The 113,519-nt window shown below is 69.6% G+C and carries 100 protein-coding genes and 3 pseudogenes (2 of these 103 only partly in view); 46 read left to right on the forward strand and 57 right to left on the reverse strand.

Annotated elements, in window-relative coordinates; all coding sequences use genetic code 11:
• Positions 1-591, forward strand: partial view of an NADH:flavin oxidoreductase gene (locus tag WBG79_RS23510; RefSeq protein ID WP_337359675.1) — the end only. The gene continues 1,464 nt to the left of window position 1, outside the view; only the last 591 of its 2,055 coding nucleotides appear in the window; its start codon lies beyond the left edge, outside the window; its stop codon occupies positions 589-591.
• Between the two features lie 13 nt (positions 592-604).
• On the opposite strand, the gene WBG79_RS23515 is transcribed toward WBG79_RS23510, so the two are convergent.
• The 5 genes from WBG79_RS23515 to WBG79_RS23535 form a co-directional block, all read right to left on the reverse strand.
• Complete coding sequence (locus WBG79_RS23515; RefSeq protein ID WP_337359676.1) at positions 605-1,366, reverse strand: SDR family NAD(P)-dependent oxidoreductase; 762 nt, start codon at positions 1,364-1,366, stop codon at positions 605-607.
• Positions 1,367-1,488: 122 nt separating this feature from the next.
• Complete coding sequence (locus WBG79_RS23520) at positions 1,489-2,478, reverse strand: acetamidase/formamidase family protein (protein ID WP_337359677.1); 990 nt, start codon at positions 2,476-2,478, stop codon at positions 1,489-1,491.
• Between the two features lie 81 nt (positions 2,479-2,559).
• Positions 2,560-4,623, reverse strand: coding sequence for an ABC transporter ATP-binding protein (locus tag WBG79_RS23525; RefSeq protein ID WP_337359678.1), 2,064 nt, complete (start codon positions 4,621-4,623; stop codon positions 2,560-2,562).
• Between the two features lie 4 nt (positions 4,624-4,627).
• Entirely contained in the window at positions 4,628-5,512 is an 885-nt protein-coding gene (locus WBG79_RS23530; protein ID WP_337359679.1) for an ABC transporter permease, read from the reverse strand.
• Complete coding sequence (locus WBG79_RS23535; protein WP_337359680.1) at positions 5,509-6,522, reverse strand: ABC transporter permease; 1,014 nt, start codon at positions 6,520-6,522, stop codon at positions 5,509-5,511. The genes WBG79_RS23530 and WBG79_RS23535 overlap by 4 nt, the downstream gene beginning before the upstream one ends.
• 291 nt (positions 6,523-6,813) lie before the next feature.
• On the opposite strand from WBG79_RS23535, the gene WBG79_RS23540 reads away from it, so the two are divergent.
• A complete protein-coding gene (locus tag WBG79_RS23540; RefSeq protein WP_337359681.1) occupies positions 6,814-7,491 on the forward strand; it encodes a hypothetical protein in 678 nt (225 codons plus the stop codon).
• 6 nt (positions 7,492-7,497) lie between these two features.
• Here the strand turns inward: WBG79_RS23540 and WBG79_RS23545 are convergent, their stop codons facing one another.
• Entirely contained in the window at positions 7,498-8,235 is a 738-nt protein-coding gene (locus tag WBG79_RS23545; protein ID WP_337359682.1) for a DUF5765 domain-containing protein, read from the reverse strand.
• Between the two features lie 194 nt (positions 8,236-8,429).
• Positions 8,430-10,100, reverse strand: coding sequence for an ABC transporter substrate-binding protein (locus WBG79_RS23550; protein ID WP_337359683.1), 1,671 nt, complete (start codon positions 10,098-10,100; stop codon positions 8,430-8,432).
• A gap of 311 nt (positions 10,101-10,411) precedes the next feature.
• Between WBG79_RS23550 and WBG79_RS23555 the strand changes: the two genes are divergently transcribed.
• Positions 10,412-11,374 carry a hypothetical protein gene (locus WBG79_RS23555; RefSeq protein WP_337359684.1) on the forward strand — a complete coding sequence of 321 codons (963 nt, stop codon included), beginning with the start codon at positions 10,412-10,414 and terminating at the stop codon, positions 11,372-11,374.
• A 29-nt stretch (positions 11,375-11,403) separates the two neighbouring features.
• Here the strand turns inward: WBG79_RS23555 and WBG79_RS23560 are convergent, their stop codons facing one another.
• The 4 genes from WBG79_RS23560 to WBG79_RS23575 form a co-directional block, all read right to left on the reverse strand.
• Positions 11,404-12,408, reverse strand: a complete 1,005-nt coding sequence (locus WBG79_RS23560; RefSeq protein WP_337359685.1) for a GlxA family transcriptional regulator — start codon at positions 12,406-12,408, stop codon at positions 11,404-11,406.
• Between the two features lie 326 nt (positions 12,409-12,734).
• On the reverse strand, positions 12,735-13,454 hold the full coding sequence (locus WBG79_RS23565) for a hypothetical protein (RefSeq protein ID WP_337359686.1): 720 nt from the start codon (positions 13,452-13,454) through the stop codon (positions 12,735-12,737).
• Positions 13,373-14,818, reverse strand: a complete 1,446-nt coding sequence (locus WBG79_RS23570; RefSeq protein WP_337359687.1) for an oxidoreductase — start codon at positions 14,816-14,818, stop codon at positions 13,373-13,375. Before WBG79_RS23570 ends, WBG79_RS23565 begins: the two co-directional genes overlap by 82 nt.
• A 7-nt stretch (positions 14,819-14,825) precedes the next feature.
• A complete protein-coding gene (locus WBG79_RS23575; RefSeq protein WP_337359688.1) occupies positions 14,826-15,644 on the reverse strand; it encodes an alpha/beta fold hydrolase in 819 nt (272 codons plus the stop codon).
• A gap of 131 nt (positions 15,645-15,775) precedes the next feature.
• Between WBG79_RS23575 and gcvA the strand changes: the two genes are divergently transcribed.
• Positions 15,776-16,690, forward strand: coding sequence for a transcriptional regulator GcvA (gene gcvA, locus WBG79_RS23580; RefSeq protein ID WP_337359689.1), 915 nt, complete (start codon positions 15,776-15,778; stop codon positions 16,688-16,690).
• Positions 16,691-16,772: 82 nt separating this feature from the next.
• Here the strand turns inward: gcvA and WBG79_RS23585 are convergent, their stop codons facing one another.
• The 4 genes from WBG79_RS23585 to WBG79_RS23600 form a co-directional block, all read right to left on the reverse strand.
• Entirely contained in the window at positions 16,773-18,014 is a 1,242-nt protein-coding gene (locus WBG79_RS23585) for an O-antigen ligase family protein (RefSeq protein WP_337359690.1), read from the reverse strand.
• Entirely contained in the window at positions 18,011-19,537 is a 1,527-nt protein-coding gene (locus WBG79_RS23590; protein ID WP_337359691.1) for an undecaprenyl-phosphate glucose phosphotransferase, read from the reverse strand. The genes WBG79_RS23585 and WBG79_RS23590 overlap by 4 nt, the downstream gene beginning before the upstream one ends.
• A gap of 34 nt (positions 19,538-19,571) precedes the next feature.
• The gene (locus tag WBG79_RS23595; protein WP_337359692.1) at positions 19,572-20,753 is read right to left on the reverse strand and encodes a glycosyltransferase family 4 protein; all 1,182 of its coding nucleotides are present in this window, start codon (positions 20,751-20,753) and stop codon (positions 19,572-19,574) included.
• Positions 20,754-20,945: 192 nt separating this feature from the next.
• Complete coding sequence (locus WBG79_RS23600) at positions 20,946-21,503, reverse strand: polysaccharide biosynthesis/export family protein (RefSeq protein WP_337359693.1); 558 nt, start codon at positions 21,501-21,503, stop codon at positions 20,946-20,948.
• Between the two features lie 153 nt (positions 21,504-21,656).
• On the opposite strand from WBG79_RS23600, the gene WBG79_RS23605 reads away from it, so the two are divergent.
• The gene (locus tag WBG79_RS23605; protein ID WP_337359694.1) at positions 21,657-24,011 is read left to right on the forward strand and encodes an exopolysaccharide transport family protein; all 2,355 of its coding nucleotides are present in this window, start codon (positions 21,657-21,659) and stop codon (positions 24,009-24,011) included.
• A 7-nt stretch (positions 24,012-24,018) separates the two neighbouring features.
• Here the strand turns inward: WBG79_RS23605 and WBG79_RS23610 are convergent, their stop codons facing one another.
• Positions 24,019-25,227: a GNAT family N-acetyltransferase gene (locus WBG79_RS23610; RefSeq protein ID WP_337359695.1), complete on the reverse strand. Its 1,209-nt coding sequence runs from the start codon at positions 25,225-25,227 to the stop codon at positions 24,019-24,021.
• Between the two features lie 212 nt (positions 25,228-25,439).
• Between WBG79_RS23610 and WBG79_RS23615 the strand changes: the two genes are divergently transcribed.
• A complete protein-coding gene (locus WBG79_RS23615) occupies positions 25,440-26,495 on the forward strand; it encodes a polysaccharide deacetylase family protein (protein WP_337359696.1) in 1,056 nt (351 codons plus the stop codon).
• Between the two features lie 4 nt (positions 26,496-26,499).
• On the opposite strand, the gene WBG79_RS23620 is transcribed toward WBG79_RS23615, so the two are convergent.
• Both WBG79_RS23620 and WBG79_RS23625 read right to left on the reverse strand, forming a co-directional pair.
• Positions 26,500-27,675 carry a hypothetical protein gene (locus WBG79_RS23620; protein WP_337359697.1) on the reverse strand — a complete coding sequence of 392 codons (1,176 nt, stop codon included), beginning with the start codon at positions 27,673-27,675 and terminating at the stop codon, positions 26,500-26,502.
• Between the two features lie 107 nt (positions 27,676-27,782).
• Positions 27,783-27,998 (reverse strand): DUF2842 domain-containing protein, encoded by a 216-nt coding sequence (locus WBG79_RS23625; RefSeq protein WP_337359698.1) that lies wholly within the window; start codon positions 27,996-27,998, stop codon positions 27,783-27,785.
• 116 nt (positions 27,999-28,114) lie between these two features.
• Between WBG79_RS23625 and WBG79_RS23630 the strand changes: the two genes are divergently transcribed.
• Positions 28,115-29,176, forward strand: a complete 1,062-nt coding sequence (locus WBG79_RS23630; protein ID WP_337359699.1) for a COX15/CtaA family protein — start codon at positions 28,115-28,117, stop codon at positions 29,174-29,176.
• An 88-nt stretch (positions 29,177-29,264) separates the two neighbouring features.
• Here WBG79_RS23630 and WBG79_RS23635 read toward each other — a convergent pair whose 3' ends face one another.
• The 9 genes from WBG79_RS23635 to WBG79_RS23675 form a co-directional block, all read right to left on the reverse strand.
• Entirely contained in the window at positions 29,265-30,545 is a 1,281-nt protein-coding gene (locus tag WBG79_RS23635; RefSeq protein ID WP_337359700.1) for an O-acetylhomoserine aminocarboxypropyltransferase, read from the reverse strand.
• Positions 30,546-30,768: 223 nt separating this feature from the next.
• On the reverse strand, positions 30,769-32,202 hold the full coding sequence (locus WBG79_RS23640) for an amidase (RefSeq protein ID WP_337359701.1): 1,434 nt from the start codon (positions 32,200-32,202) through the stop codon (positions 30,769-30,771).
• 4 nt (positions 32,203-32,206) lie between these two features.
• Positions 32,207-32,404: a hypothetical protein gene (locus tag WBG79_RS23645; RefSeq protein WP_337359702.1), complete on the reverse strand. Its 198-nt coding sequence runs from the start codon at positions 32,402-32,404 to the stop codon at positions 32,207-32,209.
• Positions 32,405-32,827: 423 nt separating this feature from the next.
• Positions 32,828-33,847: a hypothetical protein gene (locus WBG79_RS23650; RefSeq protein WP_337359703.1), complete on the reverse strand. Its 1,020-nt coding sequence runs from the start codon at positions 33,845-33,847 to the stop codon at positions 32,828-32,830.
• Positions 33,848-33,940: 93 nt separating this feature from the next.
• Positions 33,941-34,507, reverse strand: coding sequence for a hypothetical protein (locus WBG79_RS23655; RefSeq protein WP_337359704.1), 567 nt, complete (start codon positions 34,505-34,507; stop codon positions 33,941-33,943).
• 113 nt (positions 34,508-34,620) lie between these two features.
• Positions 34,621-35,922, reverse strand: a complete 1,302-nt coding sequence (locus WBG79_RS23660) for a hypothetical protein (protein WP_337359705.1) — start codon at positions 35,920-35,922, stop codon at positions 34,621-34,623.
• Between the two features lie 122 nt (positions 35,923-36,044).
• Positions 36,045-36,608: a hypothetical protein gene (locus WBG79_RS23665; protein WP_337359706.1), complete on the reverse strand. Its 564-nt coding sequence runs from the start codon at positions 36,606-36,608 to the stop codon at positions 36,045-36,047.
• A 65-nt stretch (positions 36,609-36,673) separates the two neighbouring features.
• Positions 36,674-37,267 (reverse strand): glutathione peroxidase, encoded by a 594-nt coding sequence (locus WBG79_RS23670; RefSeq protein ID WP_337359707.1) that lies wholly within the window; start codon positions 37,265-37,267, stop codon positions 36,674-36,676.
• A gap of 105 nt (positions 37,268-37,372) precedes the next feature.
• Complete coding sequence (locus tag WBG79_RS23675) at positions 37,373-38,962, reverse strand: EAL domain-containing protein (protein WP_337359708.1); 1,590 nt, start codon at positions 38,960-38,962, stop codon at positions 37,373-37,375.
• 158 nt (positions 38,963-39,120) lie between these two features.
• Here WBG79_RS23675 and WBG79_RS23680 point away from each other — a divergent pair, with 158 nt between their 5' ends.
• Genes WBG79_RS23680 through WBG79_RS23690 form a run of 3 tightly spaced genes read left to right on the forward strand, consistent with a single transcriptional unit; the run spans position 39,121 to position 40,750 of the window.
• Positions 39,121-39,954, forward strand: a complete 834-nt coding sequence (locus tag WBG79_RS23680; protein WP_337359709.1) for an enoyl-CoA hydratase — start codon at positions 39,121-39,123, stop codon at positions 39,952-39,954.
• Complete coding sequence (locus WBG79_RS23685; protein ID WP_337359710.1) at positions 39,951-40,223, forward strand: hypothetical protein; 273 nt, start codon at positions 39,951-39,953, stop codon at positions 40,221-40,223. The genes WBG79_RS23680 and WBG79_RS23685 overlap by 4 nt, the downstream gene beginning before the upstream one ends.
• Positions 40,220-40,750 carry a CoA-binding protein gene (locus WBG79_RS23690; RefSeq protein ID WP_337359711.1) on the forward strand — a complete coding sequence of 177 codons (531 nt, stop codon included), beginning with the start codon at positions 40,220-40,222 and terminating at the stop codon, positions 40,748-40,750. The genes WBG79_RS23685 and WBG79_RS23690 overlap by 4 nt, the downstream gene beginning before the upstream one ends.
• A 155-nt stretch (positions 40,751-40,905) precedes the next feature.
• Here the strand turns inward: WBG79_RS23690 and WBG79_RS23695 are convergent, their stop codons facing one another.
• The 5 genes from WBG79_RS23695 to WBG79_RS23715 all read right to left on the reverse strand — a co-directional run bounded on the left by WBG79_RS23695 (position 40,906) and on the right by WBG79_RS23715 (position 45,717).
• The gene (locus WBG79_RS23695) at positions 40,906-41,685 is read right to left on the reverse strand and encodes an SDR family NAD(P)-dependent oxidoreductase (RefSeq protein ID WP_337359712.1); all 780 of its coding nucleotides are present in this window, start codon (positions 41,683-41,685) and stop codon (positions 40,906-40,908) included.
• Between the two features lies 1 nt (position 41,686).
• Complete coding sequence (locus WBG79_RS23700; RefSeq protein ID WP_337359713.1) at positions 41,687-42,634, reverse strand: acetamidase/formamidase family protein; 948 nt, start codon at positions 42,632-42,634, stop codon at positions 41,687-41,689.
• Between the two features lie 31 nt (positions 42,635-42,665).
• Complete coding sequence (locus WBG79_RS23705) at positions 42,666-43,880, reverse strand: DMT family transporter (RefSeq protein WP_337359714.1); 1,215 nt, start codon at positions 43,878-43,880, stop codon at positions 42,666-42,668.
• A gap of 210 nt (positions 43,881-44,090) precedes the next feature.
• Positions 44,091-45,509 carry an amidase gene (locus WBG79_RS23710; protein WP_337359715.1) on the reverse strand — a complete coding sequence of 473 codons (1,419 nt, stop codon included), beginning with the start codon at positions 45,507-45,509 and terminating at the stop codon, positions 44,091-44,093.
• 1 nt (position 45,510) lies between these two features.
• The gene (locus tag WBG79_RS23715; RefSeq protein WP_337359716.1) at positions 45,511-45,717 is read right to left on the reverse strand and encodes a hypothetical protein; all 207 of its coding nucleotides are present in this window, start codon (positions 45,715-45,717) and stop codon (positions 45,511-45,513) included.
• Positions 45,718-46,287: 570 nt separating this feature from the next.
• Here WBG79_RS23715 and WBG79_RS23720 point away from each other — a divergent pair.
• The 11 genes from WBG79_RS23720 to WBG79_RS23770 all read left to right on the forward strand — a co-directional run bounded on the left by WBG79_RS23720 (position 46,288) and on the right by WBG79_RS23770 (position 57,779).
• Positions 46,288-47,892: an ABC transporter substrate-binding protein gene (locus WBG79_RS23720; protein ID WP_337359717.1), complete on the forward strand. Its 1,605-nt coding sequence runs from the start codon at positions 46,288-46,290 to the stop codon at positions 47,890-47,892.
• Positions 47,893-47,963: 71 nt separating this feature from the next.
• On the forward strand, positions 47,964-48,920 hold the full coding sequence (locus WBG79_RS23725) for an ABC transporter permease (RefSeq protein ID WP_337359718.1): 957 nt from the start codon (positions 47,964-47,966) through the stop codon (positions 48,918-48,920).
• Positions 48,921-48,930: 10 nt separating this feature from the next.
• Positions 48,931-49,833 carry an ABC transporter permease gene (locus tag WBG79_RS23730; RefSeq protein WP_337359719.1) on the forward strand — a complete coding sequence of 301 codons (903 nt, stop codon included), beginning with the start codon at positions 48,931-48,933 and terminating at the stop codon, positions 49,831-49,833.
• Between the two features lie 14 nt (positions 49,834-49,847).
• Positions 49,848-51,020 (forward strand): ABC transporter ATP-binding protein, encoded by a 1,173-nt coding sequence (locus WBG79_RS23735; protein ID WP_337359720.1) that lies wholly within the window; start codon positions 49,848-49,850, stop codon positions 51,018-51,020.
• Positions 51,021-51,035: 15 nt separating this feature from the next.
• Entirely contained in the window at positions 51,036-52,094 is a 1,059-nt protein-coding gene (locus WBG79_RS23740) for an ABC transporter ATP-binding protein (RefSeq protein WP_337359721.1), read from the forward strand.
• Between the two features lie 56 nt (positions 52,095-52,150).
• Positions 52,151-52,858, forward strand: a complete 708-nt coding sequence (locus WBG79_RS23745; RefSeq protein ID WP_337359722.1) for a cysteine hydrolase family protein — start codon at positions 52,151-52,153, stop codon at positions 52,856-52,858.
• Between the two features lie 162 nt (positions 52,859-53,020).
• Positions 53,021-53,233: a hypothetical protein gene (locus WBG79_RS23750; protein WP_337359723.1), complete on the forward strand. Its 213-nt coding sequence runs from the start codon at positions 53,021-53,023 to the stop codon at positions 53,231-53,233.
• The gene (locus tag WBG79_RS23755; RefSeq protein ID WP_337359724.1) at positions 53,230-54,654 is read left to right on the forward strand and encodes an amidase; all 1,425 of its coding nucleotides are present in this window, start codon (positions 53,230-53,232) and stop codon (positions 54,652-54,654) included. The genes WBG79_RS23750 and WBG79_RS23755 overlap by 4 nt, the downstream gene beginning before the upstream one ends.
• Positions 54,655-54,683: 29 nt before the next feature.
• Entirely contained in the window at positions 54,684-55,685 is a 1,002-nt protein-coding gene (locus WBG79_RS23760; RefSeq protein WP_337359725.1) for an asparaginase, read from the forward strand.
• Between the two features lie 6 nt (positions 55,686-55,691).
• A complete protein-coding gene (locus tag WBG79_RS23765) occupies positions 55,692-56,609 on the forward strand; it encodes a DMT family transporter (RefSeq protein WP_337359726.1) in 918 nt (305 codons plus the stop codon).
• Positions 56,610-56,624: 15 nt separating this feature from the next.
• Positions 56,625-57,779 (forward strand): AbrB family transcriptional regulator, encoded by a 1,155-nt coding sequence (locus WBG79_RS23770; RefSeq protein WP_337359727.1) that lies wholly within the window; start codon positions 56,625-56,627, stop codon positions 57,777-57,779.
• A gap of 495 nt (positions 57,780-58,274) precedes the next feature.
• Here WBG79_RS23770 and WBG79_RS23775 read toward each other — a convergent pair whose 3' ends face one another.
• The gene (locus tag WBG79_RS23775) at positions 58,275-59,276 is read right to left on the reverse strand and encodes a DMT family transporter (RefSeq protein WP_337359728.1); all 1,002 of its coding nucleotides are present in this window, start codon (positions 59,274-59,276) and stop codon (positions 58,275-58,277) included.
• Between the two features lie 308 nt (positions 59,277-59,584).
• Here WBG79_RS23775 and WBG79_RS23780 point away from each other — a divergent pair, with 308 nt between their 5' ends.
• The gene (locus tag WBG79_RS23780) at positions 59,585-60,292 is read left to right on the forward strand and encodes a GntR family transcriptional regulator (RefSeq protein WP_337359729.1); all 708 of its coding nucleotides are present in this window, start codon (positions 59,585-59,587) and stop codon (positions 60,290-60,292) included.
• 281 nt (positions 60,293-60,573) lie between these two features.
• Here the strand turns inward: WBG79_RS23780 and WBG79_RS23785 are convergent, their stop codons facing one another.
• The 4 genes from WBG79_RS23785 to WBG79_RS23800 form a co-directional block, all read right to left on the reverse strand.
• Positions 60,574-61,287 (reverse strand): isochorismatase family cysteine hydrolase, encoded by a 714-nt coding sequence (locus WBG79_RS23785; RefSeq protein WP_337359730.1) that lies wholly within the window; start codon positions 61,285-61,287, stop codon positions 60,574-60,576.
• Positions 61,288-61,328: 41 nt separating this feature from the next.
• The gene (locus tag WBG79_RS23790) at positions 61,329-62,201 is read right to left on the reverse strand and encodes a DMT family transporter (RefSeq protein WP_337359731.1); all 873 of its coding nucleotides are present in this window, start codon (positions 62,199-62,201) and stop codon (positions 61,329-61,331) included.
• 285 nt (positions 62,202-62,486) lie between these two features.
• Entirely contained in the window at positions 62,487-63,452 is a 966-nt protein-coding gene (locus tag WBG79_RS23795; RefSeq protein ID WP_337359732.1) for an MBL fold metallo-hydrolase, read from the reverse strand.
• Positions 63,453-63,635: 183 nt separating this feature from the next.
• Positions 63,636-64,604 (reverse strand): hydroxymethylglutaryl-CoA lyase, encoded by a 969-nt coding sequence (locus tag WBG79_RS23800; protein ID WP_337359733.1) that lies wholly within the window; start codon positions 64,602-64,604, stop codon positions 63,636-63,638.
• A 249-nt stretch (positions 64,605-64,853) separates the two neighbouring features.
• Between WBG79_RS23800 and WBG79_RS23805 the strand changes: the two genes are divergently transcribed.
• On the forward strand, positions 64,854-66,506 hold the full coding sequence (locus WBG79_RS23805; protein WP_337359734.1) for an MFS transporter: 1,653 nt from the start codon (positions 64,854-64,856) through the stop codon (positions 66,504-66,506).
• Positions 66,507-66,702: 196 nt separating this feature from the next.
• Here WBG79_RS23805 and WBG79_RS23810 read toward each other — a convergent pair whose 3' ends face one another.
• Positions 66,703-67,866 (reverse strand): MalY/PatB family protein, encoded by a 1,164-nt coding sequence (locus tag WBG79_RS23810; RefSeq protein WP_337359735.1) that lies wholly within the window; start codon positions 67,864-67,866, stop codon positions 66,703-66,705.
• 279 nt (positions 67,867-68,145) lie between these two features.
• On the opposite strand from WBG79_RS23810, the gene WBG79_RS23815 reads away from it, so the two are divergent.
• Positions 68,146-69,066 carry a hypothetical protein gene (locus tag WBG79_RS23815; RefSeq protein WP_337359736.1) on the forward strand — a complete coding sequence of 307 codons (921 nt, stop codon included), beginning with the start codon at positions 68,146-68,148 and terminating at the stop codon, positions 69,064-69,066.
• 6 nt (positions 69,067-69,072) lie between these two features.
• Here the strand turns inward: WBG79_RS23815 and WBG79_RS23820 are convergent, their stop codons facing one another.
• Positions 69,073-69,930, reverse strand: coding sequence for a LysR family transcriptional regulator (locus WBG79_RS23820; protein WP_443147507.1), 858 nt, complete (start codon positions 69,928-69,930; stop codon positions 69,073-69,075).
• On the opposite strand from WBG79_RS23820, the pseudogene WBG79_RS23825 reads away from it, so the two are divergent.
• The 3 genes and pseudogenes from WBG79_RS23825 to WBG79_RS23835 form a co-directional block, all read left to right on the forward strand.
• Positions 69,893-70,765, forward strand: a pseudogene (locus WBG79_RS23825) (tyrosine-type recombinase/integrase); the annotation flags it as partial. The gene WBG79_RS23820 and the pseudogene WBG79_RS23825 sit on opposite strands and share 38 nt — an antisense overlap.
• Positions 70,766-70,971: 206 nt before the next feature.
• Entirely contained in the window at positions 70,972-71,160 is a 189-nt protein-coding gene (locus WBG79_RS23830; protein WP_337359739.1) for a helix-turn-helix domain-containing protein, read from the forward strand.
• Between the two features lie 3 nt (positions 71,161-71,163).
• Positions 71,164-71,325, forward strand: a complete 162-nt coding sequence (locus WBG79_RS23835; RefSeq protein WP_337359740.1) for a hypothetical protein — start codon at positions 71,164-71,166, stop codon at positions 71,323-71,325.
• 142 nt (positions 71,326-71,467) lie between these two features.
• Here the strand turns inward: WBG79_RS23835 and WBG79_RS23840 are convergent.
• Both WBG79_RS23840 and WBG79_RS23845 read right to left on the reverse strand, forming a co-directional pair.
• A pseudogene (locus tag WBG79_RS23840) lies at positions 71,468-72,620 on the reverse strand (IS3 family transposase).
• Positions 72,621-72,894: 274 nt separating this feature from the next.
• Complete coding sequence (locus WBG79_RS23845; RefSeq protein WP_337359741.1) at positions 72,895-73,602, reverse strand: Crp/Fnr family transcriptional regulator; 708 nt, start codon at positions 73,600-73,602, stop codon at positions 72,895-72,897.
• Positions 73,603-73,917: 315 nt separating this feature from the next.
• Here WBG79_RS23845 and WBG79_RS23850 point away from each other — a divergent pair, with 315 nt between their 5' ends.
• The 5 genes from WBG79_RS23850 (at position 73,918) to WBG79_RS23870 (ending at position 79,298) form a co-directional block, all read left to right on the forward strand.
• On the forward strand, positions 73,918-74,166 hold the full coding sequence (locus tag WBG79_RS23850; RefSeq protein WP_337359742.1) for a hypothetical protein: 249 nt from the start codon (positions 73,918-73,920) through the stop codon (positions 74,164-74,166).
• Between the two features lies 1 nt (position 74,167).
• Complete coding sequence (locus WBG79_RS23855) at positions 74,168-75,034, forward strand: hypothetical protein (protein WP_337359743.1); 867 nt, start codon at positions 74,168-74,170, stop codon at positions 75,032-75,034.
• Positions 75,035-75,137: 103 nt separating this feature from the next.
• Positions 75,138-76,970: an amidohydrolase gene (locus WBG79_RS23860; RefSeq protein ID WP_337359744.1), complete on the forward strand. Its 1,833-nt coding sequence runs from the start codon at positions 75,138-75,140 to the stop codon at positions 76,968-76,970.
• Positions 76,971-77,020: 50 nt separating this feature from the next.
• Positions 77,021-77,356, forward strand: coding sequence for a hypothetical protein (locus WBG79_RS23865; protein WP_337359745.1), 336 nt, complete (start codon positions 77,021-77,023; stop codon positions 77,354-77,356).
• Between the two features lie 187 nt (positions 77,357-77,543).
• Positions 77,544-79,298: an amidohydrolase gene (locus WBG79_RS23870; RefSeq protein WP_337359746.1), complete on the forward strand. Its 1,755-nt coding sequence runs from the start codon at positions 77,544-77,546 to the stop codon at positions 79,296-79,298.
• A gap of 195 nt (positions 79,299-79,493) precedes the next feature.
• On the opposite strand, the pseudogene WBG79_RS23875 reads toward WBG79_RS23870, so the two are convergent.
• From WBG79_RS23875 to WBG79_RS23885, 3 genes and pseudogenes are all read right to left on the reverse strand, one after another.
• Positions 79,494-80,440: pseudogene (locus tag WBG79_RS23875) on the reverse strand (IS5 family transposase); the annotation flags it as partial.
• Between the two features lie 428 nt (positions 80,441-80,868).
• Complete coding sequence (locus WBG79_RS23880; protein WP_337359747.1) at positions 80,869-81,747, reverse strand: amidohydrolase family protein; 879 nt, start codon at positions 81,745-81,747, stop codon at positions 80,869-80,871.
• 254 nt (positions 81,748-82,001) lie between these two features.
• Positions 82,002-82,496, reverse strand: coding sequence for a MarR family winged helix-turn-helix transcriptional regulator (locus WBG79_RS23885; protein WP_337359748.1), 495 nt, complete (start codon positions 82,494-82,496; stop codon positions 82,002-82,004).
• A 138-nt stretch (positions 82,497-82,634) separates the two neighbouring features.
• Between WBG79_RS23885 and WBG79_RS23890 the strand changes: the two genes are divergently transcribed.
• Genes WBG79_RS23890 through WBG79_RS23905 form a run of 4 tightly spaced genes read left to right on the forward strand, consistent with a single transcriptional unit; the run spans position 82,635 to position 87,860 of the window.
• Positions 82,635-83,672, forward strand: coding sequence for a branched-chain amino acid ABC transporter permease (locus WBG79_RS23890; protein WP_337359749.1), 1,038 nt, complete (start codon positions 82,635-82,637; stop codon positions 83,670-83,672).
• A gap of 6 nt (positions 83,673-83,678) precedes the next feature.
• Complete coding sequence (locus WBG79_RS23895) at positions 83,679-85,433, forward strand: branched-chain amino acid ABC transporter ATP-binding protein/permease (protein WP_337359750.1); 1,755 nt, start codon at positions 83,679-83,681, stop codon at positions 85,431-85,433.
• A complete protein-coding gene (locus WBG79_RS23900) occupies positions 85,430-86,140 on the forward strand; it encodes an ABC transporter ATP-binding protein (RefSeq protein WP_337359751.1) in 711 nt (236 codons plus the stop codon). Before WBG79_RS23895 ends, WBG79_RS23900 begins: the two co-directional genes overlap by 4 nt.
• 10 nt (positions 86,141-86,150) lie before the next feature.
• Entirely contained in the window at positions 86,151-87,860 is a 1,710-nt protein-coding gene (locus WBG79_RS23905; RefSeq protein WP_337359752.1) for an acyl-CoA dehydrogenase family protein, read from the forward strand.
• Positions 87,861-87,920: 60 nt separating this feature from the next.
• Here WBG79_RS23905 and WBG79_RS23910 read toward each other — a convergent pair whose 3' ends face one another.
• The 5 genes from WBG79_RS23910 to bla all read right to left on the reverse strand — a co-directional run bounded on the left by WBG79_RS23910 (position 87,921) and on the right by bla (position 93,971).
• Positions 87,921-89,078 (reverse strand): ABC transporter substrate-binding protein, encoded by a 1,158-nt coding sequence (locus tag WBG79_RS23910; protein ID WP_337359753.1) that lies wholly within the window; start codon positions 89,076-89,078, stop codon positions 87,921-87,923.
• A gap of 49 nt (positions 89,079-89,127) precedes the next feature.
• Positions 89,128-89,889 carry an SDR family NAD(P)-dependent oxidoreductase gene (locus WBG79_RS23915; protein WP_337359754.1) on the reverse strand — a complete coding sequence of 254 codons (762 nt, stop codon included), beginning with the start codon at positions 89,887-89,889 and terminating at the stop codon, positions 89,128-89,130.
• Between the two features lie 22 nt (positions 89,890-89,911).
• On the reverse strand, positions 89,912-91,768 hold the full coding sequence (locus tag WBG79_RS23920; protein ID WP_337359755.1) for a feruloyl-CoA synthase: 1,857 nt from the start codon (positions 91,766-91,768) through the stop codon (positions 89,912-89,914).
• A 64-nt stretch (positions 91,769-91,832) separates the two neighbouring features.
• The gene (locus WBG79_RS23925; protein WP_337359756.1) at positions 91,833-92,636 is read right to left on the reverse strand and encodes a crotonase/enoyl-CoA hydratase family protein; all 804 of its coding nucleotides are present in this window, start codon (positions 92,634-92,636) and stop codon (positions 91,833-91,835) included.
• A gap of 441 nt (positions 92,637-93,077) precedes the next feature.
• Positions 93,078-93,971, reverse strand: a complete 894-nt coding sequence (bla, locus tag WBG79_RS23930; protein ID WP_337359757.1) for a class A beta-lactamase — start codon at positions 93,969-93,971, stop codon at positions 93,078-93,080.
• A 215-nt stretch (positions 93,972-94,186) separates the two neighbouring features.
• Here bla and WBG79_RS23935 point away from each other — a divergent pair, with 215 nt between their 5' ends.
• The 4 genes from WBG79_RS23935 to WBG79_RS23950 are packed head-to-tail and all read left to right on the forward strand — an operon-like array spanning position 94,187 to position 98,502.
• A complete protein-coding gene (locus tag WBG79_RS23935; protein WP_337359758.1) occupies positions 94,187-96,340 on the forward strand; it encodes an indolepyruvate ferredoxin oxidoreductase subunit alpha in 2,154 nt (717 codons plus the stop codon).
• 10 nt (positions 96,341-96,350) lie between these two features.
• On the forward strand, positions 96,351-97,925 hold the full coding sequence (locus tag WBG79_RS23940) for an indolepyruvate oxidoreductase subunit beta family protein (protein WP_337359759.1): 1,575 nt from the start codon (positions 96,351-96,353) through the stop codon (positions 97,923-97,925).
• Between the two features lie 20 nt (positions 97,926-97,945).
• A complete protein-coding gene (locus tag WBG79_RS23945; RefSeq protein WP_337359760.1) occupies positions 97,946-98,218 on the forward strand; it encodes a hypothetical protein in 273 nt (90 codons plus the stop codon).
• The gene (locus WBG79_RS23950; protein ID WP_337359761.1) at positions 98,215-98,502 is read left to right on the forward strand and encodes an SDR family oxidoreductase; all 288 of its coding nucleotides are present in this window, start codon (positions 98,215-98,217) and stop codon (positions 98,500-98,502) included. The genes WBG79_RS23945 and WBG79_RS23950 overlap by 4 nt, the downstream gene beginning before the upstream one ends.
• 328 nt (positions 98,503-98,830) lie before the next feature.
• Here the strand turns inward: WBG79_RS23950 and WBG79_RS23955 are convergent, their stop codons facing one another.
• The 3 genes from WBG79_RS23955 to WBG79_RS23965 all read right to left on the reverse strand — a co-directional run bounded on the left by WBG79_RS23955 (position 98,831) and on the right by WBG79_RS23965 (position 104,159).
• On the reverse strand, positions 98,831-99,886 hold the full coding sequence (locus tag WBG79_RS23955; protein WP_337359762.1) for a serine/threonine-protein kinase: 1,056 nt from the start codon (positions 99,884-99,886) through the stop codon (positions 98,831-98,833).
• The gene (locus WBG79_RS23960) at positions 99,886-100,239 is read right to left on the reverse strand and encodes a hypothetical protein (protein WP_337359763.1); all 354 of its coding nucleotides are present in this window, start codon (positions 100,237-100,239) and stop codon (positions 99,886-99,888) included. Before WBG79_RS23960 ends, WBG79_RS23955 begins: the two co-directional genes overlap by 1 nt.
• Before the next feature lie 215 nt (positions 100,240-100,454).
• Positions 100,455-104,159, reverse strand: coding sequence for a vitamin B12-dependent ribonucleotide reductase (locus WBG79_RS23965; protein WP_337359859.1), 3,705 nt, complete (start codon positions 104,157-104,159; stop codon positions 100,455-100,457).
• A gap of 694 nt (positions 104,160-104,853) precedes the next feature.
• On the opposite strand from WBG79_RS23965, the gene WBG79_RS23970 reads away from it, so the two are divergent.
• Both WBG79_RS23970 and WBG79_RS23975 read left to right on the forward strand, forming a co-directional pair.
• Positions 104,854-105,585: a response regulator gene (locus WBG79_RS23970; protein WP_337359764.1), complete on the forward strand. Its 732-nt coding sequence runs from the start codon at positions 104,854-104,856 to the stop codon at positions 105,583-105,585.
• A 27-nt stretch (positions 105,586-105,612) separates the two neighbouring features.
• Positions 105,613-106,017, forward strand: coding sequence for an NADH:ubiquinone oxidoreductase subunit NDUFA12 (locus WBG79_RS23975; RefSeq protein ID WP_337359765.1), 405 nt, complete (start codon positions 105,613-105,615; stop codon positions 106,015-106,017).
• A gap of 135 nt (positions 106,018-106,152) precedes the next feature.
• Here the strand turns inward: WBG79_RS23975 and WBG79_RS23980 are convergent, their stop codons facing one another.
• Positions 106,153-106,350 carry a hypothetical protein gene (locus WBG79_RS23980; RefSeq protein WP_337359766.1) on the reverse strand — a complete coding sequence of 66 codons (198 nt, stop codon included), beginning with the start codon at positions 106,348-106,350 and terminating at the stop codon, positions 106,153-106,155.
• Positions 106,347-106,982, reverse strand: coding sequence for a hypothetical protein (locus WBG79_RS23985; protein WP_337359767.1), 636 nt, complete (start codon positions 106,980-106,982; stop codon positions 106,347-106,349). The genes WBG79_RS23980 and WBG79_RS23985 overlap by 4 nt, the downstream gene beginning before the upstream one ends.
• 147 nt (positions 106,983-107,129) lie before the next feature.
• Between WBG79_RS23985 and WBG79_RS23990 the strand changes: the two genes are divergently transcribed.
• The 4 genes from WBG79_RS23990 to WBG79_RS24005 all read left to right on the forward strand — a co-directional run bounded on the left by WBG79_RS23990 (position 107,130) and on the right by WBG79_RS24005 (position 110,994).
• Positions 107,130-107,588 carry a DUF2155 domain-containing protein gene (locus WBG79_RS23990; protein ID WP_337359768.1) on the forward strand — a complete coding sequence of 153 codons (459 nt, stop codon included), beginning with the start codon at positions 107,130-107,132 and terminating at the stop codon, positions 107,586-107,588.
• 337 nt (positions 107,589-107,925) lie between these two features.
• Positions 107,926-109,338 carry an amidase gene (locus WBG79_RS23995; protein ID WP_337359769.1) on the forward strand — a complete coding sequence of 471 codons (1,413 nt, stop codon included), beginning with the start codon at positions 107,926-107,928 and terminating at the stop codon, positions 109,336-109,338.
• A 26-nt stretch (positions 109,339-109,364) separates the two neighbouring features.
• Positions 109,365-110,774, forward strand: a complete 1,410-nt coding sequence (locus WBG79_RS24000) for an amidase (protein WP_337359770.1) — start codon at positions 109,365-109,367, stop codon at positions 110,772-110,774.
• Positions 110,775-110,805: 31 nt separating this feature from the next.
• Positions 110,806-110,994 (forward strand): hypothetical protein, encoded by a 189-nt coding sequence (locus WBG79_RS24005; RefSeq protein ID WP_337359771.1) that lies wholly within the window; start codon positions 110,806-110,808, stop codon positions 110,992-110,994.
• A 61-nt stretch (positions 110,995-111,055) separates the two neighbouring features.
• On the opposite strand, the gene WBG79_RS24010 is transcribed toward WBG79_RS24005, so the two are convergent.
• From WBG79_RS24010 to accC, 3 genes are all read right to left on the reverse strand, one after another.
• Positions 111,056-111,658: a hypothetical protein gene (locus WBG79_RS24010; RefSeq protein WP_337359772.1), complete on the reverse strand. Its 603-nt coding sequence runs from the start codon at positions 111,656-111,658 to the stop codon at positions 111,056-111,058.
• A 97-nt stretch (positions 111,659-111,755) separates the two neighbouring features.
• On the reverse strand, positions 111,756-112,445 hold the full coding sequence (aat, locus tag WBG79_RS24015; RefSeq protein ID WP_337359773.1) for a leucyl/phenylalanyl-tRNA--protein transferase: 690 nt from the start codon (positions 112,443-112,445) through the stop codon (positions 111,756-111,758).
• 12 nt (positions 112,446-112,457) lie between these two features.
• A protein-coding gene (accC, locus tag WBG79_RS24020; protein ID WP_337359774.1) for an acetyl-CoA carboxylase biotin carboxylase subunit crosses the window boundary here: on the reverse strand, positions 112,458-113,519 show its 3' portion. 297 nt of this gene lie beyond the right edge of the window; 1,062 of the gene's 1,359 nt are visible here — the last part of the coding sequence; its start codon lies beyond the right edge, outside the window; its stop codon occupies positions 112,458-112,460.

The following is a 113,519-nucleotide window of genomic DNA, read 5'->3' on the forward strand; positions in this document are numbered from 1 at the left end:
GTGGACTTCCTGGACTCCGGCGCCGACCTGGTGACGACCACATGGGACGTGCTGTCCGGCGCGGCGCGGCCGGGGGAGACGGTCATCCTCTACGACGACAACGGCGCGTATCCCGGCATGACCGCGGCCGAGTTCCTGGCGGAGGCGGGGTCGCGGCTTGAGATCGTCACGCCGGAGCGCACGCTCGCGCCGGAGGTCGGCGGGACCAACTATCCGGTCTACTTCCGGGCCTTCGCCAAGGCGGGCGTCAAGGTCACGCTCAATGAGCGCCTGCGGGCGGTCCGGCGCGAGGGCAACGGGCTCGTGGCCGTGTTCGAGCAGGAGTACGGCGGGGCGCTCGTCGAGCGGCGGGCCGACCAGGTCGTGGTCGAGCACGGGACGCTGCCGCTCGACGAGCTCTATTTCGCCCTGAAGCCGCTCTCCCTCAACCTGGGCGCCCTCGACCAGCGGGCCTTCGTGGAGCTCCGGCCGCAGACCGCGGCGGCCAATCCGGAAGGCCGCTTCCGCCTCTACCGGATCGGCGACGCGGTCGCGTCGCGCAACATCCACGCGGCGGTCTACGACGGCCTCCGGCTCGCCCTGGCGATCTGAGCCGGCGGGGCCCTCAGAGCTGCACGCCCTTGGTCAGGGCTCCGTCGATGACCAGGTTCGTGCCCGTGGTGAAGGACGAGGCGGGGCTCGCCAGGAACACGATGCCGCGGGCGATCTCCTCGGCGGTCGCCATGCGGCCGGTCGGGTTCAGGGACAGGGCGGTCTTGAACAGGTCGGGGATGTTCTGCTCGATGTGCTGCCAGATGCCCTTGTCGAAATAGGTGTTGCCCGGCGACACCGCGTTGGCGCGGATCATCTTCGGCGCGAGGCGGTAGGCGAGGCCCTGGGCGTAGTGGACGAGGGCGGCTTTGAAGGCGCCGTAGGCGGGTCCGGTGAAGTCGATCTCGCGGCCGGACACGCTGGAGATGACCGTGATCGAGGCGGACTTCGACTTCTCCAGGTAGGGCATGGCCGCGTTGACGGTGCGCACGGTGTGCATCATGTCGACGTTGAAGCCCTTCATCCAGGCGTCCTCGTCGTCGGCGACCGCGAGCGCGGAGACGTTGGCGACCACCATGTCGAGGCCGCCGAGAGCCTCGGCGGCGTCCTTCACGAAGGTCTCGAGCGCGTCCTTGTCGGCGACGTCGAGGGCGCGGCCGAAGGCCTTGACGCCCTTCGCCTTCAGGGCCGCGACGGTCTCCTCGACCTCGCCGGCGTTGCGGGCGCAGACGGCCACGTTCGCGCCTTCGTCGGCGAAGAGGTCGGCGGCGCGGCGGCCGATGCCCTTGGTGCCTCCGGTGACGAGCGCGGAGAGGCCTTTCAGTCCGAGATCCATGGGGGCGTTCCTTGTCGAGGTCCGGCGGCTAGGGCCGGGTGTGTCGGGAAGAGGGGCGGTCGGCGCGGCCCGCGTCCGCCGCCGGTCAGGTCCGGCAGTCGGCGGCGGGTGAATGCCGGCGGTCAGCCGCCGATGTAGGACTTCAGGATGGAGGCGCCGAGCGTGTATTTCGGGTCCACCATGTTGCCCACGCGCAGGCGGCCGGCCTGGGTGCAGAGGAAGTAGGCCTCGGACTCCTCGAAGCCGTAGTCGCTCGCAAGCCACCGGATGAGGTCCCGGTAGGCCATGCGGGCGGCGTCCTCCATGGGGCGCGCGGAGCCGATGCTCATGATGAAGTCGGCGGTCTCGAGCCGGACGCCGGGGATCGACCAGCCCTTGATCAGGTCCACCTGGACGGTGGCGTAGGCCGGGATCTCGACCGCGACGCCGCAGAGCTCGCCGTCGCCCTGCCGGCCGTGGCAGTCGCCGAGGTAGAGGTAGGCGTCCTTCAGGTTGACGGGGAAGTAGACCACGGCCCCGGGTCCGACGTCCGGCAGGTCCATATTGCCGCCCCAGTAGTCGGGCTGCAGCGACGATACCGCCTCGATTTCGGGGCTGACGCCGAGCGTGCCGATGAAGGGCTCGTAGGGCAGGGTGACCCGGTCGGAGAACTTCACGCCGGCGCGGGTCACCTCCATCTTCTTCACGCGCTCGGGGATGGGCGCGTTGAGCATGGCGGTGGTCGGCGTGGCGACGAGGCCGCCGAACTCGGGGATCAGCGCGGTGGTGCCGGCCGGCTGCGGGCCGCGGGGCTCGATGTCGAGGATGTGGACGGCGAGCACGTCGCCCTTCTCGGCGCCTTCCACGGCGACCGGCCCGCATTGCGGGTTGACGAAGGGCATGTTCAGCACGCGCGACGGCATGTCGGCTTCGGTCTTGATGGCGCCCCCGAAGGCGTCGTGGGTCTCGGCGCGCACGACGTCGCCCGGGCGGATCCTGAGCACCGGGTCCGCGTAGGGGCCGTAGACGTAGCGATATTGGCCCTGCACCGCCTCGGTCAGCTCGTGCGTGGCCCCGCGCACCCCGCGTGCGACCCCGCGCCGGCCCATGTAGGACGTCCCGATCCAGCTCATACTTGCGGTCCCCGTGAGCTCTGTGAAAACACGTAGGCTAGAGTGGCGCAGGGGAACGGCGGCGGCAAGGGGCGCGTCCGGCTATTCCGCCGCCGCGCCCGCGGCCTCCTGGAGGATCGGCTCCACGCGCCGGAGGTCGTCCAGGGGGATGTGGCAGAAGATCGTGTGGCCCTCGCCGGCGTCGCGGGCCGGCGGCGGGGTGGTGTCGCAGACGGGGCCGACCTTGCGGGGGCAGCGGCCGGCGAAGCGGCAGCCGGGAGGGACGTCGATCGGGCTCGGGATCTCGCCCTTCAGGCGGATGCGCTTCTGGGTGACGGTCGGGTCGGCGACGGGGACCGCGGAGAGGAGCGCCTCGGTGTAGGGGTGGTAGGGTGGGTCGAACAGGCGGGCGACCGGGCCCTGCTCCATGACGCGGCCGAGGTACATGACGACGACGCTGTCGGCGAGATGGCGGACGAGCGCGAGGTCGTGGCTGATGAAGACGATCGTGGTGCCCTTCTCGGCCTGGATCTGTAGGAGGAGGTTGACGATCGCGGCCTGGACGGAGACGTCGAGGGCGGAGACCGGCTCGTCGGCGACCAGGATGGCGGGGTCGGCCGCGAAGGCGCGGGCGATGGCGACGCGCTGCTTCTGGCCGCCGGACAGGCGCACGGGGCGCTGGCGCTTCAGGGCGCGCGGCAGGCGGACCATATCGAACAGGCGGTCGATGCGGGCGTCGATCTCCGCGGCGGTCGCCTTGCCGCCGAACTTGCGCAGCACGCGGGCGATCGGGAAGCCCGCGCTGTGGGAGGGGTTCAGCGTCGCGTCCGGGTTCTGGAAGACCATCTGGATCTCGGCCAGCTGCTCGGGCGTGCGCTGGCGGGCGCTCTTGGCGCCGAGATCGTCGCCGAGGACCACGAGACGGCCGCCGGTCGCGGGCTGCAGGCCGGAGAGGACGCGGGCGAAGGTCGACTTGCCCGAGCCGGACTCGCCCACGATGGCGATGATCTCGCCCCGGCGGGCCGAGAAGGTGAGGTCGTCGTTGGCGATGAGCTTGCGCGCGCGGGCCGAGAAGGAGAAGGCGGGCCGGCCGAGGTCGTAGGTCTTCGACAGGTGCTCGGCGGCGAGCACGGTCTCGAGGCCGGGGCGGACCGGGTGGACGGCGCCGGCCTCGCCGCTCTCGAAGGCCTCGACCTCGGCGTGGCGGACGCAGCGGACCCGGTGCTCCGCCGCGACGCGCTCCTCCGGCACCGGACGGTCGCAGCGCCCGGCCGTGAAGCCGGCGCAGCGGGGCCCGAAGCCGCAGCCCTGCGGGCGACGGGCGAGGCCGGGGGGCTGGCCCGGGATCGGCAGGAAGGAGGTCGTGTGCTTGTCGCCGCCGAGATGGGGCACGCAGGCCATCAGGCGGCGCGTGTAGGGGTGGCGCGGCCCGGCGAAGATCTCCCGGACGGGGGCTTCCTCGACGAGGTCGCCGAGGTACATGACGCCGACGCGCTCGCAGACCTTGGCGACGACGCCGAGGTTGTGGGTGATGTAGAGGAGGGCGGTGCCGAACTTTTCCCGGAGCTCGCCGACGAGGTCGAGCACGGCGGCCTCGACCGTGACGTCGAGGCCCGTCGTCGGCTCGTCGAGCAGGAGGAGCTTGGGATTGGCGAGGAGCGCCATGGCGATGACCACGCGCTGCTTCTGGCCGCCGGACATCTGATGCGGGTAGCGCTCCATGACGCTGTCGGGGTCGGGCAGGTGCACGTCGCGCAGGATGCGGCGGGTGGCCTCGCGCGCGCCGGCGGCGTCGAGGCCGGCGTGCAGCATGGGGACTTCCATCAGCTGCCGGCCGATCTTCATGGTCGGGTTCAGGGCGGCGTTGGGGTCCTGGTAGACCATCGAGACGCCGCGGCCGCGCACCTTGCGCAAGACCTCCGGCGACGCCTTGGCGAGGTCCTGGCCGTCGAACAGGATCCGGCCCCCGGCGATCCGGCCGGTCTGGCCGAGGTGGCCCATGATGGCCATCAGGAGGGTGGACTTGCCGCAGCCGGACTCGCCGACGAGGCCGTAGCTCTCGCCCGGACCGATCGACAGCGTGAGGTCGGGGATCGCCGTCACCACCCCGGAGGCGGAGTGGTACTGGACCTTCAGGTTCTCCAGGGCGAGGAGCGGCGCCGCCATCCCGTCAGTCCTTCAGCGAGAGTTCGCGGATGCCGTCGGCGAGGAGGTTGAAGCCGAGCACCAGGGTGACGATGGCGATGGCCGGGAAGAGGGCCATGTGCGGGTTCACCGACATCATGGTGTTGGCCTCCTTGACCATCGTGCCCCAGTCCGGATCGGGCGGCGGCAGGCCGAGGCCGAGGAAGCCGAGGATGCCCATGGTGATGATGGTGTAGCCGACGCGCAGGCAGAAGTCCGTGATGAGCGGGCCCCGGCAGTTGGGCAGGAGCTCGACGAACATGATGTAGAGCGCGCTCTCGCGGCGGAGTTCGGCGGCGGCGACGTAGTCGAGGTGGCGCTGCTCCAGCGTCAGGCCGCGCACGATGCGGGCGATGCCGGGGCCGGAGGCGAGCACGACGGCCAACATGATGTTCAGGATGGACGGTCCGATGGTCGAGATCAGGATGACGTAGAGGATGATGATCGGGAAGGACAGGATGACGTCGCCGGCCCGGCTGATCACGGCGTCGACCTTGCCGCCGTAGTAGCCGGCCATCAGGCCCAGGGGACAGCCGACGAGGTAGGCGCAGACGGCGGCGAGGGGGGCGACGGTCAGCACCCGGCGGGCGCCCCAGATGATGCGCGAGAGGATGTCGCGGCCCTTGGTGTCGATGCCGAGCCAATGTTCGGCGGAGGGCCCCGGCTTGGCGAAGGCGAGGAGGTCGGGCTTGTTGGGCGGATGCAGCGGCAGCCAGGGCGCCGCGATCGCCAGCACGACCCAGACGAGCACGATGGCGAGGCCCACCATGGCGACCGGGGAGGTCGGCAGCCTGCGCAGGAGGCCGGGCGGGGTTTCGATCTTCTCGGCGGCCCGGGCAGCCGCGGTGCCGGTGGTGTCGGTCGCGGTCATGAGAGCCTGATCTGCGGGTTGAGGAGCGCGTAGCCGATGTCGCTGACGAACTGGGTGGCGACCGCGACCGTCAGCGCGATCAGCGTCGCGGCCTCGATCAGCTGGATGTCGCCGAACAGCGAGGCCTCCAGGATCATGCGCCCGAAGCCCGGATAGGCGAAGACCATCTCGGTGACGACCACGCCGGAAATCAGGAAGTTGATCTGCAGCAGGATCACCGTGAAGGGCGCGATCATGGCGTTGCGCACGCCATGGCGGACCACCACGGACCGGAAGGAGAGGCCCTTCAGGAGGGCGGTGCGGATGTAGGGCTTGTTCATCACCTCGGCCATGGAGCCGCGCACCATGCGGACCACGTAGCCGGTGTCGTAGAGGACGAGGACCGCGACGGGCAGGATCAGCTGGCTCCAGATCGGCCAGCCGGAGGCGGTGTCGAGAGGGCTGGTGCCGGGCAGCCATTTCAGGCCGACGACGAAGATGGCGACCAGGAAGACGCCGGAAGCGAATTCGGGAATCGACGTCGTGACGATGCCGAAGACGGAGATGGTGCGGTCGAGCACGCTGCCCTCCCGCATGCCGGCGAGGATGCCGAGGGCGAGCGACAGCGGGACGATCAGCGCGAAGGCGAGGCCCGCGAGCAGGCCGGTGTTGGCGAGCCGCTTCCAGATGACGTCGTTGACCGGCACCTTGTAGAGCGTCGAGTAGCCGAAGTTGCCGAAGTAGCGGTCGCCGCGCGGGTCCTTGAAGTCGAGGCCGAGTTCCGGGTCCTGCAGGGGGTCCGCCTTCAGGCCAAGCAGCACGCCGAGCCAGCGGCCGTAGCGAACCACCAGGGGGTCGTTGAGGCCGAGCTTGCGGTAGAGGAGGTCGACGCTCTCCTGGGGGGCATAGGGGCCGAGCGTCTTGCGGGCGACGTTGCCGGGGGAGAACTCGGTGACGGTGAAGACGAGGAAGGAGGCCGCCAGGAGCGTCAGCGCAAGCGACAGGAACTTCTTGGCGACGGCTTCAAGCATCGATCGGCCCGGCCTCGGCGCAGCCGGAGGCGGCGGCACCCGCCTTCAGCATAGACCGCCCGTTTCCGGCCGTGGTGTCCTCAAACCGACGTGCGAGGCGACGCCGGCCGGATTTCTCGCGCCCTTGACCTTCGGGAAGACAGGCGCGGTCCGGATAGTCTATAGAGTCTCGAGGAACGGGAGGCCGGCGGGAGCGTGCCAGGGCAGGGGTATCGGCGCCCGATCTTGGTAAATCAGTCACGTCTTCCGCGGATGATGGAACGGGCACTCGGGGAGGAGCAGGCGTTCGGCATGCCAATCGGACCGGATCGGATCGCAGGAGGGCTCCTGGTCCTGCTCTTCGGGGCGGGCGGTGCGGCCCTGACCGGGGAGGCGCGCGCGCAGTCGGCGGCCGAGCCGCCGCGCGTGGGGACCGCCGACCTCCTGTCGCCGACGCCCGTGGCGGCCGAGCCGGTCTGGGGCGCCGCCGTCTTCCTCGGCGCGTCCGGCGGCGGGGCCGACCTGCACGTGCTCGCCTACAAGCCCTGGCACATCGATCCGTCGGACCATGTCTTCGCCGGGACGGCCGTCAGCCGCCGGCTCGCCCGGTTCTGGACGGACTTCACGGTGGAGGCGGAGGTCGGGGCCGGGCAGCGGGTCGGCAACCGCTACCACGCCAGCGAGGCCTGGGTGGCGGGCTACCTGCGCTACGACGGCTTCCCCTGGAACCGGTTCGTCAAGACGTCGGTCGCCTTCTCCACCGGCCTCAACATCATCGACAACCTGCCCAGCGAGGAGACGCGCCGGGCCGACAAGCACCATTCCCACCTCCTGCACTACTTCTCGCCGGAGGTGACCTTCGCGCTTCCCGAGGCGCCGAACCACGAACTCGTGGTGCGCTTCCAACACCGCTCGGGCGTGTTCGGCACGTTCAACGGGGTCTGGGGCGGGTCCAACGTGGTGGCGGTGGGGTACCGGTATCGGTGGTGAGCGCCGTCAGGCCCCCGCGAGCCAGGATCGCGGCCACAGGGGCCAGTATCTGGCGGAGACGCGGGCTTGCAGCCAGGGGCTGAGCCCGATCAGAATGATTCCGATCGAAAAGAGGCACCAGACCGCCGGCCATTCATTGGGATTGTCGGTCAGCATGTTGGCGAGGATCGGGCCCGCGAGGGCGTGTATCAGCACGAACCGCCAGGCACCGTAGAGCGCAGGCACCAAAAAGACGGCGATCATGTAGGTCGGAAAGGTCAATCGAAGTCCGGCCGGCTGGGCCATACCCAGGAGGTCGTTGTAGGGAATGTTCCACGCGATATGCCAGTTGCCGGCCACCAGGCACAGCGGCGATCCGCAGAGGACGTCCCCCGGGCGGCATTGCCCCGCCCAGGCGAAGGGGTAGAGCTGCATCAGCATGACGGTCGCCGAGAGGCACGCGATGATGTAGACCGCCGGTGCGACGCGCCGGCGGACCTCGGCCGGTACCAGTTCCATCGCGAAGGCGTTGATGACGAGCGGCTGGAAGGCGATGTGCAGATAGGAGAGCAGGGTGACCGACTGGTTCAGCGGGTCGCCGCACTGCCCGACCACGCCGTAGCCCGCCGCTTGCAGCGCTTCCATGATGGTGAAATAGCCAAACGCCACCGGGATCGCCGGACGTGACCGGCGCCGCAGGGCGACGACCGTCGCGGCGGATCCCGCGACCACCATGGCGACCGACGCGGAGAAGGACCAGCACATCGAGGCTCTCCCGACCCCGGTTTTGCCTGATGCGATGGGGGCTCCGTCATCCTAGTGGATTCTGAATGTCTTGCACCGTCCGGGTTTCGGGTCGGCTCCGGGCAACGGGCCTGGCCGCTCCGCGTGCCCGGCCCTGAAAACAGGAGCGCCGCGGTGCCAAGGCACCGCGGCGCTCCCGAACCCGACGGGGACGATCAGGCCTCGAGGCCGATCTTCCAGCCGAAGAGGTAGTTGGTCGGATGCATCGAGAAGCCCTTCACCTTCTTGTCCATGAAGGTGAAGGTGTTGCGGAAGACGGGCTGGACCAGCGGGCCGTCCTCCTGGAGGATCTTCTCGAGCTCGGCCACGATGGTCTTCCGCTTGGCGAGATCCACGGTGCCCTCGGCCTGGGTCAGGAGTTCGTCGAACTTCTTGTTGGAGTAGCCGGATTCGTTCCACGGAACGCCGGTGCGGTAGGCGAGGCCGAGGCACATGATGGCGAGCGGGCGATGATACCAGATCGTCACGCCCATCGGCACCTTGGTCCAGACGTCCCAGTACTGGGCGCCCGGCATCGGCTTGATGGCGATCTTGATGCCGGCCTCCTCCCACATCTGCTGGCAGGCCTCGGCCATGGCCTGGAACCAGGCATGGTCGTTCGGCACGATGATCTCGCTCGAGATGCCGTTCGGGTAGCCGGCCTCGGCGAGCAGCTTCTTGGCCGCGGCGACGTCGCGCTTCATCGGCGCGAGCGGGGCGTAGTCGGGATGCGAGACGGAGCAGTGGTGATGCTCGCCGATGGTGCCGAGGCCGCGCAGGGCGACCTTCAGCACGACCTCCGGATCGACCGCGAGGCGCATGGCCTTGCGGACGCGCGCGTCGTCGAAGGGCTTGGAGTCCGAGCGCATGCGCATGACGCCCGTTTCGGCCGTCGGCACCTGGTAGAAGGCGAGGTGCGGCAGGGCGGCTAGCGCGTCGTACTGCAGCGGGTCGGCGAAGACGAGGCCGTGGATCTGCTTGGAGGCGAGCGCCGCGATGGCCGCGGAGGCGTCGTCGCCGACGTCCACCTGCTCGATGCCGTCGAGCGCAGCGTCACCGCCCCAGTAGCCGGGATTCTTCCGGAAGACGGCCTTCTTGCCGACCTCGTACTCGACCAGCTTGAAGGGCCCCGTGCCCTGGGCGCCGACGCCGAAGACGCCCTTGTCGTCCGGGTGGAGGATCGCCATCGGGTAGTGGAAGAGGTGCTCGGGAACGGCGACCTGCGGGGCCTTGCAGTTGAAGCGGACGGTGTAGTCGTCGACCTTTTCGATGGCGTTCGCCGCCCAGATCTCGGTCGTCGGCTTGCCGTCGGCGCCGGTCTTGTCGTTCAGCATGTAGCCCTTCATCAGGCCGATCATGGACGAGCCGACCGCGGGGTCGAGGACACGCTTCAGGTTCCAGATCACGTGGTCGGCCACGAGCTCCTGGCCGTTGTGCCACTTCACGCCCTTGCGCAGCTTGAAGGTCCAGGTCTTCAGGTCGTCGGTGACGGTCCAGCTCTCGAACAGGTAGGGCCGGGTGACGCCGTCGGCGTCCGTGACGGTCAGGTACTCGACCACCTGCCGCGAGATGTTCGAGTCGTAGCCGCCCCACGAATAGGTATGGGGGGACTTGATCTCCTTGATGCGGGTGCCGATGCGCAGGACGCCGCCCTTGGGCAGGGCGGCCTGGGCGGCGGCGGAGGGCGCGAAGGGCTCGCCGGTGACCTTGCCCGCCAGCGCGTAGGCGGCCGGGGCGGCGAGGCCGAGCAGCGTCGCGTAACGGACGAATTCGCGCCGATCCATGGTCTTGTCGGCGAGTTGCCGCGTGAGCTTGTCGAGATGGGGAACCTTACGCTCTTCGGTCATCTTCCACCCTTTCACTCCGGGGTCGCGACCCCTATTCTCGTTGAGGCTATGCTTAACCGGCGGACCTGTCGAGGGCAATAAACCCGGTGTCCCCTCATGTGGAGACAACCGATGACGTCTTGGGAAAGCTATGCTGTCGTGCGATAGCCCCAGCAGAAAATCTGATGCTCCGCCGTGCTAGCCTTGAACATCGGCGCGGAAGGGTGTCCGATCAGGCCGGATGGTCTTGGAGACGGCTCCAGCGGAGCCTGCCCCCGCATTCCGGGACCGGCATTCATCGGTCAAGGTGCGGCGAGGGCAGGGGTTGCCGCTTGCCGGGGTTCGACATGCGGGCGCTCGACTGCGACATGCTGGGGCCACGGTTGGGCTATCCGGCCCTCGTCGAGGCGCTGCGGGCCGGGCATCGGGCCGGGGTCGACCTGGTCGAGCGAACCCTTCTGACCGAACCGCGCCCCGGCGCGCCGAACCATCTCCTCGTCTGGCCGGCCTGGCGCTTCGGCGGCCATCTCGGGGCCAAGCTCGTGTCGGTATTCCCGGGCAACGGGGAATCCGGCGGGGCCCCCACCAACGCGACGGTCTATGTGCTCTTCGACGGTCGCGATGGGCGGCCTCTCGCCTGCCTGACCGGCGACGCGTTCACGACCATGAAGACCGCCGCCGACAGCGCGCTCGCGGCCAGATATCTGGCGCGGCCGGAGGCGGAGGTCCTCGCGGTGCTCGGCGCCGGTGCCCAGGCGCCCGCCCAGGTCGCGGGGCTCGTGGCGGTGAGGCCGGGGCTCCGGCGCGTCCTGGTGTGGAACCGGACGGGGGCGAGGGCGCTGGCGCTGGCGGCCTCGCTCCGGGCGCAGGGTCTCGACGCTGAGGCCGTGACGGAGGCCGGGGCGGCGGTCGCGCAGGCGGACATCGTGACGGCCGTCACGGGCGCGACCGAGCCGATCGTCGAGGGGACCCGGCTGCGGCCCGGCACCCACGTAGACCTCGTCGGCGGCTTCACGCCGGCGATGCGCGAGGCCGACGACGAGACGGTCCGGCGCGGACGTCTGTTCGTCGACACCCGGCGCTTCACGGTCGGGGCCTGCGGCGACCTCGCCCGGCCGATCGCCGACGGGGTGATCGGCGAAGGCGACATCGCGGGGGATCTCTTCGAGCTCTGCCGGGGCGAGGTGCCCGGCCGGCGCGACGACCGCGAGATCACGGTCTTCAAGAACGGCGGGGGCGGGCACCTGGACCTGATGACCGCGGTGGCCTTCTGGGAGGCGGCCGGACAACCGTGAGCGGCTCCAGCGGGCGGGGCCGGCGGCCGTCAGGCGGGCTCCAGCTCGCGGCCCGACTTCTTCTCCGCGCGCAGCCCGTTGCGCTCCTCGCTCGGCGTGCGCTTGAAGAACTCGCTGTAGCACTTCGAGAAATGCGAGGCGGAGACGAACCCGCAGGCGAGCCCGACGGACAGGATCGGCATGGAGGTCTGGCGGATCAGGTGGCGGGCGCGGTTGAGGCGCAGGCCGAGGTAGTAGCGGGTCGGGGTGGAGTCCAGGTAGCGGTGGAAGAGCCGCTCGAGCTGGCGGGGCGAAAGCTGGACGAGCTTGGCGAGTTGGGCGCAGGAGAGCGGGCGCTCCAGCCGCTTGTCCATCTCGGCGATGACGGCGAGCAGCTTCGGATGCGAGACGCCGAGACGGGCGCGCAGCTCCATGCGCTGGCGCTCGTGGCTGTCGCGCATGCGGTGGTGGATCATCTCGTCGGTGACGAGGGCGGCGACCGCGGCGCCCTTCTTGGCGGAGACGAGGGCCAGCATCATGTCGACCGCCGCCGTCCCGCCCGCGCAGGTAAAGCGGCTGCGGTCGAACTCGTATAGTTCCTGGGTCACCGCGATGTCGGGGAATTCCTCCCGGAAGCTGTCGTAGTTCTCCCAGTGGATGGCGCAGCGGTGGCCGTCGAGCAGGCCGGCCTTGGCGAGCACGTAGGTGCCGGTGCAGACCGCGCCGATCGACACGCCGTAGAAGGCGAGCTTGCGCAGCTTGGCGATGAGGACGCCGAGATCGGCCTTCTGCACGTCCAGCCCCGCGCAGACGATGATCTCGGGCATCGGGCCGATATCCCGGTAGGAGCCGTCGACCGCGATTTCGATCCCGTTGGAGGCGTGGACCGGCCGGCCTTCCGGCGAATAGAGCTTCCAGGCGAAGAGCTTCTGCTGGGTCACATGGTTGGCGAGGCGGAGCACCTCGATGGCCGACGCGAAGGCGATCATGGAGAAGTTCGGCACCAGCAGAAAACCGACGGTGTGGGTGGCTGCGATGTCCGGCCTGACATTCATGATCGCTCTCCCCGGCGGGGCCGGCCGATGCCACGGGCCCGCAAAGCCATCGGACAACAAACCCGTCGCCCCCGCGACCGCGATTTAATCATGTCGCCATGACGCGGTCTCGTGTCGGATCACGACAAATCGGTCGGTCCATGAAACGCGGGGCCGGGCCGCGCGGGTGTTCTCGTTGCGACGTCGGGTGGCGATTTCCCGCAAGGAACGGCGCGACGGCCTGGGGCGTCACTGTTCGTTTCACCGCCTGCCCTGCGCAACGGATCGCGGTCTCGACGGTAACGCTGGTGCCCGGAAAGCTGCCCCAGGGAGCGGCCGGCCGCAGCTCATCCCCCGCGGGGCAGAGACAGTGCAAGACGACGGGCCTCCAGCAGGGCCGCGTGCAAATCGCGAGAGGCCACCGCGTCGCCGATCCGTGCGAGGCGGAATCCGCCCTTGCACAGTTCCGGGAACTCGACGCGGTCTTCCGAGACCTGACCCACCCCTGTCATGCCGTCGTTCGACGAGGCGCCGCGCAGGTTCTGAAAGACCTCGTCGAGGGGCAGGGTGCCGTATTCGATCAGCACGAGATCCGCTGTTTCCTCCCGCGTGGCACCGGTCAGCGTGTTCGCGATCTTAACCATCCGCCGGTTGCCCTCGGCCTCGACGCGGCGGACTTCGCTGTTGGGCAGGAACTGCACTCCGCCCGCGAGGAGCCTCCGCATGGCCACGACACGCGTTGTGACGCCCAGCTCGGCCAGCGGCATCTCGTCTGGCGTGATGTAGAGGGTACGCTCTGCCCGGCCCAAGCAGCGTTCAGCCGCCGCGGCGCCGGCCTGGGTGCCCACCTCGTCATGGATGACGACCGTGCCGTGCGGCCGGAGGCTGCCATCGAGGACCTCCCAGCCGGTCCGGACGAGCGCCGCCCCTTCGAACCGGGCCCCGGCAGGCAAGCCGCCGGTCGCCACAATCACCGTGTTGGGGTCTAGCGCGAGGATGTCCGCGGCCTCGGCATAGGTGTTGAGCCGGACGGATATGCCTGCTCGCGCGATCTCGCCTCCAGCCATACGGCGACGCTCCGGATCTGGCGGCGCGTCTGCGACTGCGCGGCGAGGAGGAGCTGACCGCCGAGTTGCGGCGTGGCCTCGAAGAGATGCACCTCCTGCCCGCGAAGGGCCGCGACGCGTGCGGCCTCCATGCCCGCGGGCCCGCCGCCCACGACGACGGTTCGGGGCCTCCTTTCCGACAACGAGGGTTTGGCGGTCCCGAGTTCCGCCTCCGAGTTCACGAGGTGCGGAATTGTTCGCTCCCGACCCGCAGCGACGTTGTGCCCGCAGACTGCCGCACGCCCCTTGTTGACCCGGTCGACGCAATAGCCGAGGCCCACGCAGGGGCGGATGCGGTCCTCCTGCCCGGCCTGCAGTTTCGCCACCAGCCAGGGGTCGGCGATCTGGCTGCGGGTCATGCCCACCATGTCGGCCGCCCCCTCCGTCAGCGCGAAGCGCGCGGTCGCGAGATCGTTGACTCCGCCCGCCACGAAGACCGGGAGGGACACTGCCGCCCGGATCGCCGCGGCGCTTTCGAGATGCCCGAGGTTCTGCATCCCCATCGGCGGCACCCAGGCCGCGAGGCCGAGATGGTCATAGGGCGCGCCTGCGATCACGTCGAGGAAGGACAGCGCACCAGTCCGCTCCAAAAGTCGCGCGATCTCCACGCAATCTGCGGGGGTTAGACCGCCCTCCGCCCGCTCGTCCCCCGTCATGCGCACGCCGAGGGCAAGGTCCGGGCCGATCGCCTCCCGCACTCGGCCAACCACCTCGAGCAAAAAGCGCGCGCGGTTCCCCAGATCGCCGCCCCAGGCATCGTCGCGCCGGTTGACGAGGGGCGAGAGGAACTGGCCCAGCAGGTGCCCGTGTGCGAGGATCTCAATCCCGTCGAAGCCTGCCGCGCTGCATCGGATCGCGGCCGCCTCGAAGTCACGGGTCACACGGGCGATTTCGGCCTCTTCCATCGCCTTCGGAATGGCGCGATGCGCCCGCTCCCGGGTGGGCGACGGACCGATCACCGGTAGCCAGCCCCCGTCGTCCCAGACCGTACGCCGCCCCATATGGGTGAGCTGGCACATGACCGCCGCGCCCTCTGCTTTAACCTCCTCCGTCAGTTGCCGGAACCTGGGAACGACGGAGTCGTCGCCAGCATAGAGCTGTCCGAAGACCGAGCGGCTGTCAGGCGAGACGTTGGTCGAGCCCCCGATTATGGTAAGCGCCACGCCGCCCCGCGCCTTCTCGACGTGGTAGGCACGGTAGCGGTCGCGGGGATGTCCCCCTTCGGCCAGCGAGGGCGCGTGCGCCGTGCTGAGGATGCGGTTCCTCAGCCGCAGCGGCCCGAGGTCGAGGGGCAGGAGGAGGGGGTCCGTCCGGGGCGCCGTCAATGCACGGTCACCACTTCGGATTCAGCATCGCCGCGACGACGGCCTCAGGCGCGTCCTCCTGCAGCAGGTGGCCGGCCCCGGGAACGATGGTGATCCTGCCGCCGGTCAGGAGATTCGCCAGCCGCTCGCCCAGCGGCACTGGAATCCAGCCGTCGTGAGCGCCCCAGAGGATCTGGGTCGGGCACCCGAGCGGCCCGTATCGCGGCTCGATCTCATCGGTGTAGCCGATATCCATCTGCGCGATCTGGCGGTAGAAGGCGGGTTGCCCGACCAAGCCCCGCCAGGGCGCGCTGTAGAGGTCGATCACCTCGGGGCGCAGCGTCTTGTGCGCCGCAGACTGGAGGTAGGCGGCGAGAAGCGCGTCCTGCACATAAGCGGGTATGCCGGCGAAAGCCGCCTCGTACCGCCGGACATGCGCCACGAACGGCGAGCCCCAGGGCGCCAGTGCCACAGCGTCGAAGATCGTGATGTCGCGGTAGCGCAGCCCTTCTACATAGTGACCGCGGAGCGCGGTTGTGGCCCCGAAGTCGTGGCAAATGACCGACGGCGTCTCGACCCCCCATTCCGCCAGAAGGTGCGCGAGCACGCGGTTCTGCACCTTCAGCGAGACGTCCTGCCCCTCGTGCTTATCCGAGTGCCCGTAGCCCAGGAGGTCGAAATAGTACACCTTTCGCGTGGCCGCGAGATGCGGGGCGATGTTTCGCCAGACCTGCGAGGAGAAAGGCGTGCCGTGGATCATCACCAGCGGGTCGCCTTCGCCGATCGCGCCCCATGCGACGGACTGCCCCCCGAACCTGCTGCGGTGGGGGAGGTCGAGCTTTTCCATGGTCCACTCCGATGATCGGACGGGTTGGGCCGAAGGGCCGGTTCCGGTCGGAGATACGCGAGGGGCATCGCGTGGACAAACGACGTTTTCTGCCCTAACGAATTAGCTGAGCTTACTCGTGGAGTTCACCCGTGCCGCCCCTTCCGCCGTTGAAGGCGTTGCAGGCCTTCGAGGCGGCCGCCCGGCATCTGAGTTTCAAGGAAGCCGCGCGCGAGTTGCACGTGACGCCCGCCGCCGTGAGCCAGCAGGTCCGGGCGCTGGAGGACCGGATGGGCCGCCCCCTTTTCCGCCGCGGCACGCGTGCGGTGTCGCTGACCGAGACGGGCGCCGCCGCCGCGCCCGTCCTGCGCAGTGCCTTCCTCCGCATGGAGGAGGCGGCGCGGCTCATGCAGACGCGGCCGCCCGAACGGGTGCTCACGGTCAGCGTCGCGCCGTCGTTCTGCGCCCGATGGCTCGTGCCACGGCTTCACCGGTTTCGCGCGGCCTATCCCGATTGCGACCTGCGCCTCGACGCGACGGATGCGTTGGCGGATTTCGTCGATGGCGGCATCGACGTCGCATTGCGCTACGGGAGGGGTCGCTATCCGGGGCTGCAAAGCGTGCTCCTGCGCGAGGACGAGTTTCTGCCGGTCTGTGCGCCGTCCTACCTTGAAACAGTGGGGCCGTTGGAGGAGCCGCGAGATCTCGCGCGCTGCACCCTCATCCATCTCGACTGGAGCATGGAGCGCGCGGCCTCTCCGGACTGGGGCGCATGGCTGGCTGCAGCGGGTGTTTCGGGTGCGGACGCGAGCCGGGGGCCGCGGTTCAGCGCCGACATGATGGCGCTCCAGGCCGCTGTCGACGGGCAGGGCGTGACGCTCGCCAGCCGCCTCCTGGCCAAAGACGACCTGCGCGCGGAGCGGCTTGTTCAGCTGTTTCCCGACCGCTCCGCTACGTCCTCGTCGTTCTCACTCTACCTCGTCTTCCCATCGGAACGGCGCGAGGATCCCCGCGTCGTTGCAATGCTCGATTGGCTGCAGGAAGAGTTCGCACGAGAGACGGTTTGAGCGATAGGCTCGCCGTTGCTGGTCCGGGCGTCGCCCGAAAGCGTGACCGGTCTGTTTCGGAGCAGTCCCGCCCCTAACCCTGTCAGGCCGGCGCGGCCGTTCGGCGACGGGCCTGTTCCTTGGCCTCGAGCGCGATCATGCCCCAGGCGAGGCCCCAGAGCAGGAAGAAGTGGCGCCAGTGGTCGCTGTCGATGATCCAGCCGATGATCACGTGGCCGAGGAGGGCGACGAAGACGCATTGGGCATAGGGCTGCCAGGGGCGGGCGCGGAACATGAGCGGGAAGAGGGCGGCGAGTGTCCAGACGGTCAGGAGCGGATAGGCGAGGCCGCCGAGCCAGCCGTAGCCGAGGAAGGCCTTCAGGTAGACGTTGTGGGGGTCTTCGGTGAAGTAGTGGGCGAAGTCGAGGGGGCCGAGGCCGAGCGGCAGCTCCGCCGCCCAAAGGAAGCCGATGAAGTGGCGGGCCAGCCGGCCGAGGCGACCGCCGTCGTATTCCTGCACGAGCTTGGCGCGGTTCAGGAAGAACTCGCGCATCTGCGGGTCGGAGAGCAGCACGCCGAGCAGCATGACGATCGCCAGCGCGCCGAGGCCCGCCACCAGGATCAGCCGAAGGCGGCGCGAGGGGCGCCGCTCGACCAGGAAGACTACGAAGCCGAGCGCGACGAGGCCGAAGAGGGCGAGGAACCAGGCCGCGCGCGAGAAGGAGAACAGCACGCCGAGGAGCAGGATGCCGATCGGCGCCGCCTTCCACCAGACGGCGAGGACGGGCCGGGTCATGAATTCCCGGGCCAGCACGAGGAGCGGCAGGATGAGGAAGGGGCCGAAGACGTTCGGGTCCTTGAAGGCACCCTTGGCGCGGTCGTAGCGGGTCAGGGCCTCGATGCCGCCGAGGTATCCGGCGATGCCGAGGAGGGCGGCCACCACGGCGGCACCGATCATGGCGGTGACGATCAGATTCAGGCGGTACGGGCGCTCGGCCACGGTCGCGGCGAAGAACACGCAGGTGAAGGCGAGGAAGAAGGAGACGGCCACGAACATGCGCGAGCGCTCCGCCTCGACCATCGGCTGGGTCAGGACCAGGAGCCCGCCGATGTTGAAGAGGAGCACCAGCACCACGAGCGGCGCGATGGCGCGCGGGATGGCGAGGCCGACCAGGAACGCGAAGACGCCGGCCGCGGCGAGGATCAGGTCGTAGGGCGCGGGCTCGAACATGACCACGCTGCCCGAGAAGACGCCCAGGAACAGCATCACGTCGCCGACCCGGCCGAGGGCGATCCCTTGACCGGGGGCGGCGGCGGGCGTGCCGCTATGGACGGCGGCGCTCAATAGGCGTTCTCGTTGAGCAGCCGGAAGGGCGTGGCGAAGAGGATGTAGAGGTCGAGCGTCAGCGACCAGTTCTCGATGTAGTAGAGGTCGCAGTCGACGCGCTTCTGGATCTTGTCGGGCGTGTCCGTCTCGCCGCGCCAGCCGTTGATCTGCGCCCAGCCGGTGACGCCCGGCTTCACCCGGTGGCGGGCGAAGTAGCTGTCGACGACCTGTTCGTAGAGGCGGTCCTGCGCCTTGGCGGCGAGGGCGTGCGGGCGCGGGCCGACCAGCGAGAGGCTGCCGGCGATGACGTTGAAGAGCTGGGGCAACTCGTCGATCGAGGCCTTGCGGATGAAGCGGCCGACCCGGGTGACACGCGGGTCGTCGCGGGTGACGAGCTTCTGGGCCGCGTAGTCGTTCTGATCGGCGTACATGGAGCGGAACTTCCAGACGTCGATCACCTCGTTGTTGAAGCCGTAGCGCTTCTGCCGGAAGAAGACCGGGCCGCGGCTGTCGAGCTTCACCGCGATCGCCGTGGCGATCATCACGGGGGCGAGCGCGACCAGGGCGGAGATGCCGAAGAACAGGTCGAAGCCGCGCTTCATGACCCGGTCCCAGTCGCCGAGCGGCTTGTCGGCCACGTCGATGAAGGGAACGTTGCCGACATAGGAGTAGGAGCGCGGGCGGAACTTCAGCCGGCTCGCGTGGGCGGAGAGGCGGATGTCGACGGGCAGGACCCAGAGCTTCTTGAGGAGTTCCAGGACGCGCGACTCGGCCGTCACCGGGATGGTGACGATCAGCATGTCGAGGCGCGTCATCCGGCCGAATTCGACCAGTTCGTCGATCGTGCCGAGCTTCGGGTAGCCGGCGACATAGGCGGGCGATCGGTCGCCGCCGCGGTCGTCGAAGACGCCGCAGATGCGGATGTCGTTGTCGGGCTGCGCCTCCAGGGAGGCGATCAGGTCGGCGGCCACCGCGCCGCCGCCGACGATCACGGCGCGCCGCTCGAGCCGTCCCTCGCGGGCCCACTTGCGGGCGAACTGGGCGAGGGCGACCCGCTCCGCAACGAAGAACAGGCTGCCCGCGGTGAACCAGGAGACCAGCCAGAGGCGCGAGAAGACCTGGCCGAGCTGGAACAGGAAGGCGAGGATCGCCAGGAGGGCGAAGACCCCGAGCCAGGCGACCAGGACACGGGCGAGCGTCGGGACGAAGGGCCGGAACGAGGAGACCGAATACCCGCCCGCCGCGTGCACCAGGAAGACGGTTATGATGCTCGCCAGCGCCGAGGCGGCGATGTAGCGGTCCAGGAACTCGTCCTCGTAGGGCACGAGGACCGCCAGGACGGCGCCGAGCACGAAGACGGCGACGAGTTCGACCGCCCTCACCATGCCCTTGAGGATCACGGCCGAGATCGGCTGGTCGACGAGGCGGGTCGCCACCGTGCGGGCGTGGTCGGAGAGGCGTCCGGCCTCGGCTGCGGTTGCGGGCTTGCCGCGATCGAGAGGGGCTCCGACGAGGGGGTGACCGATTTCGGCGTTGCTCATGGGGCACTCGGGGGCAGGTCGAACGAGCGGGAGCTCAGGCGGCTTCGGCAGGACGAGGCAGGGGGCGGGACACGGAGGGCGCCTCGGCGCGGCCGCGGTACACGGCCTCCACGGCGGCGGCCATGGCGGCGGTCGAGAAGACGGGTCGGATCGCGGCCCGGAGCGCTGCCGCCCGGGCGAGCGCCGGCTCCGGCGCCGCCCGCGCATCGGCGAGGGCCTCCGCGAGCGCGCCGGCGTCGTCCGGGGGAACCAGCCGGTGCGACTGGCCGCCGAAGATCTCCGGGATGCCCCCGACCGCTGTGGCGATCAGGGGGCGGCCGGCCGCGATCGTCTCCAGGACGACGTAGGGCAGCGATTCGGCGCGCGAGGGCACGACGGCGACGCGGCCGAGCGCCAACGCCTCGCGGATCGGCATGGAGTCGCGGAAGCGGATCCGATCGGCGAGGCCGGCGTCGGCGACCATGCGCTCGTAGAGCGGGCGCTCGGTGCCGGGACCGACGAGCCAGGCCGTGGCGGGGGTGCCGCGGCAGGCGAGCTCGATCAGGGCGCGGATCAGGACGTCGGTGCCCTTGAGGTGCCGCATCTCGCCGACGCACACGAAGTCGGCGGCGTCGGCGTCGGGCGTGACCGGGATGAATTCGGGGTCCGTCAGGCCGTTGTAGACGAGTGCGGCTCCGCAGCGGGGCGCGCCGACCTTGTCCGTGTAGGCCTGCTCCTCGAAGCGCGAGACGAAGACGAGCGACTCAGTGGCGCGCTCCAGGAGCCGCTCGAGCGCGAAGTAGACGCGGCCCTCGAGGCTGGACGGGGCATAGTGCAGGGACCCGCCGTGGGGCGAGTAGAAGCGCCGGACGGGCGTGCCGGTCGCCCTGAGGGCGAGGCCGACGAGGCGCGCGAAGGTGCCGCCCTTGGCGCCGTGGCCGTGCAGCACGTCGGGCGCGAGCGGGGCGGCGAGACGGTGGATGCGGGCGGCGGCCACGAGGTCGCCGAGGCCGATCGCGCGGCCCATGGACACGCGATGGAGGCCGAGCGCGAGCATGGGGCGAAGCTCGTCCAGCAGCGAGACCTGATGCGGGCTGCCGCCTTCCGCGTCGCAGACGAGGCCGACCGCGTGGCCGGCGGCGGCCTGGGCGCGCGCGAGGTCGCGCACGTGGCGCAGCACGCCGCCGAGCGGTGCGCGCAGGCAATGCAGGATGCGCAGGGTTCGGAGATCCGACACGAAGTCCCCCGTCAGGCGCCGGTTGGTCCGGTTCGACTGACGGCGATCCTCGGGCAGACACGGTTAAGATCGTGCCTCTAGGGCATGGCCAGATCTCTGGAGCGCCTTGTATTTGATCGCCCTTACCTTACAGCCTGCAAAGGACGACTATCGATTTTACTCAAGTCTCGAAAGTATTTCTTAACCCTGGGCTCAGAACCAGCGCTCGCGGACGTAGATCGTGTCGCCGGGCCGGATCGGGTCCGACGTGGGCACCCGTCCGGTCATGACCTCGCCGTTGATCTGCCTGGTGATGTCGACGGCGTCCTGCTGGCCGCGCGCCGTGAAGCCGCCGGCGATCGCGATGGCGTTCTGGGCGGTCATGCCGGGGACATAGGGGTACTGGCCGGCGTTGCGCACCTCGCCCATGACGAAAAAGGGCCGGTACTGCTCCACCTCGACGGAGACGTCGGGGTGGCGGAGATAGCCCTGGCGCAGGCGCTGGGCGATGTCCTGCTCCAGGTCCGGCCCGGTCTTTCCGCGCGCCGGGACGCCCCCCACGAGCGGGAAGGAGATGTGGCCGGACTGCTCGACCGTGTAGCTGCTGGTGAGGCCCGGCTGGTCGAAGACGGTGATGCGCACCCGGTCCCCGGCGTCGAGCCGGTAGGGCTCGTTCAGGACGTCGTGAAAGGCCGGCCGCGGCGGTACATAGCCGGCGCAGCCGGCGAGAACGGCCGTGATCGATGCGGTTACAATGATACGGCGAACCATGTCGTCTGATCCCGACTCCTGGGCGCCACTCTCAACGGTCATGGTTAACGAAGGCTGAAGCGGCGGCCACGGCCCGCGGAGATCGAACCGCGCCATTAACCATGTGCTTACCTTAACGAAATCATACTGCCGGCACTTTCGGAGACCGTCCGTATGAGCCCGATTCAGCGCCACGCCGCAGACGACCTCGCCATCGATGCGGGGGCGATGTTCCGCGCGCTGTGGGCCGCGAAGGTCTGGATCGTGCCGCTCGTCATCATCGCCGCGATCGGCACGGCGGCGGTCCTCGGCCTCGTCACGCCGCTCTACAAGGGGGAGGGGCGCCTCCTGATCGAGGCGCGGGACGTGCCGCTCCGCTTCGAGCAGCGCGGACCCGAGCAGGACCGCGCGCTTCTCGATCAGGAAGGCGTCGCCAGCCAGGTTCAGGTGCTCACCTCGCGTGATCTGGCGCGCCGGGTGATCCGGGAGGAGAAGCTCGGCGACGAGCGGGAGTTCGTCGGGGCGACGCGCAGCCTTCTGGCCGATCTCGCGAAATCCGCCGGCCTCGGACGGACGCGGGCTTCCGCCTCACCGGAGGAGCGCTATCTCGAGGTCTTCTACGAGCGGCTCGCCGTCTTCCAGGTCGAGAAGTCGCGCGTCATCCAGGTCGAGTTCCGGTCCGAGGACCCGGATCTCGCGGCGCGGGTCACCAACGCCGTGCTGCGCGAATACATGCAGATGCAGGCGGAGGCCAAGCAGAAGACCTCGTCGGACACAACCCGGTGGCTGGAGGGCGAGATCGCGGCGCTGCGCGGGCGCGTGACCGAGGCGGAGTCCAAGGTCGAGGCCTATCGGTCGAGCAACGGCCTCTTCGTGGCGACCAACAACAACACGCTGGTGCAGCAGCAACTCGCCGAGCTCAACACGCAGATCACCAACGCCAGCGCGGCGAGGTCGGACGCGGAGGCCAAGCTCCAGCAGGTGCGCCGGCTCGTCGACACCGGCGCCTTCGACCGGGCGAGCGAAGTGCTCGCCCAGCCGCTCTTCCAGCGCCTGCGCGAACGCGAGGTGGCCCTGAAGAGCCGGATCGCCGAGCTGTCGGCGACCTACCTGCCGAATCATCCGCAGATCCTCGGGCTGCAGTCGCAGATCCGGGACATCGAGGCCCAGATCCGGGCGGAGGTGCGCAAGATCGTCGGGGCCCTGGAGAGCGACGTCCGGGTGGCGGACCAGCGCCTGCGCGAGTTGCGGACCCAGCTCGGCGACTTCAAGGCCCAGGCGTCCAGGGCCAACGAGGAGGACATCCAGCTCCGGGCCCTCGAGCGCGAGGCGAAGGCGCAGAGGGAACTCCTCGAGACGTTCCTGGCCCGCTACCGGGAGAACTCGGCCCGGCAGAACGTCGACGCGCAGCCGGCGGACGCCCGGGTCGTGTCCGCGGCGACGCCCCCCGCGCAGCCCTATTTCCCCAAGATCGTACCGCTCACCACGATCGTGACGCTCGCGACGTTCCTGCTCGGGGCGACCTTCGTGGTGCTGCGCGAACTCGTGACCGGCCGCGCCCTCGTGGCGACGGGCACGGGAGCGGTCGCGGCGGCGCCGGTCGCGCCGGCGACCGCGCCGAGTCCCGATCCCGGCGGAGGCTCGGACGGGCCCCGCGGGGGCGGCGAGCCGGTCCCGCCCGCGCCGCGCGCCGAGGCGCCGACCGGCATCTCCGCCATCTTCGGCCGGCGGCCCCGGCCCGACGCGCCGATCCCGCCGATGGCGCCCGTCGCCCCCGCCGCCGCGATCGCACCGGAAAGGCCGGATGCGCCCGGCCCCTCTCCGGCGCGCGCCGCCCTCGACGCGGCGATGTCCGGGCGGGACGGTCGCCCGGATCCTGCCACCGACGACGCCCCGGACGCGACCGAGCCCGAGACTTCCGCCGAGGGCGAGGAAAGCCCTGCCGTGACCGATCATCCGGGGGCGGTCTGGCGGCGCGTGACGGCCAGCGCGGGCGGTGGCCGCCTGGTGGCCGTGCTGGCGGCGCGGGACGGCGACGCATCCCGCCGGGCCGCGATCGCGGTCGCCCGCTACGGCGCGTTCCCGCCTGCGCAGGTGGTGCTCGTGTCGCTGTCGCGCGGCGGCATCGACCTCAAGACCATGACGGGCCAGGCGTCGCCGCAGGGCTTTTGCGATCTCCTCGCCGGCCGTGCACGCTTCGGCGAGGTGATCTTCCGCGATCTGAGATCGCGCCTCGACCTCATCGGGCCGGGCCAGGGGCGCCCGGACATGAGCCGCTGCCGCAGCATCCTGGTCGCGCTCGCCGCATCCTACGACCACGTGGTGCTCGAGTTCGGCGCCCTGTCGGAGGTGGAGGCCTGGGCCGTGCAGCTGATCGGCGACGCGGACCACGTGGTCGTTGGCCTTCCCGGTGCGACGCTCGATCCGAGCACGGCGGACGTGCTGTCGGCTTTCGGCCATGCGGGGCCCGGAGGCGTTTCGCTCCTCTCGACCGCGGGACTGGCGGCGGAGTCGGAGGCGGCCGCGTGACGGTCGCTCAGGCGCCCCGCAGGCGGCGAAACTTCTTGTAGAGGTCCCAGGCGGCCGCATTCTGCTTGATGGTGCGCTTGACGGTGTCGCGGGTGCGGACCGCGAGGCCGTAGATCCAGCCGGCGCTCGTCACCGGGTAGGTGCTCTCGTAGAGCACCTCGGTCCGGTCGCACCAACTGTCCTTGTAGCGCTCCTCGCCGACGCCGAAATCGACGGTCGCCAGTCCTCGTCCGCAAGCCTCCTCCATGAGGGCGAAGACCAGGATCTCGCCGGGGCTCCAGCGTGCGAGGTCGTCGTTGGCATAGGACAGGAACAGGATGGACCGCCGCCCCGCGTGAGTGGACAGGCCGGCGATGGCCCTCAGGCGGCCGCCCGCGGACAGCGAGCGGAGTTCGAACAATTCGGGGTCGGCACCGGCGGCGCGCCGGACGAGGTCGTGGAAGAACGACCGCACGTGCGGGGCCGCGAAGCAGTCGCGGATGCCGGCCGCGGCGAAACGCTCCGCCTTCTGCTCGAAGAAGCTGTCGAGCACGAAGGCCGCCTCGTCGAGGCTCTGCGGGGCCCCGAGGCGCAGGTCGCCGGCCGCTTCGAACTGCTTCAGCTTCTGGCGATGCTTCTTGCGCTTATGCCCGCCGTTGCGGGCGGCGAGCAGCTCGTCGAAGGCGCCCGGGAGGCCGCAGGCGTGGCCATTGCTGGCGGACGGGGTCGAGGGCAGGGCGGCCACGAGCGGGTTCGGCACGTCGTCCCAGCGGGCGGGCTGGCGCTCCAGCACGAAGGCGTCGATGCCCGCGGCGCGCGCGACGGCCTCCAGCGCCTGCTGGCACCGGCCCTCGTCGAAGGCGGCCATCTCGCCGGGCGCGAAGAGGCCGAGGTGGTAGTTGCAGTGGCTGTCGCCGAGCCAGCGGCCGACACGCACGGGCCCGTCCGCGGTGATCCCGAAGGGCCAGACCGCGATCGGGCGTCCGCCGCGGTGGGCGACGAGCACCGCGGGCTCCACGCCTTCGGCCCGTCCCACGGTGTCGGCCCAGGCGGACAGCCAATCATAGCGCTGGTAGACGCTCGCGACGCCTCGGGCCTCGAGCTCGCGCCAATCGGCCTCGGCGGCGGCGAGGTCGCGACGGACCACGAAGGCGGGATCCATGCTGCCGGCCCGGCCGGCGCGGCCGACAGGCATACGCAGGCGGCGCAGCACGGATCCGGAGGCGAGCAGTGTCATCGGCAGGAACTCTCTATGGATGGTCCCTTGCTACCAGACGGCCGTAAAGAACCGGTGCTGTTGACGTAACGTCATGAACTTAACCCTCTGGAATGAATGTCATGGTTGAGGGGTTGTTACTTAAGGATCCGGAAAGCAAGATCACAAATAAGAGGCGGACCTTGAATGAACACTCAGGTGTTCCGCCTAGCGTCTCGGGCGGAGGCGAGCTCATGAAGTTCTGGAAGACGGTGATGTACCGGGCCGGTTTCGAGGCCCTGTATCGGTCGGGGGCCTACAGGCTGGACGCGCTCAGGGACGAGGGGATCGGCCTCATCCTGACGCTGCACCATGTGCGGCCGCGGCGGGCCGGGGACTACCAGCCGAACGCCGAGCTCGAGATCACGCCCGACTTCCTGGACGCCGCCCTGGACTTCCTGCGCGCGGCCGGATTCGCCTTCGTGTCCCTTGAGGAGGCGGCCGCCCGCATCGCTGCGCCCCGGCCGGGACCCCGCTTCGTGGCCTTCACGCTCGACGACGGGTTCCGTGACAACCGGGAGGTGGCCCTGCCGCTGTTCCGCCGGTACGGCGTGCCCTTCACTCTCTTCGCGACCAGCGGCTTCGTCCGGCGCCGCGCCATCATCTGGTGGAAGGTGCTGGAGACGGTGATCGGGTACGAGCCGGAGGTGGAGTTCCGCTTCGAGGAGGGAACCCGCGTGTTCCGGACGCGGACGGCCTCGGAGAAGATGCGGGCCGTCGACCTCCTGGCGGCCTGGGCGCGGCTCGCCGAGCCGTCGCTCGTCCTGGAGCGGGTCGCCGCCTTCGCCGAACGCTACGGGCTCGACCCGATGATGCCGACCGATCGCGACATCCTCACCCCCGATGAACTCGTCGATCTGGCGCAGGACCCTCTCGCCACCATCGGGGCCCACTCGGTCACGCATCCGAATCTCGCGCTCCTGGGCGAGAGCGCCGCGATGGCCGAACTCGTCGGCGGCGCCAACGAGATCGCCGACATCATCGGCCGGCGACCGACCTTCCTGGCCTATCCGTACGGGTCCGGGCGCGCCGCGGGCCCGCGCGAGTATCGCCTCGCCGCCGAGGCCGGCTTCGACCTCGCGGTCACCACCCAGCCTGGCGTCCTCCGTCCCGAGCACCGCGATCGGCTGCACGCCCTGCCGCGCATCTCGCTGAACGGCCACTTCCAGTCCGCCCAGCACCTCGACGTGCTCGTCTCCGGCGCCCCCTTCACGCTCCTCGACCGCTTCGGCCGGCGCGGGGCGGCGTGAGCCGTCAGGGGGACTTCGGCTGATCGGCCGGTGTCCCGACGATCCCCTGAGGGGGCACCCACCGCTCGTCGTGGGACTTGCAGGGATGGAACTGGACCGACGTCTGGTATCCCTGACGGTGCAGGGATTCCATCAGCTGGCGATAGGCGACCGTCGGTGGCTTGTAGTGCCCCGAGCAGTTCGACATGTCGGAGACTACGCCTGCCTTCGCCACCAAAAGGCCGGCGCTCGCCACCGGGGCCCCGGCCAGGATGGTGGAGTGGTGGAACAGGAACGTGACGCTGCGGTTGCTGGCGTAGATCGCCCCACCCTTGTCCATCACGAAAATGGCCACCCCCTTATGGCCGGCGTCGTCCGCGTAGGTCGTGTCGAACGGGGTGCCGACCGCCGTGTAGAGGACGCCGTTCTTGACGGAGAGACGCAGTGAGGAGGCTTCCGTGCCGTCGTAGTAGACGACGAAAGGAGGGCAGGGGGCAGCGGAGGGCTGCCATGAGCAGGACGTGTTCTCGTTCTTGTACTTGGAGTCCAGGCTGAAGAGCTCGTAGCCGGGGTATTCGACGGCCGTCAGGTCGATCTTGTTGACCCCGTTGCCGCCGCGGTGGAAAACGAAGTTGACCGTGTAGCCGGCGGTGCTGGTTCCCGGGCAGCGGACCTTGTCGGAACCGATGTGCGTGCAGGCCTTGCCGCCGAACCACCAGTTGTTCCGGAATGCCACATGGCCTTGTGCGATGGCGATATCGGCAAGGACGTAGGTATCCTTGTTGGGTCCGAGCACGCCGCCGGTCAGCGTGATCTCGAGCTTGCCCAGGAAGGCGAAGTTCAGGTGTCCCGGGTCGTGGCCGAAGGTGGTGCGGCTCGCGGGAACCCGGGTCTTGAACCAGTCCGCGACCTCGGAGGATCCGTGACGTCCGATCGAGTAGGTCATCTTGTCGTCGCTGCTCGAATAGGTTCGCTGCAGGCCGACTTTGATCTTCTGCTGTGGGTCCTGACCGGAGGTGATCTTGAAGTCCTCGACGGTGTAGGTCGCCGACACGTTCCGGTAGCCGGAAGCCGATACGGGCATTTCGACCGTGTTGTCCCGATACTCCATGGCGCGGGCGGGCGAAGGTCCCGAGAGCCAGACCGACCCTGCCAGAAGAAGGGCGGAGAGCAGGCGACGGGCAATGGATCGCTCGGACATGGGGATCTCACACGGCAATCTGAGATTGAATATCTATCCTCTGTATATCTATAGATTGAACGCCTACCTTACGCAAGGGCATGTGGAGTGGATGCGAGGCCGTAGCTTCAGCGCGGCGTCCGGGGGCGGCGATAGGTCAGCCACACGATCAGGCCTGCCACGGGGACCCAGGCGAGGCCGGCGATGGCGAAGTAGATCATCTGCACGGTGGTCGACTTCGTCATGACGATGACGTTGCCCACGTCCATCGCGATGACGATGTAGAGGAGCACGAAGCTCACCATCACGAGCATTCCGAAAAGGCGCTTCAGGCGTCCGGGCATGGGACGAGTCTCTCCCGCGGTCGCGGACGCAGGTGCGGCGCATCATCGCCGGGCGGCGCCCTACTGGATCGGCTTGACGACCTCCTATATCGGTCGTGCCGACCCGGGGACAATCCATGACCATGCCGACATCCGTCCTGACCTCCTCCGCGGCCGAGCGGGGCAATCCGCGTGCCGCCGTCCGGCTGTGGCTCGGCTTCGTCGCCTTCCTGGTCTTCGCCATGGTGATCGTCGGCGGGGCCACGCGGCTGACCGACTCGGGGCTTTCCATCACCGAGTGGCAGCCGATCCTCGGCGCGATCCCGCCGCTGACCGAGGCCGACTGGCAGGCGGCCTTCGAGAAGTACAAGGCCATTCCAGAATACGCGCTCGTCAACCGCGACATGACGCTCGCTGGGTTCAAGGTCATCTACTGGTGGGAATGGGCGCACCGCTTCCTCGGACGCTTCATCGGGGTCGCGTTCCTGGCGCCCTTCCTGTGGTTCCTGGCGCGCGGGGCGATCCGGACCGCGGATGCGCCGCGCTTCGTCGCGCTCTTCCTCCTCGGCGGTCTGCAGGGCGCGGTCGGCTGGTGGATGGTCTCCTCCGGGCTCGTGGACCGGGTCGACGTCGCGCCCTACCGTCTCGCCACGCACCTGACGCTCGCCTGCCTGATCTTCGCCGGTCTCGTCTGGACCGCGGCCTCGCTGGAGCCGGCGACCCTGCGGCGGCCGGAGTCCGGCCGCGTGCGGACGGGGGCAACGGTGCTGGTCGCGGCGGTGTTCCTGCAGATCTTCCTCGGCGGGCTGGTCGCGGGGAACGACGCGGGGCTCGTCTACAACACCTGGCCGCTGATGGAGGGCGGGTTCGCCCCGTCGGGGCTGTGGACCCTGGAGCCCGCGTGGCGGAACCTGTTCGAGAACCACGGTCTCGTGCAGCTGATGCACCGGATGGGGGCCTACCTGCTCCTCGCGGTCGCCCTCGTGCAGGCCTGGAACGCCGCCAAGGGGTCCTGGACCCGCGCGGTGCGCACGAGCGCCTTCTGGGTCGCGGGGCTCGTCGTCCTGCAGGCCGCCGTCGGCGTCGCGACGCTGCTGCTGGTCGTGCCGCTGCATGTCGCGCTTCTGCACCAGGGCCTGGCGGTCATCGTGCTGATGGCCGCCGTGCTGCACCTGCGCGCTGTGCGCCACCCGAGCTGACCGGCGGGAGGCTGCGGCAGCGCGGTTCCGGCTCGGGTAGGGCACCCGAGCCGGCCGGGCGGGCGGCGCCGGGGCGCCGCCGAAGCGCTCAGCCGGCGAGCGCCTGCTCGAGGTCGGCGATCAGGTCGGCGGCGTCCTCGATGCCGATCGACAGGCGCACCACGTCCGGGCCGGCGCCGGCGGCCGTCTTCTGGGCGTCGGAGAGCTGGCGGTGCGTGGTCGAGGCCGGGTGGATGATGAGCGACCGGGTATCGCCCACGTTGGCGAGGTGGGAGAAGAGCTGAACCTTCGAGACGAGGGCGACGCCCGCCTCGTAGCCGCCGCGCAGACCGAAGGTGAAGACAGCCCCGGCGCCCTTGGGCATATACTTCTGCGCCAGCGCGTGGCTCGGATCCTCGGGCAGCCCGGCATAGGAGACCCAGGACACCTCCGGGCGACCCTTCAGCCATTCGGCGACGGCGCGGGTGTTGGCGCAGTGCTTCTCCATGCGCAGCGGCAGGGTCTCGATCCCGGTCAGGATCATGAAGGCGTTGAAGGGCGAGAGCGCCGGGCCGAGGTCGCGCAGGCCGAGCACGCGGGCGGCGATCGCGAAGGCGAAGTTGCCGAAGGTCTCGCCGAGGATCATGCCCTGGTATTCGGGGCGGGGCTCGGAGAGGAACGGATACTTGTCGCTGCCGCGCCAGTCGAAGGTACCGCCGTCGACCAGGATGCCGCCGATCGAGTTGCCGTGGCCGCCGAGGAACTTCGTCAGCGAGTGGACGACGATGTCGGCGCCGTGCTCGATAGGGCGGCAGAGATAGGGGGTCGCCAGGGTGTTGTCGACGATCAGCGGCACGCCGGCCTTGCGGGCGATCGCCGCGATCGCGGCGATGTCGGTGACGATGCCGCCCGGGTTGGCCAGGCTCTCGATGAAGATCGCCTTGGTTTTCGGCGTCAGGGCGCGCTCGAAGGAGGACGGGTCGGTGCCGTCGGCCCACTGCACGTTCCAGCCGAAGCTCTTGTAGGAATGGTTGAACTGGTTGATCGAGCCGCCGTAGAGCTTGTTCGAGGCGACGAAGTCGTCGCCGGACTTCAGCAGCGTGTGCATGACCAGGAACTGCGCCGCATGGCCGGAGGCGACGGCGAGCGCCGCCGTGCCGCCCTCGAGCGCGGCGACGCGCTCCTCGAGCACCGCGCAGGTCGGGTTGCCGATGCGGGTGTAGATGTTTCCGAAGGCCTGCAACCCGAACAGCGAGGCGGCGTGGTCGACGTCGTCGAAGACGAACGACGAGGTCTGGTAGATCGGCGTCACGCGCGCGCCGGTGGTCGGGTCGGGCTGGGCGCCGGCATGGACCGCGAGCGTGGAGAAGCCGGGGGTACGGTCGATCATCAGGGGCCTCCTGGGCGGGTTCGTCCGGGCGCGTTTTGCCGCGCCTCGTCTCGGGCCCGCTGTTGTGGCCCAGCCGGAGGTTCGGGTCAAATGACGCCCATGCCCGGGGAAGCCACCGGACGGGAATAGTTTTCGTCCGTCCGGCCGGGACGGGGAACGGTCACCGGCCGGTCGCGGGGCAGGGGACCGGGCGCGCTTGCGCAGGGCGCCCGGTCGGACGACGTCAGAGGACGGGCTTGCGGGCGTGCCAGTCGGTGTCGCGCTGGAAGGCGTCGGCGACCTTCAGGACGCGGCCTTCCGCGAAGGGGCGCCCCTGGATCTGGAAGCCGATGGGCACCCCGTTGGAATCGAAGCCGCAAGGGACGCTGACGGACGGCAGGCCGAGGTAGTTCATCGGCCGGGTGTTGATCGAGATGGCGTTGAACTTCTCGATCGCGCCCGGCGTGCCGGCGTCGATGTCGGTCTCAGCGAGGGTCGGCACCTTCCAGCGCAGGGTCGGGGTGGCGAAGACCTGGACCTTGGAGAACACCTCGGCGGCCACCGCCTTCAGGAGCGCGCCGCGGCGGGCGAGGGCCTCGACATAGTAGACGGCCGGTATCCCGTAGCTGCCGTAGAGCCGCGCGTTCAGGTGGACGGCGTAGTCGCCGGCCCGCTCGCGCATCCACTGGGCATGGATGGTCGCGCCTTCCGAGCGCGAGACGATCGCCCCGTAGGTGGTGATGGCGTCCATGTGCGGGATGGTGACCGGCACGATCTCGGCGCCGCGCGCCTTCAGAACCGCCATGGCGGCCTCGAAGGCGGCGCCGATCTCGGGATCGACGTCGTCGAAGAAGTAGTTGGTCGGCACGCCGATCCTGAGGCCCTTCACGTCGCCGTCGAGATAGGCCTCGTAGTCCGGGACCGGCTCGGCCGCGGAGGTCGGGTCCTTCGGGTCGTGGCCGGAGATCACGGTCATGAGGCGGGCGCAGTCGCGCGCGGTGCGGGCGAGCGGGCCGACGTTGTCGGCCGAGAAGGAGAGGGGCATGACGCCATGGCGGGAGACGCGGGTCTGCGTGCCCTTGATGCCGGTGACGCCGCAGATGGAGGCGGGCAGGCGGATGGACCCACCCGTGTCGGAGCCGAGGGCGGCATAGACGAAGCGGGCCGCGACGGCGGCGCCGGAGCCGGACGAGGAGCCGCCGGTGCAGTAGTCGAGGCTCCAGGGGTTGTGGCAGTGGCCGAAGTGACGGTTGTGGCCGGACGGGTTCTGGGCGAACTCGGCCATGTTCAAGCCGCCGAGCGTGATCGAACCGGCGCCGTGCAGGCGGTCGATGACGGTGGCGGTGTAGTCCGGCTTGAAGTCCTTGCGGATCAGCGATCCGCAGGTGCAGGGCTTGCCCGCCTGGTAGTACATGTCCTTGTGGGCTAGCGGCACGCCGTGCAAGGGGCCGGAGAGGCGCCCGGCGGCGCGGAGCTTGTCGAGCGCCTCGGCGGTCTCCAGCGCGCCCGCGTCGTCCATCCAGATGAGCGAGTTGACCTTGCCGTCCCCGGCCTTGAAGGCGGCGATGGCGGCGGCGGTCAGGGCGACGGCCGTCGTCTCACCCTTCGCCACCCGGTCGGCGGCTTCGACGAGGGTGAGGTCGGTCAGCGTGTTGTCGGACTTGATCGGGGCGTTCATCGGCTCACTCCTTGGTCGCCTGGAGGGCCGCCTCGAAGGAGGACGGCTCCTCCTCGAAGGCCAGGGTGCCGCGAAGGGCCTCGAATCCGGCGATCACCGCCTCGAAGGCCTTCGTCATCTCCACCGCCGCCGCGTTCGGCGGCGTCACGCCGGACCAAAGCCCGGCGGTCGCCTCGACCACCTCCGTCACCGTTCCGCTCATCGCTGTCTCCTGACGCGAGCCGTCCCTTCAAGGGCGGGCTCGGATTGAATCCAATGATGGCGGAAAGCAACCGGCGTGCCATGGGGCGCGGGCGCCGCCCGCGCGCCATCCGGGGCTCCTGGTCGGCCCCGAGAGCCCACTTGATGCGCAGATTGGCGCGGATTTCGGCGGCCTGTCGGCATGCGCGCGCCGGAGACGCGTGGGCCGGCCGGCGCGGCGCGGCGTCAACGCTTGTATCCAAACCTTGGGGCGCCGGCCTGCGGTCTCGCCCGCGGCCGAACGGGGAGAAGGGCTGGCGATCGCGCTGCGGGGTGGTCTGCGAACCGCACACGGACGGCGGATCGCCGCCTCACCGTGGCCTTGGGCTAGCCCCGAGGTGGCCTGGCACCCCGGGTTCCTGTTCGACCGGGGCCGGCCTCGCGGTCAGCGCAGTTCCGTGCGGCGGGCCGATTCGGCGATCTGCTCGCCGAGCCGGTCGACGGCGTCGGTCGAGCCCTCCCGGCTGTGGACCGAGATCAGGTAGATGCCGCCCTTGCCGCGCGGCATGAGGACGAGGCCGACGCGCCGCGCGCCGGAAGGGTCGAGGCAGTCGACCAGTTCGAGGATCACCTTCTCGCCCTTGGCGGGCTTGCGCGTGGCCGGGCGGCGCTTGCAGCCCTCGGTCGACCCGATGATGCGGTCGGCGAGGGCGCGGGCGTTTCGGCCGGACCAGACCTGGCCCTCGCCGTGCAGGCCTTCCGCGCGCCAGCCGACCGTCTTGTCCTCGGACGGGATGTCCGGGATGCCGGGCGGCGGGCCGACGCGGACGTTCTTGGCGTCGACGCTGGCGAAGAGCTTCTCCATCAGGCCGGAGATGTCCTTGCGCAGCACGGCGGCTTCCGAGGTCGCCTTCTCGCGTCCGGGCGACACGAAGGTGGCGTAGCGCTTGGCGCAGGCCTCGACCCAGTCGAGCGCGCGGCCGATGCCGGCGAGCGCGAGGTCGTAGGTGTCGTCTTCGGCGGTGACGGTCAGGGTGTGGCCCTTGCGCAGGGCGTCGATCGTTCCCGGCGGGTCCGGCAGGACGAAGACCGCGATCTGGTCGCCGGCCGCCTCGGGGCGGCTTTCGATGACGGAACGGCCGTCGATGGAGAGGCGGAAACTCTGGGCGGGCGCCGATTCGCCGCCCTGGGCGCCCACGATGCCGAGCGTCCAGCCACTGGTCCGGTCCATGGTGACCGCAGCCGCGATCTCGCGGCCCGAGCTCGCCGAGGCGCGCTTGAAGCGGCCGCTGACGCTGCAGCGGGAGAAGCTGCCGAAATCGTCCGTGATGGCGCTGCCCGTCCAGCGGCCGTACGAGAAGGCCTCGAGCTCGGCCGCCATGGCCGCGCCGCCGCCCGCCACCATCGCCAGGACGAGCGCCGTGGCCCTCGCGGCTGCGCCGATCCCGCCCTTCACTGCCAGCATGGCGGACTCCTCCCGGTGATCCCCGGCGTCCAAGCGCCGGACCGTCCGAGATCCAGTCTACACCGTCCGATGCCCGCTACGGAAGGACCGGCGCTACTGGTCGAGCTTGCGCTCCTCCTCGGCGCGGCCCTTCTCGAAGCCGCTGTCCGCGAAACCGTGGCGGGCCGCGCAGGCGTCGAGCCAGGCGACGATCTCGCCGGCGCCTTCGGTCGGATAGGCATACGGCACGGCGTCCACCTCCGGCACGACGGCGGTGGCCTTGGCGAGTCCAGCCTTCAGGCGCTGGGCGTCACCCGGATAGAAGGCCACCACGTTCGGCCCGACCGCCTTGCCGTCGAAGCTGGTCGGCTCGTCGCCGTCCAGCGTCAGCTTCACCGTCATGGCGCGGCCGGGCTCCAACTGGAGCTGGGGATCCTGGATCGCGATGGCGAAGCCGGAGGCGCGCGAAACGGAGTAGAAGACGACGTAGTTGCGGGCGTCCGCGGCCGCGCCCTTGAAGCGGGAGGCGAGGACGCATTGCGTCACCGTCCCGTTGGAGGCCAGCGCGCCGCCGTTCCAGCGGCCGATCTTGACCGCGTCGATCACGTCGGCGCCTGCGCTCGCCGCCGAGAGGGCCCAGAGAGCCACCGCCGCCCCTGCGGCGAGTATTCGCACCATCACGTGATCCTTCCCCACACGAAACCGAGCCGATCGTTACCCTCCGCTCGAGGCGAGGGCGCCCGGCGGAACGGCACCCGGCGCAGAACACCGGGTGCGGGCGATATGTTCGCTCCTCAGAACCGACCGGCGACGGTCGCCGAGGCTTCCCGGATCGATCCGTCCACCTGCTTCAACCGTTCACTGCCGCTGCCGGTGCCCTGGCTGTAGATGCCGACGACGAAGAAGCCGCCCTTCTTGCGGGCGAGCACCGAGTAGCGCGCCGCGTTCGGGGTTCCGGTCTGGTCGCAGCCGGTGAAGACATGCGTGGTGTCGCCGCGCGCGGCGACCGGCGGCACGCTGCCCGAGGCGTACTGGCCCGTGCAGGCTTGGGCGTCGGCCGCGATGATGGCGTTGGAGACGGCGCGCGCGTCGGCGCCGGTCTGGATCCGGACCGTCCCGATGACGCCGTCGGGCGTGGTGAAGACCACGTCGGCGCCGCGGTGCTTCTCCGGCGCCTCGCCGGGCGGCATCACGCGGTAGTCGGAAAGGCCGGCCGAGGCCATCAGGCTCGCCAGGAAGATGGTCGATTCGACGCGCGCTTCGATCGAGCCGGTCGAGACGGTGGAAACCGGCGCGGGCGGCGCGACGGGTGCCGCCCGCGCCGGGCCGGGCGGCTCGACGGGTACGACGGGGGCGGGGGCCGGAGCCCGGGCGACCACGGCGGGCGCGGGCGGCTGGACCGGCGCGACAGGCTGCGGCGGCGCCGGCGGGGGCGTGCGCACCTCGAGGTTCGGGGTCGGCGCGGGCTGGGGCGCGGGGTTCGGGGCGACGTTGGGGCGGAAGGTCGGACTGTTCAGGATGGCGTTGGCGGAGGGAAGATCCCGGCTGCCGCCGCTCGGGGGCGCCTCGGCGCGCCCGAAGGGATTGGCGCTGCCCCCGAACGGATTCGGGCTTCCGGCGCGCGGCGGCTGGTAGTCCTCGTAGCGCTTCACGCAGCGCAGCAGCCAGGCGAGGCCGTCCGACGTGCCGTCGAGGCGGAAGCTGAAGTCCTCCCGCCCGGCCCGAATCACCATGAGGCGGCCGCGCCGGAAGGCGTTGAAGAGGTCGGTCGTGTCGCGCAGCTCGACGCCGATCATGGTGTTGGACAACACCTTGGCGGGGGAGGAGATCGGATCGTAGTCGTCGATGGTGAAGAGGATCGAGTGCGTCTCGCCGACGGTGAGGCGCCACTTGTCGTTCACCATCGCCATCGCCCAGTCGTACTTGCGATCGATGGAGAAGAAGAGCGTGATGCCGCTCTTGTAGGCGACCGACATGGTGCAGCGATTGAATTCGCCGGTCTGGTCGCTCGTGTAGGCGCCTGCGGTCCAGTTATGGATCTTGGCCGTCTCCAAGGTTCCGGCCGCGGCCGGCCCGACCGCCCAAGACAACCCCATCGCGGCGGCCAACCCCAGGCCCAGCCGCCTCGCCCCTTCATGCGCCGAAAGCATATGTCTCTCCGAAACCCCTGACGCAGAGATTTTCGTCGAGGCGGGGGCGGTAATCAAGTCGCCGATCGTCAATCGGCCCGGCGCCACAAGGTCAATTCGACGGGAACTCTCGGATCGATGGTGACGACCGATCCGGCCCGCATGCCGCGACCGGAGAGGATCGACTCCGCGACCACTCCGCGGGAGGTGCCGCCGAACACGGGACGACCTCCGGGAAGCGAGATTCCGCGGGCCCTGGACAGATGGAACACGTCGAACCCGGCATCGTCGAGAAGCAGGTCGAACACCTCCTGGCCGCCCGGGACCGCGATCCGGCCGCCGCCCGGGACGATGCGGTCGAGCACCTCGGCGAAGGAACGGTGCGCCGGATTCCACCACCAGGCATCCGGCTTCTGCTCGAGGTTCCTGACCCGCCGCGACAGGACCAGCCGTGGGCGCCGCTTCGCGTTGGGCGATTGGAGATGGGAGCGGCGGCCCAGCACGACCAGCCGGGCGCGGTCCAGTTCCCCTTGGAAATAGTCCCAATCGGCCTGATTGCGAAGGGCGTCGGGCATGTCGCCGTTGCCGTCCGCGATCATGTCGTCGTCGGATACGATCGCATAGCCGTGGATCTCGTAACCCGGAACAGGCATCTTCAGCCTCTCCCTCCGGCCGCTCGGGCGCGGCGTCCCCTGGTCTGGCAGCTCGACGTTTCGGCTCACGATGGTGCGGTGCCGGCCAGCGCCACCTCGATGGCCGCCGTCACGGCGCGGTTCTCAGGGTCCAGATGCGACGCGAAGGCCGCCGCCAGCCGTCCGTCGCGGCCGACGAGGTACTTGTGGAAGTTCCAGCGCGGTTCGTTGGCCGGCCCGAGCACCGTGGCCGCCCAGCGATAGAAGGGGTGGGCCGACGGCCCGCGGACGACGGTCTTGCCGGCGATCGGGAAGGTCACCCCGTAGGTCCCGCCGCAGAAGCCGAGGATGTCGGCGTTGGAGCCGGGCTCCTGGCCGCCGAAGTCGTTCGACGGCACGCCGATGACGACCAGTCCCTTGGCGGCGTAGCGTTCGTGCAGGGCCTGCAGGCCCTTGTACTGGGGCGTGAAGGCGCAGCGCGAGGCCGTGTTCACGACCAGCAGGACCTTGCCGGCGTGGTCGGCAAGCGGCAGGGTCCCGCCGTCGGCGGCCTCAAAGGCGAAGCGCCATGCCGTCCCGGACTGCAGGTCCGGACCGGCGGCCGAGGCCGCGGATGCCCATAGCGTCGCGCCGGGCACGCAGAGCGAGGCGAGGACCAGTCTCCGACGCGTCAGATCCATCGTTCGTCCTCCAGGCCGTGACTATACGCGCCGAGTCCGAAGCCGGATCGGTGCTTCAACGTACGCAGGCCCGTGCGAAACGGAATTTCTTCCGAGGCAAAGGCATCAGGCCGCTTTTGCCCTGGAATCATTGTTGTTTTCCACGACGAGCGCGCCAGCGAGTTCCAGGAAGAGCTTGGCGGGCAGCGGCGGCGCGAATACGTAGCCTTGGGCCGCGGTGACACCCTTTTCGCGCAACTTGTCGATCTGCTCCTCGCGCTCGACGCCCTCGGCCACGAGACCCATCCCGAGGGAATTCGCCAGTTCGACCAGCACGTCCACGATGGTCGAGGCGCCGAGGTCGGCGCCCATGGCGTCGATGAACATCTTGTCGATCTTGATGATATCGATGCCGAGCTGCTGAAGGTAGGCGAGGCCGCCATGGCCGGTGCCGGTGTCGTCGAGGGCGACCCGGCAACCGAGCGCGTGAAGCTCGGCGATGATGCGGCGGGCCTTCTCGATGTCGCGCAGCGGGTAGCGTTCCGTGACCTCGAAGACGAGCTGGTCGTAGGCGATCGGCCCGTCGGCATAGATGGCGACGATGTCGTCGATGACCTTACGGTCGTCGAAGTGGCCGGCGAACAGGTTGATCGAGAGCTTCAGGTCGCGCTTGCCCTGGTAGAGCGGACCGAGGTCGCTGACCGACTGGCGCATCAGCTGGCGGGTCATTTCGAAGACGTGGCCGGAGGTCTCGGCGTAGGGCATGAAGCGGCCGGGGGAGACCACCGTGCCGTCGGGCTTGATCCAGCGGGCCAGGAGTTCGCAGCCCTCGATCTGGCCGGACTCGATGTTCATGACCGGCTGGTAGTAGGGGACGAACTCGTGGTTCTTGAGGGCCAGGAAGATCTCGTCGTCGACCTGCTTCTCCGGCCGGCGGGTCAGGAGGGAGGTCAGGGCCGCCAGCACCAGACCGACCGCGATGGCGGCGATCGTCAGGGTCATGTCGAGAGCCTGCACGATCGAGAAGAAGCTCGAGGAGGCGGCGCGGACCACCACGTCGACGGGCAGGATGTCGGATCTCGCGCGTGAGACGATGACGGCCCCCGCGTCGCCCGCCTGCGTCCGGCCGAGCTTCAGCCAGACGCTGGTGTCGTTGAGGGTCACCTCGACGCTCCGCGTGTCGAGGGCGAAGCTCGGGCCCGGATCGATGTCGAGCGCGGAGTCGGCCAGTTCCGCCACGAGCCGCGCGCCCGAAAGGCTGCGCCAGCCGACGACGACGTTGGCGCCGGCGTTGCTCCCCTTCGGGATCGGCGTGACCACCATGGCGACCTGGCGCCCGTCCTCGTCGGCGTGGGGCAGGAGCGCACCGCGGCGCGCCGGGGGCGGCGGCTCCAGGCACATCGCGTAGCCGTTCTCGTCGACGAGGCCGAGGCGCCGGACGTGGTCGGCCCGGGAGACGGCCTCCGCGAAAGCGACGCGGTCGGCGTCCAGGCAGCCGTGATGGCCGCCGCCGTCGAGGTCGCGCAGGACCTGGATGGAGTCGGAGAGCACCCGCTCCGCCCGTGCGAGGTAGCGCGCCGCGATGGCCTCGACCTCGGTCCGGCCGATCGAGTCCGCGTGCGCCCGCAGGATGAGCTTGCCCAGCAGCAGCGGCGCCACGGCCACCACGAGGGCGACCGCATAGGGCAGGATCCCGGCGAGGGCGGACTTACGCAAGACGAACACCGCGAAGACGAGAGACGGATCTCGCGGGCATCCTGGACCAACAGGGTAAACGGGGCCTCAACGGTGGCAGGCATGCGGCCGCCCGGACGGGCTTCGCAAGACGGCGTGCGATGGACTAGGATCGCGGCGTCCGCCGAACCGGAGCCCGCATGACCGCCCGTCCGTCCCCCGCCGCTTCCGTTCCGCCGTCGCCGGCCGTTCCGCTCCGGGAGAGGCTGCAGGACGGCATCCTGCGCCTGACCCTCGCCGACCCGGCGCGCCGCAACGCCCTGTCGGAAGCCATGATGGCCGCCCTGCAGGCCGCGCTCGAGCGCGCCGCCGACGATCCGGCCATCCGGGTCGTCGTGATCGCGGCCGAGGGGCCCGCCTTCTCGGCGGGGCACGACCTCAAGGAGCTGACGGCCCGCCGTGCCGATCCGGACCGGGGCCGGGCCTATTTCGCCGACATCATGGGGCGTTGCGCGCGGCTGATGACGACCGTCGTGCGGCTGCCGAAGCCGGTGGTCGCGGAGGTCGCCGGGGTGGCGACCGCGGCCGGGTGCCAGCTCGTCGCCTCCTGCGACCTGGCGGTCGCGGCGGAGACGGCGCGCTTCTCCACGCCGGGCGTCCATATCGGGCTCTTCTGCTCGACCCCCATGGTGGCGCTGTCGCGGGCGGTCGGCAGGAAGCACGCGATGGAGATGCTGCTGACCGGCGAGATGGTGGACGCGGCCACCGCCTTCCGCTTCGGGCTCGTCAACCGGGTGGTGCCGGCGGCGGAGCTCGCGGCGGCGACCGACGCGCTCGCCGCCACGATCGCGGCCAAATCCCCCCTCACGTTGGCGATCGGCAAGAAGGCCTTCGCGGCGCAGGCCGAGAAGGGACTCGACGCAGCCTATGCGTACACGGCCTCGGTGATGGTGGAGAACATGCTGGCCCGCGACGCGGAGGAGGGCATCGGCGCCTTCCTGGAAAAGCGCGAGCCGCGCTGGGAGGGCCGATGACACTCGCCGCCTTTGCGACCAGCTGGCGCTTCACCCTGTCGGCCGGGATCCTGCTCGTCGTCGTCGCCCTCGCGGCGGGCGTCTTCTCCTCCGGCGCCGCGCCCGCCTGGATCTTCGTGGCGGGGGCGGTCCTGGTTCTCGCCGGGCTGGTCGCGATCGGGGTCGGCATGTGGCTCAGGGCACGCGACGCGATCGAGGACGTGCTCGACGGGGACGACGACCCCTCCGGCCCGACCGGGCCCAAGATCAGTCGATCGGACAAGCGATGAATCACGACGCCTACGACGACGCCTACATCCGTTCCATCCTCGACGGCGTGAAGTCCATTGCCATCGTGGGCGCCAGCAACAATAACGTGCGGCCGTCCTACTTCGTGCAGAAGTACCTGATCTCGAAGGGCTACGAGATCTGGCCGATCAATCCGGGCCTGGCCGGGCAGGAGATTCTCGGCCGCCCGGTGCACGGCTCGCTGCGCGAGCTGCCGGGCAAGGTCGACATGGTCGACATCTTCCGCGGGGCCGAGCACGCCGGGCCGATCGTGGAGGACGCCATTGCGCTCGGCGCGAAGGTGGTCTGGATGCAGCTCGGCGTGCGCAACGACGAGGCGGCGGCGCGCGCGGAAGCCGCCGGGCTGAAGGTCGTGATGAACCGCTGCCCGAAGATCGAGTACGGCCGGCTCTGCGGCGAGATCTCGTGGATCGGCGTGAATTCCCGCACGCTGTCGTCCAAGAGGCCGCAGCGCAGCCAGGGTTTCCAGCACCTGGGGCTGCGCTCGCCGGTGAAGCCGACCGTCTGAGGCCGGCCGCCAGAAATTCCCACTTTTCCATCTGTCTTTGCCGGGCTTGTCCCGACAATCCACTCCGGGGTGACGGAGCGCCCGTCATGGATGCCCGGGACAAGCCGGGCATGACAGAAACGCAGGCTGAGCCGGGGTCTGAGGCCGACTCCGAGTCAGCGGATCGAGGGACGCCGCTGGCCCCCGTCGACCTGGATGTCCGTGCCGTTGACCCAGCCGGCCCGCGGCGAGGCCACGAAGGCGATCACGTCGGCGAGCTCGGTGTCGGTGCCGAGGCGGCCCCAGGGGAAGTCCTCCCGTTCGAACTTGGCGAAGTCCTCCGGCCGTTCTGCCCGGATCCGCTCCCAGCCCCCGCCGGGGAAGAGCAGGGAGCCGGGGGAGACCGCGTTGACGCGGATCCGCTGCGGGCCGAGTTCCCAGGAGAGGTTCTTCGCCGCCATGATCAGCCCCGCCTTGGCGGCGGCATACTGGGCGCCGCGCGTCGAGGGCGCCCGGCCCGAGATCGACGCCACGAAGATCGCCGAGCCCTGGCCGCTCGCCTCCAGGTGGGGCACGGCGGCGCGTGTGGCCGCGATCGCGTGGCCGACGTTGAAGCGGAAGGTGGCGTCGAAGTCCTCGTCGGTGCTGAGCGCCAGGTCGCGCTCGCCGACGGACCCGCCGGCGTTGGCGACGAGCACGTCGAGGCCGCCGAAGCGCGCGGCGGTCTCATCGACGGCCCGGGCCGCCTCGGAGGGCCGGCCGAAGTCCGCCTGTATGGCGAGGACCTCGGCGCCAAGCGCCGTCAGTTCCGCGGCGGTGGCGGCGAGCCGCTCGGCCCCGCGCGCCGCGATGGCGATCCTCATGCCCTCGCGGGCGAAGACGTGGGCGGTGGCGCGGCCGATGCCGCGGCTGCCGCCGGTGACGAGGGCGACCCTGCCCGCGAGGCCGAGGTCCATGTCAGCCGGCCTTTCCGGCCAGCAGGCCCTTGGCGATCATGCAGTGGATGCCCTTCGACACGTTGACGGTCTGGGTGACCCGGAGGTCGGCGGCGAGGGAGCAGAGCGTATAGGCGTCCTCGCGGGAGAGGCCGCCCTTCTCGCCCATGAGCACGATCATGTCGCGCAGCGCCCGGATCGCGCACTGGTCGAGGTCCGGGTCCATGCCCATGGTGATGTGGTGGGTCGGGGTTTCGGCGCGCGGGTAGGCGAAGCGCAGGTCCTTGCGCAGGACGAACTCGAAGGTTCCCTGCAGGGCCGTCTCGATGGCGGTGACGTTGACCTCGCCGTCGCCCTGCGCGCCGTGGCCGTCGCCGCAGGAGAAGTTGCCGCCGGGGGTGAAGACCGGCAGGTAGAGGGTGGCGCCCTTCACGAGTTCCTTGTTGTCGAGGTTGCCGCCGTGGGCCCGCGGGATGATCGACGTGATGCGGCCCCAGGCGGGCGGCGCGGCGACGCCCATGACGCCGAAGAAGGGGGCGAGCGGCAGGTCGAGACCCCAGGGCAGCTTGCCGACCCAGGCGTCCCGGTCGAGCGGGATGTGCAGCAGGCGTGTCTCGTGGAAGTCGTCGATCAGCGTGCCGGCCAGCGGGCGGATGACGTTGTAGCCCCAGTCCTGACGGAGATCGACGTCGAGGATGCGGACCTCGAGCACGTCGCCCGGCTCGGCGCCGGCGACTGCGACGGGGCCGGTCAGGATGTGGCCGGGGAGCTGCTTGGGCGCGTGGGCGTGGACCTCGTGGATCTCCGGCGGGATGTGAAAACCCGACTTCGGCAGGATCTCGGGGGCGCCGGAGAGGCAGTCGATGGTGACCCGGTCGCCGCTCTCGACGGTGAGGACGGGCGGCAGCGCCGCGTCGAAGAAGCCCCAGTGGCAGGTCTCCGCGCTGGCTTTCAGGTGATGGTGGGCCAAGGCTCACTCCTTTCGGCGAGGTCGTCGGGTGTCAGTGCTCGGTCTCGGTCCGGGGCCTCGGACGGCCCGTGGAGGCGTTGCGGCGGACGGTGTAGATGGTGGCGCCGACCACGATCGAGGCGCCCAGGAAGGTGGAGACGGTCGGGACCTCCGCGAAGATCACGTAGCCGATGGCGGTCGCGATCAGGAGGCGGATGAAGTCGAGCGGCGCGAGCGCGGCCGCCTCGCCGACCTGGTAGGCGCGGGTGATGAGATACTGCCCGGCGGTGCCGACGAAGCCGATCAGCACGATGAGGCCCCATTCGCGGGGCGTCGGCGGCACCCACCAGAGGACCGTGGGCACCGCCAGGGCCGCGCAGATGATGAGGGCCTGATAGAGCAGGATCGTCGCCGTCTTCTCGGTCTGGGCGAGCAGGCGGACCGTGATGGTGATGCCGCAGCCGAACAGCGCGCCGATCACCGCCAGCAGGCCGTAGGGGTTGGAGAGGCCGTCGCCGGTCGGGCGCAGCATGATGAGGACGCCGACGAAGCCGACCAGCGTGGCGGCCCAGCGGCGCCAGCCGACCCGCTCCTTCAGGATGAAGACCGCCGCGACGGTGACGAACAGGACCTGGCTGAAGCCGAGCGCGGTCACGTCGGCGAGCGGCACGTGCAGCACGGCCGTGAAGCCGACCAGCATGGACATCAGCGAGAAGACGCCGCGGGTGACCTGCAGGCCGAGGTGCTTCGTGCTCAGCGCGGTGCGGATGTCGGAAGCGAAGAGCGGGATCAGCAGGACCGTCATGATCATCTGCCTGAGGAGCAGCGTCTGAGGCAGCGGGATGCGGGTGCCGATCGCCTTGATGGAGGCGGTCATCACGGCGAAGACGAAGAAGGCGGCGATCATCAGGACCGAGCCGCGCAGATTGTCGGGGGCGCGGCTCCACCAGAGCCTGCCGCGGGCGCGGGTCTCGGTCAGGCGGCCGCGCCAGGGGGTGGCGGGAGCGGGGGTCTCCCCGGCCCCGGACGTCGGCGCCGCGGGCGGCAGCGATGGTCCGGCGTGATCCGGCGAGGGGGGCGCAACGCGGCCGGGCGGGACCGGCGCCTTGCGCGCGGAAGCCGGCGAGGGGACGGGGGCCGTGGGCGGATCGGGGTCGGGGGCCGCCACGCCGGGTAGCGGCTCGATCAGCCCGGCGGCGCCGGCCGCCTCGCCGCCGCCGTCCGTGGAGGCGGGGACGTCGTGATCCGAAAGATGGCCGCGTTCCATCGGGCAGGGGGCTCCGTGCGCCCGGCGGGGCGGCAGGTTCGTCCGGTGCCGCCCTGCGCCCTTCGGCGCGCGACTTGCCGGCTGGTTCGGCGCGAAGTGTGCCGTCTGGCCGGCGCGCGCGCCAGCCGGTTTCGACCGCCGTCGCGCGCCGGGCTGGAGCGCGGAAGCCGCAGGGCTCCGCGTCGTCCAGGATGGCATGGTCCGCGAGGGTCACGCGGCCTCGGCCATCTCCATCTTCGGACGGATCGCCGTGAGCCCCGTGGCCGCCTCGTAGGCCTGGCCGATGCGGAGCACCGTCGGGTCCGCGAAGGGCTTGCCGACGATCTGCATGGAGAGCGGCAGTCCGGACTTCGAGAAGCCGGTCGGGATCGACATGGCCGGGTTGCCGGTCAGGTTGTAGGGAATGGTCTGGATCGGCCAGTTTGCGGGATGGCCCTTCGGCATCTCGTCGAAACGCGGCGCCGGGGCGAGCGCGGAGGCGGTGATCAGGGCGTCGTACGTGCCGAGGACCTCGCGGTTGAGGACGAGGGAGAGCTTGCGGCGGACCCGGAAGGCCTGGGTCAGATCGGACGCCTGGATGAAGCCGCCGAGGATCATGCGCATCTGGGTCAGAGCGCCGTAGTCGAGCGGACGGGTCTGCAGGTCCTTCTCGTGGATCGCATAGGCCTCGGAGAAGAGGATCAGCCGGCCGGCGGCGTTGAAGAGCTCGTAGTCGGGGAGCGTCACCTCCTCGACCTTGGCGCCGAGCTTCTCGAGCGTGCCCGCGGCCGCCTCGATGGCGGCGGCGGTTTCGGCCGAGAGACCGGCGGCCTCCTTCCAGAAGCAGCGCGGGAGCGCGATCCTCATGCCCTCGACGCCCTCGTTCAGCCCGCCCAGGAAGTCCGGGACGGGAAGGTCGGCCGAGGCGGGATCCTCCGGGTCGAAGCCGGCGATCGCCTGCATGGTGATGGCGCAGTCCTCGACCGACCAGGTAAGCGGGCCGGCGTGGTCGAGCGTGAAGGAGAGCGGGAAGATGCCGCGGCGCGAGACCAGGCCGTAGGTCGGCTTCAGGCCGACGGTGCCGCAATAGGCGGCGGGACCCCGGATGGAGCCGCCGGTGTCGGAGCCCATGGCGGTGCGGCAGAAGCCGGCCGCCACCGCGGCGCCGGAGCCCGACGAGGAGCCGCCGGTGATGTGGTCGGTGTTCCAGGGATTGCGGGCGGGCGGGAAGGGCAGGTCGAAGCTCGGGCCGCCGAAGGCGAACTCGTGGGTGGCGAGCTTGCCCAGGTGGACGGCGCCCGCCGCCTTGAATTTCGTCTCGACGACGCAGTCCTCGGCCGGCACGTTGTCGACGAGGAGCTTGGAATGGCAGGTCGAGCGAATGCCCGCCGTCATGTAGATGTCCTTCAGGGCGTAGGGGATGCCCTGCATGGGGCCCTTGTCGACCCCCTTGGCGAAGGCGGCGTCCGCGGCCGCGGCGTCGGCCATCGCACGCTCGCCGGTCACCGTGATGAAGCTCGCGATCGGCCCGTCGAGCGCCGCGATGCGCTTCAGGCTGGCCTCGGTCAGCGCCGTGGAGGTGAGGGCGCCGGAGCGGATCAGCTTGCCGGCCTCGGCGATGGAGAGTTCGTGGAGGGGTTTGCCGCTCATCTCAGGCGCTCCGGGTGATGTTGGCGAAGGTGTAGATGTTGGCCGGCTCGTCGGCGGCGGTGATCTCGACGGTGCGGAGCAGCGCGGCCATGCGCTTGACGTCCTGGTAGCCGGCGAGGATCGCCTCCCGGCGGTCGTGCTGGATGGCGACGCCGGCCTTGGCGGCGAGCACGTCGAGTTCGATGGCGAGGGTGTCGGCGTCGGACATGGGAGCCTCCGGAGGCGGGGACGACGCGCGAGGCCGGACGGCGCGCGCGTGGCGTTCAGGACAGGCGATCTGACGCATTTTTGTATCCAATGCCTGCATTGCCGACAACGTTTTGCAGCGCGGAAAGTTTAGGCGACGCTGTCCGCGGAGGACCGGCGGCAGGCTCGGGGTCTCAAGCTTCAAGTCACTGTTTTAACTAATTTAATTCGAGATTGAGCAAGCGTTGTGCGGTGTCGGTCGCGGCTTGCACAAAGAACCGCCATCGATCGCCGGAACGTCGGCTTCGACGGGCCTATTGTATAATGGCGGCGCGGTAATCCTTGTCCGTCCGTGCCGATCCCGCGCCGTTTCCGCCTGCGACCGGACGTAGCGGAAGCTCCGGCCGCAGGCCGGAAATTCATTATATGGCAAGGATTTGGAGGGGGGCGCCCGGCGGGCGGCCACGGCGCCCGCGGGCCGCCCGCCGCCGATTGCGCACAATCGCTCCCGGACTGGCATGGCGGTTGCAAACGGTTCCGTAGAAACGCGGTGTCCCTGACGGCGCCGCAGACCAGAACGGAGGCTTTCGACATGAAGACCAGGTGGGGCCGGCTGATGGCGGCGGGACTGGCGCTCGGGCTCGGTACGGCGGGCGCCGCCCTGCCGGGCCGCGCGGCGGAGACGACCCTGCGGGTCGCCATGACGGCCGGCGACATCCCCGACGTGACCGGCCAGCCCGACCAGGGCTTCGAGGGCTACCGCTTCGTCGGCTACTCGATCTACGACGCGCTGCTGAAGTGGGACCTGACGAAATCCGACGTGGAGGCGTCGCTGAAGCCCGGCCTCGCGACCAAGTGGTACGTCGACCCGGCCGACACGAAGCGCTGGATCTTCGAACTCCGGCCCGACGTGAAGTTCCACGACGGCTGCCCGTTCAACGCCGACACGGTGGTGTGGAACGTCCAGCGGCTGACGGACAACACGGTCCCGCAGTTCGTCGCCAAGCAATTCGCGGCGATGCGCACCCGGACGGTCAACATCGACCGGGCCGAGAAGATCGACGACCTCAAGGTCGCGATCGTGATGAAGGAGCCGGACTCGCTCTTCTACATCCAGATGAGCTTCTGGATGATGGTCTCCAAGTGCCAGTTCGAAAAGGCCGGCGGCGACAACGCCAAGTACGCCCTGATGCCGTCGGGGACGGGCCCCTACAAGTTCGACAAGTTCGTTCCGCGCGAGCGCCTCGAGCTCGTGAAGAACGCCGACTACTGGGACAAGCCGCGGATCCCGAAGCACGACCGGCTGGTGCTGATCCCGATGCCCGAGGCGACGACGCGCGCCGCCGCGCTGCTGGCGGGCCAGGTCGACTTCATCGAGGCGCCGTCACCCGACACCGTGCCGCGCCTGAAGCAGGCGGGCATGAACGTGCTCACCAACGCCTATCCGCACAACTGGGCCTACCAGCCCAACTTCGTCGACGGTCCGTTCAAGGACAAGCGCGTGCGGCAGGCCGCGAACTACGCGCTGAACCGGGCCGACATGAAGGAGATGCTCGGCGGCTTCATGATCGAGGGGTTCGCGACGGTGCCGCCGAACTCGGCCTGGTACGGCAATCCCAAGAAGTACGAGTACGACACCAAGAAGGCGACCGCGCTCCTCAAGGAGGCCGGCTGCTACCCCTGCGAGGTGACCTTCGCGATCTCGACCTCGGGGTCCGGGCAGATGCAGCCGCTGCCGATGAACGAACTCGTCAAGGCGCAACTCGAGGAGGCCGGCTTCAAGGTCAAGCTCGAGGTGATGGACTGGAACGCGCTGCTCGACGTCACCTTCAAGGGTCGCGAGAAGTTCCCGCAGTACCACGCCGTCAACGTCAGCCGCGCCACGCAGGATCCCTTCTCCGGCATCTTCCGCTTCGCCATGAAGAGCCAGAACGCACCGGCCGGCGGCAACTGGGGCTGGTACTACAACGCCGAGATCGAGGATCTGATCAAGAAGATCTACACGACCTTCGACGAAACCGAGCGCAACAAGATGATCATCAAAGTCCACGAGATCATGAACGAGGACGCGGCGATGATCTGGGTGGCGCACGACGTCAACCCGCGCGCCCTGTCGCCGAAGCTCAAGGGCTTCGTGCAGGCCCAGAGCTGGTTCCAGGACCTGACCCCGATCGTGGTCAACGACAAGACCAACTGAGCCCCCGCGGGCGCGCCCGGCTCGTCCCGGGCGCGCCTCCTGCCTTTTCCCCGCCCGGGAGAGCATGACCCATGTGGCTCTACGTCGCCCGCCGCATCCTATACGCCGTCCCGATCGCCCTCGGTGTGACGGTCTTCTGCTTCGCGCTCGTCTATCTCGCGCCCGGCAACCCACTGCAGCTCCTGCTGCCGCCCGACGCGTCGGCCGAGGTGGTCGAGCTCATCAAGAAGACCTACGGTTTCGACAAGCCGATCCCGGTCCAATACGCCACCTGGCTCGGGCGTGCGCTGACGGGCGACCTGGGGGTGTCGATCGCCACCAACCGGCCGGTCATCGGCGAGGTGCTGGGGGCGCTCTCCAATACGATCATCCTCTCGCTCTCCGCCGTGATGCTCGCCTTCAGCCTGGCGTTCACGCTCGGGGTGGTCGCCGCCTACTTCAACGGCCGATGGGTCGACCGCACGGTGACGGGCTTCTCGATCGTCGGCGTCAGCGTGCCGAACTACTGGCTCGGCATGGTGCTGATCATCGTCTTCGCGGTGAACATGAACTGGCTGCCCGCGACCGGCATGGGCACCAAGGGGTCGGAGAGCTTCAGCCTGTTCGACTGGGAGCAGCTCAAGCATGCGATCCTGCCGGTCGTCACCATGTCGATGATCCCGCTCGGCATCATCATGCGGACAACCCGGTCGGCGGTCGCCGAGGTGCTGAACCACGACTTCGTGCAGACGCTCCGGGCCAAGGGCCTGGGCGAGGGCGCGGTGGTCCGCCACGCGGTGCGCAACGCGCTGCCGAGCGTGCTCGCCGTCATGGGCCTGCAGTTCGGCTACCTGATGGGCGGCTCGATCCTGGTCGAGACGATCTTCACCTGGCCGGGCACCGGCTTCCTGCTCAACAAGGCGATCCTGACGCGGGACATCCCGGTCCTGCAGGGGACGATCCTGGTGCTCGCCCTCATCTTCGTCGCCACCAACCTGGTGGTGGACCTCGTCCAGACCGCCGTCGACCCGCGCATCAAGCGGGCCTGAGGAGGATCCCATGACCGACATCACCGCCGGATCCATCCCAGTCGCCAAGGCGGACGAGCCGCCTCCCGTCAAGGTGCGCGGCTACTGGCAGTCCGTCGCCTACCGGCTCCGCTACGACTACGTGACGCTGTTCTTCGGCTTCGTGATCCTCGTGATCGTGGCGTCGGCACTGCTCGCCCCCTGGATCGCGCCGCTTGACCCGCAGAAGACCTCGATGGTCTACCGGCTGAAGCCGATCGGCTTCAAGCAGTTCACCCTCGGCACCGACGAGCTCGGCCGCGACGTGCTCTCCCGCCTGCTCTGGGGCGGGCGGACGTCGCTCCTGATGGGGCTCGTGCCGGTCAGCCTGGCGGTGCTCGTCGGCGGCACGCTCGGGGTCCTCGCCGGCTTCATCGGCGGCAAGGTCAACATGCTGATCATGCGCACGATGGACATCTTCTACGCCTTCCCGTCGATCCTCTTGGCGGTCGCCATCTCGGGCGCCATGGGGGGCGGCATGTCGAACGGCATGCTGGCGCTGACGCTCGTCTTCATCCCGCCGCTCTGCCGCATCGCCGAGACGGCCACCACGCAGGTGCGCGGCCTCGACTTCGTGGAGGCCGCGCGGGCCTCCGGGGCGTCGACGCCCTCCATCATCGCCAACCACATCCTCGGCAACGTGCTGGCGCCGGTCTTCGTCTACGCCTCGGGCCTCGTCTCGGTGGCGATCCTGATCGCCTCGGGCCTCTCCTTCCTCGGCCTCGGGGTGGAGCCGCCGACGCCCGACTGGGGGCTGATGCTCTCGACGCTCCGGCAGGCCATCTACGTCAACCCCTGGGTCTGCGCGCTGCCCGGCGCGGCGATCTTCATCACCTCGCTCTCCTTCAACATGGTCTCGGACGGACTGCGCCAGGCCATGGACGTGAAGATGTGAGCCCGGAGGAGCCCATGACCATCACCAAAGATCCTCCGAAGCTCGACGTCGTGCCCGAAGGCGACCCGCGCGACCGCGGCGGGCCGGCGCAGCCGCTGCTGATCGCCGAGGACCTCAAGAAGTGGTTCCCGGTGCGCGGGGGCCTGCTCAACCGGGCGGTCGGCCACGTCCGCGCCGTCGACGGGGTCACGTTCCAGGTGCTGAAGGGCGAGACGCTCGGCATCGTCGGCGAATCCGGCTGCGGCAAGTCCACGCTCGCCCGGCTCCTCATGCAGCTCATCCCGCACGACTCCGGCGTGCTTACCTTCGACGGCGACCCGGTCGGGGAGATGCGCGGGATCTCCATGAAGGAGTTCCGCAAGGCCGTGCAGATGGTCTTCCAGGACAGCTATTCCTCGCTGAACCCGCGCCTGCCGGTGGAGGATTCGGTCGCCTACGGACCCAAAGTCCACGGCATGAAGCCCGCGGAGGCGAAGGCGCTCGCCCGCGAGCTCCTCGAGAAGGTGGGGCTGCGGTCGAACCTGTTCGGTCCGCGCTATCCGCACGAGCTCTCGGGCGGACAGAAGCAGCGCGTCAACATCGCCCGGGCGCTCGCCCTGTCGCCCCGGCTGCTGATCCTGGACGAGGCGGTCTCGGCGCTCGACAAGTCGGTGGAGGCGCAGGTCCTGAACCTGCTTCGCTACCTGAAGCGCCACTTCAACCTGACCTACGTCTTCATCTCGCACGACCTCAACGTGGTCCAGTACATCTCCGACCGCGTGCTGGTGATGTATCTCGGCCAGGTCGTCGAGATCGGGCCGGTCGACGAGATCTACAAGGCGCCGAAACATCCCTATACGCGGGCGCTGCTCGCCTCGCGCCTCTCCATGGACCCGGACGAGCGGGTCGAGGAGGCGCCGATCGCGGGCGATCCGCCGAACCCCATCAACCCGCCCTCGGGCTGCCGCTTCCGGACCCGCTGCCCCTTCGCGGAGACGGTCTGTGCCACGGACACGCCGCACCTGCCGAAGTGGCTCGACGCGACGAGCCATGTTGCGGCCTGCCACATGCACGACCCGGCGAGCGGCCACAGCCGCGCCGGCAAGCCGCCGGCCCCGCCCGTGCCGGCGGCGTCCCATCCGCGGCCTGCCGCGGGCGCCCAGGGAGGCGCCTCCGTGGTCGCCCTGCGCCCTGCGAACGTGGCCTGAACAGGAGCGAAACCGATGAGCTTCTTCTTCCGCTCCAAGCCCGAGGCGCCGAAGCCGGCGGCGGAGGCGTCCGGCACCCGGCCGCTCGTCGAGGTCGAGAACCTCGAGGTCAAGTTCGTCTCGCGGGAGGCGACCGTGCATGCGGTCAACGGCGTCAGCTTCTCGCTGACCCCCGGCGAGGTGCTTTGCATCATCGGCGAGTCCGGGTCCGGCAAGTCCGTGACCATGCGGGCGCTGATGCGGCTGCTGCCGGCCCACAAGACGAAGATCTCGGGCCGCATGCGTGTGGCCGACAAGGAGATCCTGTCGCTCAACTCCGCCGAGCTCACCGCCATGCGCGGCTCCCTGGTCTCCATGATCTTCCAGGAGCCGATGACCGCGCTCGACCCGGTCTACACGATCGGCGACCAGATCGCCGAGACGGTGATGCGGCACACCGGCTGCAGCAAGGAGGAGGGCCTCAAGCGCGGGCTCGAACTCCTCGAGTTCGTCAAGGTCCCGTCGGCTGAGCGCCGGCTGAAGGCCTATCCGCACGAGCTTTCGGGCGGCCTCCGGCAGCGCGCCATGATCGCCATGGCGCTCTCCTGCAATCCGAGCCTGCTGCTCGCCGACGAGCCGACGACCGCTCTCGACGCGACCGTGCAGATCCAGGTGCTGATCCTGATGCGCAAGCTCCAGAAGGAGCTCGGCATGAGCGTGATCTTCGTCACGCACGACCTCGGCGTGGCGGCGCAAATCGCCGACAAGGTCGCGGTGATGTATGCCGGCCGCATCGTCGAGATGGGCTCGGTCAAGGACGTGCTGACCAACCCGCAGCACCCCTACACGCGCGGCATGCTGGCCTCCACCGTGCACGGCCAGGACCGCGAGCACGACATCGAGGCGATCCCGGGCAGCCCGCCCGACATGCGCCGGCTGATGGCCGGCTGCAGCTTCTCCCCGCGCTGCCCGCAGGCCACCGAGGAGTGCCTCGTCTCGCAGCCGCCGGAGTTCAAGGTCGGTCCCGACCGGGCGGTGCGCTGCTTCCGCGCCGGACAGTTCGACGACCCGTCCGCGTCGCGCGCCATCGCCTGACGTCCTCTCCCGCCCTTCCGGCGGCCGCGGCGCCGCCGTCCCCAGGAGGAAAGCCCATGCACAAGGTCTCCATCCCGCAGTCCGTCTACGACCGCGTCGCCGCGCGCCGCGGTTCGGTGCATCCGTTCGCCGACATGGATCCGTCCCGGACGGCGCTGATCGTCGTCGACCTGCAGAACGGCTTCATGATGGACGGCGTCGGCCACGCGGTCTGCCCGATGGCGCGGGAGATCGTGCCGAACGTCAACCGGCTCGCGTCCGCGGTCCGCGCCACGGGCGGCAAGGTCTTCTGGATCCGCAACACGCATTACGAGGAGTGCCTGAGCTCCTGGTCGATCCTCCACGACTACACGGTGCCGGAGAAGAAGGCGCACCGGATCCGGTCGATGTCCGAGGGGACGCTCGGCAACGAGCTCTGGGAGGCGCTCGACGTCCAGCCGGAGGACGAGGAGGTGCGCAAGACGCGCTTCTCGGCCTTCATCCAGGGGTCGTCCGACCTGGAACTGCGGCTGCGGCGGCAGGGGCTCGACACGGTGCTGATCACCGGCACCGTCACCAACGTCTGCTGCGAGTCGACCGCGCGCGACGCCATGATGCTCAATTTCAAGACGGTGATGATCACGGACGGCTGCGCGGCGGCGAACGACGAGGAGCACACGGCCTCGCTGATCGCCTTCTACAACGCCTTCGGCGACATCCTCTCCACGGACGAAACCATCGCGTGCCTGGAGAAGAACGCCGGGCTGAAGCAGGCCGCCGAGTAATCAAGGCTTCCCGGGCCGCTCCCGCGCCGGACGGCCCTCGGGCCGCGGTCGCGGCGGCAGGGCGCAAGACGCGAAGCATCCGACGCGGCGGGTCCCGCCTGCCGCGGCCTAGTCGCCTCTTTCCTTTTTTCGTCCCGTCCCGACCCTCCAGGATCTCCCGCCATGCCCGATCCCTCGTCTCGAGCCCCCGCCCGGTCCGCCTTGGTGGCCGGGGAGGGGATCGCGGTATCGCCTGCCGACGCCTTGCGGATCGACGCGTCCGCGGCGGGGGTGAAGGCGGCGCTCGCGGTCGCCGGGGCGGGCAGCCTGTTCGACACGGAGCCCGCGCATTTCGACCGTTTCCTTATCGAGGAAGGCCTGAGGGGGCGGCCATGAGCGGGCTCCCGGCGCATCCGTCCGACTGGGCCCTCACGGAGGTCGTCGGCGCCGTGGCGTCGAAGCGGATCTCGGCGCTGGAAGTGGCCGAGGCCGCGCTCGCCCGGATCGCGGCGCGGCGGCCGATCCTCAACTGCTTCATCCGGGTCGACGAGGAACGGACCATCCTGCAGGCGAAGGCGACGGATGCGGCGCTCGCGGCCGGCCGCCCGGCGGGACCGCTGACGGGCGCGATCCTCGCCCACAAGGACATGTATTACCGGACCGGCTTCCCGGTGACCTGCGGCTCGGCGATCCGGCGCGGCTTCGTGCCGGACGTCACCGCGACGGTGCTGCAGCGTCTCGACGCGGCGGGCGGGACCGAGGTCGGCGCGCTCAACATGTCCGAGTTCGCCTCGGGCCCGACCGGCCACAACGTCCATTGGGGAAACTGCCGCAATCCCTGGAACCCGGAGCATATCACCGGCGGGTCCTCGACCGGCTCGGGCTCGGCGGTCGGCGGGCGCACGGTGCACGGGTCGCTCGGCTCGGACACGGGCGGCTCGATCCGCCTGCCGGCCGGGATCTGCGGGGTCTACGGGATCAAGCCGACCCAGGGCCGGGTGTCGCGGCACGGGGTCATGGGCCTGTCCTTCTCGCTCGACAATGTCGGACCGCTCGCCCGCACCGCGCGCGACTGCGCTAGGCTCCTGGGGATCGTGGCGGGGCCGGATCCGATGGACACCACCGCCCTGCCGGTGCCGGCCGACGACTACGAGGCGGATCTCGACCTCGGCGTGAAGGGCCTCCGGATCGCGGTGCCGACCAACTACTATTTCGACGACATCGACCCGGAGATCGGCGCCGCGCTGGAGGCGGTGCTGAGGGTCTACGAAGGCCTCGGCGCGACCGTGTCGCGGGTGACGCTGCCCCACCACGACGTGATCGGCGGGCTCGCCGGCGCGGTCGCGGGGGCGGAGCAGTGCACGCTGCACGAGCATTGGGTCAAGACCTGCCCCGAGCTCTACGCGCCCCTCGTCAGGGCGCGCATGCAGGGCGGCTTCGGCGTCACGGCCGTCGAGTACCTGAAGGCGCTGCAGCTCCGCGCGGGGATCGCGCGCGAGGTCGTGGCGGCCGGATTCGGGGCGGCGGACGTGCTGTTCATGCCCGTCCTGCGGTTCCCGGTGCCGACCCTCGAGGCGACCGACGTGCGCGACGGGCCGGATCTCCACGAGGTGCTCGGCCGGATCAACTACTGCACGCGACCGCTGAACTACCTGGGATTGCCCGGCCTCTCCGTGCCCGCCGGCTTTTCGGGGAGCGGGCTGCCGATCGGCTTCCAGCTGATCGGGCGCCCCTTCCACGAGCGGCTCCTGTTCCGCGTCGCCGGCGCCTTCGAGCGGGAGACCTGCGTGCCCGAGACGATGCCGTCGCTCCCCTGACCTTCCGAGACCCGAGAGGACCCCTGCCCATGCCGAAGCCCAAAGTCGCCGTCATCGGAACCGGCGGGACCATCTGCTCGATCGGCGTCGGGCCGTTCGACATCCTCGACTACGGTGCCAACGAGTGCATGCTGCATGCGGACGAGGTGGTCGCGAAGTTCCCCGAGGTGCATCAGGTCGCCGAGGTGATCCCGGTCCGATACAAGGCGGTCCCGAGCCCGAACATCCACTTCGCGGTCTGGAAGGATCTCGTCCTCCTGATGGACGAGCTCTTGCGCGGCACGCCCGACCTCGCCGGCTTCGTCATCCTGCACGGCACGGCGAGCCTGGAGGAGACGGCCTATTTCCTGTCGCTGACCGCCAAGGTGGACGTGCCCATCGTGGTCGTCGGCTCGCAGCGGCCGGCGTCGGCGCTGTCCACGGATGCGGGCATGAACCTCGCCAACGCGATCCGCACAGCGGCTTCGCCGGCGGCCCGCGGCATGGGCGTGCTGGTCCTCCTCAACGACGAGATCCATGCGGCGCGCGAGGTGACCAAGACCTCGACCTTCCGGCTGCAGACCTTCCGGTCCCCGGACTTCGGCGTGCTCGGCCACGCGGACGGGGACGCGGTCGTCTTCTACCGGAAGCCGATCCGCCGGGCGGCGCCCGACACGGAGTTCGACATCCGGGGTCTCGACTCTGTGCCGCGGGTCGACATCGTCTACGCCTACACGGGCTCGGACGGGACGGCGGCGCGCGCCTTCGTGGAGGCGGGCGCCAGGGGCGTCGTCTCGGCCGGCTTCGCGCCGGGCTTCGCGGGCCAAGGCGACGCGGACGTGCTCAAGGCGGCGGTCGCCGAGAAGGGGCTCGTGGTGGTGCAGTCGACCCGGGCCGGGTCGGGGCGCACCTTCCGCGGCAAGCGCCTGCGGGAGATGGGCTTCCTGATCGCCGACAACCTCAATCCGCAGAAGGCGCGTCTGCTCCTCTCGCTGGCGCTGACCAAGACCTCGGACCCTGCCGAGATCGAGCGCATGTTCCTGACCTACTGAGGGGGAATGACCATGGCCGTCGCGACGCTCGCCGCCAAGCCGCTCCAGGACGAGGAGCGCGACCCGCGCAAGGGCGTGCTCCTCATGGCGCTCGGCGTGGCGCTCTTCTCCATGCTCAACGCGACGGTGAAGTGGCAGTCCGAGATCTTCCCGATCAACCAGATCATCTTCTTCCGCAACACCTTCGCGCTCGTCCCCGTGTTCCTGATGGCGCGCGCGATGGGGGGCATGAGGGCGCTGGCGAGCCGGCGGCCGGGAGAGCAGGTGTTCCTCTCCCTCGTGTGGACCGGGGTCCTGTTCCTGATCTTCTCGGCCTACCACATCATGCCGCTCGCCGACGCGACCGCGATCCTGTTCATGCAGCCGATCGCGGTGACGCTGCTGTCGGCGCCGCTCGCGGGGGACCGGGTCGGGTGGCGGGAATGGACCGCCGTGCTGATCGGCATCGGCGGCGTGCTCCTGATGGTCAACCCGACCGGGCAGGGGTCGACGCTCGGCGCCGGGCTCGCCTTCGCGGGCATGATCCTCTCGTCCTTCTCGATGATCATGCAGCGGCGGCTGTCGAAGTCGGAGCCCTCGATCGCGATCGTCACCTATACGCTCGGGGTCTCGGCCGTCCTGATGGTGCCGACCTTGCCCTACTCGTGGGTGGCGCCGACCGGGCCGCAGCTCGCCGGGCTGGTCGCGATGGGGCTCGCCTCCGGGGCCTTCCAGTACCTGACCGTGCGTGCGCTCTACCACGCGAACGCCTCGACCGTGTCGACGGTCAGCTATACGAAGATGTTCTGGGCCATCGTGATCGGCTTCCTGGTGTTCGGCGACGTGCCGACGGTGCCGGTCGTGGTGGGGACGCTGGTGATCATGGCCTCGACGGCCCTGGCCTATCGGTCGGGGAAATCGGCCCGCGCGGCGGCGACGCGCTGATCGGAGAAGATGGTCTTGCAGTCCTTCCTCGCCTCCCTCTCCGGCATCGCGGCCGCCCTATCGCCCCGTCGCTTCCCCTACGCCCGGTTCGGGCTCGCGCTGGCGCTGGGCTGGTGCGGCGGTTACGCCTTCGCGACGCTGCGGCTGCCGCTGCCGTGGATGCTCGGCTCGATGACGGTGCTGACCGTCGCCTCGCTCCTGCGCCTGCCGGTGGCCGCGCCGGCGCTGATCCGCCCGCCGATGACGGCGATCATCGGGGTGATGCTCGGCTCGAGCTTCCGGCCGGACGTCGTCGCGCAGGTCGGAACCTGGCTGCCGACGGTGCTCGGGCTCGCCGCCTTCGTGTCGGTCTCGGCGCTCGCCTGCATCGTCTACCTGCACAAGGTCGCCGGCTTCGACCGGGCGACCGCCTATTTCGCCGGAATGCCGGGCGGGCTCGTCGAGATGATCGAACTCGGCGAACAGCGCGGGGCCGACCACAACGCGATCGCGCTCGCCCATTCGGCGCGCGTGCTGATGATCGTGCTGACGCTGCCCTTCCTGGTCCAGTGGATCGAGGGCGTGTCGCTCGGCAACCGCAGCCAGCTCGGCACGTCGCTCGCCGCGGCGTCCTGGTCGGGGCTGGAACTCCTGGTCGTCTGCGGCATCGTCGGGGTGATCGTCGGCCGGCGGCTCAACCTGCCGGGGCCGTTCCTGCTCGGGCCCATGCTGGCCTCCGCGGCGGTCCATGTGAGCGGGCTCACCGACTTCGTGCCGCCGCGCGAGATCGTCAACACGGCCCAACTCATCCTCGGGACGGTGCTCGGCTGCCGCTTCGCCGGCACGGCGCCGGCCACCATCCTGCGCGTGCTGCGGATCGCCGTCGGCTCGACCGCCATCCTGCTCGCCGTCACCATGAGCTTCGCCTATATCCTCGGACACGCGACGGGCTACGGCATGGTGCCGATCATGCTCGCCTACTCGCCCGGCGGCCTCGCCGAGATGAGCCTGGTGGCGCTGGCGATCCACACGGACGTCGCCTTCGTGGCGGCGCATCACATCGTGCGGATCGTCCTCGTCATGGTCAGCGCCGGCCCGGTTTTCGCCCTGATGGACCGCATCGTGGGACCCGAGCGGGTCGTCCGCCCTCCGGGCCCGGACCCGAAGCCGATCGAGGAGCCTGCGGAATAGCACCCGTTCGCCCGACGGGCGGGCTCTCCGTCATGCTCCGAGGGGCGGCGGGTGAGAGGGGTGCACCGAGGTCCGTGGATCCTGCGAACGCCTACCTCTCTTCCGTATTCCCCGGACAAGGCGCGGCACGCGCCGCCGATCCGGGGGCGGGGCGGTGCCCCCGAAGCCGGGGCTCCTTTCGACCCCCGCCGACCCACCGCGTTCCCGGACAAGGCACGGCACGCGCCGCAGATCCGGGATCCAGCGCGGGCGGCGGCGCTGCGGCCGGTGGAGGGCGCTGGGCCCCGGCGCTCCGGCCGGGGATGCGAGGGAGAGGCGGTGCCCCGAGGTCCGTGGATCCTGCGAACCCCGTCTCTCCAGGCGCAACCCAGGACAAGGCGCGGGCACGCGCCGTGCTTCTGGTCGTATGGTTGAGCGAGGCGCAGCCATCGTCCCCCGTCGCCCGGGTCGGGGGACGGAACGCGGGCCCGCCGGGGCGCTCGCCCCTCGCGCGGTTCACTCTGCCGGGGCTTCGACGGGGCGTGCGGCGGCGAGGCGGGCCTCGCGGGCGCCGCGGGATCGCTCGTAGGTGATCGAGTAGACGCTGGTGGCGACGATCACGGCGGCGCCGATCAGGGTCGCGAGGCTCGGGAACTCGCCGAAGAGCCAGAGGCCGAGCAGGGTGGCGTAGACGAGGCGGAGATAGTCGGCCGACGCGACAGCCGCCGCCTCGCCGACGCGGAAGCCTGCGAAGTTCAGGCTCTGCCCCGCCCCGGACAGCAGGCCGACGGAGAGGAGCAGCAGCCACTCGGTCGGCGTCGGCGGGACCCAGGACCAGAGCGCCGGGCCGGCGAAGACGAGGCCGACGCCGATCGACTGGTAGGCCATGACGGTGACGAGCTTCTCCTTCTGGGCAAGCCGGCGGATGATGACCATGATCAGGCCGGCCGCGGCGGCGGAGACGAGCGACAGGAGCGCGTAACGGTCGAGGCCTTCGGGCGAGGGCTGCAGCATGATGATGACGCCCAGGAATCCCGCGATGGTGGCGCCCCAGCGCTGGCGGGAGACGATCTCGCCGAGAATCAGGATCGCGAAGATTGTGACGAAGAAGCTCTTGGAGAATCCGATCGCCACCGCGTCGGCGAGCGGCATGTGGACGATGGCGGCGAAGCCCGCGCTCATGGCGACGACCGACAGGGTCACGCGCAGGGCGTGGAGGCCGGGATAGGGCGTCCGGAACGCGGCGACCGGCGATCTTAACACCGTGGGCGCGACGAAGACGCTGAGGACGAGCTGGCGGACGAACAGGATCTCCAGGACCGGGATCCGTGTGCCGAGGAGCTTGATCACCGCCGACATCACGGTGAAGAAGACGCCCGACAGCAGAATCCAGATGATGCCGCGCACGTTCGGCGCGATGCCGTCCCAGCGCCCCCGGACGCCGCGGGTGCGGGCCTCGACCTGCGGCCAGGCGCGGCGGGACCAGGCGGTCGAAACCGATCTCGCGCGCTCTGACATTCGGCCTCCGGCTTTGACAAGTGTTGGATACGAAACCGCAAGAGTCATCTGATTGAATGCAATCCTGCTTAGCCTCTCGGCTGGTCCGGCGCAATGCGGCAAAGGGAGAAAAACGGCGAGGTTGTGCGATCCATCCGGAGAGACGCGGATTGCGTACGATCCGGGGTCGTCTCTCTGGACAGTCGCATGCCGCTCCGCTAAGTCCTGAAACGCCGCGCGCCGGAGGGGAGGCCGAAGCGTGGCGAGTTCCGGCCGAGCGGGCGAAGACAACGGCCGGGGCTCTCCTGGGAGGAAGGAAAGGTATACAGATGGCGACACGCAGTCAGGCCGTGACCCGCACCTTGCGCAATGGCGTGCTGAGCGGCGAGTATCCGGGTGGAGCCCGCATGAACGAGATCGACCTGGCGACGTCGCTCGGCGTTTCCCGCACGCCGATCCGGGGTGCCCTCTCCACCCTCGCGGCCGAAGGGCTCCTCGACTACACCCCCAACAGCGGCTACGTCGTCCGCAGCTATTCGTCGAAGGACATCGCGGCCATCTACGAGGTCCGCTGTTCGCTCGAGAGCCTCTCCGCCCGGCTCGCCGCCGAGAAGGGGCTGACCGACGAGGCGCGGGGGCTGATGCACAGGGTGCTCGCCGATTCGGCCAAGCTCGTCGACGAGCACCAGTGGACGGAGGAGATCCGGACGCAGTGGACGCAGCTCAACGAGCAGTTCCACAGCATCATCCATCAGGCGGCCGACAACGCCTATCTGGGCTCCCTGATCCGCAAGTCGCGCGAGGTCCCGATCATCGCGCACATCAAGTTCCAGTGGTTCGAGGCCGAGTACCTGATGCGCGCCTACCAGGACCACGTCGAGATCGCCGACGCGATTTTCAACCGCCAGGCCTCCCGGGCCGAGGCGCTCCAGCGCGAGCACGTCTACCAGGCCGGACGGCGCCTCGTGCAGCAGTGGAAGAAGGTCGAGGCCAAGAAGATCGACAAGGTCGCCCGTACCCGTCCCGCCGCGGCCTGACCTCGGCACCGCAAGGTCCGCGGCGCGTCCCCGCCGGGGTCGGCCGCGTCCGGCACGCCTCCGCCCTGGCCGGCTGCCCGGCGTCGTCCATCGGATCCGGTCCTTGCAAGGACGCGCGCCGGCTCGAGCGGCCGCGACATGGCGCAGCTGAGCCGGTGCGCACCCGCGCCGGGCGAGAGGCACGGCGCCGGCCACCTGCGCCGAGGGAGCGCCGGCCCGGCCGCCATGACGATGCCGTGCGGGCGAGGGGCGGAAGCCCGGCCACGCCCGCAGGCCGTCCGTCACTCCGCCGCGATCGGCGTGCCGACGGCCGCGCCGGCCTCGATCAGGGCCACCACCTCGGCGGTCGAGCGGACGTCTGCGAAGAGCGCCAGCATGTTGCCGAGGGTGGCGTTATGCTCCTCGTCGGTCCGGCAGGCATTGGCGTCGGAGAGGAAGATCACCTTGTAGTTCATCATCATGGCGTCGCGCGCGGTCGATTCGCAGCAGACGTTGGTGGCGGTGCCGACGATCAGCAGCGTGTCGATGCCGGCCGCCTTCAGCTTGGCGTCCAGGTCGGAAGAGCCGGGCACGAAGGCGCCGAAGCGCTCCTTCTGCACCTTCCAATCCTGCGGCAGCACGGTCAGTTCCGGATAGATGGCGTGGCCGAAGCTGCCCGGCGTGAAGGCCGCGATCATGCGGGCCTTGAGCTCGTCCTTCATGAAATTGTCGAACCAGGTGCACCAGGTGGCCTGGGTCTCGTCCGTGAAGGTGTTCTGGATGTACACGACGGTCCCGCCGGCGGCGCGCAGGGCTTCCCCGATGGCGTTGACGTTCGGCACGATCTCGCGCGCATAGGCGATCTCGGAGGGCTGCCCGGGCGCCATGAAGCCGTTCTGCAGGTCGACTACGATCATGGCCGTGCGGGTCGGGTCGATCTCGTCGAACACGTGCAGGCGGCCGCGCCGCTCCATGACGCGGTCGATGACGAAGGAGGGAATGGCGATCTTGTGCATCGAATCGTCTCCAGCCTTGGACGGATGAACGGTGACGGGATTCAGGCCTCCTCGCGCCTGAGCACCAGGACGGCGGCGGCGATGACGACGGCGGCGCCGGTCAGCACCGCCGGGGAGGGGACGACGGCGAACCAGGCGACGTCGATGGCGAGGGCCCAGACGATGCTGGTGTAGCGGGTCGGGGCGACCGCGGCGGCGCTGGCGTGGTGCAGCGCGAGGGTCGTCAGGTATTGCAGGATGCCGCAGGCGACGCCCGTGGCGACGAGGCCCAGCGCCTGCCAGGGCGTCGGCGTCACCCAGTCGAAGGGCAGGAGGGGCAGGGCCGCCGCGCCGGAGATCGCCATGGTCCAGAACAGGATGGCGATCGAGGTGTCGGTGGCGGTCAGCTGGCGCAGCTGCAGCATGGAGAGCGCGCTCGCCATGGTGCCGCCGGCCGCGCAGAGGGCGCCGATGTTGAGGGCCTGCCCGCTCGGGCTCACCATCAGGAGGACGCCCGCGAAGCCCATGACGACGGCCGCCCATTGCGCCGGGGTGACGCGCTCGCCGAGGAGGGGCGCGGAGAGCGCCACGACGATGATCGGCTGGGCGAAGGAGATCGCCGTCGCGTCGGTGATGGGCATCAGCTTGAAGGCATAGAAGTGGCCGTAGATCGCCACCAGGAACAGGAGCGCCTGGATCGCCTGCGGCCGGAATCGGGTGGGGCGCAGCACGCGGAGGCCGCCCATGGAGCCGGCCATCAGGACGATCGGGATCAGCGCGGAGAAATTGCGGAAGACGATGATCTCGGTCACCGAGAAGCGGAAGGTCAGCTCCTTGATGACCGCGTTGACGATCGAGAAGAGGCCGATGCCGACCAGCATCAGGACGATGCCGGTGCGCTCGTGGCGCGGGGCCGGCAGGGCGTGGTCGGTCATGCTCCTGGAACCTCCGGGCGGGGATGGCCGCGAAGCCCGGCGAAGCGGCCGGGTCGCCAGCAGCAAGGTTAGCCTCGGGTCATTTTGGATACAATGAGGCCTGGTGGAGCAAGTTTGTGCATCGTGCCCGGCAACGCTAGGCAACTGGCACGGATTGCGGCAGTGCGTGCCGGGCGCAGAAGAAAGCCCCGGACGCGGGCGCATCCGGGGCGGGAACGGGCGCCTTTGGCGGCGGCGCCCGACAGGGGTCGCGGGGCTTCGGCTCGCGCTCGCGCCCCGCGGCGGTCAGGACCAGAAGGCGGGGTTGAAGTCGTAGCCGTTGCCGGACTTCGCGACGAAGCCGGTGGACGGGAAGGCGCCGTGGTAGAAGGAGAGGCGGATCTTGTCGGCGGCGGCGCGGTCGAGGATGGCCTTGCGGGTCGCGATGGCCCGGTCGGCGTCCATGTCGAACACCGCCTTGAAGTCCGGGTTCTTCGCGAAGATCGCCGGGTTGTTGGTGATGTCGGCGACATACATCATCTGCTCCTTGCCGGACGCGATGATGAATGCGGTGTGGCCCGGCGTGTGCCCGTCGGCCTGCAGGGCGGTCACCCCGGGGACGATCTCCTGGCCCCAGTCGAAGCGGCGGACCTTGCCGGCCTCGGCGCCGAAGGCGCGACGGACGCCCTGGAAGCCGCCCTTGGCGGCCTCGGGGGCCGCGTTCATGGTGGCGTCGTCCATCCAGTAGGCCCATTCCTTCGCGGGCACGGCGACTTCGGCCTTCGGGAACAGCAGGGCGCCCGCCTTGTCGCGCAGGCCGTTGATGTGGTCGCCGTGGAAGTGGCTGAGGACGACGGTGTCGATGTCCTCGGGCTTGATGCCGATGGCGGCCAGGTTGGCGATCAGCTTGCCGGTGGTCGGGCCGCCCGTGTCGGCGAAGCCGGTGTCGAAGAGCACCAGGTTCTTGCCGGTCGAGACCAGCATGGGGGTGAAGGTCAGGCTCAGCTTGTCGGCCGGCAGGCCGACGGCCGCGAAGGCGGCGGCGGTCTCGGCGTCCGACAGGTTGCGGATGAAGCCGGGAGGCAGCGGGCGCTGGGCCGAGCCGTCGTGCACGGCGGCGACCGAGAAGTCACCGAGCTTGAAGACGTGCGCCGCCGCGGGCACCTTCGGGGTGACGGCGCCTCCGGCGCTCTGGGCCGAGGCCTTGCCGGCCGTCACGGTGCCGGCCGCCATCGAGGCGAGCGAGGCGGCGATCAGCGTACGACGATCCATGTCCATCCGTGGTGCTCCGAGGTTCGTTGGCATGACGCGTTCCTTACTCGCGTGCGCTCTTTCAGATCATCACTTACGTAGAAAAACGAGGGTCCTCACGACGGGTTGATCGCAGGCCGCCGCCTTTGAACGGACTGTTTCAGCGGATCGAACGAGTGGACGATCGGCGGCGAGCCAGTCGCTTCACTGGGGCGCGTCCGGTCGCGCCGCCCGGTACCGGGCGAGCGACCCGGCCTTCAGGAGCTTGCCTGGCAGGTCCCGACCGACCATGGATTCGGCGAGGCGGCCGGCCTCCACCAGCGCGTTCAGGTCGATGCCGGTCGCCACCCCGGTCTCCTCGCAGAGGAAGACCAGATCCTCGGTGGCGACGTTGCCCGCGGCGCCGACATTCGCCGCGAAGGGGCAGCCGCCCAGGCCGCCGACCGCGGCGTCGAACTCGCGGACCCCGATCCGCAGCGCCGCATAGGCATTGGCGATCGCCATGCCGCGCGTGTCGTGCAGGTGCAGGCGGACGCCAAGGTCCGGCCAGCGGGCGCGCAGGTCGCCGACGAGGCGGGTGACCTGCTCGGGGTTCGCCCAGCCCATGGTATCGGCGAGGCGCACCTGGCGGAGCCGCGCGCCGTGGTCGGCCAGCAGGGCGTCGACGCGGGCGACGAGGCGGAGGACTGTCGCCGCCGGCACCGGTCCCTCGTAGTTGCAGCCGAAAGCGGCCATGACGCTCAGGGCCTGGGGCTCGACACCGGCCGCCCGGTAGAGGTCGATCCAGGCGGGCATCTCGGCCAGGGCGTCCTCGATCGACCGGTTGGTGTTGCGGCGCGCGAAGGTCTCGCTGGCTGTGATCGAGAGCTTGCCGTCGAGGTCGACCCCGCCGCTCGCGATCGCGCGCTCCAGGCCCCTGGCGTTGAGCCAGAGGCCCCGATAGGCGACCCCCGGGCGGCGCGGCAGGCGACCGACGAGTTCGTCCGTTCCCGCCATCTGGGGCACGGCCCGGGGGCTGACGAAGGAGCCGACCTCGATCTCCCGGATGCCGGATGCCACCAAGGCCTCGACGAGGGCGAGCTTCTCGTCGACCGAGAGGATCTTGCGCTCGATCTGCAGGCCGTCGCGCGGGCCGACTTCGACGATCAGGGCGGAAGCGGGCAGGTCGGTCATGGCTTGTCCCTCGCGCCGCGCGGCCGGGCGGCGGTTCGGTCCTTTTAGCCCGGGCCCGGGGTGGTGGGGAGGTCCCGGCCCGCGGTTCGAACGCGGACGGCCGTCGCCGGTTCGGCCCGCCGTCGTCCGGGGCGTGGCGTCGCGGGCCTGTCCGCAGCGCTCGGCCCTGCTTCCCTCGGCGCCGTTTCGGCGGCATTGTCCGATCCCCGCCCCGACTGCTTCGCCACCCGACCCCTGGAGGTCCGCCCCTTGACCGAGGGCTCCGTTCCCGGTTCCCCGTTCCGCCACAGGATCTTTCTCGCGGTCTGGATCGCCAGCCTCGCGTCGAATCTCGGCGGGCTGATCCAGTCCGTCGGGGCGGCGTGGCTGATGACCTCGCTCGGGGCCTCGGCCGACCTGATCGCCCTGGTGCAGGCCTCCAATACGCTGCCGATCATGCTGTTCTCGCTGGTGGCGGGGGCGATCGCGGACAATTTCGACCGGCGAAAGCTGATGCTCTCGGCGCAGCTCTTCATGTTCGTCGTGTCGGTCTCGCTTGCGGTCTCGACCTGGCTCGGGGTCATCAACCCGTGGCTGCTGCTCGCCTTCACGTTCCTGGTCGGCTGCGGCACGGCGTTCAACGGGCCGGCCTGGCAGTCGCTGGTCGGGGAGATGGTGCCGCGCGAGGAACTGCCGCAGGCGATCACGCTGAACAGCATGGGGTTCAACATCGCCCGCAGCGTCGGGCCGGCCCTCGGCGGGCTCATCGTGGCGAGCGTCGGGGCGTTCGCGGCCTTCGCCACCAATGCGGTCAGCTATGTCGGGCTCGTCAGCGTTCTCGCCCGCTGGAAGCCTCCGGCGCGACCGCGGACCTTGCCGCCGGAACGGCTCTGGCCCGCCATGGCGGCCGGCATCCGCTACGTCGCCATGTCGCCGGGGCTCTGGACCGTTCTCCTGCGCGGCGCCTGCTTCGGATTCGCGGCCGGGTCCGTGCAGGCCCTGATGCCGCTCGTCGCGCGCGACCTGGTCGGCGGCGGCCCGCTCACCTTCGGCATCCTCCTCGGCGGCTTCGGGGCGGGCGCGGTCGGCGGGGCCTTCCTGAGCCGCCGGCTGCGGCAGGCGTGGTCGCTCGAGACGCTGACGCGCGTCGCCTTCCTGAGCTTCGCGGTATCGGCCGGGGTCTCGGGGCTCAGCCGGTCGACCCCGCTGACGACCCTTGCGATGGCGCTCGGCGGGGCGAGCTGGGTGCTGGCACTGTCGAGCTTCAACGCGACGGTGCAGCTCTCCTCGCCGCGCTGGGTGCTCGGGCGCGCGCTGGCGCTCTACCAGATGGCGACCTTCGGCGGCATGGCGCTCGGCAGCTGGGTGTGGGGCGCGGCGGCGGAAGCCTACGGCACTGCGGATGCGCTTCTCTTCTCGGCCGTCGCGCTCGCCGCGGGCGCGGCGCTCGGGCTGCGCTTCCCGCTGCCGGAGATCGACGGGGTCGACCTGGAGCCGCTGAACCGCTGGCGGGAGCCCTCCATCCAGGTCGACGTGCGGCCGCAGACGGGGCCCGTTGTGATCACCATCGAGTATGTCATCCGGCCGGAGGACGTCGGCCGATTCCTGGCCGTGATGGCCGAGCGCCGTCGCATCCGCCGACGGGACGGGGCGCGCCACTGGTCGCTGCTGCGCGATCTGGAGAACGACCGCGTCTGGATCGAGCGCTACCAGACGCCGACCTGGGTCGAGTACGTGCGCCACAACCAGCGCATGACGAAGAGCGACGCCGCGGTCAGCGACGAGATCCGGCGCCTGCACCAGGGCGACCGCCCCCGCGTCCGTCGCACCATCGAGCGCCAGCCCGGCTGGCCCCACACCGCCCCGACCGTCGCGTCGCATGACATGGCCGAGCCGCTCACGGATCCGACCCGTGGGGCGTGAGGCTCGCGGGGATCGGGGGCGGGGGCGGGGAGCCGCTCCCCACGTTTAATTTTTCTTGTCCCCTCCACCGCATTCCCGGACAAGGCGCGGCACGCGCCCCCGATCCGGGATCCAGCGAGGTCGGCGGGCCGCGGCGCGCGCCGCCGATCCGGAATTCCGTGCTCGGCCGCGGGATCTGCGCCGCGTGGAAGCGGGATCAGCGGGCCATGGCGGCGAGCGCGGCTTCCATTCGGTCGAGGGCGTCGTCGATCTGGGGGCGGGGGCAGCCGAAGTTGAAGCGGGCGTGGGTTTCGAAGCCGGCGCCGAAGCTGGAGCCGGGGCTGAAGGCGACGCGGCCGTGGCGGAGGAAGGCCTCCTGGACCTCGCCCGGGATGCCGAGGGCGGAGCAGTCGAGCCAGGCGAGGTAGGTGCCCTCGGGGGCGGTGACCCGGATCGACGGGAAACGGCGGCGGAGCTCGGCGACGAGGTGGTCGCGGCTGGCCTCGAGGACCCGGAGCAGCGCCGAACGCCAGGGACCGGCACGGGTGACCGCGGCATGGGTGGCGGTGTAGCCGAGGAGGTCGCCGGTGCCGACCAGGCCGTCGCGGGCGGTCTCGAACCGGTCGCGCAGGGCCTTGTCGGCAATGATCGCGTAGGCGGTGTGCAGGCCAGGCACGTTGTAGGTCTTGGCGGCCGACATGAAGGTGATGGTGCGGGCGGCGATCTCGGGGGAGAGCGACGCGAAGGGGACGTGGCGGCGGCCGTCGAAGACGAGGTCGGAATGGATCTCGTCGGCGACCACGAGCACGTCGCGGGCGAGGCAGGCTTCGGCGATCGCGGTCAGGTCGTCCCGTGCGTAGACCTTGCCGGTCGGGTTCTGCGGGTTGCACAGAATGAAGGCGGCGGAGCGCCCCAGGGCGGCCGTGAGGCGGTCGCGGTCGAGGACGGGGCCGGCCGCGGTGGCGGTCAGCTCGACGTCGTGACGCTCGAAGCCCCAGCGCAGGGGGACGGCGAGGATCGGCGGGTAGGACGGCGTCTGCACCGTGACGCCCTGCCCGGGGCGCTCCGCGGCGAGCATCTTCATGGCGAGGTTCAGGCCCGGCACCACGCCGGGCACGAAGGTGACCCAGTCGGGTTCCACCGCCCAGCCGTAGCGCGCGCCCATGTCGGCGGCGATCGCCGCCTTCAGGGCGGGCGGCGGCTTGGTGTAGCCGAGCACCGGGTGGGCGAGCCGCTCGCGCAGGGCGTCCATGATCTCCGGCGCGCACGCGAAGTCCATGTCGGCGACCCACATGGGCAGCACGTCGGCCGGGTAGCGGAGCCACTTGTCGCTGTCGTGGGCACGGCGGTCGAGGGGCGTGGAGAAGTCGTAGACGGTCATGAAGGTGAAGGTCCGGCGAGAGGGATCGGAACGTTAGCCGGGTTGCCGGCGTGGGGCCATGCGGCTCAGGGCAGAGCGGCCCGGCTTTCGGGGCGCAGCAAACAAGGGCAAGCACTCTCACAGGCTGTTTACTGTCCGCCCCTCGCTGATCGTGTATCTTGTTCTTCTATTTTCTTCGCGGGGGGATTTGTTATGGAGTTGTTTGGCCTCCACGGCAAACAGTATCGTGAATTGCCGTTGCATTCGTGGATCAACCTCAATGGTCCCAACAAGATCGAGATGGAATTGTTCAACTGGCGCGGGGCCGAGCCGGTCATCGAGACGGATTCCGATGTCGTGAGGATCTCAAACATTTCCCACAACAAGCAGAAGCATGTCACCCGCTTCACGATCCAGGCCCGCGGTATGGCGACGGGGGTGGCTCGCATCATCAATTCCGCCAGCAACGATCCGACATTCCTGACCATTACCGTCGGCATCGTGCTGAACCATACCGGGATGAAGTACGACCTGATCGCGGAGCTCGGTCGCAGTACGGATCTGTTCCGGCTCGACGTCTACCGGCGCATCCTCGCGAAGCAGAACAACCAGAACTCGGAGACGGACTCCAAGGGCGACCAGCTCATCAACGACTGGCACAACTGGGACAGGGTCCTGAAGGACCAGCCCCTGAAGCAAATCACCGATCCCGACCATCCGAAGCGCTGGAACTGCGGCGCCTCGCTCAACCAGTTCGGGCACGACTATTTCGGCGACCACCATTTCATGACGGAGCAGAATTACTACTACACACCGATCAAGGGGGCGACGATCAACAAGCAGGCGATCCCGCTCGACAAGGAGGTCGCGGACCGGGGCCGGCAGCGGATCAAGGAGAAGCTGGCGAAGGGGACGGCGGTCCGCGTGTTCGTCGGGCACAACGACCCGATGGCGGTCGCGGGTGGACGAATCAAGGCGAACGGCAACACCCATTACTTAACCATCGTCGGCTGCAACGAGGACGCCACGCTGTTCCTCGTCACGGATCCCTGGCCGTACGGCAACATCGTCGACTACCACAGCGGGCTTTACGGCACGGTCGAGTGCGACTTCATGGGCCAGCTGTCTTGGGACGACCGCTGGGGATTTCTGCATACGGACGACAAGACGCGGGGACGGCATACGGGCACCCACAACTACTGGGTCCTGATGGGGCCGTGATCCCCGTCACCGCGCCCCGGCCGCGGTCGCCAGGATCCAGGTCCGGAAGTCCGTCATCGCGGCGGTGAGGGGGCTCGACTGGAGGCGTGTCAGCCAGTAGGAGCCGGCGGCGACCTCGGTCTGGAAGGGCTGGACGAGGGCGCCCTCGCGACGGTGACGCGGGAACATGGCGACGGGCACGAGGGCGATGCCGGCGCCGAGCAAGGCGGCCTCGACGAGGCCGAGCGAACTGTCGAAGACCGGCCCGCGCGCGGCGAGCGGCTCGATGCCTGCGGCCGCGCTCCACAGTTCCCATTCGTCGGCCCGGTAGGAGCGCAGCAGCACCTCCCCGCGCAGGTCTTCGGGGGCGTCGAGCCGCGCCGCCGCCTCCGGCCGGCAGAGCGGCGACAGGCGGGCCTCGACGAGCCGGTCGGCCTCGGTCAGATGCCAGGCGCCGCCGCCGAAGCGGATCGCGAAATCGAGGCCCTCGGTGGCGATGTCGACGCGGTTGTTGTTGGTGGTCAGCCGGAGGTCGACATGCGGGCAGGCGGCCTCGAAATCGCCGAGGCGCGGCAGGAGCCAGCCGAGCGCGAAGGTGCCGACGACCCCGACATGCAGCACCTCCCGGCTGTGCCGTCCCTGGAAGCGATCGAGGGCGATGGAGAGCCGGTCGAAGGTCTCCTGCAGGGTAGGCAGGAGCGACCGCCCCTCGTCGGTCAGCGCCAGGCCGCGCGGCAGGCGGCGGAAGAGGACGATGCCGAAGCGCTCCTCGAGCGCCTTCACCTGGTGGCTGACGGCGGCCTGGGTCACGTTCAGCTCGATCGCCGCCTTGGTGAAGCTCAGGTGCCGGGCGGAGGCGACGCTCTCGAAGCGGGAGTGGCTGATGCGGCTCGTTCGGCCGCGCCTCGGCTCCCGGCCGATCCGCGAGATCTCGGCCCGTGAGGTCCTGGAGGTTCTGCGCGAGGTCGAGGGCAAGGGCTTTCACGAGACCGCAATCCGGCTTCGATCCGCCATCGGCTCGGTCTTCCGTAACGCGATCGCGACCGGGCGGGCAGAGAACGACCCGACTGGGGCACTTCGGGGAGCTCTGACCACACCCCGGGTGAAGCACCGGGCCGCGGTTACGGACCCGAAGGGTCTCGGGCCGCTCCTGCAGGCCATCGACGGGTACCAGTGCCAGCCGGCGACCAAGGTGGCGCTGCAGCTTCTGGCCCTGCTCGTGCCCCGCCCCGGGGAACTCAGGCTCGCGAAGTGGGACGAGTTCGACCTGGAAGGCAAGGTCTGGAGCATCCCGGCCGCGCGCACCAAGATGCGTCGGCCGCACAAGATCCCACTCCCGAGGCAGGCCATCGAGATGCTGGAGGAGTACCACAAGGTCGCCCGCCGCTCGGATCTGGTCTTCGCCGGGACCACGAACGCGCAGAAGCCGATCAGCGAGAACACGCTGAACCAGGCGCTGCGCCGGGTCGGCTTCGGCCCCGACCAGATGACGAGCCACGGCTTCCGGGCGACCTTCGCGACCATCGCCAACGAGTCCGGCCTCTGGCACGCGGATGCGATCGAGCGTCAGCTGGCGCATGTCGAGCAGAACGCCATCCGCCGCGCCTACGCGAGGGGAGAATTCTGGGATGAGCGCGTGAGAATGATGCAGTGGTGGGCCGACCAATTGGATGACCTCCGCCACGGATCGGGTGACAGCTCAACCAAGAATTGCGTCTAGTCGGCTCCGATCGGCGCGAAGGGCCCCGCGTCGACGCGGACCGCAGGACGCCCATGACGAAGTGTAGGCACGGTAATGGGACTTTATAATACAGTGGATAGAGATTGATGTCATTTGTTGGCGTCGCCAAAAAATGACAGCACGTCCTACAGTATAGTTATGGAAAATTATGGACTTCCCTGTGCTACGAAGCATGAGGAGATCACATGGAAAATTACCCCATTCTCTCCGACCGCTTGACGCTATCGATCGACGAGGCACAGAAGGCGTCTGGACTCTCTAGGTCCACGCTTTACGTCGCTATCAGGAACGGTGAGCTCGGCAGCGTTAAGGTCGCAGGTCGCCGGCTGATCCCGGTCGCCGCACTGCGCCAGTTCCTGCGGCTGGAGGACTAGGCCATGCCGGTCCGGACCTCGCGGGCGCGCAACGGTGCCTCCTGCCTGAACTTCGACCGGATCCGGTCGGCGGCGGTCGCCGAACTGCGGCGCCTCGTTCCTGCTTGGCTGCCGCGGGGCCGCCGGGAGGGCGACGAGTGGGTTCGCGCTCAACCCCACGCGTGACGACAAGAACCTCGGGAGCTTCAAGGTCAACTTGAAGACCGGGCTGTGGGCCGACTTCGCAACTGGCGACCAGGGCGACGTGATCGGCCTCTTCGCCTACCTGAACCGAGTGGATCGGGTCGAGGCGGCGCGCCGCCTTAGCCTACGCCTGCCACAACATCCCGACCGAGAGGCGGCGGCGGAGCTGGTCTCGGTTGCGCAGCCGATCGGCCGTTGCGGTGAGATTGGCCGCGTAGACGACCGGGGTCTGGTAGCCGAGAGCCGAGTGTGGTCGGCTCCGGCTGTAGTCGTCCGCCCAGACGGCGATCTTCGCCCGGGCGTGGTCGAGGCCGAAGAACAAGCTCTCGTTCAAGAGCTCGTCGCGCATTCGGCCGTTGAAGCTCTCGCAATAGGCGTTCTGCATGGGCTTGCCCGGCGCGATGAAGTGCCAGGTCACTCGGTGCTCGGCGGCCCAGGCGAGCATGGCGTTCGAGGTGAACTCCGTCCCGTGGTCGGAGACGATCATGCCCGGCTTATCCCGCCTGGCGATCAGGGCCATCAGTTCTCGGGCGACACGCCGCCCCGAGATCGACGTGTCCGGGGTCGCTGCAAGGCACTCCCGGGTCACATCGTCGAGGACGTTGAGGACTCGAAAGCGCCGCCCACAGGCCAACTGGTCATGGACAAAGTCCACCGACCAGCGGGCGTTTGCCTGCGCTTCCATGAGGACCGGCGCCCTGGTGCCGACCGCGCGCCGCCGGGCGCGTCGCTTCCTCAATGTCAGCCCCTCCTCGCGGTAGAGCCGATAGATCCGGTTGATGCCCGACGGCTCGCCATCCCGGCGAAGCAGGACAAACAGGCGACGATATCCAAACCGGCGCCGTTCGTTCGCCAGAGCCCGAGACGCTCGCGCAGCGCCGTATCCGCCGGCCGGCGAGAGCGGTAGCGGATCATCGTCCGATCCGCCGAGACGATGCTGCAGGCCCGCCGCTCCGACAGGACGAGTAAGGCCTTCAGATGCGCGACCGCCTCGCGCTTGGCGGCGGGACCTAGCATTTTTTTGCAAGAAGCTGACGAAGTGCGGTGGCATCCAGCATCTGCTCCGCCAGCAGCTTTTTCAGCTTCGCGTTCTCATCCTCGAGAGCCTTCAGCCGCTTGGCTTCGGACACGTCCATACCGCGGTATTTGGCCTTCCAGTTGTAGAGCGTCGCCTCGGAGATCCCGTGCCTTCGGGCAAGGTCAGCCGTCTTGGCGCCCGCTTCGTGCTCCTTCAGCACCCCGATGATCTGGTCCTCTGTGAACCGTGCACGCTTCATCTGTCCGTCCCTCGTCAGGCCGGACTCTAACTCGACATGGAAGAGAGAAGCAGTGGCAGGTCAACGTCACTAAAATTGCTTGCGAAAGGCGCCAAGCGTCGTATGCGGCCCCACTTTCAGTCCCACGTACGTCCAAGCTTGAAGCACGAAGGACCGCCCCCTCCGACGCTGCGGCATGGGGACGGCGTTCTGATGTGTCAACCTTTGCAGCGCTCGATAGTGCCGGGGGCGCATCTTCAGAACGACGGCGGCGCTTCAGCAGGAACCGGAACAGTTATGCGTCCCCAGTCGCTACGAACCGCTCAAGGGCTCGCGCATCGTGGACGTGGATCCGATTGTAGGTGGTAGAGAGCCACCCCTTGGCCCCGAACCTGCGAAGGGTCGCGTTGGTGACCTGTCGCGACACGTTGGCCATCTGTGCCAGGTCCGATTGCGTGAGCATGTAGCCCTCCGGCGGCTGGGCGATGTCGGGATCCAGGGCCGCCGTTACCCTCAGTAGGACGGCGGCAATCCGCCTGTTGCTGTGGGGGATGAGGAGGTCCGCTAGGGCCTGGATCGGCTGCCGGATATTGTGTTCGGGCAGCGAGGCAAAGGCGCGCGTATAGTCCGGATCATCGGCCTGCAGCTTTCGAATGGCGGCAAGCGGGAGGTAGACCACGCGCGACGGCTCCGCCGCCTTGAAGGCCAGCTTTCTAGTGTCGCTGGTCAAGGCGGGACCGTGGCCGAACCACGTGCCGGGACGAATGATGTGCGCGAGGAGGACGCTGCCGGCCTGCGTCGGCACTGAGACGAAGAACGAACCGGTAGCGATGCCGTAGATCCCTCCGGGTTCGTCTGCGACCTCGAACACGCTCTCCTTCGCGTCGAACTGTCTCAATCGGCCGACCTTGAGCACATCGCGCTGGAAGGCGGGCGCCTGGGCTGAAAGCCAGCCCCGCCCCGTCATCGCGGCAAGAAGAGAAGCATCTTCCCCGTCAGGCACCGCCAGCCCCTGAAATATTTCCCGCGGATTGTCCCGATACTGACAAACGTCCGTCCGATCACCGGTTAAAGTCAAGTCGAAGTTGCAGGCGGAGAGCGGAATGCGGAAACCGTCAGGATCTCGTGCTGTGCGGCCCCATCGGCAGCGGCCAAGCTCCCCGCTTGCACTGCGTCACGGCCGATGACCGCCCCCGCCCCCGTGCTCGGTCAGATCGTGTGGGCAGCGCTGTCTGCGCTCTGGAACGTCGCCGGCGTCATGCTGATTGCGGCGGGCTCGCGACCTCTAGGGCCGACCGCCTCATGGACTGGAGCCGCCGTGCTCGTGATCATGGCCGGGCTGTTCCCGTTGTTGGCACGGCGATGGACCTGGCCCTACCTCGCCTTGAGCGTCGTTGCCGGTGCGCTGGGCGCCTTCGCCGTGTGGCAGGCCGTCACGGGCGATCCCGGCCTGTGGCCGTCTCCATTCTGGCGCTGGGCAGGCGTCGCGCTCAACGCCTTCGGTTGTACGGCCTCCATCGCGGGATGCCTCGCCGCCCTGACCTCTTCTGCCTCGAAAGCTGTGTGAGATGAAAGCCCATACGATGATGCGCCACGCCGGGCTGTTCCTGAGCCCGCTTCTGATCGCGGGGAGCACTGCCTTCGCGGCGGACAAGCCTTTACCGGCCCCGCAGCCTCCGCCTGCGGTCGCGCCATATTGGACATTCTCGGCCTCTGCCTATGCCTGGGCGGCGGGCCTGCGCGGCGACGTGCGAACACTTCCGCCGCTTCCGGCCGTTCGCGTCGACATCGGTTTCGGCCAGGTCCTGAAGGACTTGACCGGCGCTCTCATGGGCACCTTCGAGGCCCAGCATGATCGCTTCATCGTCTTCACCGACATCATCGCGTCGTGCGTGTCGTCCGAGCACGACTTCGTGGCGGACGGCTTTCCGGGTTCGATGTCGCTGAAGACGACCTCGTTCACCGGCACGGGCATGCTCGGCTACCGGATCTGGGACGATCCGCGCTGGAGCTTCGACGTCCTGGCGGGGGCGAGGCTCTGGGCCATGGACAACACCCTTGGCCTGACCGTAGCCGGGATCAACGTGGACTATGGCAAGTCGAAAGCATGGGTCGATGGCGTGGCAGGCGGGCGGGTGAAGATCAACCTGACCGACCACCTGTTCCTGAGCGTGATCGGACTGGTTGGCGGCCTGTCGTCCAAGATCGAGTGGGACGTCTATGGCGTCGGATACGCCTTCAACGACAGCTGTAACGCCTTCGCCGGCTACCGTGTCCTGCACTTGAACTACGAGAGCGGGAACTTTCTCTACAACGTGACCCAGAAGGGTCCCGTCCTCGGGGTGACCTACAAGTTCTTAGGCTGCTGCCAAAGCCGGTTTTACCGCGACAAGACGGTGTCGCATTTCGAGGTGACCGGGGGGCGAGATGCATAAGGTTGGTCTGGTCGCTGTGACTGCAGTTCTTGTCGGAGGATCCGCATTCGCGCAGCAGAACGTCTTTGCAGACAAGATCTGGACAGGCGGTCCTATCCTCACGATGAACGACAAGGCCATGCGGGTCGAGGCGGTCGCCCAGAAGGACGGAAAGCTCATCGCGGTGGGATCCAGGGCCGAGGTTCTCGCGCTGAAGGGCCCGAACACCGAGGTCGTCGATCTGGCGGGCCGTGCCCTGCTCCCCGGTTTCTTCGATGCGCACGGGCATGTCTTCGTCGGTGGCCTGCAGGCCCTGTCGGCCAACCTGCTTGCCCCGCCCGACGGCAAGGTCACCGATATCGCCTCGCTGCAGCAGACGCTGCGAGACTGGATGGACGCCAACAAGGGCGCAGTGGAGAAGTTCGGGCTGATCATGGGGTTCGGCTACGACCCCTCCACTCTTGCCGAGCATCGCCATCCCACGCGCCAGGACCTCGATGCCGTCTCGACCGAATACCCGGTCTATCTGGTCCACCAGTCGGGCCACTTCGGCGCGGCCAACTCTAAGGCCATCGAGATCGTCGGCTACACGAAGGACACCAAGGACCCGCCCGGCGGCGTGATTCGTCGCCTGCCGAACGGCGATCCCGATGGTGTCTTCGAGGAGAGCGCCCACGGACCCGCGCTAGTCAAGCTGCTCGCGCGCCTCGGCCCGGACGGTGCGAAGGCTCTCGCGCGCGCCGGAGCGGATCTCTGGGCGCGGTATGGCTACACGACGGCGGAAGAAGGACGCTCCATTGCACCGGTCGCCGAGGTCCTGAAGCAGGTCGGTGCCGAGGGCGGCTTCAAGATCGACGTCCTCACCTACGCCGACGTCCTGGTGGACCGGGACTTCGTCAAGAAGAACGTGAGCCAGACCTACGTCAATCGGTTCCGGGTGGCCGGGGCGAAACTGACCATCGATGGATCACCGCAGGGATTCACCGCGTGGCGGGACCGGCCCTATTACGCACCTGTGGGCAACTATCCGCCGGGATATGTGGGCTATGCCTCCGCCACGCCCAAGCAGGTGCTGGACTCCGTCGACTGGGCCTTCTCGAACGGCATCCAGATCGTCACGCATGCCAACGGCGAGGCGGCATCGGACCTGCTGATTGCGTCGGTGGATGCCGCCACGAAGGCGCACGGCGACAACCCCGAGCGCCGCCCGGTGCTGATCCATGGCCAGTTTCTCCGGGAGGATCAGGTCGACAGCTACAAGCGCCTCAACGTCATCCCGTCCCTGTTCCCCATGCACACCTTCTACTGGGGCGACTGGCATAGGGATCACACGGTGGGCCCCGCGCTGGCGGACAACATCTCGCCGACGGGCTGGCTCGTGAAGCGGGGCATGCCCTTCTCCAGCCATACGGATGCTCCCGTCGCCTTTCCCGACAGCATGCGGGTGCTGTCGGCGACCGTGACGAGGCGATCGCGCTCGGGCGACATCATCGGCCCGGCCCAGCGCGTGGACGTGATCACCGCGCTGAAGGCCATGACGATCTGGCCTGCATGGCATCATTTCGAAGACAAGACCAAGGGGTCGCTGGAACCCGGGAAGATCGCCGACCTCGTCATCCTCTCCAACGATCCCACCGCGGTGGACCCGGAAACCCTGGCCGATCTCAAGGTCGTCGAGACGATCAAGGAGGGAAAGACCATCTACGTCGCGACCGCCGAGCAGAAAAGGGGCGACCTGATGTATCGGCCCAACGGCCGGGGCATAGACCCCTTCAACGCCTATCTACGGCAGGCCATGATCGACGACGAGTTCTCGCGCGTGCCGGCCTCCAGAAGGACGGCCGAAACGCGAGCTCGGATCGCGGTCGCCCCGCACGATCTCAGTTGCATGACCCCCGTGCTGGCTGCCTGGTCGCTGGCAGCAATCGGTGGTGGCGGCGTCGCCGTCGAGCGATGACGCTGCGCAGAACTGATGAAGTTTGGGCAAGCGGCGACGGGAGGACAGGCATGCGCGCGTTTGGGTTCGTCGCCATCGCTATCGCGATGGTGCTTTCGAGCCATGCCGTCGCCCAGGAGGGTCCGCCGATGCCCCCGCCGGTGAAGGACGGGAACGGCCGCGCGGTCTTGATCACCGGGGCAAGCTCCGGTTTCGGCCGGCGACTGACGGAGGTGCTCTCGCAGAACGGCTGGTATGTCTATGCCGGGGCCCAGTCAGCCGAGGACATGGACGCTCTCGGGCGGATGAAGATTACCGAACTGAATGCTGGCCAAGGCTACCGCTATACTTCCGACGAGCTACTCGCCATGCTTCAGAAACACATCGACGCAGTCGAACCAAATTAGCAACGACAAGAATCCGAGCAATAATGCATTTTTTCCATTTTCTTTTTTGCTTCGCCTATTTGCCAAGCTTCAAGTCAACCCTAGGAGTGACCCCGCAATGTGCATTAACTGCAGTCCTGCCTTCGCTGAGGCGTTCCGACGCCTCACGCTTCCCTCCCGGCGCCACCTCCTGCGAAGCGCGGCGACAGTGGCGGCAGGTTCCTTTGTGTGCGATCCGATGGGTGGGGGCACCGCACAGGCCGCGACCTCTCCGCTGCAGGACATCTTCGAGCAGGTCGGCTCGAAAGCGCTGCCCGAGGCGACGATCTACACTGCCCGGGAGATCGTGACCCTCGACCCCGCGAACCCTATGGCCGAGGCGGTCGCGGTGGTGGGGAACCGAATTCTCGCCGTCGGGTCGCTCGAGGACCTCAAGAGAGCCGCCGACGGCCAACCCTACAAGGTCGACACTACCTTTTCGGACAAGGTGATCGTCCCTGGCTTCATCGCCCAGCATGACCACCCCATGCTGGCTGCCCTCACGATGACGAGCGAAATCATTGCGATCGAGGACTGGGTGCTCCCGAAGGGAACATCGAAGGCTGCCAAGAACCGCGACGAATACCTAGCACGGCTCGCAAAAGCCAATGCCGGGCTGACGAACCCCAACGATGTCCTCGTTAGCTGGGGCTATCACCAATACTTCCACGGCGAGCTCAAGAAGGCGGATATTGATGCGATCAGCGCCACGCGGCCGATCCTTGTCTGGCACCGTTCAGGGCACGAATTCTTTCTCAATTCCACAGCCGAGAAGAAGTACGGCGTGACCAGGGAATGGTTCGACAAGCTGCCGGAGAGCGCGAAGAAGCAGTCGGACTTTGCCAACTCGCACTTCTGGGAGCAGGGCGCCTTCGCCCTGATGCCCCTGATCGCCTCTGCCATCGCCTCTCCCGAGCGGGTGCGCTCAGGGCTCGAGTTCGTGAAGACGTACTATCACGCCAATGGCGTGACGCTCGGTTGCGAGCCCGGCGGCCTGGCGTCCAAGACCATGCAGGACGCCCAGAACGCCGTTCTCAGCAACGCCTCTTCGCCCTTCCGCTTCTATTTCATCGTCGACGGCAAGTCGATTACCGGCGTCCACCCCGACAGCAAGGTCGCCGAGGAGAGCGAGAAGCTCCTGACGTGGGGCCAGGGCATGACCGCCTATCTCCCCAAGCAGGTCAAGCTGTTCGCGGATGGCGCGATCTTCTCCCAGGCGATGCAAGTGAATGACGGCTACGCCGACGGGCACAAGGGCGAGTGGATGATGGATCCCGACTTCTTCGCCCGGACATTCCGCGTCTACTGGGAGCTCGACTACCAGCTCCACGTGCACGTCAACGGCGACGGGGGGCTCGACATGGTCCTCGACCAGCTCGATCTAAACATGCGCCGCAATCCGCGCCCCAATCACCGCACCGTCATCATCCATTTCGCTGTTTCCACACCGGAACAGGTGGCGCGGATCAAGCGGCTAGGGGCGATCGTCAGCGGAAACCCGTACTATCCGATCGCGCTCGCCGACAACTACCGATCGAATGGCCTCGAGCCGAGACGCGCCGACGCGATGGTCAGGATGGGAGACGTCGAGAGAGCCGGGATCTCGTATTCCTTCCACTCCGACATGCCGATGGCTCCTGGTCAGCCGCTGTTCTTGATGTGGTCGGGCGTGAACCGCGTGACGAACGACGGAAACGTCCGTGGGCCCGAGCAGCGGGTCAGCCGGCTCGGTGCCCTGAAGGCGGTGACGATCGAAGCGGCCTACTCGCTCCAGATGGAAAAGGATGTCGGCAGCATCGCGCCCGGCAAGCTCGCCAACTTCACCGTCCTGGCCGACAATCCCGTCACGATCGATCCGATGAAGATCAAGGACATCGCTGTCTGGGGCACTGTCCAAGAGGGTCGTGTGCTGCCGGTTCGGTGAGTGCGGCGTTCATTCGATCGGCCCCATCGAGGGGTCCAGCTTGAATGGCAGTGCATTACAGGGCTTAGCAGGCTGTTGAAGAACTGGCCGAACGGACGATCCGGCGGTGGAGAGCGGAAGGCTGGCGCCGAGTCGATCGGCTTCTGAGCCTGACGGAACGGGTTGCGGCTGTGGCCGGGTGGCGGCTTGCTTCGGTCATGCGGCACCGGCCATGAGCTTCGGCAATCGGACGAGGTGTAGGCCGCGGCTGCGAAGGTGAAGGCCCATCCGACGCGGTCGACACTGCGGGACATCGGCCGCGCCAGTCCGGCGATGGTCTTGATCCAGCCGAAGCTCTCCTCGATGCGCTTGCGGATGCGCTGGCTCGCGGCATAGCCGGGATGGCGTGTCGTCCGGCCGTCGATGGCCGAGCGGCCGCTGCGACGCGTGAGGTTCCGGGCGACGTGCGGGCGCACGTTCATGGACCTGAGTTCGTTGACGAAGTCGGCCGCGTCGTAGCCGCGGTCGGCGCCGAGGGTGATCGAGCGCGGCCGGTCGGCATGGGCCTCGATCATGGTCAGCGCGGCGACGCGCTCGGCATGGCCCGAGACGCGCGTCACGCAGGCGTCGACCAAGAGACCGGACCGGTTCTCCATCAGCGCGTGGCCGAGATAGGCGAGCTTCGCCTCCTGGCCGGGCCCGCGGCGGGAGAGCCTGGCATCGGGATCGGTCGTCGAGGCATGCGTCTCGTTGGAACGCCTCTCACCGCGGAAGTCGACCTCCGCGTTTCGGCCGCCAGGCGCCGGCGGATCGCCCGATCCCCCGGGGTCCTTGGGCTTGAAGCTCTTCATCGACGCCCGGGCTTCGATCAGCGTGCCGTCGACGCTGAAGGGGTAGCCGGACAGAAGTCGCTTCACGCGCGGCTGGGCGAGCAGCGCCGACAGGAAGCGCGCGGCGACGTCGCCTTCCAGCAGGCGGTCCCGATTCTTGGAGAAGGTCGAGTGGTCCCAGACGGGATCGTCGACGCCGAGCCCGACGAACCAGCGGAACAGGAGGTCGAAGTCCAGCCGCTCCATCAACTGGCGCTCGGAGCGGATCGAGTAGAAGGCCTGGAGGAGCATCGCCCGGAGCAGCCGCTCCGGCGGGATCGAGGGCCGCCCCATCCCCTAGTAGAGCGACGACGGCAGCCTCGCGATGGGTCGCCCCCGCCGCAACAGCCACCAGAATCCGAACCCGAAGCTCGACAGACAGAGCTTTCGACGTATCCGCCGGCCTCCGTCCAGCAGACAGTCTGAATCACTTCCGAGCCGATTCGGGAATCCTTCACGATTCCATCAGATCGGGGTCCGCTCTAATCCAAGATGGCGAGCGTAAGCGGCGTCGATTTGGCAAAGCGCCTCTGCAGAATGATGGATTCATGGACGGGGAACGCTTATGTGGCGTTGCCAAATTTTGAAAGTGAAAAGGTCTTGCCAATCAAACTGACAATAGAGTGGAGGTGAGTCCTGGTTTGCCCCTGCGGATCGCGGCGCCGGTTCAAGGTTCGGTTGAGGTAGGCTCGCGCGCGGCAGCCGATCCCGTGGGCATACGCTCAGTTTGCCGCGACGCCGAGCAGGCGCATCGCGTTCTCCTTGAGGATCAGCGGGCGCACCTCGTCCCGGAACGGAGCCTTGTCGAAGGCGTCGAGCCAGCGCTCCGGCGCGATCATCGGCCAATCCGAGCCGAACAGCATCTTCTTCTTGAGGATGGTGTTGGCATACCGCACGAGGATCTCGGGAAAGTACTTCGGCGACCAGCCGGACAGGTCGATGTAGACGTTGGGCTTGTGGGTCGCCACCGCAAGAGCTTCCTCTTGCCACGGGAAGGAGGGGTGGGCGAGCACGATCGGCATGTCGGGGAAGTCGACCGCCACGTCGTCGATGTACATCGGGTTCGAGTACTTCAGCCGCATCGCGTTGCCGCCGCGCATGCCGGCGCCGACCCCGGTCTGGCCGGTGTGGAACAGGGCCGTCTTGCCGCTCTCCTGGATCGCTTCGTAGAGCGGCCAGGCCAGACGGTCGTTCGGGTAGAAGCCCTGCATGGTCGGGTGGAACTTGAAGCCCTGCACGCCGTGATCGCGGACGAGAATCCGCGCCTCGCGAGCACCCATCTTGCCCTTGTGCGGGTCGATCGACGCGAAGGGGATGAGAATGTCGGAATTTTCCGCGCAGAGTTCGGCGACCTCCTCGTTGCGGTAGCGCCGATATCCGGTCTCGCGCTCGGCGTCGACGGGGAAGATGACAGCCGCGATGTTCAGGGCCCGGTAGTGTGCGGCCGTCTCCGGCACGGTCGGCGGATGCGCCCAGGACGCGCCGAAGTAGCGCGCCATGGTCGTCTGCAGCTCGTCGTAGCCGTCGTCGGCATGGCAGCCGCAGGGCTCCTCGGCGTGAGTGTGGAAGTCGATCGCGCGGACCTTGGCGAAGTCGACCATCGTGCGCCTCCTCGAAGCCTGGTCGTCGTTTCCGCGGGAGCCGAGCCACCGCGCAGCCGCGGATCCGGCATGGGGCGGCCGAGTCCCGCCCGTCGATTGTTATATTCTATAACAGTAAGGCGGGGGAGCGGCGGATTTCAAGGGCCATCGGGACCGCGGGTCGACGCTTGGTCGACGGCCGGGGCGGTCGGCCGATTCCCGAAGGGCCGTGAGGCGTGGCCCGGAGCGCCGTACGGGCCCGAGCGCGGACACGCTCAGTTTGCGATCCGGGCGAGGAGGCCCAGGAGCAGGTCCACCTCGTCGCGCGAGAGGTCCCGGGTGATGCGCGCCTCGTGCTCGCTGACGAGCTCGACGGCGCGCTCGAGCAGGGTCCGGCCCGCCTCGGTGAGCTCCAGCACGTAGGATCGCCGGTCCGTCTCGGACGTCAGTCTGCGGGTCAGGCCCCGCCGGTCCATCTCGTCCATCATGGCCACGAAGTTCGGCCGCTGGATGCCGAGCGCCTCCGCGATTTCCGACTGCTTGCGGCCCGGATTGCGATCGATCAGCAGGAGCGCGCTGAACTGGGCGGGTCGCAGGCCCAATTCGGAGAGGGTCGCGATGAAGTCGGCGAACACCGCCACCTGCGTGCGGCGCATGGCATAGCCGACGAGGTTTGGGAGGGGGCCGAGGTCGACGCGCAGGTCCGCCTCCACGGCGGGCGGCACGGGCGTGTCGGGGGAGGGGGCGAGGGCTCGGCGGGCGCGCGACATCGGGGGGAAGCCTTGCACGGGGCGACGAAACTTGGCAACGGCCCGCTTGCATGTCCAGCGAAATTAGTTATGTAATATATCTAATTCGAGTCCACGAGGACGCCGCGGATTTGAGCCGAGTGCAGGCCGGGAGGGCTCGTGGACTCGACGATCGTGCTCTTCCTGCTGCAGGACGGACTGACGAGCGGCGCCATCTACGCGCTGCTCGGCTTCGCGCTGGTCCTGGTCTTCACGGTGACGCGGATCATCTTCATCCCGCAAGGCGAGTTCGTCGCCTATGGGGCGCTGACCTACGCGGTGCTGAGGTCGGGCGGCATTCCGGGCACAGTCTGGCTGCTAATGGTGTTCGGAGCGGCCGCGCTCCTGGCCGCGCTGTGGGGCGGGCGGGCGACGCTCACCCCGAGGCGCGCGCTGTCCGAGACTGTGGCGACGTTCGGACCTCCGCTCGCGGTGGCGGCGATCGTCCTCGCCTCGCAAGGCGTGCCGCGGCCGGCCGTCGCCGATGTCGTGCTGACCGTCCTCATCGTCGCGCCGCTCGGTCCCTATCTCTACCGTGTCGCCTTCGAGCCCCTGGCGGATGCCTCCATCCTGACCCTGTTCATCGCCGCAGTCGCGGTCCACATCGCCATGACGGCGCTCGGCCTCGCCTTCTTCGGCGCGGAGGGGCTGCGCGCGCCGCCCCTTTCTGAGGCGAGCTTCGCCCTAGGGCCGCTCCTCGTCACCGGCCAGAGCCTCGCCGTGGGGGCGGTCGCGCTCGTCCTGTCGCTCGCGCTGTGGGTGTTCTTCGGCTTCACGCTGATGGGCAAGGCCCTGCGGGCGACGGCGGTGAACCGCGTCGGCGCCAGGCTCGTCGGCATCGGCACGGGACGCGCCGGGCGCTTCGCCTTCGCGCTGGCCGCGACGGTCGGTGCCGTGTCCGGCATCCTCGTGGTGCCGGTGACCACGATCTACTACGACACCGGCTTCCTCATCGGCCTCAAGGGTTTCGTCGCCGCCATCGTGGGCGGGCTGGCGAGCTACCCGCTCGCCGGCGCCGCCGCGCTCGCCGTCGGCGTCCTGGAGGCCTTCGCGGCGTTCGAAGCCTCGGCCTACAAGGAGGTGATCGTCTTCGGCCTCGTCATTCCGGTCCTGCTGTTCCGGTCGTTCGGTGCGGCCGACTCCGACGAGGGACATTGAACGGAGATGCGCCCGCCCCCCCTTGCCCTGTTCGTCGCCGCCCTCAGCGTCTTTCTCCTGACAGCGCCGCCGTTCTGGCAGACACTCGCGGGCAATGTCGGGCTGGCCGCGCTCGTCGCCATGGGGCTCGTTCTGCTGACGGGCGTCGGCGGGATGACGAGCTTCGGGCAGGCCGCCTTCATGGGCTTCGGGGCCTATACGACCGCGATCCTGACGACCCGTTACGGCCTGTCGCCCTGGGCTACCCTGCCGCTCTCCCTCGCCGTCACCGGCGTCGCCGCGCTGGTCCTCGGCGGCCTCACCGTCCGGCTCGCGGGCCACTACCTGCCGCTCGGCACACTCGCGTGGGGGCTCGCCCTCTACTATCTCTTCGGCAAGATCGACCTGCTCGGCCGCCACGACGGCATCGTCGGCATCCCCCCGCTCTCCCTCGGATCGCTGTCGCTGACGGATCCGGCCGCAACCGGCGCCGTGACCTGGACGGCGGTGCTGCTGGCGGCCGTGGCCACGACGAACCTGCTCGACAGCCGGGTCGGCCGGGCGATCCGCGCGCTGCGAGGCGGTGACATGGCGCAGAGCTTCGGCGTGCATCGGCCGCGGACGAAGCTCCTCGTCTTCGTCTACGCCGCCATGCTCGCCGGCCTCGCCGGCTGGCTCTACGCCCATGTTCAGCGGACCGTGAACCCGACCCCGTTCGGCGCGCTGGCCAGCATGGAATACCTGTTCATGGCGGTGGTCGGCGGCGCCGGCCGCGTCTGGGGCGCCGTCGTCGGCGCAGCGGCGGTCCTGATCCTGAAGGACGCGCTGCAGCGGGTCACGCCGGCCCTGTTCGGCCGGGACCTGCAGCTCGAGGCGGTCGTCTTCGGCGTCGTCGTGGTGGGCATGCTGCAAGTGGCCCGCGACGGGATCTGGCCGCGCCTCGCCGCCCTGTGGCCGTCGCCGCCTCCGCCGCCGGTCCGGCCGGCGGACCTCGCGCCCGTGCGGAGGCCGGCGCCGAACGCCACCGGCCCCCTGCTCGAGGTCGAGGGCGCGGTGAAGCGGTTCGGCGGCTTGACTGCGGTCAACAAGGTCGACTTCTCGCTCGGTCGCGGTGAGATCCTGGCACTGATCGGCCCCAACGGTGCCGGCAAGTCCACGACCTTCAACCTGATCACCGGCGTTCTCCCGCTCTCGGCCGGCGCGGTCCGGTTCGCCGGGCGCCCGATCGACAGGGCGACGCCCGCCGAGATCGCGGCGCTCGGCATCGCCCGGACCTTCCAGCACGTGAAACTCGTCCCCGAGATGAGCGTGATCGAGAACGTCGCGCTCGGGGCCCATCTGAGGGGCCGCGCGGGTCCGATCGCGAGCCTCTTCAGGCTCGATCGGGAGGAGGAAACCCGCCTCCTCGGCGAAGCGGCTCGTCAACTCGTGCGCGTCGGGCTCGCCGGCGAGGCCTGGAAGCCGGCCGGCAGCCTCGCGCTCGGCCAGCAGCGCATCGTCGAGATCGCCCGCGCCCTCGCGCTCGACCCGAACCTGCTCCTGCTCGACGAGCCGGCCGCGGGCTTGCGCCACTTCGAGAAGGTCGCACTCGCCGATCTCCTCGCCCGGCTCCGGGCCGAGGGCATGAGCATCCTCCTGGTCGAACACGACATGGGCTTCGTCATGGGCCTGGTCGACCGCATCGTCGTCCTCGATTTCGGCACCCGCATCGCCGAGGGCCGGCCCGAGGCGGTGCGCCGCGACCCGGCCGTGATCGAGGCCTATCTCGGGGGGGCCGCGTGACGGCGCCCCTGCTCGAGGTGGAGGACCTCGCGGTCTCGTACGGCCGCGTCCCGGCCGTGACGGACGTCTCGCTACGGCTGTTGCCGGGCGAGATCGTGACGGTGATCGGGGCGAACGGCGCGGGGAAGTCCACGCTGCTCAACGCCGTGATGGGCATGCTTCCGGCGAGGGGCACCGTCCGCCTGGACGGCGAGGCGGTGTCCCGGATGCCGGTCGAGGAGCGCGTGCGGCGCGGCCTGTCGCTCGTCCCCGAGCGGCGTGAACTCTTCTCCAGCATGAGCGTTCTCGACAACCTCGCGCTCGGCGGGTTCCATGCATCGAAGCACGAGAGGACGACGCGGCTCGAGGCGGTCTTCACCCGCTTCCCCCGCCTGAAGGAGCGGCGCGCCCAGGACGCCGGCACCCTCTCGGGCGGAGAGCGGCAGATGCTCGCCATGGCGCGCGCGCTCATGGCCGGTCCCCGCGTTCTCATGCTGGACGAGCCGAGCCTCGGCCTCGCGCCCCGCATCGTCGCCGAGATCTTAGGCATCATCGGGGAACTCCGGCGGAGCGGCGTCGCGATCCTCCTCGTCGAGCAGAACGCGCGCGCGGCGCTGGCCGCGGCCGACCGGGCCCACGTGATGGAGCTCGGTGTCTTCACGCTCGAAGGCCCCGCCGCCCGTCTAGCCGGCGACGAGCGGGTGGCGAGCGTCTATCTCGGACTGTGAGGGCCATGACATGACCTGGCGGGCACCGGTCGACGACATCCTCTTCGCCATGGCGGCCGCCGGCGCCGCGGTGGACGACCTTGCGGCGGACGAGCTTCGGACCGTGGTGGAGGCGGCGGCCCGCTTCGCCGAAGAGCGGATCGCGCCGCTCGACCTCGCCGGCGACCGCATCGGCGCGCGCTTCGAGAACGGCCTCGTCGCGACGCCGCCCGGCTGGGGCGAGGCCTACCGCGACTGGTGCGCGGCGGGGTGGAACGCCGTCTCCCTGCCGGAGGACTGGGGCGGCGCGGGCCTTCCCGTGGCGGTCGGCACCGCGACCATGGAGATCCTGACCGGCGCGTCCATGGCCTTCGGAACCCTGCCGGTCCTCACCCACGGCGCCGTTTCGGCCCTCGCACACCAAGCGGACCCGGCGCTCCGGGAGCGCTGGCTGCCGCCGCTGGTCGCCGGCCGCTTCACCGGCGCCATGGACCTGACCGAGCCGCAAGCCGGCTCGGACCTGTCGCTCGTCCGCACGCGCGCCGAGCCGGACGGCGACGGACTGTTCCGGGTCACCGGGGCCAAGTGCTTCATCACCTTCGGCGAGCACGACATGGCGGACAACATCGTCCACCTCGTGCTCGCCCGCTTGCCCGACGCGTCCCCGGGGACCCGGGGCCTGTCGCTGCTGCTGGTCCCCAAATATCTGCCCGACGCCGACGGCCGGATGGTCCTGCCCAACGCGGTCGCCTGCACGGGGCTGGAGCACAAGCTCGGGATCCGCGGCAGCCCGACCTGCAGCATGGCCTTCGACCAGGCGACCGGCTGGCTGGTCGGCGAGCCGCATCGGGGACTCGCCGCCATGTTCACCATGATGAACGAGGCCCGCCTGGCGACCGGGCTGCAGGGCGTCGCGGTCGGCGAGCGAGCCATGCAGGCGGCGCGCGCCTATGCCGGCGAGCGCCGGCAGGGACGGCTGCCGTCCGGTGGCCCGGCGGTGATCGCCGACCACCCCGACGTCCGCCGCATGCTCGGCCGCGGCACGGCGCTGATCTCCGCCGCCCGGCTCCTCTGCTACCGTGCCGCCGCGGCCATCGATCGCGCCGACCGTGGCGCGCCGGCAGAGCGCGGCACGGCGGCCGTGGAAGCCGACCTCCTGACCCCGGTGGTCAAGGCCTGGTGCTCGGACGCCGGAGTCGAGGCGGCGTCGCTCGCCATCCAGGTCCATGGCGGGGCGGGCTATCTCGAGGCGACGGGGGTCGCCCGGCACTGGCGCGACGCGCGGATCGCGCCGATCTACGAGGGCACGAACGGCATCCAGGCGATCGATCTCGCCACGCGCAAGCTCGGCCGCGACGGTGGTGTGGCGATGCTGGCCCTGGCCGGCGAGCTCCGCCGGGACACGGACGCGCCCGTGCTCGGGGCGCCCGCGTCGGCTGCGATCCGCCGCTCGCTCGACCTCCTCGCGGAGGCGACCGAGGCGATGGTGGCCGCCGGAGAGGCGCACCGCCTTCAGGCCGCCATGCCCTACCTGAGGCTCGCCGGGACGGCGCTCGCCGGCGGCCTGATGGCCACGGCGGCGCACCTCGCGAGCGGCCTCGACGGCCCGGCCGCCGCCGCCCGGCGGGTCGCGCTCGCGCGGATCTTCGCCGACGAGGTTTCGGCTGAGGCACCGGCCCACGCGGCCGCCGTCCTCGCGCCGGCCGCCGGCCCGGGCGACTTCGCGGCCGTCCTCGGCTGACCCGTCCTCGACCGAGTCCCGGGCGACCGGCCGGGGACCCGCGCCGGCCGCGACTTCCCCTCACTTGATGAGCAGGAAGCCGCCGTCCTTCACCGTGAGCAGGATCTTCGCCCGCGCGTCGAGGCCGTAGCGGTCGGTCGGCGTGAAGTTGAAGACGCCCTGGCTGGCGGCGATCTCCTTCTCGCTGTCCAGCGCAGCCCGGAGCGCCTCGCGGAACTCGGGCGTCCCCGGCTTCGCCGTCTTCAGCGCGACCGGGACCGTCCGCTGAAGGATGGTGAGCGCGTCGAAGACATGGGCGCCGAACTGCGTGCGGGTGTCCTTCCCGTACTTGGCCTCGTAGGCGTCGACATAGGCCTGCCCCGGCTTCTTGGTCAGCGCCGAGTCGGGCTGCAGTTCGGGCGCCATGACCGGACCGGACGCCATGATCACGCCTTCCGCCGCCTTGCCGGCGATGCGGATGAAGTCCTTCGTGACGGCCCCGTGGGTCTGGTAGATCGGCCCCTGGTAGCCGCGCTCGCGCAACGCCACCTGCGGCAACGCCGCCCCGGTCCCGGAGGCCGCGACCAGGATCGCGTCCGGCCTTGCGGCGACGAGCTTGAGCGCCTGTCCCGCGACGGACGTGTCCGCCCGGGCGTAGCGCTCGTCGGCGACGAGCTTCAGGCCCATCGGTTCGGCGATCGACTTGAAGACGCCGGCCCAAAGGTCGCCCCAGCTGTCTGCGAAGCCGATCATGCCGACTGTCGTGACGTTGTTGGCCTTCATGTGCTCGAACAGCGACCGCGCCATCAGCGGCACCGGCTGGGGCATGATGACGGACCATTTCTCCCGGCCCGGCTGGAACGCCATCGGCCCGAGCCCGAAATGCACCACCTGGTTCTCGAAGGCGACGTTGGAGACGGCGATTGTGGGCGGCGTCGTCGACGAGCCGAGGATCACGTCCACCTTGTCCTCGGTGATCAGCCGGCGGGCATTGGTGGTCGCGGTGGTCGGGTCTCCGGCATCGTCGAGCTGGATGACCTTGATCGGCACGCCGCCGATCTCGGCGGGCCAGAGCGCCAGCGAGTTCTTCTGCGGAATGCCGAGCGCCGCGGCCGGGCCGGTCGTGGAGATGGTCACGCCGATCCGGAGCTCCTGGGCCGCCGCGTGCCCCAAGGCGCCGAAACCGGCCCACGCGACGGCGGCGCAGGCCAGGAGGCGGTTGGTCCAAGTCTTCGTCATGGTATTCCCTCCCAATGGGGCCGGTCGTCTCGCGCCGCCGGCCGGTCTTCTATTTCGCGGAGAGCCGCATGGCCCCATCCAGGCGGATCACCTCGCCGTTGAGGAATCGATTCTCGATCGCATGGGCGACGAGCGCGGCGAATTCCTCGGGCGCGCCGAGGCGGCTCGGGAACGGGATCGAGGCGGCGATCGACCGGCGCGCCTCCTCTGGCAATTCGCCGAGGAGCGGCGTTGCGAAGAGCCCCGGCGCGATGCCGACGACCCGCACGCCGAAGCGGGCGAACTCGCGGGCGACCGGCAGCGTCATCGCCGCGATGCCGGCCTTGGACGCCGCATAGGCCGCCTGGCCGATCTGGCCCTCGAAGGCCGCGACGGAGGCCGTTGTCACGATCACGCCGCGCTCGCCGCCGTCCAGCGGCTCGGCCGCCGCCATCGCCGCCCCGACGAGCCGGATCATGTTGAAGGTGCCGACGAGATTGACCCTGACGACCCGCTCGAAGGCCTCGAGCGGCATCGGTCCGTCTCGGCCGACGACACGCGCCGCGGTGCCGATGCCGGCGCAATGGGCGAGGATCCGCGGCGGTCCGAGCCTCTCCCCGACCTCGGCCACCGCCGCCTCCATCCCGGGCCCGTCCGAAACGTCGCCCGTGATCGCGATCCCGCCGATCCGCGTCGCGGTCGCTTGCGCCGCCGCCGCGGCGATGTCGAAGACGGCCACCCTGGCCCCGCGGGCGGCAAGGTACTCCGCCGTCGCTGCGCCGAGCCCCGAGCCGCCGCCCGTCACGATCGCCACCCGGCCCGCGATCTCCATCTCCCTCAAGCCTCCTGCGCCGTCATGGGGCCACCGTCGCGCGCGCCGAGATCACATGGGCCGGCGGCGGATCGGCATAGAGGTCCGCGACCAGCCCCCCGCGCGCGGCGAGCACCGCGCGCTGGTTGATCGAGCCCTTGTCGGTGATCTCGCCGCGGTCGATCGACGGCGGCTCGGCGAGCAGCGCCAGCCGTTCGACACGGGTCGACGAGCCGGTCGCGGCTTCAGCGAAGCGGACGAGCCGCTCCGCGAAGACGGCCCGGACCGCCGGATGACCTACCGGGTCGGCGGACCCGTCCGCGACCGCCCGGCAGGCGTCGAGATCGGGAAAGACCAGGACGGCGATGTCGTCTCGATCGTGCCCCGCGATCACCACGTCCCTGGCGAGCGGGTGGAAGGCGGCCAGGAACGCCGCGCGGAGCGGACCGACGCTGACCCAGGTCCCGGTGGCGAGCTTGAAGTCCTCGGAAATGCGCCCGTCGAACAGGAATCCCCCGTCCGCGTCGCCGGGACTCGCGTAGCGCACCGCATCGCCGAGCCGGTAGTAGCCCTCCTCGTCGAAAGCCGCCGCCGTGAGCTCGGGGCTTCGCCAGTAGCCGGGCGTCACGCAGTCCGCCTTGATGCGGACTTCGAGCTTTCCCGCCGCAGGCACCAGCTTCATGACGACGCCGACCATCGGGTGGCCCATGTTGCCCGGGCCGTCGACGTCGCGCAGGTTCATGAGCGCGGAGGGGGCCGTCTCGGTGGCGCCGAGGCCGGTCACGAAGGGGATCCTGGCGCCGGTCGCCGCAACAGCGAGGTCCTGGTAGGCGTCCCAGACGGCCTGGGACAGGCCCGCACCGGCATAGAACAGCATGCGGAGCCGGCTGAAGAACGTGGCGCGGAGCGCCTCGTCGGCGCGCAGATGGGGCAGCAGCGCCTCGTACCCCTTCGGCACGTTGAAATAGGCGGTCGGCGCGATCTCCCGCAGGTTGGCGACGGTCTCGGCGATCGCGCCGGGCATCGGCTTGCCGGCGTCGATGAAGAGCGACCCGCCGTGGACCAGGGTCATCCCGAAATTGTGGTTGGACCCGAAGGTGTGGTTCCAGGGCAGCCAATCCACGAAGACAGGCGGTTCGTCGGACAGGAACGGGAAGCACTGCGCCAGCATGGTCTGGTTGGCCGACAGCATCCGCTGCGTGTTGACGACCGCCTTGGGATGGCCCGTGGACCCCGAGGTGAGCAGGAACTTCGCGATCGTGTCCGGACCGACCAGCTCCCGCCGGCCCGCAACCGCGGATCGGGCGGTGGCCGTCCCGTCCGCGAGGGCCTCGAACGGAACCGCCCCGATCGCCTCTCCGCGCCGCGTCGCGACCCGCACCACGCCGGCACTCCCGACCGCCTCGATGGCCGCCGCGAAGGCCGCCCCGTCCGGAACGAAGACGAGCCCCGGCGTCAGCAGCGCGAAGGCGTCGCGGAGCTTGCCGAAGTCCTTCGAGACGAGCGAATAGGCCGGCGAGACCGGGCAGTAGGGGATGCCCACCTCCATGGCGGCGAGCGCCAGCAGCGCGTGCTCGATGTCGTTGCCGCCGAGAATGGCGATCGGCCTGTCTTCGGACAGGCCGAGGGCGAGGAGCCCGCCCGCGACGGCGACCACCTGCTCCGAAGCCTCGGCATAGGTGAGCCGCCGCCAGGAGCGGTCGGCGCGCCGCTCCGCCAGGAAGGTCCGGTCCGGCGCGCGCTCGGCCCATTCGTGCAGGTGGTCGATGAGGCGCGCGCGATAGGGCGGCAGGGCCTGCGCGGCGCGGACCAGGGTCGTCCCGTCCGTCCGCCGCTCCGAAAGCGGGTCGAGGCGTCCGAGCAGGCCCGGGCGGCCCGCTTCCGTCGATGAAGCGCGCATGAACCCTCCTTCCCCGCGAAACGGTCTCCCGCCGCGGTCCCCTGGGCAGTCCTCCTGGCGCCCGTCAGTCCGGGCGCTTCACCTTTGCGGCCTTCTTCTCCAGGAAGGCTCGGATGCGGGCCTTGGCCTCGCGGTCGCTCTGGGCGACAGCGGCGGCCAGGGCCTCGGTGATGTAGCCGGCCGCCGGGTCCGCCTCCGCGATGCGGGGCAGGGCGTGGACGACCGCGAAGTTGGTCATGAAGGCGTTGCGGGCGATTTGCTCGGCGAGCTCCAGCGCCTTCGGGAGCGCCGCGCCATCCTCCACGAGGTATTGTGACAAGCCGAGCGCATAGCCCTCTTCCGCCGAGTAGCTGCGCCCGGTCAGCATCATGTCGGCCATGCGAGCGACGCCGATCAGCCGCGGGATCCGCACCGATCCGCCGCCGCCGACGAAGATGCCGCGCTGGCCCTCGGGCAGCGCATAGAAGGCGCTTCGCTCGGCGATGCGGATGTGGCAGGCCGCCGCGAGTTCGAGGCCCCCGCCGATCACGGCGCCCTTGAGGGCGGCCACCACCGGAACCCGACCGAACTGGATCTTCTCGAAGGCGCGGTGCCAGAAGCGCGAATGCAGGACGCCCTCGGTCGCGTCCCGCTCGGTGAGCTCGGAGAGATCCAGGCCGGCGCAGAAATGCTCGCCGATCCCGTGGATGACGACGGCGCCCACGCCGTCGGGCAGGTCGCTCATCGCGTCGTCGAGGGCCGCGATGGTCGCGTCGTTGAGGGCGTTGCGCTTCTCCGGGCGGTTGATCCCGATCGAAAGGCAGGGGCCCGACTGCTCCAGTATGAGCAGCCCGGTTTCCTGTCGCTGGAGAGGTTCGGTCGGTCGCATCGTTCGCCCTGATGGTTTATTAGTTATATGTAATAACTAAATCGGCGTCAACGCGCGTCGTCGGACGATCGGGGCGTTCACGCGCTCGGGGCTCGCCGCGGACCTGCGCCAAAGGGGTAAGTCGGGCTGTTCTACCTGGAATACTGCTTCGGATTGGCTGTATGGGGCGGTGAACTGCTACCTAGGCAACGTACTCCGCGCGCTCAATCAATCTTACTAGAGGCTAAGGGTCGATCTGGTAGCGGCCAAAAGCAGGTTCTGAACGCCGGGGTTTTGTTGGTATGTTTATTGGTATCGAATTGCCATGATGAAATGAATGATCAATCCAGAAAACAATTTGTGCCAAATAATTGAGTCGGGGCAGAGGACTCGAAGGCCCGCAGCGCGTTCAGGGGCAACTGGGGACGGTCCATGCGATCGAGCCTCCGGGCCGGTGCCGGCTCAGCCCGCGAGGGCCGCGGCGACCGCCCTGCCGACGTCGGCGATGGCGGCGTTACGGGCCTCCGCGGGAGCCGGCGAGTCGGTCAGGTAGACGGTGACGATGACCGGAGCGCGGCCGGGCGGCCAGGCGACGGCGACGTCGTTGGCGGTGCCGCGCTCGCCGCTGCCGGTCTTGTCGCCGATGCGCCAGTCTCGCGGCAGGCCGGCCCGGAGCCGCGCGTCGCCCGTCTTGTTGGCCACGAGCCAGCCCGCGAGGCGCTCGCGCGAGACGGCCGACAGGACGTCGCCGAGGACCAGCTTGCGCATCGACGCCGTCATGGCGTTCGGTGTGGTGGTGTCGCGCGGATCGCCGGGCGCCACGTCGTTGAGGGCGGTCTCCCAGCGGTCGAGCCGGGTCGTGCCGTCGCCGATGGCGCGCAGGAAGGCGGTCAGGCCGGACGGGCCGTCGACGGCGCGGAGCAGGAGGTTGCCGGCGGTGTTGTCGCTGAGGGTGACGGCGGCTTCGGCGATCTCGGCGAGCGACAGGCCGGGCGCGCCGACATGGCGCTCGGTCCCGGGCGAGTAGGTGACGAGGTCGTCGGCGCCGTAGACGACGCGGCGGGCGAGGTCCTCGCGGCCCTCGTCGACGCGTTTCAGGACGGCCGCGGCGGCCAGCGCCTTGAAGGTGCTGCAGAGCGGGAAGCGCTCGTCGCCCCGGTACGCGGCGCCGGCGCCGGTGCCGGTGTCGACCACGGTAACGCCGAGGCGCGCCCGCGCGGCGGTCTCGATGCGGGCGAAGGCGGCGGGCAGGTCGGCGAGGCCGCGCGGACCGGCGGCCCGGGCGGGTCCGGACAGGCGGGGGGCGGCGGAAACGGTGAAGACGATCCCGAGGCAGGCCTGACGTCGTGTGATCATGGGCGTGTTCTCCTTTGGCGCCGGCAGGATTAAGCGCCGGGAGATCCCGTCACAAACGACCATTTCTCGCCGCTGATCCTAGAAAATCTGGGGCTCGTCCCCGGCTCGTCGATCAAGGCAGCGCGCGAACACGGGCCTCGCAAACGGGTGGTCTCCAGTTTGACACTGTTTGAAGCTTTAAATATGTTCTTGCAAAGATCCTGGGGAGGCGTGCGATGGCCGAGCGTTCCTTTGCCCGCGAAGTCGAGGACCTGAAGCTCGGCGAGGGCCAGATCTTCCGCGGCGAGGGCATCCTGGCGATCACCAAGGCGCTGCTCCAGTGCGGCGTCGGCTACGTGGCCGGCTACCAGGGCTCGCCGATCTCGCACCTGATGGACGTCCTCAACGACGCCCAGGACATCCTGTCCGACCTCGGCGTCCACTTCGAGTCGAGTGCCAGCGAGGCGACGGCGGCGGCGACGCTGGCGGCGTCGGTGATGTACCCGATCCGCGGCGCGGTCACCTGGAAGTCGACGGTCGGCACCAACGTGGCCTCCGATGCGCTCGCCAACCTCGCCTCCGGCGGGGTGACGGGCGGGGCTCTCATCATCGTCGGCGAGGACTACGGCGAGGGCTCCTCGATCATGCAGGAGCGCAGCCACGCCTTCGCGATGAAGTCGCAGATCTGGCTACTGGACCCGCGGCCCAACCTGCCGTCGATCGTCAAGGCGGTGGAGGACGGCTTCGAGCTCTCCGAGGCGACCAACACGCCCGTCATGCTCGAGGTGCGGATCCGCTGCTGCCATGTCCACGGCTCCTTCGTGGCGAAGGACAACCGCCGTCCGGCCTTCACCGTCAGGGACGCGGTCGAGAACCCGGTGCGCGACACGAACCGCATCGTGCTGCCGCCCGCCTCGTTCCTGCACGAGCAGGAGAAGGTCACCAAGCGCTGGCCGGCGGCGATCGAGTTCATCCGCTCGCGCAAGCTCAACGAGACCTTCGGGGACGGGCTCGCCGACGTCGGGATCGTGATGCAGGGCGGCATGTACAACGGCGTGATCCGTGCCCTGACCGCGCTCGGCCTGGCCGACGTGTGGGGCAACACGCGCGTGCCTCTCCACGTGCTGAACGTCACCTATCCGCTGGTCGACGACGAGCTCGCCGGCTTCTGCCGCGGCAAGCGGGCGGTGCTGATGGTGGAGGAGGGGGCGCCGGAGTATCTGGAACAGGCGCTGGCCAACATCTTGCGCAAGGCCGACGTGCCGACGCGCATCGAGGGCAAGGGCGTCTTCCCGGTCGCCGGCGAGCTGACCGCGACCGTGATGCTCGACAGCCTGACGGCCTTCTTCGAGAAGCACGCGGCCGACCTCCTCGGCAACCGCCCGCCGGTGCCCGATCCGCGGCCGATCCTCGCCGACCCGAAGGTCAAGGCGCTGGCGCAGGTGGTGCCGCCGCGGCCGGCCGGCTTCTGCACCGGATGTCCGGAACGACCGATCTTTGCCGCCATGAAGCTGGTCGAGAAGGAACTCGGGCCCCACCACATCGCCGCCGACATCGGCTGCCACCTCTTCTCCATCCTGCCGCCCTTCAACATCGGCGCGACCACCATGGGCTACGGCCTCGGCCCGGCCTCGGCCTCGGCCTTCAACGTGGCGGCGGACAGGCGCTCGATCGCCGTCATGGGCGACGGCGGCTTCTGGCACAACGGCCTCAACTCCGGCATCGGCAACGCCGTCTTCAACAAGTCGGACGGCGTCATCCTGGTGGTCGACAACCACTACTCGGCGGCGACCGGCGGGCAGGACATCATGTCGTCGCGCGCCCTCAACCGGATCCGGCAGACCAACAATTCCATCGTCAAGGCGGTGAAGGGGGTCGGCGCCACCTGGGTCCGGCAGATCGACCGCACCTACGACGTCGCCCGGCTTCGCGATACCCTGAAGGAGGCGCTGACCAGCAAGGCGAAGGGTCCGAAGGTCATCGTGGCCTCCTCCGAATGCATGCTGAACAAGCAGCGCCGCATCCGGCCGCTGACCGCGGCGGCGGTGAAGCGCGGCGAGCGGGTGGTGCGCGAGCGCTTCGGCGTGGACGAGGACGTCTGCACGGGCGACCATGCCTGCATCCGCCTGTCGGGCTGCCCGTCGCTGTCGGTGAAGCACACGGACGATCCGCTGAAGGACGATCCGGTGGCGGCCATCGACAATTCCTGCGTGGGCTGCGGCAATTGCGGCGAGGTCTCGGAGGCGGCGGTGCTTTGCCCGTCCTTCTACCGGGCCGACATCATCCAGAACCCCAACGGCTTCGACCGGCTGGCGGCGCGAATCCGCGGCGCCGTCATCGGCTTCCTGCAGCGCCGGCACGATCGCCGCCGCCTGGCCTTCCCGTCGTGAGCGCCCGGCCATGAACGCGAGCCCCCAACCGCTCGGCGCCGGACAGCCGCTCCTGTCCGACGACAAGCCGCTGGCGATCGCCATCCTGGCCATGGGCGGGCAGGGCGGCGGCGTGCTGGCCGACTGGATCGTCGCGCTCGCGGAGGGCAACGGCTGGGTGGCCCAGTCGACCTCGGTGCCGGGCGTCGCCCAGCGCACCGGCGCCACCATCTACTACATCGAGATGATCCGGGCCCGCGGCGAGGCGCGCCCGGTGCTCTCGCTGATGCCGACGCCCGGCGACGTCGACGTGGTGGTCGCCGCCGAGTGGATGGAGGGCGGCCGGGCGATCCTGCGCGGGCTCGTCACCCCGTCGAGGACGACCTTCGTCGCCTCCACGCACCGCTCCTTCGCGGTCGGCGAGAAGGAGAAGCCGGGCGACGGCATCGGCGACCCGGCGGTCGTCACCGAGGCGCTCGGCATCGCGGCGAAGCGGACGATCGCCTTCGACATGGCGGGCCTCGCGGAGCGGAACGGGTCCGTCATCTCGGCGACGCTCTTCGGCGCCCTGGCGGCCTCCGGCGCGCTGCCCTTCGCGCGCGAGGCCTTCGAGGCCGCGGTGCGGGCGGGCGGCGTCGGCGTGGAGGGGAGCCTGCGCGCCTTCGCGGCCGCCTTCGAGCGGGCCGCGCGGCAGCCCGTCCCCGAGACGCCCGCGCGGGTGCCGCCGAAGACGATCCCCGACCTGCCGGCGAGCGCCGGGCATCCGGAGCTCGACCGCCTTCTCGCCCGCATCCGCGGCGAGATCCCGGCGGCCGCGCAAGGCATGGCCTATGCCGGGGTGAAGCGCCTCGTCGAGTGGCAGGACGCGGCCTATGCGGGCGCGTATCTCGCCCGTCTGGCGGCGTTCCTCGGCCGCCTGCCGGCGGGCTCGGGCCATGCCGACGCGATCGCCGGCGAGGCCGCCAAGCAGATCGCGGTCGCGATGGCGTATGACGACGTCTACCGGGTCGCGGACCTGAAGATCCGGGCGAGCCGCTTCGACCGCATCCGCCGGGAGGTCGCCGCCGCGGACGACCAGATCGTCACCACGACCGAGTTCATGAATCCGCGCATGGAGGAGGTCTGCGGCGCGCTTCCGGCGCGGCTCGGCGCCTGGATCGAGGCCCGGCCGGGCCTCTTCCGCGCCCTCGACCGGGTGGTGAACCGGGGCCGGCGGGTGCGGACCGGCACGGTGCTCTGGTTCCTGCCGCTCTACGTCCTCGCCGGCCTGAAGCGCCACCGGCTCGGCGCGCTCCGCCACGGGCGCGAGATGGCCCACATGGAGGCGTGGCTGGCGACGGCCGAGCGGCATCTCGCGACCGACCCGGCGCTGGCGCTCGAGGTCCTGGCGTGCCGGCGGCTCGTCAAGGGCTACTCGGACACCCATGCCCGGGGGACGTCGAAGTTCGACCGGGTGCTGGCGGCCGTCCCGAAGCTCGCCGGCCGGCCGGACGCCGCCGACTGGGTCCGGCGGCTGAAGCAGGCGGCGCTGATGGACGAGGAGGGCAAGGCCCTCGACGGGGCGCTCGCGACGGTCGACAGCATCCTGGCCGACCCACACGCCTGAGGGACCCGCTCGACCTCCCGGTGACCGCCCTCGATTGCCCGGACGCCGATCATCCGGGAGAGCGGGCTGCCCCGCCCGAACGGGGGCCGCTGCCGAGCCGGAGGCCCGGCGCGCCGGTCAAGGCGATGCCGCCCGCCGGCGGCGACCGGTCCGACGGCCTCGTCAACGCGCGACCGGATCCCGACGCCAAGCTGGGCGGGGAGGGCGTCGCGATCGTGACGGGCGCGAGTTCCGGCATCGGCGCGGGGATCGCGCGGCGTATGCTGCCTATTCGGCCACCAAGGCCGGCATGATCGTCATGGCGCGCACCTGGGCGCTGGAACTCGGCCCTGCCGGCATCACCGTCAACGTGGTCGCCCCCGGGCCGATCCAGGACACCGCCATGTTCCAGGACGTGATCGAGCCGGGCAGCGAGCGCGAACGCAAGCTCGCCGAAGCCATCCCGGTCAAACGCCTCGGCCGCTCCGACGACGTCGCCCACGCGGTGATGTTCTTCGCCGGGCGTGAGGCAGGGTTCGTGACGGGGCAGGTGCTGTACGTGTGCGGCGGGGCGAGCGTGGGGGCTGTGGTGATTTGACGGGGGGCGGGGAAGGGGTGCAGGGGCCGCGCGGCTTGCCGGCGGCCTCGCCCCGCCCTCGCGAGCCGGTCTCGTCCTGGGCCGTCCCATGGGTGTCGTCCCGGGCGTCGCGCCGGGAACCGTTGGCGGTGCCGGCTGCGCGGCAGTTCATCGGTCCAGGGGTGTGCCCGCTCGCCGATGCATTCGGAGGGCGGAGAAAGTAGCCGAACCGGCCAGGACCGGTCGGGCATCCGGCCCATCGAGTGGGGCCGTGCGGTCCGGTCCCGGCCTTCCCACGGGTGTCATTCCGGTGGCGCCGATTGCGGCGTTCGGACCGAGTGGCTGGCTCTCAGCGCTGCCTGGTGGAAGCGGCGGCTGTGGCGAGAGTGGTGTTCGCGACGAGCCCGTCCATGTACTTGCGCGCTTCGGCTTCGTTCCGGAAGTCGCGGCAGTCCGGCTGGCGGCGACGGCCGCCGATGGTGCGTTCGACGCGATGCCGTCCGCCGCCCAGGTACACGATCCGCTCTTCCCTGCCGTTGGCACAGGTGCAGATCCATGTCCGATCGGCTTGGCGGACCCAACGACGCTCCGGACTCAGCCTCTCGAGTTCCTGCCGGAACGTCCTTGCGTCGGGATACCGCTCGTCGGGGTTAGGGTGTAGCGCCCTCTTAAGAACGCGCTTAAGGCGGCTAGGTAAGTACGCCTCGTACCCGATCGCGTGGGGTAGCGTCCCGTTCGCAATGTGCTGGCGACTGCCCGGACCCGACAGGAACCGCCCTATATCCGGGATGTTGTTCGCCGCCCGCAGAAGCGTCATCCCGGCCCCGAAGACGTCCGACCTTGAGCTGAAGGCCTGGTTATTGAAGGCCTCTGGTGAAGCGTGCGCTTGATAGAACAGGTTGGTGACACTGACCCCGGTACTGGGCTGGATGATGGTCCCGAAATCCGAGAGCTTGGCGTTAGCCCCCGCCAACATGATGTTCGCGGGCTTCACGTCGCGGTGGATGATGTCCCGATTGTGCGCATGCTCGAGCGCGAACAGGATCTGCTTGACGCACGTGATCGAGTCGACGACGGGAACGAACTCCCGGGACAGTCGGTCACCGAGTGAACCGCCGTCGATGTACTCCATCTCGATCAGGACTGCCCCGTTGAGGATGTCCGCTGTGTAGATCTTCACCACGTGATCGTGGTTGCAGAGATGCTGGGCCTGCGCCTCGATGTGCGCCCGATGGCTGACCGGGTCCGTGATCTGAACGATCTTCAGTGCGGCCTCGTGCCCGAGGCTTCGGTTCCGGACGTGGTACACCTCCCCAAAGTAGCCGCTGCCGAGAATCCGGATCACCTCATACTTGTTCAGGAGCACCGTACCTGGCTGAAGGCCAAGCGGCATGATGGCCGGCATCAGAGGGCCATCCACGCCGCCAAAGCAGCCGACCGAGTTTCCTTTTTCGCAGAGCCCGGGAAGCCAGCGATCTTCGCGTCGCAGGCCGCATGCTTGTCGCCCGGGAAGTCCAGGGCGCGCTTCGTGAAGGATTGGAGCATGTATTCGTCGATCGGTAGCTCCGCCTCGTAGGCGATCAGGTTCAGTATACCGAACGGAAAGGCAAGGTAGGCGAACTGTTCAGCCTTCTTCGGATCGAGCGACAGGCGGTAAGCGAGCCTTGTCGGCCGGACGTGGTCTATCACCTCGCGGAACGTCTGCTTAAAAAAGTTCGCCAACGCAGTCCGGGGCTGCGCCGGGACGAAGCGGTGCATGCCGTGATCGACGTAAACCGGTGATGCACGGGAGCCGTCCAGCACGCAGTAGTGAAGCTCACCCTTTTGGATGCTGAACCCGAGGCACGGCATTAGTAACTGACCTCAACTTGGTTGCTCGCCCGGCGGCTTCCCACCGGGCGAGCTCTTTGTCAATGTGAAGGCAGAGCCAAAACTGCCGTCATCTTTGCGGCGTAATCATCAGCCGACTCACATCACGAACACCCGCTCGTCGACCCGCAGGTGTCGCACTTCAGGCACGTCCCGTTCCGCACCATCGTGAAGTTCCCGCATTCCTGGCAGGCTTCGCCTTCATAGCCCTTCATGCGGGCTTCGGCGATCTTGGCGCCGAGGACTGCCTGGGGACGGTCTTCGGTTTGGCCGAGGGCGGCGGGTCTGGCTTCGGCGACGGAGCCGGCCTTGAGGGCGGTGGCGCCGAAGACGCCCGCGAAGGCGGTGACCACGGCCTGGGAGGAGGCGGTGGGGGCGACGTTGGAGCCGGAGCCGCGGGCGGCGCCGTCGACGACCTTCAGGCGCTCCTGCACCTTGCCGCGGACGAGGCCGCGGGAGACCACCGCCTCGGGGCCGGGCTGGGGCTTGGAGACGCCCTCGCCGACGCCGGAGCCCATGGCGGTCGAGCCGATGTCCTCGGGGCGGACATGGGCGAGGTCGTGCCGCGACAGGTAGGAGACGGCGAGCTCGCGGAAGACGTAGTCGAGGATCGACGTCGCGTTCTTGATCGCCTCGTTGCCCTGGACCATGCCGGCGGGCTCGAAGCGGGTGAACGTGAAGGCGTCGACATATTCCTCGAGCGGCACGCCGTATTGCAGGCCGAGCGAGACCGCGATGGCGAAGTTGTTCATCAGCGACCGGAAGGCGGCGCCTTCCTTGTGCATGTCGATGAAGATCTCGCCGAGGCGGCCGTCGTCGTATTCGCCGGTGCGCAGGTAGACCTTGTGGCCGCCGACGATCGCCTTCTGGGTGTAGCCCTTGCGGCGGTTCGGCAGCTTCTCGCGCTCGCGGATCGCCCGCTCGATGATGCGCTCGACGATCCGCTCGGCCGCGATGGCGGCCCGGGTCGTCGCCGGCTGGGCGACGATCTGCTCGACCACGTCCTCGGCCTCGTCCTCGTCGTCGGCGAGGAGCTGGCTGTTGAGCGGCTGGGAGAGCTTGGAGCCGTCGCGGTAGAGGGCGTTGGCCTTGAGGGCCAGGCGCCAGGACAGCATGTAGGCGTTCTTGGCGTCCTCGACGGTGGCGTCGTTCGGCATGTTGATGGTCTTGGAGATCGCCCCGGTGATGAAGGGCTGCGCCGCCGCCATCATGCGGATGTGGCTCTCCACCGAGAGGAAGCGCTTGCCCGTGCGGCCGCAGGGGTTGGCGCAGTCGAAGACGGGCAGGTGCTCGGCCTTCAGGTGCGGGGCGCCCTCCACCGTCATGGCGCCGCAGACGTGGATGTTGGCCGCCTCGATGTCCGCCTTGGAATAGCCGAGCGCGGTCAGCATGTCGAAGGACGGGCTCGCGAGGTCCTCGGCCGAGAAGCCGAGCACGCGGGTGCAGAAGTCCTCGCCGAGGGTCCACTTGTTGAAGGCGAACTTGATGTCGAAGGCGGACTTCAGGCCGCCCTGGATCTTCTCGATCGCCTCGTCGGTGAAGCCGCGCGCCTTGAGCGAGGCCGGGTTGACGCCCGGAGCCTGCGCCAGCGAGCCGTGGCCGACCGCGTAGGCCTCGATCTCGGCGATCTCGCTCTCGCGGTAGCCGAGGGTCCTGAGCGCCTGCGGGACGGACTGGTTGATGATCTTGAAGTAGCCGCCGCCGGCCAGCTTCTTGAACTTCACGAGCGCGAAGTCGGGCTCGATGCCGGTCGTGTCGCAGTCCATGACGAGGCCGATCGTGCCGGTCGGCGCGATCACGGTGACCTGGGCGTTGCGGTAGCCGAACTTCGTGCCGAGCGCGAGCGCGTCGTCCCAGGCCTTGACGGCGGCGTCGACGAGGGCCCGGTCCGGGCAGGCGCCGTGGTCGAGGGGCACGGGGAGGGTGGAGAGCTTCTCGTAGCCCTCATGGCTGCCCTTGGCGGCGCGGGCGTGGTTGCGGATGACGCGCAGCATGTCGGCGGCGTTGTCGGCATAGGCCGGGAAGGGGCCGAGCTCCTTGGCCATCTCGGCGGAGGTGGCGTAGGCGACGCCGGTCATGACGGCCGACAGGGCGCCGCAGATGGCGCGGCCCTCGGGGCTGTCGTAGGCGATGCCGGACGACATCAGCAGGCCGCCGATGTTGGCGTAGCCGAGGCCGAGGGTGCGGAAGCGGTAGGAGAGCTCCGCGATCGACTTCGACGGGAACTGCGCCATCAGGACCGAGATCTCGAGGACGACGGTCCACAGCCGGCAGGTGTGGACGTAGGCCTCGACGTCGAAGCTGCCGTCGGCCTTGCGGTAGGGGAGCAGGTTGACCGAGGCCAGGTTGCAGGCCGTGTCGTCCAGGAACATGTACTCGGAGCACGGGTTCGAGGCGACGATCGGGCCGGAGGCCGGGCAGGTGTGCCAGTCGTTGATGGTGGTGTGGAACTGGATGCCCGGGTCGGCGGAGGCCCAGGCGGCGTAGCCGACGCTCTCCCACAGCTCGCGGGCGCGGAGCGTCTTCTTCACCTTGCCGGTCTGGCGCCAGGTCAGGTCCCACTTGCCGTCCTGCTCGACGGCGCGCAGGAACTCGTCGGTGACGCGCACCGAGTTGTTGGAATTCTGGCCGGAGACGGTCAGGTAGGCCTCGGAATCCCAGTCGGTGTCGTAGACCGGGAACTCGATGTCCTTGTAGCCCTGGCGGGCGAACTGGATCACCCGCTTGATGTAGTTCTCCGGAACCATCGACTTCTTGGCGGCGCGGATCTCGCGCTTCAGGGCCGTGTTCTTGGCGGGGTCGAAGCAGTCCTCGCCCGAGCCCTCGCAGTTCACGCAGGCCTTCATGATGGCGGAGAGGTGCCGGGAGACGACCTTGGAGCCCGTCACCAGGGCGGCGACCTTCTGCTCCTCGCGCACCTTCCAGTTGATGTAGTCCTCGATGTCCGGATGGTCGATGTCGACGACCACCATCTTGGCGGCGCGGCGGGTCGTGCCGCCCGACTTGATGGCGCCCGCGGCGCGGTCGCCGATCTTCAGGAAGCTCATCAGGCCGGAGGAGCGGCCGCCGCCGGAGAGACGCTCGCCCTCGCCGCGGAGCTTCGAGAAGTTAGAGCCGGTGCCCGAGCCGTACTTGAAGAGCCGCGCCTCGCGGACCCACAGGTCCATGATGCCGTTCTCGTTGACGAGGTCGTCGTCGACGGACTGGATGAAGCAGGCATGCGGCTGGGGATGCTCATAGGCGCTCTCGGAGCGGGTCAGCTTGCCGGTCCGGTAGTCGACGTAGAAGTGGCCCTGGCTCGGGCCGTCGATGCCGTAGGCCCAGTGCAGGCCGGTGTTGAACCACTGCGGGCTGTTGGGGGCGACGAGCTGCTTGGCCAGCATGTAGCAGAGCTCGTCGAAGAAGGCGCGGGCGTCGGACTCGTTGTCGAAGTAGCCGCCCTTCCAGCCCCAGTAAGTCCAGGTGCCGGCGAGCCGGTCGAAGACCTGGCGGGCGTCGGTCTCGGAGCCCGTCCGCTCGGACGCGGAGAGACCGGCGAGGGCCGCCTCGTCGGGCACCGAGCGCCACAGCCAGGAGGGGACGGTCTCCTCCTCGACGCGCTTCAGCACCTTCGGCACGCCGGCCTTGCGGAAATACTTCTGGGCCAGGATGTCGGCCGCGACCTGGCTCCACTGCGCCGGCACCTCGATGCCGTCGAGCTTGAAGACGATCGAGCCGTCCGGGTTGCGGATCTCGCTCGTGGTAGTCCGGAATTCGATCGCTGCGTACGGCGACTGGCCCGCCGTCGTGAAGCGCCGCTCGATGCGCATGTGGTTCGACCCCCAAGCCACGGACCAGGCGATCTCCGCCCCGATCCTATCATTGAAACCGGGTGACCGCCCGGCTCAGACCCAAACTCTGCAACGCCCCCTGCCGGCCGCTTCTTCCGCTGCGGTCCGGCGACAGCCTCGGCCGGGTTGGCCCCCGAATCCCCAGCTGCCGGTATATGTAGTGCCGAAGGCTCGACCTCGCCACTAAATATAGTGTTAACGCACCCCGTTCTTCACAGTTCCTTCATGATCCCGGCCGGGGCGCGAAAAGTCGCCCGGCGGGCACCCCTTCCAGGGGCCCGACGCTCGGCCATGACAGGACTGTGCGGGAACGCGGCCGCCTTCGGCGGCACGGGAGCCGGGGCAGGCCCGACGACACGAAGGCTAGTCCGAGTCTGGAAAACCGGTCAAGGATTGGGGGGCCGCGGGGCCGTGCCTCCATAGATGTTGGGGATAACGGGTAGAACTCCGGGACTTCGCGGAATCCCACGGCTTACCGCGGTGCGGTGCGGCCCCGGCCGTCCGCGCGGCCCCACGCGGGCCCTCCAAACGATAAAGATCGCTGCAAATCAGCAACACCCGCCGAACCCGCCCTTAAGCGCCGGCGTGGCATTCTACCGACATGCGCCAGCGGGCGCGGGCAGGCACGGGAAACGCCCAGGGCGGGCCCGGGCCGCGGGGGAGCGAGCGTCGCATGCGGCATCACAGGGCCTATGGGGTCCCGCTCGAATCGCTCGACGTGGCGGTGGTCGACGACCACCGGCCGATGCAGTCCATCCTCCGCTCCATCCTGCTCGGGGCGCATGTGGCCCGGGTGCGCGCCTTCGATTCGGCGCGCGAGGCGCTCATCGCCATGGCGGTCGACCCGCCCGACCTGGTGATCGCGGATTGGCGCATGGCGCCGACCAGCGGGCTCACCCTCGTCAAGGCGATGCGGCGGCCCTCCTCCGGGGCCCTCGCGACGGTGCCGGTCGTGATGATCACGGCGTCGCCGACCCGGGCCCTGATCGAACGGGCGGTGCGGCTCGGCATCCACAGCGTCCTCGTCAAGCCGCTGTCGCCCGCCACCCTGATGACGCGGATCGCCGCGATCCTGGCGGACGGGCGCCGCTTCGAGGTCGACGCGGACAGCGGCTTCTATCGGCTCGAGGACGCCGGCTCGGTGCTGCGGGCGCAGCACGGGCGCTGGGCGGAGATCCGGGGTCTCCGGCAGGACCCGTCGGACCTCGTGCTCGACCGGCCGGACGGGTCGCCCGAACGCGGTTCCGACATGCCCTTCCTGCCGAACCCGGTGCCGATCCGCATCCCGACCGAGGTCTACGGCGCGGAGCCCGAACCGGCGCCGGCGGGGCGGTCGGGCTTCGCCGCCGTGAAGCGCGGAATCCGCCCTCCGTCGACTGGACAGGGCGGCTCCGAGAGGCCATAACGGCGCCGTCAAGAAGGGTGCGCCGCGATGGAATGGCTCCTGAAGATCCTCACCTGGTGGCAGGGCAGCACGATCGGCACCGACGTGCACACGCGCCGCCACGGCGAACTGGTCGGGCACGACGAGTCCGGCAACGCCTACTACCGCACCCGGGGCGGCGTCATCGACCCGACCCTCGGCTTCGAGCGGCGCTGGGTGATCTACAACGGTCCCGCGGAGGCGTCGCGCATCCCGCCGGGCTGGTACAGCTGGATGCACCACCGCACGGACGTGCCGCCGACCCGCGACGGCTACCGGCCGCGGGCCTGGGAAGAGCCGCACCGGCCGAACCAAACCGGCACCGCAAACGCCTACCGGCCGAAGGGATCGATCCTGAGCGAGGGCCGTCGGCCGCGCGCCACCGGCGACTACCAGGCCTGGCAGCCCGATTGAGGGGAGGGGGCGCCCCGCGTCCCCGCAGCGCCGCCCGCGTCCGCGAAAAGTTTCACGCCGCCCACGGGGCGGCGTTTCGCGTTCCAGGACGCCCTGCGACCGACCTCGAGCGGCCGACCGCCTCCGGGCGCGCGGTCACTGGATGGTGAAGGTCACGGCTCGCGGGGCGTCCGGGCCCATCAGGGTGAGCGGGCGGATGCGCTTCAGGCCGGCGGGGCGGCGGTCGGTGACGAGACGCAGGCAATGCATGCGGCCCTCGCGGTCGACCACCGTGATCCAGGCGTCGCCGCCTTCGAGGTTGCGGGCGTGAGGGCGGGGCGCGTCTGGGTTCATCGCAGGCTCCGGCCATCGGACAGGACCGTGCCGCGCAGGGCGGCGCGCAGGTCGGTCGCCTCGTCGGCGCAGCGGATCAGCGGGAAGAGGCCCGCCCAGCGCTCGCCCGGGACGGCAGCATCGCGCTCGTCCGTGACGGCCGCGAGACGGACGAAGCCGGTCGGCTCGACCGCGAGGTGGAGCACGGCGCGGCGGCGGCCCTGAGGGCCGTTGTCCAGGATCGAGAGGCGGAGCTGGCCGGGGGCGTCGGAGCGCCAGTCCTGGATGGCGAGCAGGGCGGTGCGCCAGGCGCCGCGTTCCATGTCGATGGCCGAGGGGCGAACCGACAGGCGCCACGCGCCGGCGTCGCATCCGACGTCGCCGGTCGGCATGCCGCGGGCGCCGGATGCCCAGACCCAGCGGCCGGCGAGCGGGAAGGGTTCGGCGTCGCGGCCGCGGCGGCCCGTGGGGTCGGCGGGCACGGCGGCGCCTTCCGAGCAGGCCGCGAGGATCAGGCCGAGAAGGGGCAGGGCGGCGAGGATTTTCATGACCGTCGGCGGGGCCGCGACTCGGACGGCCAGCCCCCCTGGCGGACCGCGGTCGCGACCGGGCCAGGACAGCGCGGCGCGCATGAAGGGCGGCTCAACGGTCATGGTGAATTCGGCGTCAGGGTTAACGACCGCCTGCCGGAACGGGAGAGCTCAGGGCGACTGCCGCCCGAATCTCGCCTTTTCGGCCCTCTAGACCGCGTGCTAAATGCGCGCGCCCGGCGAGCGCGCGGGAATCGGACGGACGGCGGCATGATGATGGGCAGGTTTGCGAAGCTGGCGGCGGCGGCCATCCTTCTCGCCGCGGCGGCCGGGCCGGCGGGCGCGCAATCGAAGAAGGCCCCGGTGCCGCCGCCGCCCTCGCCCGAGGACGGCACGAAGATCTCGCAGCCCTTCGCGACCTTCTCGGGGCTCGACAAGATCACCGGGCGGATCATCGCCTTCGACGTGGCGATCGGCGAGACGGTGCAATTCGGGGCCCTGCAGGTCACGCCGAGGGTCTGCTACGCCCGGCCCTCCACCATCGCGCCGCTCACGACCTCCTTCGTCGAGGTCGACGAGATCACCCTCGACAACAAGATCCGGCGGATCTTCACGGGCTGGATGTTCGCCGACAGCCCCGGCCTGCACGCGGTCGAGCACCCGGTCTACGACATCTGGCTGACCGAGTGCCGCGCGCAGTCGGGCGAGGCGACCGCGGCGAAGCAGTAGCGCTGGCCGTTTGGCGGGCAGTTGTCTATCCGGCAGTCATTTTGGATACAATGAGGGCGTCGCCTGGTCCCGGGCCGCGGCGGCATCGCATTGTCGGCGGGCGTCAGGCTGCGGCCTGATCTCCTGAAATAATCCAATTCGTTCAGTCCGGAAGCGTCCCGTCTGCCCGCGTGCCGCGCCGGATGGGGTGGCTTGGCATGGAGCTTGCGATCGAAGGGTCGGATCGTTCGCCGCCGCAAGGCCGGCCGATCGCATTCTTCGGGGTGCCGAGCGGATTTGTTGTACACAATCGCTCGGGCCCGGAGGGGCGTCGGCCGGCATTCGCCTGGAGCCCGCCATGACCGACCTCGCCTTCCTGACCATCGCCGAGGCTTCCGCGCTCATCCAAGCGCGCAAGCTGTCGCCCGTCGACCTGACCAAGGTCTTCATCGAGCGCGTCAAGCGCCTCGACGGCAAGCTCAACGCCTTCATCCTGTTGATGGAGGAGAGCGCCCTGGCCGAGGCCGCCAAGGCGGAGGCCGAGATCGCGGCGGGCGGCTGGAAAGGGCCTCTGCACGGCATTCCGATCGGCCTCAAGGACATCTACAACACGGCCGGCGTCGCCACGACGGGGCACTCGGCGCTCTTCAAGGACCATGTGCCGTCCGAGGACGCCGTCACGGTCGCCAAGCTCAGGGCGGCGGGCGCCGTCATCCTGGGCAAGCTCGCCACCCACGAGTTCGCCACGGGCGGCCCCTGCTTCGACCTGCCGTGGCCACCGGCGCGCAACCCGTGGAACCTCGACCACATCCCGGGCGGCTCCTCGTCCGGCTCGGGCGCGGCGATCGCGGCCGGCCTGTGCACAGGGTCCATGGGCACCGACACGGGCGGCTCGATCCGCTGGCCGGCGGCGATGTGCGGCATCGCCGGGCACAAGCCGACCTACGGGCTCGTCAGCCGGCGGGGCATCCTGCCGCTCTCCTTCAGCCTCGATCACGGCGGCCCGATGTGCTGGACCGCCGAGGATTGCGCGCTGATGATGCAGGCCCTGGCCGGCCACGACCCGCTCGACCCGGCGAGCGCGAAGGTGCCCTTGCCGGATTTCGCCGGGGCGCTCGGCGGCGGCCTGAAGGGCCTGAAGATCGGCGCCATCCGGCATTTCTTCGAGACCGACCTCGAGACCGACCCGGAGATGGTCGCCGCCTTCGACGCCTCGCTCGACGTCCTGAAGGGGCTCGGGGCGACGGTCGAGACCGTGACGGTCTCGCCGCTCCAGCACTATGCCGACACCTGCAATCTCATCTCGCGCGCCGAGGCCTTCGCGATCCACGAGCGCTGGATCACCAAGACACCGGAGCTCTACGGCGAGATCACGCGACGGCGGATCATGGCTGGGGCGTTCCTGGACGCCGACGTCTACGTCAACGCCATGCGGCATCGCGGGCGGCTCGTCGCCGAGATGGCCGCGGTGCTCGGCAAGGTCGACCTGGTGGTCACGCCCGGCTGGCATCGGCCGGCGCCGACCTTCGAGGACGCGGTGATCCGCGGGCCGATCTTCACGGCCGTCTTCAACGTCACGGGCAGTCCGGCCCTGTCGGTCTGCAACGGCTTCTCCAAGGCCGGGCTGCCGCTGTCGCTGCAGATCGCCGGCCGGCCCTTCGAGGACGCCCTCGTCCTCAAGGCCGGCGACGCCTACGAGAAGGCCACCGACTTCCGCTCCCTCCGTCCCGCCTTCGCGACCGCCGCGCCCGCGGCGATCGCGGCCGAGTGACCGCCGCGCCGCCGAGGACCCGACCCATGACCGACCTGCATTTCCTCACCATCGCGGAGGCCGCCCGGCTGATCCGCGTCCGCAAGCTGTCGCCCGTCGAGCTCACCAAGGCCTACCTTGCACGGATCGAGGCGCTCGACCCGAAGCTCAACGCCTTCATCCTGGTCCTCGCCGAGAGCGCGCTCGCGGAGGCCAAGAAGGCCGAAGCGGAGATCGCGGCGGGGGGCTGGAAGGGGCCGCTGCACGGCATCCCGATCGGGCTCAAGGACATCTACAACACGGCCGGCATCGCGACGACCGGGCATTCGGCGCTCTACCGCGACCACGTCCCGGCCGAGGACGCGCGCACGGTGCAGCTCCTGAAGGCGGCCGGCGCGATCATGATCGGCAAGCTGTCGACGATGGAATTCGCCATCGGCGGGCCGTCCTTCGACCTGCCCTGGCCGCCGGCGCGCAATCCGTGGGACCTCGAGCGGCAGCCGGGCGGTTCGTCCAGCGGCTCCGGCGCGGCGGTCGCCACCGGACTCTGCACCGGGGCGATGGGCACCGACACGGGCGGCTCCATCCGCAACCCGGCCGCCTGGTGCGGCATCGCGGGGCTGAAGCCGACCTACGGGCGCGTCAGCCGGCGCGGGATCCTGCCGCTCTCCTTCACCATGGACCACGGCGGCCCGATGGCCTGGACCAGCGAGGACTGCGCGCTGATGATGGAGGTGCTCGCCGGCTACGACCCGCTCGATCCGGGCAGCGCCGACGTGCCCGTGCCGGATTTCGCCGGCGCGATCGGCACCGGCGTGAAGGGCCTCAGGATCGGCGTCATCCGGCACTTCTTCGAGAAGGACGTACTGCCGAGCGCGGAGACGGGCGCGGCCGTGGAGGCGGCCATCGCGGTCTTCCAGTCGCTCGGGGCCGTGATGTCGGACGTGACCCTGTCGCCGATGGAGCACTACAACGCCGCGGGCTCGCTCATCTCGCGGGCGGAGGCTTTCGCGTTCCACGCCAAGACGTTGAAGGCGACGCCGGAGCTCTACGGGGCGAGCGGGCGCGGGCGGCTGATGGCCGGGGCCTTCGTCAAGGCCAGCGACCACGTCTCGGCGCTCCGGCACCGGACCCGGCTCGTCGCCGAGATGAGCGCGGCGATGCGCGAGGTCGACGTCATGATCCTGCCGACGGTCGTCGACGTGGCGCCGAAGTTCGATCCGGACGGCCCGCTCTCCTTCGGGGCGTCCTATACGCGACCCTTCAACGTGACAGGATTCCCGGCCCACTCGATCTGCTCGGGCTACTCGGCGGCCGGTCTGCCGCTGTCGCTGCAGATCGTGGCGCGGCCCTTCGAGGACCATGTCGCCCTCAAGGCCGGCGACGCCTTCGAGACCGCGACCCAGTATCGGGCCGTCCGGCCCGCCTTCGCCACCATCGAGGCGCTCGCCGCCTGACCCGTCCCTTCACACACGCGAGGACACGACCATGACCGAACTGCCCTTCAAGACCCGCATGGAGGTGCTCGGCCTCCGCCTGCCGACCGAGGCCGAGGTGCCGAAGCTCGAGGAGCTGGTGAAGGACCTCGACCGGGCCGCCGCCTTCATCCGCTCGATCGAGCGGAGCTATGCGGAGGAGCCCGTGAACGTCTTCAGCCTGGCGCCGAAGGCGGCCTGAACTGCGCCTCCGTCCGCAGGCGGACGGAGGGGCAAGCCTCGGGCAGGGGCCGCGACGGCCTTCAGTAGGGGATCCGGCGGGTCGGCTCGATGACCGGCGCGAAGCGCTGCTCGGGCGTCTCCTCGGGCTCCTGCTCGAGTTCGCGCAGGACGATGCCGGTGGCGCCGCATTCGGCCAGGACCGCGCGCGCGGAAGCAGCGGCCTCGGCCGACGCGGCGTCGACGCAGAGCTTCAGCCCGCCGCGCCGGATGTCGTCGGCGACGCGGGCGCGGTGGCGGTGGCCCATGCGCCAGGCGATGCCGGTGCCCAGGGCGGCGCCGAGGCCGCCGGCGATGGCCGCGGCGCCCGCGGCCGCCAGCACCGTGCCGCCCGTGGCGGCGACCACCACGGCGCCCAGCATGGCCGGCACATACACGGACGCGCCGAGGATGCCCCCCTCGGCATCCCCGAGGCTCTCGCGCTGGATATAGGGCAGGCGGCAGGGCTCGACGCGGGCGGCCTCGCCGAAGCCCGACCGGACGAGCCGGCGGGCGCCCTCGACGCTGAGGTCGGAGAGGTCGAAACCCCTGGAGAGCAGGTTGTCGGCGGCGGTCTCGAAGCTGTCGACGTCGCCGAACAGGCCGGTCACCTCGTAACCGGACTGGCTGGACCCTGAGATGTGCATGGCCGTCCTCCTCGTCGAGCGCGAGACGGAGACCGAGGCGGCCCGCTCCCCGCGTTCCGACCGGGCCAGTCTACGCCCGTCCGGCCGCGCGGCGCAGTCACGATTTCGGGGTCGGCGGGGTTGGGGCGCTGACCAGGTCGACGACGGTCGCGCCGGTGACGCCGGTCAGGGGCAGGGCGGCGAAGTCGGCCTCGATCGGCAGGGCCTTCTCCAAGAGGCGCTGGTATTCGCGGCGGGACACCTCGAGGGCGCCGAAGGTGGCGAGGTGTTCGGTGACGAACTGGGTGTCGAGCAGGCGGTAGCCGCCGGCCTTCAGCCGCGCGACGAGGTGGACGAGGCTCACCTTCGAGGCGTCGGTCTCGCGGGAGAACATGCTCTCGCCGAAGAAGGCGCCGCCGATGGAGACGCCGTAGAGCCCGCCGACGAGCGCGCCGCCCGACCAGGCCTCGACCGTATGGGCCCGGCCCATCTTGAAGAGGTCGTGGTAGAGGCGCCGGATGCGGGCGTTGATCCAGGTCTTGCGGCGCCCCGGGGCCGGCTCGGCGCAGCCGTCGATCACCGCCAGGAAGTCCGTGTCGCAGCGGATCTCGAAGCGGTCGGAGCGCACGGTGCGGGCGAGGCGCCGGGGCAGGCGGAAGCCATCGAGCGGGATGATCCCGCGCCGCTCCGGCTCGACCCAGAAGAGGCCCGGGTCCTCGGCGGACTCGGCCATGGGGAAGATGCCGACAGCATAGGCCCGCAGCAGCACGTCCGCGGTGATCTCGACGTGTCGTTCACGGCCGGCCATGCGCCGCCCCGCTCAAATGTCGGCTTCGAACGGCTTGGTGGCGAGATACCGCTCGAGCCAGTGGATGTCGTACATCCCGTTCGCGATATCCTGATTGTCGACCAGTTTGCGGAAAAGGGGAATGGTCGTGTCGATGCCGTCGACGACGAACTCGTCGAGGCAGCGCCTGAGGCGCATCATGCACTCGACGCGGTTGCGGCCGTGGACGATCAGCTTGCCGATCAGGCTGTCGTAGTAGGGCGGGATGGCGTAGCCCTGGTAGACGCCGGAATCGACCCGCACGCCGAGGCCGCCCGGCGGATGAAAGTAGGAGATCCTGCCGGGGGAGGGTGCGAAGGTCGCGGGGTTTTCGGCGTTGATGCGGCACTCGATGGCGTGGCCGTTGAACTTGACGTCCTCCTGGCGCACCGAGAGCGCCGCCCCGGAGGCGACGCGGATCTGCTCGTTGACGAGGTCGATGCCCGTGACCGCCTCGGTGACCGGATGCTCCACCTGCAGGCGCGTGTTCATCTCGATGAAGTAGAACTCGCCGTCCTCGTACAGGAACTCGATCGTGCCGGCGCCGGCATAGCCGAGGTCGGCAATGGCGCGGGCGACGACGCCTCCGATGCGGTCGCGCTCCTCGGCGTTGAGGGCGGGCGACCCGGCCTCCTCCCAGATCTTCTGATGCCGGCGCTGCAGGGAGCAGTCGCGCTCGCCGAGATGGATGGCGTGGCCCTGGCCGTCGCCCATCACCTGGATCTCGATGTGGCGCGGGCGGCCGAGATACTTCTCGATGTAGACGGAGTCGTCGCCGAAGGCGTTGCGGGCCTCGGCGCGGGCGGTCGCGAAGGCGTCCAGCAGGTCGTCCTCGGTCTTCGCCACCTTCATGCCGCGACCGCCGCCGCCGGCCGCCGCCTTGATGAGGACCGGATAGCCGATCTCGGCGGCGACGCGGATCGCCTCCTGCTCGTTGGCGACCCCGCCGGCCGAGCCGGGAACGACCGGGATGCCGAGGCGCTCCGCCGTGCGCTTGGCCTCGATCTTGTCGCCCATGATGCGGATGTGCTCGGCCGAGGGGCCGATGAACTTCAC

It is taken from the genome of Prosthecomicrobium sp. N25, from assembly GCF_037203705.1.
GTDB lineage: Bacteria > Pseudomonadota > Alphaproteobacteria > Rhizobiales > Ancalomicrobiaceae > Prosthecodimorpha.

Coding starts and splice junctions, on each gene's coding strand:
- WBG79_RS23515 (WP_337359676.1), bottom strand. CDS start 1,366: ATGGATCTCGGACTGAAAGGCCTCTCCGCGCTCGTCACCGGAGGCACC.
- WBG79_RS23520 (WP_337359677.1), bottom strand. CDS start 2,478: ATGAGCTGGATCGGGACGTCCTACATGGGCCGGCGCGGGGTCGCACGC.
- WBG79_RS23525 (WP_337359678.1), bottom strand. CDS start 4,623: ATGGCGGCGCCGCTCCTCGCCCTGGAGAACCTGAAGGTCCAGTACCAC.
- WBG79_RS23530 (WP_337359679.1), bottom strand. CDS start 5,512: ATGACCGCGACCGACACCACCGGCACCGCGGCTGCCCGGGCCGCCGAG.
- WBG79_RS23535 (WP_337359680.1), bottom strand. CDS start 6,522: ATGCTTGAAGCCGTCGCCAAGAAGTTCCTGTCGCTTGCGCTGACGCTC.
- WBG79_RS23540 (WP_337359681.1), top strand. CDS start 6,814: ATGCCAATCGGACCGGATCGGATCGCAGGAGGGCTCCTGGTCCTGCTC.
- WBG79_RS23545 (WP_337359682.1), bottom strand. CDS start 8,235: ATGTGCTGGTCCTTCTCCGCGTCGGTCGCCATGGTGGTCGCGGGATCC.
- WBG79_RS23550 (WP_337359683.1), bottom strand. CDS start 10,100: ATGACCGAAGAGCGTAAGGTTCCCCATCTCGACAAGCTCACGCGGCAA.
- WBG79_RS23560 (WP_337359685.1), bottom strand. CDS start 12,408: ATGAATGTCAGGCCGGACATCGCAGCCACCCACACCGTCGGTTTTCTG.
- WBG79_RS23565 (WP_337359686.1), bottom strand. CDS start 13,454: ATGGCTGGAGGCGAGATCGCGCGAGCAGGCATATCCGTCCGGCTCAAC.
- WBG79_RS23575 (WP_337359688.1), bottom strand. CDS start 15,644: ATGGAAAAGCTCGACCTCCCCCACCGCAGCAGGTTCGGGGGGCAGTCC.
- WBG79_RS23590 (WP_337359691.1), bottom strand. CDS start 19,537: ATGAGCAACGCCGAAATCGGTCACCCCCTCGTCGGAGCCCCTCTCGAT.
- WBG79_RS23600 (WP_337359693.1), bottom strand. CDS start 21,503: ATGGTTCGCCGTATCATTGTAACCGCATCGATCACGGCCGTTCTCGCC.
- WBG79_RS23605 (WP_337359694.1), top strand. CDS start 21,657: ATGAGCCCGATTCAGCGCCACGCCGCAGACGACCTCGCCATCGATGCG.
- WBG79_RS23610 (WP_337359695.1), bottom strand. CDS start 25,227: ATGACACTGCTCGCCTCCGGATCCGTGCTGCGCCGCCTGCGTATGCCT.
- WBG79_RS23615 (WP_337359696.1), top strand. CDS start 25,440: ATGAAGTTCTGGAAGACGGTGATGTACCGGGCCGGTTTCGAGGCCCTG.
- WBG79_RS23620 (WP_337359697.1), bottom strand. CDS start 27,675: ATGTCCGAGCGATCCATTGCCCGTCGCCTGCTCTCCGCCCTTCTTCTG.
- WBG79_RS23625 (WP_337359698.1), bottom strand. CDS start 27,998: ATGCCCGGACGCCTGAAGCGCCTTTTCGGAATGCTCGTGATGGTGAGC.
- WBG79_RS23630 (WP_337359699.1), top strand. CDS start 28,115: ATGACCATGCCGACATCCGTCCTGACCTCCTCCGCGGCCGAGCGGGGC.
- WBG79_RS23635 (WP_337359700.1), bottom strand. CDS start 30,545: ATGATCGACCGTACCCCCGGCTTCTCCACGCTCGCGGTCCATGCCGGC.
- WBG79_RS23640 (WP_337359701.1), bottom strand. CDS start 32,202: ATGAACGCCCCGATCAAGTCCGACAACACGCTGACCGACCTCACCCTC.
- WBG79_RS23645 (WP_337359702.1), bottom strand. CDS start 32,404: ATGAGCGGAACGGTGACGGAGGTGGTCGAGGCGACCGCCGGGCTTTGG.
- WBG79_RS23650 (WP_337359703.1), bottom strand. CDS start 33,847: ATGCTGGCAGTGAAGGGCGGGATCGGCGCAGCCGCGAGGGCCACGGCG.
- WBG79_RS23660 (WP_337359705.1), bottom strand. CDS start 35,922: ATGGGGTTGTCTTGGGCGGTCGGGCCGGCCGCGGCCGGAACCTTGGAG.
- WBG79_RS23665 (WP_337359706.1), bottom strand. CDS start 36,608: ATGCCTGTTCCGGGTTACGAGATCCACGGCTATGCGATCGTATCCGAC.
- WBG79_RS23670 (WP_337359707.1), bottom strand. CDS start 37,267: ATGGATCTGACGCGTCGGAGACTGGTCCTCGCCTCGCTCTGCGTGCCC.
- WBG79_RS23680 (WP_337359709.1), top strand. CDS start 39,121: ATGACCGCCCGTCCGTCCCCCGCCGCTTCCGTTCCGCCGTCGCCGGCC.
- WBG79_RS23685 (WP_337359710.1), top strand. CDS start 39,951: ATGACACTCGCCGCCTTTGCGACCAGCTGGCGCTTCACCCTGTCGGCC.
- WBG79_RS23690 (WP_337359711.1), top strand. CDS start 40,220: ATGAATCACGACGCCTACGACGACGCCTACATCCGTTCCATCCTCGAC.
- WBG79_RS23695 (WP_337359712.1), bottom strand. CDS start 41,685: ATGGACCTCGGCCTCGCGGGCAGGGTCGCCCTCGTCACCGGCGGCAGC.
- WBG79_RS23705 (WP_337359714.1), bottom strand. CDS start 43,880: ATGGAACGCGGCCATCTTTCGGATCACGACGTCCCCGCCTCCACGGAC.
- WBG79_RS23710 (WP_337359715.1), bottom strand. CDS start 45,509: ATGAGCGGCAAACCCCTCCACGAACTCTCCATCGCCGAGGCCGGCAAG.
- WBG79_RS23715 (WP_337359716.1), bottom strand. CDS start 45,717: ATGTCCGACGCCGACACCCTCGCCATCGAACTCGACGTGCTCGCCGCC.
- WBG79_RS23720 (WP_337359717.1), top strand. CDS start 46,288: ATGAAGACCAGGTGGGGCCGGCTGATGGCGGCGGGACTGGCGCTCGGG.
- WBG79_RS23725 (WP_337359718.1), top strand. CDS start 47,964: ATGTGGCTCTACGTCGCCCGCCGCATCCTATACGCCGTCCCGATCGCC.
- WBG79_RS23730 (WP_337359719.1), top strand. CDS start 48,931: ATGACCGACATCACCGCCGGATCCATCCCAGTCGCCAAGGCGGACGAG.
- WBG79_RS23735 (WP_337359720.1), top strand. CDS start 49,848: ATGACCATCACCAAAGATCCTCCGAAGCTCGACGTCGTGCCCGAAGGC.
- WBG79_RS23740 (WP_337359721.1), top strand. CDS start 51,036: ATGAGCTTCTTCTTCCGCTCCAAGCCCGAGGCGCCGAAGCCGGCGGCG.
- WBG79_RS23745 (WP_337359722.1), top strand. CDS start 52,151: ATGCACAAGGTCTCCATCCCGCAGTCCGTCTACGACCGCGTCGCCGCG.
- WBG79_RS23750 (WP_337359723.1), top strand. CDS start 53,021: ATGCCCGATCCCTCGTCTCGAGCCCCCGCCCGGTCCGCCTTGGTGGCC.
- WBG79_RS23755 (WP_337359724.1), top strand. CDS start 53,230: ATGAGCGGGCTCCCGGCGCATCCGTCCGACTGGGCCCTCACGGAGGTC.
- WBG79_RS23760 (WP_337359725.1), top strand. CDS start 54,684: ATGCCGAAGCCCAAAGTCGCCGTCATCGGAACCGGCGGGACCATCTGC.
- WBG79_RS23765 (WP_337359726.1), top strand. CDS start 55,692: ATGACCATGGCCGTCGCGACGCTCGCCGCCAAGCCGCTCCAGGACGAG.
- WBG79_RS23775 (WP_337359728.1), bottom strand. CDS start 59,276: ATGTCAGAGCGCGCGAGATCGGTTTCGACCGCCTGGTCCCGCCGCGCC.
- WBG79_RS23780 (WP_337359729.1), top strand. CDS start 59,585: ATGGCGACACGCAGTCAGGCCGTGACCCGCACCTTGCGCAATGGCGTG.
- WBG79_RS23785 (WP_337359730.1), bottom strand. CDS start 61,287: ATGCACAAGATCGCCATTCCCTCCTTCGTCATCGACCGCGTCATGGAG.
- WBG79_RS23790 (WP_337359731.1), bottom strand. CDS start 62,201: ATGACCGACCACGCCCTGCCGGCCCCGCGCCACGAGCGCACCGGCATC.
- WBG79_RS23795 (WP_337359732.1), bottom strand. CDS start 63,452: ATGGATCGTCGTACGCTGATCGCCGCCTCGCTCGCCTCGATGGCGGCC.
- WBG79_RS23800 (WP_337359733.1), bottom strand. CDS start 64,604: ATGACCGACCTGCCCGCTTCCGCCCTGATCGTCGAAGTCGGCCCGCGC.
- WBG79_RS23810 (WP_337359735.1), bottom strand. CDS start 67,866: ATGACCGTCTACGACTTCTCCACGCCCCTCGACCGCCGTGCCCACGAC.
- WBG79_RS23815 (WP_337359736.1), top strand. CDS start 68,146: ATGGAATTGTTCAACTGGCGCGGGGCCGAGCCGGTCATCGAGACGGAT.
- WBG79_RS23830 (WP_337359739.1), top strand. CDS start 70,972: ATGGAAAATTACCCCATTCTCTCCGACCGCTTGACGCTATCGATCGAC.
- WBG79_RS23835 (WP_337359740.1), top strand. CDS start 71,164: ATGCCGGTCCGGACCTCGCGGGCGCGCAACGGTGCCTCCTGCCTGAAC.
- WBG79_RS23855 (WP_337359743.1), top strand. CDS start 74,168: ATGAAAGCCCATACGATGATGCGCCACGCCGGGCTGTTCCTGAGCCCG.
- WBG79_RS23860 (WP_337359744.1), top strand. CDS start 75,138: ATGAACGACAAGGCCATGCGGGTCGAGGCGGTCGCCCAGAAGGACGGA.
- WBG79_RS23865 (WP_337359745.1), top strand. CDS start 77,021: ATGCGCGCGTTTGGGTTCGTCGCCATCGCTATCGCGATGGTGCTTTCG.
- WBG79_RS23880 (WP_337359747.1), bottom strand. CDS start 81,747: ATGGTCGACTTCGCCAAGGTCCGCGCGATCGACTTCCACACTCACGCC.
- WBG79_RS23885 (WP_337359748.1), bottom strand. CDS start 82,496: ATGTCGCGCGCCCGCCGAGCCCTCGCCCCCTCCCCCGACACGCCCGTG.
- WBG79_RS23895 (WP_337359750.1), top strand. CDS start 83,679: ATGCGCCCGCCCCCCCTTGCCCTGTTCGTCGCCGCCCTCAGCGTCTTT.
- WBG79_RS23905 (WP_337359752.1), top strand. CDS start 86,151: ATGACCTGGCGGGCACCGGTCGACGACATCCTCTTCGCCATGGCGGCC.
- WBG79_RS23910 (WP_337359753.1), bottom strand. CDS start 89,078: ATGACGAAGACTTGGACCAACCGCCTCCTGGCCTGCGCCGCCGTCGCG.
- WBG79_RS23915 (WP_337359754.1), bottom strand. CDS start 89,889: ATGGAGATCGCGGGCCGGGTGGCGATCGTGACGGGCGGCGGCTCGGGG.
- WBG79_RS23920 (WP_337359755.1), bottom strand. CDS start 91,768: ATGCGCGCTTCATCGACGGAAGCGGGCCGCCCGGGCCTGCTCGGACGC.
- WBG79_RS23925 (WP_337359756.1), bottom strand. CDS start 92,636: ATGCGACCGACCGAACCTCTCCAGCGACAGGAAACCGGGCTGCTCATA.
- bla (WP_337359757.1), bottom strand. CDS start 93,971: ATGATCACACGACGTCAGGCCTGCCTCGGGATCGTCTTCACCGTTTCC.
- WBG79_RS23935 (WP_337359758.1), top strand. CDS start 94,187: ATGGCCGAGCGTTCCTTTGCCCGCGAAGTCGAGGACCTGAAGCTCGGC.
- WBG79_RS23940 (WP_337359759.1), top strand. CDS start 96,351: ATGAACGCGAGCCCCCAACCGCTCGGCGCCGGACAGCCGCTCCTGTCC.
- WBG79_RS23950 (WP_337359761.1), top strand. CDS start 98,215: ATGATCGTCATGGCGCGCACCTGGGCGCTGGAACTCGGCCCTGCCGGC.
- WBG79_RS23955 (WP_337359762.1), bottom strand. CDS start 99,886: ATGCCGGCCATCATGCCGCTTGGCCTTCAGCCAGGTACGGTGCTCCTG.
- WBG79_RS23960 (WP_337359763.1), bottom strand. CDS start 100,239: ATGCACCGCTTCGTCCCGGCGCAGCCCCGGACTGCGTTGGCGAACTTT.
- WBG79_RS23965 (WP_337359859.1), bottom strand. CDS start 104,159: ATGCGCATCGAGCGGCGCTTCACGACGGCGGGCCAGTCGCCGTACGCA.
- WBG79_RS23970 (WP_337359764.1), top strand. CDS start 104,854: ATGCGGCATCACAGGGCCTATGGGGTCCCGCTCGAATCGCTCGACGTG.
- WBG79_RS23975 (WP_337359765.1), top strand. CDS start 105,613: ATGGAATGGCTCCTGAAGATCCTCACCTGGTGGCAGGGCAGCACGATC.
- WBG79_RS23980 (WP_337359766.1), bottom strand. CDS start 106,350: ATGAACCCAGACGCGCCCCGCCCTCACGCCCGCAACCTCGAAGGCGGC.
- WBG79_RS23985 (WP_337359767.1), bottom strand. CDS start 106,982: ATGACCGTTGAGCCGCCCTTCATGCGCGCCGCGCTGTCCTGGCCCGGT.
- WBG79_RS23990 (WP_337359768.1), top strand. CDS start 107,130: ATGATGATGGGCAGGTTTGCGAAGCTGGCGGCGGCGGCCATCCTTCTC.
- WBG79_RS23995 (WP_337359769.1), top strand. CDS start 107,926: ATGACCGACCTCGCCTTCCTGACCATCGCCGAGGCTTCCGCGCTCATC.
- WBG79_RS24000 (WP_337359770.1), top strand. CDS start 109,365: ATGACCGACCTGCATTTCCTCACCATCGCGGAGGCCGCCCGGCTGATC.
- WBG79_RS24005 (WP_337359771.1), top strand. CDS start 110,806: ATGACCGAACTGCCCTTCAAGACCCGCATGGAGGTGCTCGGCCTCCGC.
- WBG79_RS24010 (WP_337359772.1), bottom strand. CDS start 111,658: ATGCACATCTCAGGGTCCAGCCAGTCCGGTTACGAGGTGACCGGCCTG.
- aat (WP_337359773.1), bottom strand. CDS start 112,445: ATGGCCGGCCGTGAACGACACGTCGAGATCACCGCGGACGTGCTGCTG.